Genomic DNA, 90,234 nt, shown 5'->3' with positions numbered 1-90,234 from the left:
GCCGGACACCGCCACGCTTGAGCGCTTCCTGGCCCACAGCCATCGTCGCCGCTACCCAGCCCGTGCCGATGTCTTCCGCCCGGGCGACCCGGCCGGCACCTTGTATTACGTGGTCAGCGGCTCGGTCAGCATCATCACCGAGGAAGATGACGACCGTGAGCTGGTGCTGGGTTATTTCGGCGCCGGCGAGTTCGTCGGCGAAATGGGCCTGTTCATCGAATCCGCCCGCCGCGAAGTGATCCTGCGCACCCGCACCCAGTGCGAGCTGGCCGAGATCAGCTACGAGCGTCTGCACCAGCTGTTCCTGGGCACGCTGTCCGCGGACGCCCCCAAGATCCTGTACGCCATCGGCGCCCAGCCGTCGCGCCGCCTGCTGGACACCAGCCGCAAGGCCAGCCGCCTGGCGTTCCTGGATGTTACGGACCGCATCGTGCGCACCCTGCACGACCTGGCCCGCGAACCGGAGGCCATGAGCCACCCGCAGGGCACCCAGCTGCGCGTGTCCCGCCAGGAACTTGCCCGGCTGGTCGGCTGCTCACGCGAGATGGCCGGGCGCGTATTGAAGAAACTGCAGGCCGACGGCGCCCTGCACGCGCGAGGCAAGACCGTCGTCCTGTACGGCACGCGCTGACTGCAACTCTCCAGGCAGGTACCGCACGGTCGCCTGCCCACTGACCACCGCAACTGTCTGCGGGTCCTTCCACACGGCCATCCGCCCGAAGCAGACCTTGCTCGCCCATATGCGCCTCCCGCGCGCTTGAGCCGCGCTGACAGGCCGCCTCCGCACATGCCGCAACCGTCCGGCACGAGACGCCCGGACAGGCACGCGCGGCGGCGACCGCGTGCGCCCGGCCTGCCCTCCTCGCCGCAGGAATTCTTCAGCGCGCGATATCCAGCGGCGCCTGCGTCCGTGGCTCCGCGGCCGGAGCCGCGACGCGTTGCTGCGCGTCCAGCGCCTGCTGGTGCGCGTCGACGCGGGCATGCCATGCCTGACCGATAGCGGATGCCTGCAACCCCTGTTGCGCCGTCTGCAGCGCTGCCGGGCTGCCCTCGCGTGCTGCCGCCAGCAGACGTTCGATCTCCGGGCTCGGCTGCCACACCGCCGGAGCCGTCGACGTGACCGAAGGGCCGGGCGTCGCCTGCGGGCTGCCGGTCGGACGGCGCACCTCTTGCGCTGCCGGCTCGCCGGGGGCCAGCGGCCCCCGAACGCGATCGATGCCGTCGAGCACCAGACCCAAGGGGCCGCGCGCCACGACCGTGACGCTGCGGCGCAGGTCGCCCACATCGTCCCGATAGTCCGCGATGATGCCGCGGTGATCTTCCGCGAGCCCGCGCGCCTGGGGATCGGCCAGTGCGGAGCGGTCGGCTCGCCCTTCGCCATCCACCGGCAGGAAGTTGTGCATGCTGTGCGAGTCGGCGGACACCACCGACGCCGGCAGCGGCATGTCACGCTGCAGCAGGTCCCGCAGCATGTTGTCGTGATAACCGGTGCGGTGGAGGGTCTCGATCTCCTGCGCGGTGGCGTAGATGCGCGCCTGCCCGTAATGCGGACTTGCGGAGCTGACCGCGTCGACCGCCATCACGTGGTTGGTCACGCGGTCGCCGCCTTCCGGAATGCGCCGGTCCAGACTGGCCGCGCCATAGGCGTTGAACGTCTCGCCCCGCAGGTCGAAGTGGTGGGCCGACACCTGTGCGAGCGTGCCGCCGAGGGAGTGTCCGGTCACCGTCACTTCGGGCACCGTTCTGCCCGGCTCGCGTCCCTGCCGTTCCGCGTACTCGACCGCGCGACGGGTCAGCTCCACCGCATCCGCCGCCTGGCTGTTGGTGCGCGCGAACACCATGCCGCCGTCGGCGACCACGCCGTCACGGAACGCCTCCCGCCCGAACTCGGTGCCGCGATGGGCGGCGACCACCGCGCCACTGGCCTCATGCTGATAGACGGTGCCCTGGTAACCGGTGCGCGGATTGTCCACATGGTCGATCACGCGGTAGCGCTCGCCGCCGATGACGACATCCTTGTTGAGCAGGTCCTGCATCTGTCCGCCACGATCGTAGCTGTGATCCGCAAGGTAGGCATACTGCTGCGGGGTGAGTCCCATGGTCAGGCCTCCCCGGCGGTCAGCACGATGTCGAAGAATTCTTCGCGCTGGTCGGCTGGCACTTTCTGCAGATCCGGCTGCCCGTAATCGCGATAGCTGTCCGCACCCGGCTTACTCGGATAGCGCGCCTTCCAGTAGTGGATCGCCTTGGCGGTGCCTTGCGACACCTCGTCACCGTTGAGCTTGGCCACGAAGCGCGTGCCGCCCTCGGCCCCTGGTGCCTGAAGCTGCACCTGGGCCTGGATCAGCTGCCAGCAGCACACCCGCGCCCGTGGTAGTCGGCATCGACCATGCCGTCGACATGGACGACACCGACGTACTCGTTGTCGGAGACGCGCTGCAGGCGCAGCGGGATGTCGTGGGTCGGCACGGCCGAGGTATGACCTCCCGGATTGTCCTTCGGTGGCGGCAAGCATTCGGGATTGACGACGTCGTACTGCGCGGCGCTGGAGACGACCTCGAGGGGACCGGGGGCTCCCTCGATGCGCAGCGTCAGACGATAGGTCTGGCGCGGAGCGGGATTCTCGGTGAATGTCGGGGGGCTGTTCTGACTGTCCATGGCACCGCTGCAGGCTGTGGGGGAAACAAGAAGGAGAAGGAAGGCCGTCGTCAACGCCTTACTTCGCCCATCCGGTAGATGATCCATCTTCATTCTCCTCGACTCGCATCGACGACTGACGCCGTCCTCGGAATTCCGGGTGCGCTGCAGCACGGCACAAGAACCGCGACCCGCACACCCTGACGGTTGACGATCGCGTTGAACGCGGGCGCAGAGCCACGCTGGCCGGCGCCCCGCGCGACTCAACGGGCCGGACCCGTCGGGTCGCGGTCCGTGACGGAGGGTTCGACCGTTGGCGATTCCTTCCGCCACGATTCGCCTGCTGGCGTCTTGAGGTATTCGTCCAACGCCTGGCGCATGGCGCGGTCATCGCCGCCATACATCGCCGCGAACATGCGATCCACGAACGAACGCTGCGCGTCCTCGCTGCGGGCCTGCGGCCGGGCGCTGGCCGCGGCGGGATCGCGTGCGGCCTCGCGCGTGGACGCGGCCAATGCCGCGCGGGAGCGATCGCCGTACTCGCCATCCACTTTCAGCCCGTAGTCCGCCGGGAATGCGCGCAGGGCATGTTCGGTCTGCGGCCCGAACTTGCCCGAGGTCGTCTCCAGCGGCCTGCCATCGGCGCCGCGGTAGCCCAGCTGGTTGAGCTGCCGCTGCAGTTCGCGCACTGCGGCACCCGATGCGCCGTCGCGCAGCACCTCGGCCGCGGGCGGGCGTGAGGGCGCGGCAGCATCGCGCTCGGCGCCGCGCAACAGCGGCAACGGATCGACCTGGCGGCCATCGCGCCATAACTCGAAATGCAGATGGGTATCGCCCTGGGCCGGCGTATTGCCGGTACGCCCCATGGTGCCGATCTGCTGCCCGGCCTCCACGCGCTGCCCATTGCGCACGCTGAACCCGTCCAGGTGGAAGTACTTGGTGAGCGAGCCATCGTCGTGCCGCACATGCACGGTATTGCCGGCCGCCTCGTTGTTCGGACGCACCACTACGGTGCCGCCCGCGACGGCCACCACCGGATCACCGACGTCGCCCTCGATGTCGATGCCGCCATGGCGCCGCCCACCGCTGCGTGGCGTACCGAACTCACCCCGGCCCTCGCGTGGCTTGTCGGCCTGGTTGATCTCGCGATTGCCCGGTGTCGGCCACGCCAGTCCGCCTTCGCGCGGTTGCGCTTCCACAGGTTGGGCGCGGTTGCGCTCCTGTTCCGGCAACGCGAGCTGCTGCGCGATGGCCTCGCGCGTCCGCGCGTCGGCATTGCCGGTGGCTTCCAGCTGATTCGCCCTCTGGAAAGCGCGGATGGCCTCCTGCGTCCTGCCGCCGTAGATGCCCGAGCGCGTCTCCAGCTCTGCGCCTTGGCCATCGCGAAATCCAAGCTGGTTCAACGACGTCTGCAAGGCGCGCACCTCTTCGCCCCGCTCGCCGGTCTGCAGCACGCCATCGGCCAGCGGCGACGTGCGCTCGCGCACGGCCGCATCGGGCTGGCTGGCGTGGATGCCGCGATCGGGAATGCTGATGGCGGCGTACTTGGTGTTCCAGTACTGCGCGAAGGTGGTGGCCAGTTCGCGGTCATCGAGTCCGCGAAGTTCTTCAGGCTTGCGCCCTGTCAGCCTCTCGACATCACTGGCGCTGATGTTCCCCAATATGTTCCGCCGGGTACTCGTGAGCGAGAACTCTCCCGTCGCGAGGGCGCTTTGCACGGACTCATAACCAGCAGCCCCCTGCTGGTGAGCAAGATAAAGATCGAGCCCGCTTGGCGTCTCGTTTCCTGACAGAAAATCATGTCCACTACGCTGCTGCCTGCGGCTTATGTCCGCAAGATTGTCCTGGTACAGCGCTGCAGCCGCACGCGTACTCTGCACGGGATCGAATTCTTGTCCCCCGATGCCGTAATCCTCCGCCGTGCGCGGCATGAACTGGAACAACCCCTTCGCACCACTGGGGTTGCTCGCATCGGGGTTGAAGCGGCCGCCCGTCTCGATGTAGGCGAACCGGAGGAAGTCCTCGCGGGGAATGCCGCTCGCCTGTGCTTGGCGCTCGACGATATCGAGGATCTGTTCACGGGTGTAGTCACTGGCCATCACTGGCTCCTCTTGCTGATGTTCGCGACCGTGGGTCGCAGGACGTCAACCGGGCTCGATCCGTGAGCCTTGTAAAGAGCGGTCAACTCGAAAGGTTCAGGGCGTATAACGCTCTGCATTCGCGTCGAAGCGGTAGATTACCGCATCCTCGGGGCCGAGCGCACGTACCTTGCCGGGGCCGGCATTCGTATTCCCCGAGGGGGCGACTTTCAACGCCGGCAGTCCGCCGTCCGACGCCGGCTCGAAGGCCAGCTCGCCGGTACTGGCGGTGCAAGGCATCACATGACCGTCACTGCAGGCCGCCTGATTGTCCCCGCCAACGCGCACACTGCCAACATAGCCCCACTGACGGAACGACAACCCGTCCTTGCCGTCGGGATCGAAGAGGAACATGGCGAACGACTGCACCTCCTCGCCATTCATGAAATCTCGCGTCGGAACAGCCAGCACGTAGCGGCCATCGGCAGTGGCGTATCCCTGCGCTTTGCGCGACGTATCGACCTCGTCCGCGCGCCCCAACCGTCCGAACTCACCGACGTAACCATCGGTATCCGGCTTCGACCACTCCACCTTGCCATCCTTCTCGACGCGCGTGAACGTCGCCTGGGAGATGGCGACATGCTCGGGATCCATCATCCCGTTGTCGCCTTCTGGACCTTCGCCCACGCTCCTGCTGCCGAAGCCGGTGAAGTAGTGCTTTCCGTTCAATTCGAACGCGTGGCCGTACCAGTAGCTGACGGTGGCACCGCCATCGACTTTGTAACTGACCGCGCCATCGCCGTCGCGCTGGTAGATGAAATACAACACGCTGTCCGCGGAAGGCGGCTTCAGCTCCGACATGTCGTGTTCCTTTTTCTCTGGGGTAGCTTCCTGATTGGCCGTATCCACGACGCGTGCGGTCTGCGTATCGCATCCGCTGCCGAGCAGCGCCGTCGCAATGAGGAAAAAATGGAGGATGTGCCTCATAAATTGCCACCTAATATGCGATGCCTCTGCATCAATAGCTGGATGCAGCATGCCCAGACTGTCAACACGAAGATGCTCAAGAGGGGTGGTCATGCCGCCGGTTAACCGGGATGCATCTGGATCCCCATTTTCTGGTTGCGTCCAAGAAACCGACCATCCTCTCCTCTTACGCGCGGGTAGCCACAACCGGACATAGATTGAACGCATCCGAGAGGGCGGCCGACAGCGAGGCTACTGCTATGGAACGATGCATGATCTATCCGACCCAAAATCTAGAGTTCTATCTGAAACGAGCAAGCAGGTAGACGATGTCAATCCATGTGCATCACTCGTAGATTAGGACGGGGGGCGTACAGTCCTTGTAAGTCACTTGACACGCACGCCCTTCATTTTTGCTTGAGCAGCCATCAATAGCCAGCTTGGACGCGACCTCAAGGGTCGGTGCGCTCTGATAGGTCGATATCATCGACGGACTGGGATCATCAGCCACTTGGGCCACCACGGCGCAGCTGTTCTTGTAGGTGAAGATGAACTTGCATTCCAAGCCGCCCATGGCTTTGCAGTTTGCGACTGCTTCGCGGGTGGCACGCCTGCGACTGAACTCACCCGTCGATGTGCCGATCTTCCCCGTATCCGTGTCCTCTGCCAGAGCCCCCCATGTCGTCTTCCATCGCGTGTAAACCTTTCCTGCAGGAAGATCCCATCCACCACCGCCACCTCCACCGGGGCCACAACGCGGATCACCCGGGCCTACGCCTTGCGGACAGGCCGTCTGCGCATAAGAGGCCATCGAGAACATGAGTAGTAGTAGCGAAATCGTCGTGCGCATCAGGAGGGCCACCTTAGTTGTGTTGGGTATTCATCGCGCGTGGAGAGGGATAGATACTCTGCGGTGGCGAAGGTGGTTGCGCACCAACGCTTACACCGGCGTAACCCGGCTGACCAGGTGCGCCGGGCTGTTGCGAGGGTTGGAAAGCACTATAGGGCGTGAACTGACCAAGCGTTCCCTGAAACAACATCGCGGCCATCGGTGGCGCACTTACGATGAGCGCGGTCAGGATAAGACCCAACCCTCCCTGCTGCATCGCCATGCTGGTGACATCCTCACCCCCGAATCCGAGCGTGCTAGTCACCCAGAATGACATGCCCACTGCGATGACCATGTCCAGCGCCAATGTAACCATGACCGTCAGCAGCGCCATGGAGAACAGCGTGCCAATCCCGTACATCAACCATTTCTGGAAAAGGGGCTTGGTCTGCTCGAAAAGCAGGCACAGGATGAAGACAGGCCCCATGGCCACCACCAGGCCTATGGCGACCTTGTTGAGCATCATGGCAACTGCGGCCATGATCGCAGGCGCCCCCAATCCGACACCCGTGAAGATCAGCGCGCGATCCTTTCTCTTCTCGGTGACTACGTCGTAGTTGCTGTCAACGGTGTCAATTGCCGCCAGCGCAGCCTGCATGATTGCCAGGGTCCTATCGATGTCTTCGTAGGCGCCCCCGCCATCTTCTTCCCCTGTCATCGTCTCGTTGACCGTACTCATGAGCCCATCGGTCAGGGTCTGATAGATCGGCCCCCATGAAACCGCAACCCCCAACGCGATCCCGACGATGAATGTCGCGCGTAGCGAACTGACAACCAGCGCCATCATCGACTCGCGGGACTGACCCGTTACGATCCGGTAGCCCTGTATCGTGATCCACAACGTGAGCAGTATCGTTCCAAGACCGCCCAGCACACGCATGACGCGCCGGCCAAGATTCGGCAGGTACTCGTTGATCAGTTCATCATCGATGAAATCATTGATTTCATGGAAGAAGATCATGTTGGGTAGCGAAGCCTTGAGTGGAATTCCACCCAGGCCCGTGTCCAATATTGAAAACAAACTGCAGTCCATCTTCTATCACCCAGGGCAAGAAGGATCTGAGGGATCCCCAACCATCTCCACTCAGCGATCGCGGGTCCGCGCCACTTCGAGAGCCGCCTTCAATGCGCCATACTGGACAACACCATCGATCAATCCGCCGCGCTTCCCTTTGAAAGCCTCCTGCCCTAGCCAGACCTGCTCGGCGTTAAGCGATTTCAGGCTTGCGTCGTAGGCACCAAGAAGCGTGGACGCATTCTGCATGTCGAGCTCCATGTAGGACTCAAGCTGAGCGATGTTCGCCTTCACCCTCTCAAGGGCGCCCGGCTGGTCCGGGGGAACTTCCGCTGCCTGCCGCTTCAGCTCCTCCATCTGCTTGTCCCGCGTATCGAGATTCTTCAGTACGCGGACCATGACGTTGTAACGTCTGTTCTCGGTCTGGATGATCGAGACACAGTTGATGAACTGCCGCGCGGCAACATCCTTGATTCCCGACGGACCCGTGCGAAGCCTCGCGCCGGTCCCGCAGCGTTCCGTCACATAATCATTCAGGCCTCGCTCCGAGAGTTCCTCCCGATAGCCTATCGAGCCATTAAACGAGGGCCCCCTCACGTACTTCTGCTCGAGCTCGCGAATCTGCGTACGGTACTGATCCATCTGCCTTTGGAGCTCTTGATACATCTGCCTGTACTGTTCGATCCACGCAAATTTGTTGACGCCGATGTGTGCTCCGTCGACCACGGGAACTCCTGAAGCATGTATACCGCTCCAGGGCGCGATCAGGATCAATGCCACTATGGAAGCGAGGCGACGCTTCGACGCAGAGCGGCGTTTGGTTGGGTAGACATAAGACATACCATCTCTCCTTTCGCCGAGCGGATCACCGTGATCTCGCTTGCCGGCATGCTTCGCAATTGACCTTCTAGGTGAAAACGCGCTTGCTGCTCCCGTTCCACTCCGGCGACACTCGGGATGACCCCGTGCGACCCGATCCCTTGCGCTCTTCCTGGAAACGTGGCAGCCACTGTTCTGGCAACAGGTCGGCCTTCTCGATGCCAAGCCGCTGCGCTTCTTCGTCGACGATCCGGTGCATGATCTCGATGTTGTCCGTGCTGGCCGAAATGACCGCCAGCGCATCGTCCATCCCGCGCAGGTTGAGCTGGCAGACGGTCGAGGCGTGGCCCTGCTTGACCAGAAAGCAGCGCGAACGTTCGTCCAGGTTCTTGATCACTTCGAATTCCGCATCGGTGAGCTTGAGGCCGTCGATGTAGTCCTCTCGGGCGGCATTCGGATTCGGCAAAAGGATCAGTGTCGCGGTCTGCTCGATCAACGCGGCCGAGATATCGCTCGCCAATGCGTCTTCCGGGCTCTGCGTGGCAAAGATGCCCAGGCCATTCTGCTTTCGGATGGTTTTCTGCTTGTTCTTGGCGAAATCCTTCAGCGCTCCGCCACCATCGAGGATCTTCCAGAACTCGTCCATCACGTAGATCAGCGGCCTGCCATCGATCAGCTCTTCCAACCGATGCAGCAGGTAGTTGATCACCGGCACGCGGATCTCGGCGTTTTCGATCACGTCGGTGTAGTCGAAACCGATGATGCTGGCGCGACCCAGGTCTATGGTGTCCACCGGGTTGTCGAACACCCATCCCAGCGCATTGCCGGCCGTCCACTTGCGCAGCCGCGCGTAGAGCCCGTCATCGCCCATGTTGGGCAGGCTCTTCTGGAAGTTGGTCATCGACCGCAGGTGAAGCGGCATGTCAAGCATGGCTTCGACCGCGCGGAAGACGTCCTCGTCCTCGCGTGCGGTGTAATGGGTCTTGCCGGCGAGCACCTTCACCAGCCCCGCCAGGAACTGCACGTTGGCGTCGGTGCGTTCGCACTGGAACGGGTTGAAGCCGGTCGGCTGTCCATTCTCCAGCGCCAGATAGTTGCCACCGCACGCGCGCACGAAGATCTCGGCGCCGCGGTCCTTGTCGAAGAAGAAAATGGTCGGCACCGGATCGAACTTCTGCACTTGGCTGAGCAGGAAATTGATCAGGGCCGTCTTGCCGGTACCGGACTTGCCGATGACCATGGTGTTGGCGATGGCCTTCTCGCCCAGCGAGTTCTCCGCCGGATGGGTGGCATGGAAGTTGAAGTAGTACGGCTGGCCGTTGGTGGTCTGCAGCACCGTGACGCACTCGCCCCAGGGATTGTTGTCGCGCTTCCCGGTGGCGAAGTTGTGAAGGGGCGAAAGTCCCAGGAAGTTCAGCGAGCTGACATTGGCCAGCCGCGTCCGGTAGCGCCAGTTGCCGGGCAGCTGCGAATAGAAGGACGAACAGACGGCCAGGTCCTCCTTGGCCGACACGAAACCCGCATTCGAGAGCTCCGCCCGCGCGACAGCGATGTTATGCGAGAGACGCTGCTGATCCTCGGCATACAACGTCAGGATGAAGTGGTATTCGCCCAGCACGAAATTGCCGGATGCGACCTGGTCCATCGCATGATCCAGCTCGGCGATCTGGCTGACCGCCTTGTCGCCCGAGGAGATCATCATGCCCTTGGTGCGGTCCAGGACCTTCAGTGCATCCTGCCGCCCCATGGGACTGAACGAATGGGTGATGACGTACTCGAAGTCGAGATATTTCAGGCCGTTGAGAATCCCCGGCCAGGTACCGTCGGTGTATTCCTTGATGTTGAGGACGGCCCCGAAGTGGTTCTGCCCATCAGGCGTACGCACGACGAAATCGCCCGACTTCGACGAGAACATGTGCCGGCTTACCGGCAGATAGTCGTAAACCGGCACGCGAAGGACCGGCACGGGCTCAGAGATGCGGTTCAGGACGAAACCGAAGAATTCCAGCGTCTCCGAGAAAACGCCCCCCCTGTCCGACTCGTACATGCCGAGACGCACCGGCGCGTAGTCCTTCAGTACGGCCTCCACGTTGCCGGCCAGCTCCGTGAGCTTAGCGACCGCCTGATCCTGCTCCGCCTGCAGGCGCGAGACGTCGGCGGACTTCTCGACGAACTTCTTCCCCATGACGACCGGCCGGTAGATCATCGTGAGGTACAGCTCGTTGTTCATGATCTTCTGCGCGGAAAGCGCATCGAAATACTCGTCGGACAGCGCCTGGTTGAAGGCCTGTTCGAATCGGGCGTCGGACCGAACACGGCCGCGACGCCGCAGGTCGTGCACCCAGAATGCCACGTTGACGAAGTCCGGCGCGCGCAGCGTCTGCAGCATCCGGTTGAAGCTGTTGTGGCGATGCTCCAGTTCCCACTCCTCGCGCCCGACGAAGGGCAACCCGTCCAGTCGCCACGTCAGCAGGAAATCGCCGCCCGTCGTCTTGACCACATGCGGCGACACGTGGGCGGATAGCGGGATGAACTCGGCGATGGACAGGTCGGGCGCGAGCATGGGATCAGTCCGGAATCGAATCGTCGAAACGCTTGCGGTAGGCGTTGGGCGTGAACACCCACATGCCTTCGTGATGGCGCAGGTTCCGGACCTTGGTCCGGAACTGCCAGCGCAGTCCCAGCAGCCGGAAGATCATCTCGTCTCGGCGCGCCATCTGCCGCATGATGAAGATGACCACCGGCAGCAGGGCCAGGAAGAACATGTTGAAGTAGAACGTGAGCAGCAGGCAGCCGCCCGCCCCGATCGCGAAGGGCACGTAGGGCACCCCCATGAACATGGGCGGGCGCGTGCAGCCCCTGAACAGCACGTTCTTATGCATGGCCGACCAGCATCTGGCCCACCACCATCGCCGTCGACGTCACGTCAGTGGGCAGTAGCATCTTGGCGATCTGGGCCGCAGCACCGATCAGGAAGCCGCCGATGAGTACTGGGGCCACGTCGCCGACGCGCTTGTGGTTGAAGGCGATCTGGTAGCCGGCGAAGATCACCGCGATGGTGACGATCGCGATCGAGGCGACGTTCAACAAGCTGTTGATGTTGTTGAAGAACGTGGTGACGCGACCCTCGGCTCCAGAGCCATCCTGGGCGAACGCCAGCTCAGGGAACGCCAGCGCCGCGACGGCGACGGATGCGATGGCCAAGGTGGCGAAGAACTGCTTTACGTGGATCATGTGCTCGTGGTTCATGGTGTACCCCAATAGTGATGGTGACGATAGGTGGCACTTTCGCGTGCCATAGGCCATCCGTGGCGGTTGCTGCTAGAAGACGAAAGCGTCATCCCTCCCGGATATCTGCATGGCCGGCGGCGCCTGGGGCCCCACGGCGGTGTTCTGGGAATACGGCCGCACCACGACCGGGGCATCCGGCGCCTGCACAACGGCGGGCGCCTGCGGGATGGCGGTGGTCGGCGCCGGGACAGCGAAACCGCTCGCGGCGGGAATGACGGTGGGCGACGGCGTGGCGCGACCGTTCCGCGCATCCGCGATGCGACGTTCCAATAGCGAGGGTTTTCCACCGGCGCGGGCGTTCGCCGGCACCAGTCGGCGCGACAGCGCCGCGGTACGACGGTCGATGATCGGAATCGGCACTGCCTCCTGCCCCGCCTTGCGCTGCCAGGAGGCGAAGACCTTCTGCACGTAACCGTGCCGGTAGCCGGTGGTGAAGTTCCCCGAGTAGTAGCAGCTGAACGCCTTGCCCCAATCCCCGCCCGACCGGCCATAGCATTCGGCAAGGATGCGCGCGCCCGCGCGAAGGTTCGGACAGGTGTCGAACGCCTTCTCGTAACTGTCCAAGCCCTGGCGTGCCAGGTTGTAGCGGTTGACCTGCGCCAGTCCCAGCGAGAAGTTGTAGCCGCGTTCTTCCAGCATGCGCGCGGTCGAGAGCGCCTCAGCCAGGCTCCGAGGCTGTCGTGCCAACCGGCCCCCGACGACGCCGATCGCGTAGGGGTTGAACGAGGATTCGACCTTCACGACGTGCTCCATCACGGTCGGCGGAACCGCCAGCCCCGTGCATCCCATCAGCTCCATGCCAGGCAGCATCCGATTAGCTCCTTCCACGGACATCATGGTTGCCGATCCAGGCAACGACACGACCGTCCACACAAGCCGCTTGATGGAAGCTTCGGACGCGAGCGCTCGATGCGGACATGGAGTTCTTGGGGAAGACGCGACGCATGGAATCTCCTTTCACGCCAGTGTGCGGGCGGGGTCGAAATCGATCCCGGTGATGTAGCGTCGGCCCGCGTGCGCCTTGATGTGGACCACGATGTCGATGGTCATCTTCAGCAAACGCTTGATCACCTCGAACTCCAGCCCTGCCCCTTCCGACGACGCCTTGACCATCAGCGCGAGCTGGTCCCAGGTCTGGGCCGTACTGCCGGCATGGCAACTGGTGATCGAACCTGGATGGCCCGATGCGCAGTTGCGGATGAAGTAGAAGGATTCATCGCCACGTAGCTCGGCCAGGATGATGCGGTCCGGCTTCATGCGCAGGCAGGCCTCCATGCAGTTCTTCGCGGTGACGTTGCTGGCGCTCTGCCCGCCCTTGGAATACAGCAGGTGAACCACGTTCGGCTGGCGGATGAACAGCTCGCGCGCATCCTCGATCGTCACCAGGCGCTCCTGATCGGGGATATGGTTGACCAGCGACTTCATGAAGGTGGTCTTGCCACTGCCCGTGGCCCCGGCTACCACGATGTTCTTGTGATACAGCACCGCCTTGCGGAAGAACTCGGCGTAGTTGCGGCTGCGGCGTAGTTCGAGCAGTTCCTGGTCGTGGTCGCCGAGCGACTGCTGCTGCTCCAGGATTTCGTCGAAGAACCCGTCCTGCTCGTACTGCTCCAGCGTCTTGCTGAACTTGGCGGGCAGGCGGATGGTGATCGACACCTTGCCCGCGTCGCAGGCCGGCGGGACGACGAACTGCGCGCGCTGGCCGGTGGGAAACGTCAGCGACACCATCGGGTCGATGTCCGTGATGCGCTGGCCGGTATTGCTCTCGTTGACGACGGAGGTGCAGAACTGGCGGGCGCGCTCGAAGGTCAGGGTGGGCACGTCGGCTTTCAGCCAACCCTCGCGCGCCGTCTCCAGGTAGATCTCGCCCGGACGATTGATGCAGATCTCGGTGACGTCCGAGGAATGCATGTGCTCACCGATGCCGAGCACCTGGTACTGGTAGTCCAGGAACTCGTTGGAGACACGGGCAAGGGGTTCGTTCTGCGTATCCATGCTGGCATGCCGTCAGCGCATCACCGCGGAGAAGTCCACGTCGCGGGCCACGTAGACGTTCAGGATGGCGCCCTGGTTGATCGTCACCGTCGGCGGACGCGCCATGTTGCGGTCCAGCGCCATGTTCGCCAGTCGCTCCATGGTGCGGGCGGTATTGCTCTCGTAAGGATTCTGGTAGATCGCGCCGTTGACGACCGCCGTTTCCTGGGGACCGTTCTTGGCGCCCGCGTACTTGAAGGCGTCGCTGAGCAGACTGATCAGCAGCGCGGAGGAGATGCGCTGCGCCCAGTGGGCCGAGTAGTGCCCGGGATTGCCGGCCGACCCGAGCATGTCGGTGCCGGGGCTGCGCATGTTCACGTCCATGCCGGTCGGCGTGGTGATGCGGTCCCACACGATGGCGGCGCGCTCGCCGATGATCGCTTCGGAGTTGTAGCTCCCCATGACCTTGGAGCCGCGCGGCAGCAGCAGGCGCTTGCCGTTGACCGAGTAGACCGGCTCAGTCACCACGCACGAGGTATAGCCGGGCACGTCCGTGATGACGCGCGACTCAAGAACGCACCGGATGTAGGTGCCGCGCAGCAGCAGTGTATTGGGGTTGTAAAGGGGTTTTGCGCTGGTGGTGTCGTCCGCTTCTGTCGCCTTTTCGGGGGGCGATCCTGGTTGTGCCATCAAGCGCGCGTATTCATCTGGCGACATCACGCCCGGCACGGGGTCGGACTGGGCCGATGGCGAACGGGTATTGCCGGCAAAGTCCATCATCCGACGCTCCCTAAGAGTCAGCTCCATACGCTCCATGGATGGACTTGGGGAGAAAGTCGGGGCCGGTGGAGGCGGGTACTCGTTGACCACGGGCAACGGGGGAAGCTCCGGCTCGGCTGCCACCGTAGGCTGCTCGGGAGGAAGGTCCGGAAGGTCTTTAGGGGCCGCAGGTATGACAAGCTGCTCACCGGGGGATTTCCCGGAAGCTTCGTCCCCCCGGTCAGATACGGCGCTACGGAATATCCAGAATGCGACGACTAGCAGGAGCAGGATGATCCCCGCCAGAAACATCAGCGCCTTGCGGTTGAGCCGCTGCACGTCGGCAGACCTCAGGTAGGGCGCATTGGCGTCCAGGTCTGGCTCAGGCACATGCCGGGCGGCCTCGTAGGGGTTCTGCGGCCCCACCCTTTCCGGCCCACCGTCGGGATGGTCGTGTGGCGTCTGGGTCGTCATTCCGGGCTCCTGCGCAGACCCACCACGTTGTTGCCATGGCGGATGACCAAATAGGGATAGGTGCCGTGCACAACGATGGTGTCGTCCTGTACCGTCGAATTGACGACGAACTCATCGCCGTGCTCGCTCTCGCGCGCGAATACGGCCGGGAAGTTCCCGCTGGGGAAGCGTGTGCGATCGCCCATGCGAATGTAGGTAAAGCGGCGATCGTCGTAGACGGTCGCCGGCACCAACCACGCCGGGCCACGCCTGCGCTGGGAGTATTCGTAGTTGAAGTAGTACGGCCGCCCGGGTTCGACTTCGGTATTCAGTTCGGAGGCGACATCCTGCGGCTTGTCTGCCGTGCCCGCGAAACTGGTATCGCCCGGATAGACAAACGTGATGCGGTACTGCACGCCAGCCGCCCTCGCCTGGTCGAGCACGCGCCAGTCCGTAGCGACGACCTTCAGCTCGAAGATGTAGGAATGCGCGGCGGTGCGCACCAGCAGATTGGTGTCGACATCGACGTTCTTTGGCTTCAGGTAGAACACGTTGCCGCGGCGACTGATGTCCCATCCGCCACTGAAGCCGGTACTGAAGTCCAGGATCTCCTCGTGCGGCGACAATTCGATCTGGGTCGTGATGCCCAGGCCCGTGCGTACCGGATAGACCTTGTCCGGCGCGTATGTGTACTGCTCGATCACCTGCGCGTACGCGGGCGCTACCATCAGCAGCACGCTTAGCGTGACCAAACGCATCATGGCGTCCTTCCACCTCATCGTTGGGGCACTCCGTTTCCGGTCTCGGATTCCGACTGTTCCGCAGGCAGCGGCGCTGTCGACACATCGTTCTCGCCTGGCACCTGGTCCGGGCCTGGCGCCGTCGCGACCGCTCCGTTCGTGCCTGCAGCGGCTGACGGCACGGCAGGCGCCATGTCGGCAGAGGACGGGGGCGTGGGGAACTCCCGCTCCGGCAGCGCCGCGGAAGCGAAGTCCTCGTCCACGCGATAGTTGGTGACCCGGAACCCCAGAGGATTGAGCAGCCTGTCCTCTTCGTTGAGGCGGAGATCGGGGCTGTAGGTGAATTCCATCGTGGCGATCTTGCTGTCCAGCGCCTGAGAGATGCCCCGCCCCTTCTCGTAGACGCTGCGTTGGAAACGAACGGTCGCACCGGTGGGGCGCCGACCCTCGGTTCCACCGATCAGCACGATGCTGAGTATCCGGACGCGCACCGCGCGACCGCTGCCATAGAGCCGGAATGGTCGCTCGGGGTTGCTTTCCGAGTGCAGTGCCACATAGGCGGGCGCGACCGCGGGCCCCGCCATCGACAGCGTGGTCCTCCAATTGCGCTGGCCGATCAATCCGGAATCGTAGGATTCCCGTGCCAGCACGAACTGCGCCACGTTGCTCTTGTTGATCGCTTCCTCCGTGGTGACGTCGCGGTCCTGGAAGTTGCCGGACAGGCGCGCCACACTGGCCGTGCCCGTGTAGGGATCGGCCATCACCAGATAAGGCACCTTCTCCTTCAACGGCAGAAAGATGAAATAGCCGCCGGCGAGGATCAGCGACATCACGATCGCGGACCACGCCACAAGCCAGGCCCTGCGCTCGCTCTTCCGCGCGCGTTCGGCCAGAGTCAACTCGAAGCTGACGCCCTGTGCTACTGCACGATCGATGTCCGGCGACGAGGTCTTCTTCTTGAACATGGGATGTTCGCCCTCAGTCACCGGTGGGCGCGGAAGGCGCTGCGTCGGCGGGCGGCGGCAACGATTGGCTCACGATGATCCGCGGACGCTCGACCACCACCCGGACGCCCTGTTCGGCATAAGCGGCCGAAAGCGCACTCGCCGCATCCTCGAGACTGCCGGTCCGGATCTGCGCAACCGGCGAATGTAGCGTGTAGTCGTTCGGGTGCAGGTAGGACAGCGTGAGGCGCGCATCCCTTGCCCACCGGCCGAGCATGGTTTTCAGGGTGGAGTCCGCCGGGGACGCCTGATAGATGTAGGCCTGTTGGAGTGGAATGGCCTGAGGCACCTCGGCGAAACGGTTCACCGGACGCCAACGTCCACCTACGTCTTTCGGCGTGGGCGTCGCGCACCCCGCCATTGCCATCACCGCAAAGATCACGCCCGCCATCAGAGACGCGCGAAAGACAGCGTTTCCACTCACGTGTAGACCACCCTGCAATCGTCGGCAACACCCATCCGCTGCGCCCCATCGCTGGACGCTCCGCGGTACTGAAGATTGTGTGTGGGCGGCAGTGCGCGAACGCGCATCGGGATCCGCGGGCAAGCCGCGATCTTCACCGCGCACGGATTGAAGGCCCGTGCCATACCCCCTGTACGCATCCATGTGGTTAACGCTCCGTTGAAACGGTGGCATTCGCGAATCACATCCGATCCGCGTACTGCATCACGACATTCGCGCCGAACATATCCACGCGATTTTGTGCCGTCAAGACACTTACTCGAGTAAACATGTGTATGAACATTCGCTGCCCCCGAAGCATGCGCACGAAACCCCATAAAACAAGCTGTTTATTGCATATTCGTGAAGCGACGATCATTACTTCACTCATGGACGTGAAGGTGATTGTGAAAGTACGCACCGCGTCACATCCAATGTGAAAATCGGATTCACCTAGATGACTGAGACATGCGTGCGACCAGCATCAGCTGGATATTGAAGTACCTAACGTTGTGCAGCATCCTGAAAAAGGTCGATCACCTCGCTTCACATCGAACAGGGATGGATATGGACTCGTCGAAGATGGATGAATTCGTCGCCAATGCAGCACTGCTCGCCGCCCACCTCAAGGAAAAGTGCGAGCAGGCAGCGGCTTCGCAGCAGGCCTCGGCGCAGGATCTTCAGGGCGCAGCGATCGTGGTACGAAGGACGATCGAGGAAGGGAAGCGCGAGCTTGTCGAGCACGCAGGTTCTGCCGTTTCCTCGGCGCTGTCGGAGAAGGTGCCCGCTGCGACGCAGGCGATTCTCGACACCACGGCGCGCCTGAAGCAGGTGACGGATCGTCTTCAACACGAGCAGGCGGCACTCGAAAGACGGCTGCGCTTCCTGGGTGCGGGTACGCTGGGGGCTATCGCAGTGGCATGCCTGCTGTTGGTGGCAGGGACCGGCTATGCGTCATGGCACAACGTGCAGCGCGCTCAGCGCGCGTACGTGGATGCGGAGGTGCTCGAAGCCCTGCGTCACGTGACGATCACTGCGTGCGATGGCGCGCCCTGCATCAAGCTCGAGGAGGGTCTGCGCCGGTGGAAGAAGAACGGGGAGTATGTGCTGGTCGATGGCGCAGCCGCGGACGGCAGCGAACCCGCAGGACAGCGCTGACGACGGGCGAAAGGCCGCACACGGCCGTGTGAATGGAATCGGTGACAGGGGGACTCTTGGGAAACGTGCGTATTCTGGCAAGCGTCGTGCTCGGCATCGCCGCTCTCTTGGCGGCGATCTATCTGGCCGGCTATCTCTCGCTGCTGTTCCTCGGCCTGGATGGTGGGCAGGTCGGATGGAGCACCTACTTCGACTATCTGAGGCACCTGGACCACCCGCGCGTACAGCCTTATGCCTGGCGCATCAAGACTGCGGGCGCGATCGGCGGCGGACTGATGCTGCTTGCATGGGCTGCATTGGTGGTGATGATCTACAAGTTGCGCAGTCACCGTAACCTGCACGGCCGGGCCAGGTTCGCCGGCATGGTCGATCTGGGCAGGAAGGGATTCCTTGGCGGCGGGGACGACGGCATCGTCGTGGGCCAGATGAGCGGCAAGCTGCTGCGCTTGCGCGGTCAGCAGTTCGTGATCCTGGCCGCCCCCACCCGTTCGGGCAAGGGCGTGGGCGTCGTGATACCGAATCTTCTGGACTATCGCGAATCCGCGGTGGTGCTCGACATCAAGCAGGAGAACTTCGACCTCACTTCGGGTTGGCGGCAATCGATCGGGCACGAGGTGTACCTGTTCAATCCGTTCGCGGAAGATCGCCGGACCCATCGGTGGAATCCGATGACCTACGTGTCGCCGGACCCTGCCTTCCGCGTCTCCGACCTGCAGAGCATCGCCGCGATGCTCTACCCCGATGGCGACGACAAGGACAAGTTCTGGGTCAGCCAGGCGCGCAATGCGTTTCTGGCGTTCGCGCTGTATCTGTTCGAGCGGCACGAGCACGACGACACTACCGAGAAGCCCACCCTCGGCGCGGTGCTGCGGCTCGCATCCGGTGACGGCGGAGAGCTGAAACCCTACCTGCAGAAACTCGTGGAAGCGCCCTTCCTCAGCCAGCAGTCCCGTACGGCGTTTTCCGGCCTGCTCTCGCAGGCCGACGTGACGTTCGCGTCCATCATCGGTTCGTTCCGGGAGCCACTGAATCCGTGGCTCAATCCGGTGCTCGACGCGGCGACCAGCGAGGATGATTTCCGCCTCGACGACGTGCGTCGGCGTCGGATGACGATCTACGTCGGCATCCAGCCGAACAAGCTTGCCGAGAGTCGGTTGATCGTGAACCTGTTCTTCAGCCAGCTGATCAACGTCAACACCAAGACGTTGCCGCATAACGACGCGTCACTGAAACACCAGTGCCTGCTGCTGATGGATGAGTTCACCTCGATCGGACGCGTGGACATCATCTCCAAGGCCGTCGCCTACATGGCCGGCTACAACCTGCGGCTGCTGCCCATCATCCAGTCGATGGCGCAGCTGGATGCGGTCTACGGCAAGGAGCTTTCGCGCACCATCATCACCAATCACGCGCTGCAGATCATCTATGCGCCCCGCGAGCAGCAGGACGCCAACGACTATTCGGAAATGCTTGGCTATACGACGATCCGTCGCCGCGCACGGACCCGCTCGCATGGACAGGGTCGCAATGTCTCGGATAACGAGGTGCTGGAGAAGCGCGCCCTGATGTTGCCCCAGGAACTCAAGGCCATGGGGCCGGAGAAGGAAATCGTGCTCTACGAAGGTCTGGCCCATCCGATCCTGTGCCGGAAGGTGCGCTACTACAAAGAGAGCTACTTCACCCGGCGGCTGTTGCCGAAGGTGGCGGTGGAACCCCTGCAACTCTAGCCATCGCAGCCGTTCGCACGGCAAACCGGCGCCCGGTTAGAATCCAGCGGTCTGCTCACCCGCCTTCCGAGGTCTTTTCATGCAATGCCCGAAATGCCACAGCACGATGGAACCGATCGCCATGGCGCAAGCGAACGTTCATCGCTGCGAAGGGTGCAGAGGCCTGTGGTTCGAGATGGTGGATCACGAAACGCTGAAAGACCGGGCTGGCGAACTCGATGTCGGCGATCCGGTCCAGGGCGAGCAGTACAACAAGATCGACCGGATCAAATGTCCCGCGTGCGTGGGCCATCGCGACCTGATCCGGATGGTCGACCCGTTGCAGCCTCACATCTGGTTCGAGAGCTGCAAGGGGTGTTACGGCCGATTCTACGATGCAGGCGAGTACCGAGACTTTGCGGAGATCGAGTTCGCCGACCTGATCAAGGACTGGAACGCGCCCGAGCGCTTCTGACGCGGCGGGCGCCTAGGACGCCGCCGCCCCGCCCCGCTCCCTGCAGCCCCAGTTGAGGATGGGGGTTCCCGGCGGCAGCACGCGCCTGAACATGTCCACGCGCGCCGGCTTCGGGTTGACCACCACGGGCGCGCGTGCCGCCTTCAGCAATGGCAGGTCGGCACTGCTGTCGGAGTACGCCACCGCGATTTCGCCATAGCCTCGCTCGCGCAGCATGCGCATCTTCTCTTCGTTGTGGCAGTGGCGCGTGGCCACGACCGCGCCCAGGCGCGGGCCGACGGCCGTGCCGATCACCGGCACGTCCTCGTGCGCGACGAAACTGAGGATGGCACGCGCCAGCTCGGGCGGGGCGCCGGTCGCGACGACGACGCGGTCGCCGGTGGCCCGATGCTCGCGGAACACCTCCAGCGCATGCGGCAGCAGGCGTCGCTGCACGTCCTCGCGATGGATGGCCACGTACTGGTCGATCAGCGCATCGAAGCTGCGCCGACCGTGCAGGCCGAACGTGCCGATCCAGATGTACCCGGAGATGCCGCGACGCCGTGTCGGCAGGAACGCCACCATCGGCCCCAGCACGACGGATGCGGCCAAGGCCGCGATCATGCGCAGTGGATTGCGCTGGATCAGCCACTTGACCAGATGGCCGCCGGAATCGCCATCGTAAAGCGTGTGGTCGAAGTCGAAGACGACAACCGGCGCATCGGCACGCGGCGTCGGATAAGGAGCGTCCGTCATGTCGCGAAGAATAGCTGACGCAGGGCCTCGCCGGGTTCTTCGGCGCGCATGAAGGTCTCGCCCACCAGGAAGGCATTCACGCCCGCGTCGCGCATCGTGGCGACATCCTCCGGCACCACGATGCCGCTTTCGGTGACCAGCAGCCGGTCCTTCGGCACCGCGTCCTTCATCGCCAGCGTGGTGTCCAGACTGACCTCGAAGGTGCGCAGATTGCGGTTGTTGATCCCGACCAGCGGCACCGGCACCTGCAGGGCGCGCTCCAGTTCGTCGATGTCGTGCACTTCCACCAGCACGTCCATGCCCAGCTGCATGGCCAGGCCGGACAGGTCGACCAGCTGGCCGTCGTCCAGCGCCGCCACGATCAGCAGGATGCAGTCCGCGCCCAACGCACGCGCTTCGTACACCTGGTACGGATCGACGGTGAAGTCCTTGCGCAGCACCGGCAGCGTGCATGCGTCACGCGCCTGGCGCAGATAGTCGTCCGCGCCCTGGAAGAAGTCCACGTCCGTCAGCACCGACAGGCAGGCCGCGCCGCCGAACTCGTAGCTGACGGCGATATCGGCAGGGCGGAAGTCCGGGCGGATCACGCCCTTCGAGGGACTGGCCTTCTTCACCTCGGCGATCACCGCCGGATCGCCCTGCGCGATCATCGCGTTCAGTGCGTCGGCGAAGCCGCGCGTCGGCGGCGCATCGGCGACGCGCGCGCGCAGGTCGGCCAGCGAGACGCGGGCGCTGCGCTCGGCGATCTCGTCCGCCTTGCGGGCGAGGATGGTGGTCAGGATGTCGCTCATGCAGTCCTCAGGCGGATCCCGCCCGTACGGGGCCCGTATTTTCGCACTATCCGCGGCGCTCGGCGGTTCCGCGGCCCCAGCCGTAGGCCCGCTCGACCCTGGCGACCCGCAGTTCGAAGTGGTCGTACCAGTCCCGCCGGCCCTGCTCGCGCGCGGCCGTGTGCTCGGCATGCTGGCGCCAGGCGAGGATCGCGGCCTCGCTTTCCCAGTACGCCACGGTGATGCCGAAACCATCCGCCCCACGGGTGGATTCCATCCCGAGGAACCCCGGCTGCCGCTGCGCCAGTTCGACCATCCGCTCAGCCATGGCACCGTAGCCGGCCCCATCCTGGCTGTTGCGCAACGACGAAAAAATCACCGCGTAATAAGGGGGTTTGGGTAGGCGAGCGAATCCGCTGGCAGCCATGTCATGCCTCCCCATGCGACAGGCCCAGGGCCTGTGTGGTCGCAACGAACTGCTGCAGGCGCTCCAGGGCCCGGCCGCTGGCGATGGCATCGCGTGAGCGGGCGATGCCATCCTCGATGCTCTCCGCCACGCCGGCCACGTACAGCGCCGCACCCGCGTTCAGCACCACGATCTCGCGGGCTGGGCCGGGCTTGTTGTCCAGCACGCCCAGCAGCATCGCCTTCGACTCGGCCGCGTCGGCCACGCGCAGGTTGCGGCTGGCGGCCATCGCGATGCCGAAGTCTTCCGGGTGCAGCTCGTATTCCCGCACTTCGCCGTCGCGCAGTTCGCCGACCAATGTCCCGGCGCCGAGCGAAAGTTCGTCCATGCCGTCGCGACCCCAGACCACCAGCGCGCGCTCGGCACCCAGCTCCTGCAGCACGCGGGCCTGGATGCCGACGAGGTCCGGATGGAACACGCCCATCAGGATGCTGGGCGCGCCCGCGGGATTGGTCAGCGGACCAAGGATGTTGAAGATGGTGCGCACGCCCATTTCGCGCCGCACCGGCGCGACCACCTTCATCGCGGGGGGATGGATGGGCGCGAACATGAAGCCGATTCCTGTCTGCGCGATGGATTGCGCCACCTGCTCGGGCTGCAGTTCGATGCTGACGCCCAGCGCTTCCAGCACGTCGGCGCTGCCGGACTTCGACGACACGCTGCGATTGCCATGCTTGGCGATGCGCGCACCGGCCGCCGCCGCGACGAACATCGAGCATGTGGAGATGTTGAAGGTGTGGGAACCGTCGCCGCCGGTGCCGACGATGTCGACCAGATGCGTGCGGTCGGCGACTTCGACGGTGCGCGAGAACTCGCGCATCACCGTGGCGGCGCCGGCGATCTCGCCGACGGTCTCTTTCTTCACGCGCAAGCCGGTCAGGATGGCGGCCGTCATGGTCGGCGAGACGTCGCCGCGCATGATCTGGCGCATCAGGTCGACCATCTCGTCGTGGAAGATCTCGCGGTGCTCGATGGTGCGCTGGAGGGCTTCTTGTGGGGTCAGTGGCATGTCGGCTCCGTAGGGTGGGCCCTGACCCACCGGCATGGCGATGGCGGGCCGAGGCCCGCCCTGCGTCATCGTTCGAGGAAGTTCTTCAGCAGCGCGTGCCCGTGCTCCGTCAGGATCGACTCGGGGTGGAACTGCACGCCTTCCACGGGATATTCGCGATGGCGCAGACCCATGATTTCCTCGAAGCTGCCGTCCTCGTTCTCGGTCCAGGCGGTGACTTCCAGCGCATCCGGCAGGCTGCTGCGCTCCACCACCAGCGAGTGGTAGCGCGTGGCCTCGTAGGCATCCGGCAGGCCGGCGAACACGCCCTTGCCTTCGTGACGGATACGCGAGGTCTTGCCATGCATGATGCGGCCCGCGCGGATGACGTGGCCGCCGTAGGCCTGGCCGATGCTCTGATGGCCCAGGCACACACCCAGGATCGGCGTGTTCGCACCCAGCCGTTCGATGATCTCCAGCGAGACGCCTGCTTCATTCGGCGTGCACGGGCCGGGCGAGATGACGATGCGCTCGGGCGCGAGCTTCGCGATCTCGTCCACCGTCATCGCATCGTTGCGCACCACCTTCACCTCGGCACCCAGCGACTGCAGGTACTGCACGAGGTTGTAGGTGAAGCTGTCGTAGTTGTCGATCATCAACAGCATCGGTCAGGCTCCTTGTGCCTGCTGGGCGGCACCAACGGCCCGACCCTCTGTATACAGCGCGGAGAAAGTCGCCGCGAACGCTTCGATGTCGGACTCCGGCGTCGCCCACGACGTCATCAGCCGGATCACCGTGGTCCCGTCGCCTCGCCGCTCCCAGGTTTCGAACTCCACGAACGACCGCAGGCGCTCCACCACCGCGTCCGGCAGCACCGGAAACACCTGGTTGCTGGGCGAGTCCACGGCCAGCGGCACGCCGGCCCGCTGCAGGATCTCGCGCAGCCGCGCCGCCATGGCGTTCGCATGCGTGGCCAGCACGAAGTACAGGCCGTCCTCGAACAGCGCTTCGAACTGCGCACCCACCACCATGCCCTTGGCCAGCATCGCACCGCGCTGCTTGATGATGTGGCGGAAATCCGTGCGCAGGACCGGATTGACGATGACCAGCGCCTCGCCCAGCAACGCACCGTTCTTGGTGCCACCGATGTAGAACGCATCGGCCTGCCCGGCCAGCAAGGCGAGGTCGACGTCATTGCCTTCGGTCGTCAACGCCGAGGAAAGACGCGCGCCGTCGACGTAGAGCAGCAGGCCGTGATCGCGACAGAAGCCGCCCAGCGCCTGCAGTTCCTCGGCGCTGTAGACGGTTCCCCATTCCGTGCTGTTGGAGATGTAGACCAGCCGCGGCTTCACCATGTGCTCGCCGTGGTGGCCGTCGACGCACGGCCGGATCAGCGCCGGACTCAGCTTGCCGTCCGGCGTGGCGACCGTCAGCACCTTGTGGCCGCTGGCCTCGATGGCGCCAGTCTCGTGCATGGCGATATGGCCGCTGGCCGGCGCGATCACCGCTTCGTGCGGCCGGAGGAAAGCCGCCAGCGCAACGAGGTTGGTCTGGGTGCCGCCGGCCAGGAAATGGACGTCGGCGTCGCGACCCAGGCGGTCGCGGATCAGCGCGGCGGCGCGTGCGCTGTGGACATCGAGACCATAGCCCCGGTTGACCTCGGCGCTCGCGACAGCCAACGCCTGCAGCAGGCGTGGATGTGCGCCCTCGCTGTAGTCGTTGCGCAGGCTGATCCTGGCGTTGTCTGTGGCGATCTCCATCACAGGCCCTTCGCCGCTTCCGCGACCGCACGGAACAGCGCACGCCCCTTGTTCATCGTCTCGTCCCATTCCTTCTCGGGATCGGAGTCGTAGACGATGCCGGCGCCGGCCTGCACGTGCAGACGGCCGTCCTTGATGACGGCGGTGCGGATGGCGATGGCGGTGTCGGCATCGCCGTGCCAGCCGATGTAGCCGATGCTGCCGGCGTAGACATTGCGCTTGATCGGCTCCAGTTCGCGGATCACTTCCAGCGCGCGGATCTTAGGCGCGCCGCTGACCGTACCGGCGGGGAACGTCGCACGCAGCACGTCGGCATAGCTCAGTCCGGGCAGAAGCCTGCCGGTGACTTCGCTGACGATGTGCATGACGTGGCTGTAGCGCTCGATGACGAACTGCTCGCCCACCTGCACCGTGCCGGCCTCCGACACCCGGCCGGTGTCGTTGCGGCCCAGGTCGATCAGCATCAGGTGCTCGGCACGTTCTTTCGGATCGGCGAGCAACTCGGCTTCCAGCCCGAGATCCTCGTCGTGCGTCTTCCCACGCGGACGGGTGCCGGCGATCGGGCGCACGGTGACTTCACCCTGCTCCAGGCGCACCAGGATCTCCGGCGACGAACCCACCACCTGCACGTCGCCAACATCGAGGAAGTACATGTACGGCGACGGATTCAGCGCGCGCAGCGCGCGGTACACATCGACGGGACGCGCATTGAACGGCACGCTCAGGCGCTGGCTCAGCACCACCTGGAAGATGTCGCCGGCGCGTATGTATTCCTTCGACTGCTCCACCGCGGCGATGAAGCCGTCATGGGTGAAGCCGGACACGAAGTGGCTTTCGTCCAGCACGTCGCGGGTGATCGGCGCGGGATAGAAGCCGGGCTGGCGCAGCTTGGCGGTCAGCGCATCCAGCCGCGCCTGCGCCCGTTCCCACGCACCCGGTTCGCGTGGATCGGCGTGCACGATCAGATAGAGACGGCCCTTGAGGTTGTCGAAGACCGCGACTTCCTCCGACAGCATCAGCAGGATGTCGGGCGTACCCAGTTCGTCCGGCTTGTCGCCCGTGGCGAGCCGCGGCTCGATGTAGCCGATGCACTCGAAGCCGAACCAGCCCACCAAGCCGCCGGTGAACCCCGGCAGGTCCGGCAGGCGCGGCACCGAATACGCCGCGCGCAGCGCCTCGACTTCGGCGAATGGGTCTTCGACCTCGCGTGCCTCGACCAGCTGGCCCTGGTCACGGATTTCCAGACGATGACCATGGAAGGTGACCACGCGCCGCACCGGCAGGCCGATGATGGAGTAGCGACCGAAGCGTTCGCCGCCTTCCACCGATTCGAACAGGTAGGTGTGCGGCGCGTCGGCGAGCTTCAGGTAGACCGAGAGCGGCGTGTCCAGGTCGGACAGCACTTCACGGACAACGGGGATGCGGTTGAAGCCTTCAGCAGCGAACTGCTGGAACGGGTCGTGCGGGATCAAGCGGGCTTTCCTTCCGGGACGCGATGGCGGGGCGGGCGACGGCTACGGGCCACCATCGCCAGCTGCGGCGTGCGGAAAATTGGGAAAGCGGGCGCGTGGGGTGGGACACGCCCCTACTCTACCCGATGCGGCCGCCGACCGACCACTATGCGCATGGTTTCAGGCGCAACGGGCACGCCAGGGGCAGGTGCATCCGCACGCGTCCCGCCACGCAGTCGACGCGGAAGCGGCGGGAGGCCACCGGCTCCCCATCCAGATTGAGCGTCAGCGGTTCGTCGGAGGCCAGCTCCACCCACGGAAGGCGGATGCGGGTCGCCACCCGGTCCAGTGCCGCATGCTTGCCCTCCTTGATCAGGGTGCCCACGGTGGCCGCGACATCGCCGGAGAGGTCGGGAACGATCGTCAGGTCCAGCTGGCCGTCGTCGACCAGCGCATCGGGGCACAGCGCCTGGCCTCCCCCGGCCTGCCGGCCGTTGCCGATCCCGAGGGCGATCAGGTCGCCCTCCCACGCGAAGTCCGGTCCGCGCAGCCGGGCCTGCAGCGGATCGATGCGGCCGAGCCGGGCGATGCCGGTGATCAGGTCCGCCAGGCCGCCGAGCATCTTCTTCAGCCCCTCGTCCGTTTCCCCCGTCACTTCGGTACCGAAGCCGCCACTGGCCAGGTTCGCGCACCAGTGGGTGCCATCGTCGGCGTCGATGCGCAACAGGTCGAGCGGCGCGGCCGCTACCTCGCGGACCAACTGCAACGCCGCCAGTGGTCCGTCGGGGATGCCGGCTGCCGTGGCAAAATCGTTGGCGGTGCCCAGCGGCACCAGTCCCAGCGAGGGCATCGCGTCGGCGGTCGCGTCGCGATGCGCCAGCGGGGCGCCGACCTCACTCAAGGTGCCGTCCCCGCCGGCCGCAATCACCGTATCGACGCCGTCGGCGATGGCCTCGGCGACATAGCGCTCGGCATCGCCGTCTTCCCAGGGGACGCGCACGTCCAGGGCGATGCCCGTCTCGCGCAGGGTCTGCACGGCCGCGCGCAGGTCGTCGTCACCGGCGGATTTACCGTTGAGGATCAGGCGCCAGTGCGGTGGGGGCATAGGAGGTTCCTTCGGGGACGCGTGAGGATAGCCGCTCTCCTGTAGGAGCGACGTGAGTCGCGACCGCGGATCATCAGTCCCAGGGTTCTCGGGTAGACAGGTTCGCTGGCGGCGACAGCATGCGGTCGCGACTCACGTCGCTCCTACAACTGCCCAGCCATCGTCATCTGTCCGTCACAGATCCCGCGTAGCGTAGAAGGCCATAGCAGGGACGACGGGCGGAGGCAGGATCAGCCTCCAATTCTTCCGGGGCGGTGGCGAAAGCCATCGCCCTTCTGCTTTGTCAGGCGCCGCGCGCGTCTGCGACCGCGGCGCGCATGCGGGCGTTGACATCCGCATAGTCCGGGGCGTTGAAGATCGCCGAACCGGCGACGAAGGCATCCGCGCCCGCCGCCGCGATCTGGCCGATGTTGTCGGCCTTCACGCCGCCGTCGATCTCCAGGCGGATGTCCTTGCCGGTCTTGTCGATCATCGCGCGCACGGCGCGCAGCTTGTCCAGCGCCGACGGGATGAAGGCCTGCCCGCCGAAGCCGGGGTTCACCGACATCAGCAGCACCAGGTCCAGTTCCGGCAGCACCCAGTCCAGCACCTCGACCGGCGTGCCGGGGTTGAGCACCAGGCCGGCCTTGCAGCCGAGCGACTTGATCAGCTGGATGGTGCGGTGCACGTGCTTCGAGGCTTCCGGGTGGAAGCTGATGATGCTGGCGCCGGCCTCGGCGAAGTCCGGCACGATGCGGTCCACCGGCTCCACCATCAGGTGTACGTCGATCGGCGCGGTGACGCCGTGCTTGCGCAGCGCGCTGCACACCATCGGGCCGATGGTCAGGTTGGGCACGTAATGGTTGTCCATCACATCGAAGTGCACCCAGTCGGCGCCGGCCTTCAGCACGTTGTCGACTTCCTCGCCCAGGCGGGCGAAGTCGGCGGACAGGATGGACGGGGCGATGATGCAGTTCGACATGGAGGGGCTCACTTGCGCTTGCGCAGGGTCTTGATGCGGTCGTAGGCGGCATTGATCTCGCCGGCCTTGCGTTCGGCCTGGCGGCGAAGATCATCCGCGGCGCCGGCCATCTTGTCGGGGTGGTACTGGGAGATCAGCCGGCGATAGGCCTGGTCGATCTCGGCGTCGCTGGCATCGCTGGTCAGGTCGAACACCCGGTACGGGTTGTCGCGGCTGAGCCGGAACCAGTCCTCGTCGAACGCATGGCCGATGATCAGGCCGACCAGGCCGCCCAGCGGGTGGCGCATCAGCAGCCAACCGGCCACGAATCCCAGCAGTTTTCCGTACCAGCGCTTCATTCGGCCCGCCTTCTCCGGCAACCGCGTCATTTTACGGCACACGCGGGCCCCAAGCGCCGTACACTACGCGGCCCGGTCCGGTACCTGGCCCCGCAGCAGCGGGTGAAGGGCCACCCGGGGCACGGGCGCACGGCCTGCCGCACGCCCCCACGACGCTGTACGCCTCGCTGGTTTCCGGAACTCCCCAAGGAGTGTTTGTGCCCACGACGTTGCTCCAATCCGATCTGCCCGGCCTCACCCTGCGCCACCGCGGCAAGGTCCGCGACGTGTTCGACCTGCCCCGCGACCGCCTGCCCGCCGATGCGCCCGAGGGCGACTGCCTGCTGATGGTGGCCACCGACCGCCTGTCCGCGTTCGACGTGGTGCTGCCCGACCCGATTCCCGGCAAGGGCGAGATGCTCTGCCAGATCTCCAATTTCTGGTTCGCCAAGACCGCGCACCTGATGCCCAACCACCTGACCGGCATCGATGTCGCGTCGGTGCTGCCGGCCGGCGTGGATTCGTCGCTGTATGCCAGGCGCGCGGTGGTGACGAAGAAGCTCAAGCCCGTGCCGGTGGAAGCGATCGCCCGCGGCTATCTGATCGGCAGCGGCTGGAAGGACTACCAGCGCACCGGCAAGGTCAGCGGCATCGAGCTGCCCGACGGCCTGCACCAGGCCGAGAAGCTGGCCGAACCGATCTTCACCCCGTCGACCAAGGCCGCCGTCGGCGACCACGACGAGAACATCGACTTCGACGCCATGGTGAAGACCGTGGGCGCGGAACTGGCCGAACGCGTGCGCGACGCCACCCTGCGCATCTACCGATTCGCCGCCGATTTCGCGGCCGAACGCGGCATCCTGCTGGCCGACACCAAGTTCGAATTCGGCACGGACGAGGATGGCCGCCTGTACATCATGGACGAGATGCTGACGCCGGATTCCTCGCGCTACTGGCCCGCGGACCAGTACGAGGTCGGCACCAGCCCGCCGAGCTACGACAAGCAGTTTGTGCGCGACTATCTGGAAACGCTGGACTGGAACAAGACCGCGCCCGGTCCGTCGCTGCCGTCCGAGGTCATCGAGCGCACGCGCGCCAAGTACGCCGAGGCGCTGCAGAAGCTGGCCGGCATCACGGTCGACTGAGCTACCCCGTCCCGGTAGGAGCGCGCCATGCCCGCGATGCTTTTACGCACGCTGGTCGAAGGGCATCGCGGGCATGGCCCGCTCCTACGATGTTGCGATGGCCGGCCCGCCCGTCCTGTCCGGGCTGGGGTATGCTCCATACCCTGCCGCATTGCCATCCTCGGGAGGGATGAATGAACGCGACCGCGCAACGTCCGGTGGACCGCTGGTTCGCCAGCTATTCCGGCGACCACCAGAACGACACCAACCAGCTGATCCATGTCTTCGCCGTGCCCACCATCCTGTGGACGGTGGTGGCGCTGCTGTGGTGCATCCCGGTGTTCGGCACCTGGATCAAGTCCGGCGCGTGGGCGGCCCTGGCGATGTTCGCCGCCTGGATGTACTACTACAAACTGTCCCGTCCACTGGGCTTCGGCATGCTGGCCATCTTCATCGCGATGGCCTGGCTGACGCGCTGGCTGGAAGCGCTGCTGGGTCTGCAGAACCTGCTCTACCTCGCCATCGCCGTCTTCGTACTGGCCTGGATCGCGCAGTTCATCGGCCACAAGACCGAAGGCAAGAAGCCCAGCTTCCTGACCGACCTCACCTACCTGCTGATCGGGCCGGTGTGGGTGCTCAGCAAGTTCTATCGGAAGATGGGCTGGAAGTATTGAGCGAGGGGCCGGACCTGCCCCGCTGGAGCCTGGCCTGGGATCGCATCGACTTTCCCGGGAGCAGCGGCGCAAGCTGCACCCTACGAACCGACCGCCCGCGTGTCCAGAATGAAAGAACGCGGCGCATAACCAAAGTCGTGTAGGGCCGGGGACGCATCGAAGGTCAGGTCTTCACGCATGCGCGCGACCGCGTCATCGGTCAGGCCGCGCATCATGCCGGCCTTGCGGGCCAGCCACAACGCGGTCCTGAACACCGGCATCGGCACCTCCCAGAGTCTTGCGGGCGGGTCCAGCGCCGCCAGCGTGCGCGCGACCATGTCGCGATAGGCGAGCGTCTCGCCCCCCGGCAGCGCATAAGCCTTGCCATCCGTGGCAGGCGCGTCCACCACCGCGAACGCTGCGTGCGCCAGGTCGTCCACGTGCACCGGCTGACGCTTTCCGTTGGCGCCCCGCGGCAGCACGAAAAAACCCATGCGTCGCCCCATCGCCGCGATGCGTGCCAGCGTCTGGTCGCGTCCCGCGCCATAGACCAGCGTCGGACGCAGCACTGTCGCCGCCGCCCCGTTGGCCGAGGCGGTGTCGAAGACGATGCGCTCCGCCGCCCGCAAGCGCGCGACGATGTCGCGTTCGTAGGCGTCGGCCGACGCCTGCTTCGTATCCAGGCTGGTGGAACCGAACGCGACCACGCGTCGCGTGGCGACCTGCCCGCGCGCATACCATTGCGCAAAGCCGTCCAGCGGCCCGGTGCTGAAGACCACGTCGACAGCCTCGGGAAGTCCGCCGACGTTGGCGAACTCGCCGGTCAGCCAGGTCACCCCGCCTGCCGGTGGACGCGGCCCACGCGACACCGCGAACACCTGCCATCCCGCGCCTGCCAGCCGCGCCAGCAGCGCCTCCCCGATCTGGCCGCTGGCACCGAACACCAGCGCGGTGCGCGTCGGCGCGTCAGGCATCCGGGCGGGCGTCTTCGTCGACCGCATCGATCGGTTGCGGCGGCTCGCCGTCGGACATCGGCGGACGCTCGGCCATGTGCAGCGACAGCGCCGCCTTCGCCATCAGGTGCGCACTGATCGGCGCGGTGATGAAAAGGAACGCGGTGATCAGCAGTTCGCGCGGCTGCGGATCCGTGCCGCCGAGCGCGTGGTACCCCACCGAGGCGATCAGCACGCAGCCCACGCCCAGCGTGCTGGCCTTGGTCGGTCCGTGCAGCCGCTTGAAGAACTCCGACAGCTTCACCAGGCTGAAGGAGCCCACGAGGATGAAGAAGCTGCCCACCGCGAGCAGCAGCACCAGCAGGATGGCGAAGACCCAGCTCATTCGACGATGTCCCGGCGCAGCACGTACTTGCTCAGCACCACCGTGCCCACGAAGCCCAGCATGGCGATGATCAGCGCCGCTTCGAAGTACACCGCCGTGCCCAGGTACATGCCGAACAGCATCAGCTGCGCGATCGCGCAGACATACAGGGTATCCAGGGCGAGGATGCGGTCCGGCACACTGGGACCGCGCACCAGCCGGTACAGCGCCAGCAGCATGGCCACGCCGACCACGTGCATCGCGCCGATGACCGCGTACATCACTAGGGCCTGCGGGGTCATGGGAAGATCTCCATCAGCGGCACCTCGTAGCGCGTCTTGATCTGCCGGATCACGTCGTCGGCATCGTCCAGGTTGAGTACGTGCACCAGCAGGTGGCGGCGATCGTCCGACAGGGCCGACGACACCGTACCCGGCGTCAGCGTGATGATGCTGGTCAGCGCGGCGATGCCGTGGATGTTGTCGATGTCCAGCGGCACCCAGATGAAACCCGGCCGAATCTTCCGTTCCGGACCCAGCACCTGCAGCGCGACGGTGACGTTGGCCTGCACGATGTCCCACAGCAGCACGCCCAGCATGCGCGGCACGCTGCGCAGCCGGCCGATGCGGGCGAACTCGCGGTCCAGCCGCGCCGCGAACGGCGGGATCACCAGGGCCAGCACCAGCGCCATCACCACCTGGCCGACACTGATCTCGTCATTCATCAGCAGCCAGAAGCAGAACACCGTCACACTCAACGGCAACGACGGCAACCAGCGCTTGCGCCACGTCGCGGCCATGCTCAGGGCTCCCTCAGGATCGGCAGCGCGGCCCGCACGTGCTCCACGTAGTCGCCGGGCGACAGCAGCTGCAAGGCGGTGGCGCGCGTGTAGTCCAGCACCAGGGCGGCCGCCACCACCAGCGCCACGCCATAGGCGAGCAGCAGCACGATGGCCGCCGTCTCCAAGGGGCGCGAGGGCGCGGGCACCATCTCGTGCTCGGGCGTGAAGGCTTCCAACCGGTGTTGCCCGGCGTCCGGCCACGGTGCCACGCGCCAGAACAGCCGCGTGCCTGCGCGCGCCAATCCGACCAGCATCATGAAACTGGTACCCAGCACCAGCAGCCACACCCAGAACGTGCGCGGACCGGCCGGCACGGCCTCCAACAGCAACAGCTTGCCGATGAAACCCGACAAGGGCGGCAGCCCGGCCAGCGACACCGCCGCCACCAGGAACAGCAGGCCGGGTACGGTCTTGTCCGGCAATGCCGCGATCACATCCTTGCGGTCACCGGCGCGTCCGCGACGACGGCGGATCAGGTCGGCCAGCAGGAACAGCGCCGCACCGGCGAAACTGCTGTGCACCAGGTAGTACAACCCCGCGCCCATCGTGCCCGCCGTTCCCAGCGAGAACGCGACGAACAGCGTCGCCGCCGATCCCAGCACCAGATAGGCCGCCAGCGCGCGCAGCCGCGTGGCCGCCAGTACGCCCAGCGATGCCAGCACGAGTGTCGCCGTGCCCAGCACCAGCAGCGCTGGCCATGCGAAGCCGTCCAGCGGCCCCAACGCGCCGAAGCTCAGCGTGCCCAGCCGCAACACCGCGTACAGCCCGACCTTGGTCATGATGGCGAACAGGCCGGCCACCGCGGCCGGTGCGTGCGTGTAGGTTTCCGGCAGCCAGAAATACATCGGCAGCAGCGCGGCCTTGGCGCAGAACACCACGAACAGCAGGCCGGCCGCCGCCTGCACCAGCGCAACGTCGTCCGGCGGCAGCTGGGCCACGCGCACCGATAGCTCGGCCATGTTCAGTGAACCCAACAGCCCATACAGCAGGCCTAGCGCGATCAGGAACAGCGTCGATGCCGCGATGTTGAAAGTGACGTAATGCAGGCCGGCACGCATGCGCTCGCCGCGGCCGCCGCTCAGCATCAACCCGTACGAGGAGATCAGCAGCACTTCGAAGAACACGAACAGGTTGAAGATGTCGCCCGTCAGGAAGGCCCCGTTCAAACCCATCAGCTGGAACTGGAAGAACGCATGGAAGTGCGGCGCACGGCGGTCCCAGCCCGCGCAGGCATGCAGCAGGCACGCCGCACCGAGCAGCAGCCCGACCAGCAGCATCAGCGCGGACAGGCGATCCACCATCAGCACGATGCCCAGGCGCGCCGGCCAGTCGCCCAGCAGGTAGACCGAGACCTCGCCGGACGCCGCCGAGCCGACCAGCACACAGGTCACGGCCAGCATCGCCGCGATCGAGGCCCACGCCACGATGCGCTGCGGCACCATGCCGAACCGGCGATGCTCGAAGAACAGGGCGATCGACGCGGCAAACAGCGGGATCAGGATGGGCAGGGCCGGCAGGTGGTTCATGCGCGCGGCTCCCCCTCGTCGGCCTTCGCGGCGTCGCGGGCTTCCTCATGCCGGCGCTGCTCGCTGGCAAGGAATTCGCGCTCGGCCTTGGAGCCGTCCACATGGTCGCTGTCGTTGTCGCCGCGGCTGCGGATCGCCAGCACCACGGTCACCGCGGTCATCGCGAAGGCGATGACGATGGCGGTCACACCAGCGCCTGCGGCAACGGATCGGTGTAGTGCGCCAGGTCGGCCGGCACGCCGTCGCGGAGCACCGGCGGCTTTCCCGGCACCAACCGTCCGCCGGAAAAGATCAGCAGGTTGGTCGCATAGGACAGCAGCGTCAGTCCGAGGATCACATCGAAGCTGCGCGCGCGCAGCAGCAGGTACACGCCCGCGGCGGTGAGGATGCCGATCGCGCTTGCCATCGCCAGTTCCATCAGCGCAGTTCTCCGGTGCGGGTGGAACGCTCACCCGGTTCCATCACCCCCAGGTGCGACACGCGCGTGCGCGACGGGCGGATGGTGCCCATCATCGAGAGGATCAGCATGGCGCCGCCGAACACCACCAGATACACGCCGGTGTCGAAGCCGATGGCGCTGGCCAGTGGCACCGTCCCGATCAGCGGGAGCTCCAGGTCCAGGTGCCCGCTGGTCAGGAACGGCACACCGAAGGCCATCGACGCCACGCCGCTCACGCCGGCGACGATCAGGCCCGCGCCAACGCAGCGCACGTAGTCGAACCCGAAGCGCGACTCCACCGAAGCCGCGCCCTGGATGACGTACTGCACCAGCAGCGGCACCGCCAGCACCAGTCCCGCGATGAAGCCGCCGCCCGGCGCGTTGTGACCGCGCAGGAACAGGAACACCGACACGGTCAGCGTCAGCGGGAACATGATCTGCGCGAGATCCGCGGGAACCGGCAGCTTGATCGGCGGACCCGACATCACCTTTTCCGGCGCCATGCGCGCACGCCGCAGCAGCGCGTGCACGATCAGCGCGGCGATGCCGAACACGGTGATCTCGCCGAAGGTATCGAAGCCACGGAAGTCCACCAGGATCACGTTCACCACGTTGGCGCCGTAGGCTTCGGGCAGCGAACGCGCCAGCAGTTCGCCGCTGATCGTATCGCCCGGCCGCGTCATCACCTGGTAGGCCAGCAGGCCCACGCCGGTGCCCGCGACCAGCGCCACCGCGATGTCGCGCAGCCGCCGGCGCGGCGTGCGCTCCGGCGGCGCGCGCGGCGGCAGGTAGTGCAGGCCGAGCAGCAGCAGGACCAGGCTGACCATTTCCACCATCAGCTGGGTCAGCGCCAGGTCCGGCGCGGACAGGAACACGAAGGCCAGGCTCACCATCAGGCCGGCACCGCCCAGCACGACCACCGCCAGCAGCCGCTGCCGGTATAGCCGGATCGTCCACAGCGCGCAGACCACCAGCACCAGCCACAACAGCCAGCCCAGCAGCGGCATCGGCGGCGGCGCGCGCCACTGCAGCGGCGACGCCTCGCCACCGACGAACGGGGCGGCACCGGCCGCCGCCGCCGCCAGCACCAGGCACAGCAGGCTGCGCTGCAGGCTGCCGTTGGCCAGGGTATCGGTGAACCGGCCGGCCAGCGCGTACAGCGCCTCCATGTTCCAGCGGAACACCCTGCGCCCCAGCGAGCGCCTCACGATGGCATGCAGGTCGAACAGGCGCCGCAGTCCGAAATACAGCGCGATCCCGCCCGCGATGCCGGCCAGACTCATCAGCAGCGGCTTGTTGATCCCGTGCCACACCGCCAGGCTGTAGTCGGGCATGGCCTCGCCGAGGATCGCGGCGGCGCCCGCATGCAGCACCGGCGCCACCGTCCATGCCGGGAACATGCCCACCGCCACGCACAGCACCACCAGCACTTCCACCGGGATCTTCATCCAGCGCGGCGGTTCGTGCGGCGTCATCTCCAGCGCGCGCGGCCCATCGCCGAAGAACGTCTCGTAGACGAAGCGCAGGCTGTAGGCCACGCCGAAGACGCCGTACAGCAGCGCCGCCACGCTGATCGCGTCGCGCATCGCGCGATGCCCCGGGATATCCAGCGCTTCGGCGAAGAACATTTCCTTGGACAGGAAGCCGTTGAGCAGCGGGATGCCCGCCATCGCCAGCGACGCGATGATCGCCAGCGCACTGGTCCACGGCATGTAGTGGCGCAGGTTGCCCAGCCGGCGCATGTCGCGGGTGCCGGTCTCGTGGTCGATGATGCCCGCCGCCATGAACAGCGAGGCCTTGAACGTGGCGTGGTTGATGATGTGGAACACGCCGGCCACCACCGCCATCGGCGTGGAGATGCCGAACAGCAGCGTGATCAGCCCCAGGTGCGAGATGGTCGAGTAGGCCAGCAAGCCCTTCAGATCGTGCTGGAAGATCGCGTACCAGGCGCCTACCAGCAGGGTCAACGCGCCGACGGTACTGACCACGTAGAAGAACAGGTCGGTGCCCGCAAGCGCAGGATGCAGGCGCGCCAGCAGGAACACGCCCGCCTTCACCATCGTGGCCGAGTGCAGGTAGGCCGATACCGGCGTGGGCGCCGCCATCGCGTGCGGCAGCCAGAAATGCAGGGGGAACTGCGCGCTCTTGGTGAACACGCCGGCCAGCACCAGCGCCAGCGCCCACGGATACAGCGCGCTGCCCCGGATCAGGTCGCCCGAGGCCAGCACCACGTCCAGGTCGTAGCTGCCGACGATGCGCCCGAGCAGCAGCACGCCGCCGAGCAGCGCCAGCCCGCCGGCGCCGGTGATGGCCAGCGCCATGCGCGCGCCTTCGCGCGCGTCCTGACGATGCGACCAGAACCCGATCAGCAGGAACGAGCTGATGCTCGTCAGCTCCCAGAACACCACCAGCAGCAGCAGGTTGCCGGCCAGCACCACGCCCAGCATCGAACCCATGAACAGCAGCAGGGAGGCGAAGAACCGCGGCGCGCTGTCCTTCTGGCTGAGGTAGTAGCGCGCGTACACCACCACCAGCCCGCCGATCGCCAGCACCAGCCCGGCGAACATCCACGCCAGCCCATCCAGCCGCAGGGTGAACGACAGGCCGATCTGGGGAATCCAGGCGTGGTCGGCACGCAGGTCCCACCCATTCAGCACACTGGGCGTCATCCATGCCAGCAGCACCAGGCCCAACAGCGGTGCCAGGCCGGCCAGCCATGCAGTGGCGCCGCGCGGAAGGCCGCGCGCCAGCGCCACCACCAGCGCGAGCACGAACGGCAGCGCCAGCAGGATTTCAAGGAAAGGGATCATCAACCGCCTTGCGTTGCAGGGAATGCGTCATTCGCGAGCAATCGCCCCGAGTTTAACAAACCCGTTCACAGCTGCCTGAGCCGTCATTCAGTCAGGCGAGCAGCGCGATCTCCAGTAGCACCCAACCCGCGAAGGCCGCCAGCAGCAGACCGCCTTCCGTGCGGCTGATGCGCAGGTCGCCGCGCAGCATCGGATACAGCACCAGCACGAAGGCGATGGCGGCGGGCAGTTCCAGCCGGACGAACGACTCCGGCAGCGCCATGGGGCGGAAGGCCGCCATGCCGCCCACCACCACCAGCAGATTGAACAGGCTCGAACCGATCACGTGCCCGGCCACCATGTCCCCCTGCCCGCGACGCGCCGCCATCGCGGCGGCCGCGATCTCCGGCAGCGCAGTGCCGATGGCCACCGGCAGAAGGCCGGTCAGCAGCGGCGAAAGACCCCAGTGGGCACCGATCACCGGCGCACCCTGCACGACGAAGCGCGCGCCGTAGTAAAGCAGCGCAGCGGCCACCACGAAGCGCAGCAGGTTCATCCACAGCACCGTGCGCGTGGCGGCGAACGCCTCGACCTCCGCGCGCACGCCCGCGTCTTCGCGCGATGCGCGCGCCAGCAGGAATGCCAGGGCCGCCACGAAGCCCAGCAGCAGGGCCATTCCCTCGCCCCGCCCCACCACGCCGTCCAGACCGAACACGATGAGCGCCAGCGACGCCAGCGCCAGCAGCACCAGCAGGGGCGAAAGCACCCGCATCCGCACGAGGAGCGGCGCGACCACGGCGGCCAGCCCCAGCGTCAGCCCCAGGTTGACGATGTTGCTGCCGACGGCATTGCCGAGGGCCAGTTCCTGGGAACCGACCCACACCGCGCGCGCATTGACCGCCAGTTCCGGCAGCGAGGTACCGAAGGCGATCAGCAGCAGGCCCGCCACGAACGGCGACGCCCCGATCCTCTGCGCCAGGCCCGATGCGCCCTTGACGATGGAGTCGCCGCCCAGCGCCAGCAGCAGCAGGCCCAGCGCGAAATATCCCCAGGCTTCCGTCATCGCCCCGCCCTCCCCTCGTGGATGGCAGGGATTCTATGCCGCCCCGCTTCCTCAGGAACAGCCTTCGACGTACTCCACCTGCGGCGACAGGCCCACGCGCCACGACGTGACCTTGTCGGCTGCGTCGACCTCGAACACCAGCCTGGTCGGCGCCACGTCGCCGGCGTCCATGGACAGGTACTGGCCACCCTGCGTGTACTTGTGCGGCGCCCCCTTCAGCGCGCCACCGTAGAGCTTCTGCAGTTCCTCCACGCTCATGCCGACCTTGCCGCCACCCGGCGCGGTTTCCTTGTCCGTGCCCACGTCGTAGCGGACGAACCTGCCGTCTTCCATCATGAAGGCGAAGTCGGCGGGCCGCGTGATCCACTTCGGCCACAGGTAGTGGCAGGTCGTGCCCTCCATCGGTGCGCCGTTGAGTTCGCCGCCCCAGGCAGCGCGCGCCTCTTCAACCGTGCTCCCCAGCTTCATGTCGCCGTAGCCCAGGAAACTCGCCTGGCTGACCGGTCCGGCCGGCGCCGCCGTGTCGTCGGCGGCAGGCGTGGGCGCGGGAGCTTCGGCCATCGGCGTGGCGGTCGCGGTGGTCTGCGGTTCGGTCGCGGGCGCGGCGGCCGGGTCGCGCTGGCACGCGGACAACAGCGTGACCGCCATCACGAGGGGCAACAACGACTTCATCGGCTCTCTCCATTGCACAAACCTGAATCGTAGCGTCGCGGCGTTAAGTCGCCGCGAATGCCGCTGTCATCCGCACTTCATCACCGCGGCCTAGCCTGCGCGCGCACTCGCCCTCCGCCCGCCATGCGCCCGATCAAGACCGACCCCGCCCGGCAGCCGCTGCAGACCCACTCGGGTGCGCTGGGCATGCGCGAGCGGCGCGCACTGATCCTCTGCGATGGGCAACGCGACCTAGCCGAACTGGTGCGGCTGCTGGGACAGGACGCGCCGCTGCTGGTGCAGCGCCTGGTCTCGGCGGGCTACCTGGTGGCTCCCTCCACGCAGCAGGCCGTGCAGCCGCCACCCTCGGGCGCGGTACCCATCACGCCTTCGACGGGTACGCGTCGCTCGCTGGTGGCGGCCAAGGTCTACCTGTCGGGCATGCTGGAACTGCAGCGCGACCCCGAGGCCGCACATCATCGCGGCCGGCTGCAGGCACGACTGGATGACGAGGCCCTGCTCGAAGCACTGGCCGATGCATACGGCTTCCTCGAGGGCCGCGTCGCGCCCACGCTGGCCGGCCGCATCCGCGACCGGCTGTTCGAAGCGCTGCCGCACGCGCCGCTGCGGCGCATGCAGGCTTTGCTGGACGCCCGCGCCGACGCGTCCCTTTCCTGAGGGGTCTCAGGCCTGCGGCGGCACGAAGTGCCTGCGCAGGCCGGCCCAGCAGGCCTGGTAGTCGCGCTGGCGATGCGCGGCTTCGACCGCCTGGCGGGTGGGGCGGATCACCGCGCGCGTCTCGAACATGAAGGCCATCGTGTCGTCGATGACATCCGGCTTCGACAGGTCGGCGTTCGACGCCTTCTCGAAGGTCGCCGCATCGGGCCCATGACCCGTCATGCAGTTGTGCAGCGACGCACCACCCGGCGCGAAGCCCTCGGCCTTGGCGTCGTACACGCCATGGATCAGGCCCATGAACTCGCTGGCGATGTTGCGGTGGAACCACGGCGGACGGAACGTGTCCTGCGCCACCAGCCAGCGCGGCGGGAAGATCACGAAGTCCATGTTGCCCCCGCCCGGCGGATCGCTGGGCGAGGGCAGCACCAGGAAGATCGACGGATCCGGATGGTCGTAGCTGATCGAGCCGATGGTGTTGAACCGGCGCAGGTCGTAGCGGTAGGGCGCGTAGTTGCCATGCCAGCCCACCACGTCGAGCGGCGAATGGCCGATGTCCGCGCGCCACAGGTGGCCCTGGAACTTGGCGATCAGTTCGAACTCGCCTTCCACGTCCTCGTAGGCCGCCACCGGCGTCTCGAAATCGCGTGGATTGGCCAGGCCGTTGGAGCCGATGGGCCCCAGGTCCGGCAAGCGCAGCGCTGCACCGAAGTTCTCGCAGACATAGCCGCGCGCCTCGCCATCGGGCAATTCGACCAGGAAGCGCACGCCGCGCGGGATCACGGCGATCTGCTGCGGTTCGATCTCGATCACGCCGAACTCGGTGGCGATGCGCAGGCGCCCCTGCTGCGGGACGATCAGCAACTCGCCATCGGCGTCGTAGAAGTAGCGCCCCTGCATCGACCGGTTGGCGGCGTACAGGTGGATGCCGACGCCGTGCTGGCCTTCCGGCCCGCCGTTCCCGGCCATCGTGTACAGGCCGTCGACGAAGTCCGTCGGCGACTCCGGCATGGGCAGCGGCGACCAGCGCATCTGGTCGGGCGACACCGGTCCGGCGCTGAAATCGCTGTGCAGGCGGTGCTGCGCGTAGGGCTGGAACGGCCCGTGCATCGCCGCCGGGCGGATGCGGTACAGCCAGCTGCGCCGGTTCTCCGCCCGCGGCGCGGTGAAGGCGGTGCCGCTGAGCTGTTCGGCGTACAGCCCGTGCGCCACCCGCTGGGGCGAGTTGCGGCCTTCCGGCAGCGTGCCGGGAATCGCCTCGCTGGCGAAGTGGTTGCCGAAGCCGGTCTGGTAATCGCCGTCAGTGCACATCTTCATTTTCGATGCCTTCAAAGCCCCTCTCCCGACGGGAGAGGGGTTGGGGTGAGGGGCGATGGTGAGACGGTCCGGCAGATCGCCTCGACCACCGCTTCAATCTGCGTCAGTACGTCGTTGTCCCAGAAGCGCAGGACAGTGAAACCTTTCGACCCCAGAAACCGGGTTCGCGCGCGATCCGATTCTTCCGAGTGCTGCGATCCATCGACTTCAACCACCAGACCAGCGGACAAGCAGCAGAAGTCGACCGTATAGGGGGGAATGGAATGCTGTCGGCGGAATTTCAGCCCGTCGATGTTGCCTCCACGCAAGACCGACCACAGCTTACGCTCCGCATCCGTCGAACCACTACGCAGTTCCCGCGCACGCTCGAGGGATCGGGTCGCCATGGGAGGTCTGCGGTGGATCTTCATCGTGGTTCTCCTGCCCCTCACCCCAACCCCTCTCCCGCAGGGAGAGGGGCTTGGAGCGGGAGCCTACAGCACCCCGCGCTTCATCTGGTCCCGCTCGATGCTCTCGAACAGCGCCTGGAAGTTGCCCTCGCCGAAGCCTTCGTTGCCCTTGCGCTGGATGATCTCGAAGAAGATCGGCCCCAGCGCGTTCTGGGTGAAGATCTGCAACAGCTTGCGCTGCTTGGTCTCCACGTCGGCGTCGATCAGGATCTTGTTGCGCGCCAGCCGCGCGACGTCCTCGCCGTGGTTGGGGATGCGCTGGTCGATCACCTCGAAGTACGTATCCGGCGTATCCAGGAATTCCACCCCCGCCTCGCGCATCTTCTCCACCGTCGTGTAGATATCGTCGGTGAAGCAGGCGATGTGCTGGATGCCCTCGCCCTTGTAGGCGTCCAGGTACTCGTTGATCTGGCTCTTCGGATCGCTGGACTCGTTGAGCGGGATGCGCACCATGCCGTCCGGCGCGGTCATCGCCTTGGACAGCAGGCCGGTCTTGGCGCCCTTGATATCGAAGTAGCGGATTTCGCGGAAGTTGAACAACCGCTCGTAGTAGTCCGCCCACTTGGCCATGTTGCCGTGGTAGAGGTTGTGGGTCAGGTGGTCGATGAAGGTCAGCCCGAAGCCTTTCGGCATCAGGTCCACGCCGGGCAGGTATTCGTAGTCCGGGTCATGGATGGTGCCCTTGTCGTCGTAACGGTCGACGATATAGAGCATGCAGTCGCCGATGCCCTTGATGACCGGCGCGGCAACGGCCTTGGTCAGTTCGTCGGCGGCGTCGAACGATTCGGCACCGTTCTTCAGCGCCTGCACGCGCGCCCACTCGGCCAGTTTCTTCACCCGGATCGCGAAACCGCAGGCACTGGGACCATGCTGGGCCGCGAAGCGGGCGGCGAAGGAGTCCGGATCTTCGTTGATCAGGAACGTACAGTCGCCCTGACGGTAGGTGCTGATCGGCCGCGTCTTGTGCCGCGCGACCTGGACGAAACCCAGCTTGCGGAAGTAGTCGTGCAGGTGATGGACCTGGCCGGCGGGGGCGGCGAACTCGACGAATTCGAAGCCGTCGATGCCCATCGGGTTGTCGAACGTCGTGGGCTGCATGCCCAGGTTGGGTTGTGCGTTCATGGGGCACCTCGCTAGGCTTGCCGGAATACGCCCCAATATAGTTTCAGCTGAAACCACCCACAAGTAGCAGCGCAGCATGAGCGAACCCGCCAACCCCGTCGTCCACGCCGATTTCGACCTCGACCGCCTGTTTTCGTACCGGCTGAGCGTGCTGTCCAACCGGATCAGCGGGGCGATTTCCCGCGAGTACCACCGCCGTTTCGGCCTGGCGATCACCGAATGGCGGGTCATGGCGGTGCTGGGGCGCTTCCCGGGCCTGTCGGCCGGCGAGGTGGCCGCCCGGACCGCGATGGACAAGGTGGCGGTCAGCCGGGCGGTGGCCCGCCTGCTGGAACGGGCGCTGATCCAGCGCGAGATCCACGGCGACGACCGCCGCCGCTCGGTGCTGGCGCTGACCGACGAAGGCTTCCGGGTCTACGACGAGGTCGCGCCGATGGTCATCGAATACCACCAGCGCATGCTGGAACCGCTGACCGAAGAGGAGCGGACGATGCTGGACCGGCTGATCGACAAGCTGGCCGGGGAAGGCGTCAGGCGCATCGAGGGCTGAGCGGCCCGCTTACGTAGAGCCGAGCTCTCGGCTGCGCGATGTACCAACCCGACAGCAGCGGAGCAAGCTCCGCTCTACGAAAAAAAACGGCGGCCCATGGCCGCCGTTTTCACTGGATCCCCGCTTGCGCGGAGATGACGCATCGGCAAAGGCGCGCGCCCTTGGGGCACGCGCCGATGCGTCACTTCACGCCGTGCATCAGGCGCTGGATCAGCGGCGCGATCAGGAACAGCAGCACGCCCGGGATCAACAATGCCCAGAACCCGAAGGTATAGCCGCTCAACGCGGACTCCACGCTCATCCCGCTCTCGCCACTGACGTGGCTGGCGAAGATGCCGGAGAGGTTGTTGCCGATCGCGGTGGACAGGAACCAGCCACCCATGCCGAAGCCGACCAGGCGCACCGGCGCCAACTTGGTCACCATCGACAGGCCGATGGGCGACAGGCATAGCTCGCCGATCGACTGGATCCAATAGACCGCGAACAGGGTCCAGAACGGGATCTTCAGGCTCTGCGGATCCACCAGGCTGGACAGCGCGAACATCAGCAGCAGGAAGGCAAGGCTGTTGAACAGCAGGCCCAGGCCGAACTTGCGCGGAATCGACGGGTTGTTGCTACCCAGCTTCACCCACAGCCAGGCGAGCAGCGGTGCCATCGTGATGATGGCGATGGAATTCACCGACTGGAACCAGCCCACGGGGAAGGTCCAGCCACCGAAATCGCGATTGACGATGTTCTGGGCGAGGAAGTTGAACGAACTGCCGGCCTGCTCGAAGAAGCACCAGAACAGCACGTTGAACGCGAAGATGATCAGCATGGCGATGGCCATGTCGCGACGCACCGGCCCATCCTTGAAGCCTTCGCGCAGGATCAGCACGCACAGCGCCACGAACAGCGCGGTCAGGATCCACTGGAGGGCACCGGCACCGATCGACAGCAGGAAGTAGATGACCGGGATGGCGACCAGCGTGCAGATCGCCGTCACCAGCACGCGGCCGGCTCCCTCGGTGCCCGGCATCGGCCGGCCGATGCCTTCGAGCTGCTTGCGCCCGAACCAGAACCACACCAGCGAAATCAGCATGCCGATGCCGGAGACCAGGAACACGACCTTGTAGACCGGCATGTCCGACGAGCCGCCCATGATCCGCTCGGCCAGCAGGCCGGTCAGCCATGGCGCGATCATCGCGCCCAAGTTGATGCCCATGTAGAACAGGGTGAAACCGGAATCGCGGCGATCATCGCCCTGCAGATAGAGCTTGCCGACCATGGTCGAGATGTTCGGCTTGAACAGGCCGTTGCCCGCGATCACCGTGGCCAGGCCGAGTTTGAAGATGTTCTCGTCCGGCCACATGATCATGAACAGACCCGCCGCCATGACCACCGCACCCAGCAGGATCGAACGCTGGTAGCCGATGACCTTGTCGGCCACGTAGCCGCCGAACAGCGCCGCCGCGTAGACCAGCGCCAGATACGCGCCGTACAGGCGACTGGCCGGCGCTTCGCCGGCGCTATCGCCTCCGTAGAACTGCGCGACGATGTACAGGGCCAGGGCCCACCGCATGCCATAGAACGCGAAGCGTTCCCAGAACTCGGTCATGAACAGCATCCACAGGGGGCGCGGATGCCCCAGCAGTTGCTTGAATTCCGGTATCCGTTCCGGCGTTGACGTGTCGACGGCTCCGCTCATGCGGGCTCCCCCTAGAAAAGTGGTTCAGGATTTCGGTTTCCCGTGCAACCGGCACGGGACGGGCGAGGATCACCGAGACGGCCAGCCCCCGTCAAATCGATGAAACACTGCCCCGCGGGCGGCGTTTCGGCCTATTCAGCGACGCAAATGACTGATTGCGCAGGAAATTGACGTCCTGCGCGACGGGGGAATACCTCCGGACTTCGTGCCGTCAACGCGACCGGAGATAGCGCGCATCGTCGAATGTGCTGCACCAGTGGGGACGGTAGACCACGATCAGCGCCATCGCCCCGCCGGACAGGAACGCCTCGCCGAACATCATCAGCGGCGTTGCCAGCAGGTAGAACCCGGCGCCCGGCAGCCCCAGCCAGACCGCGGCGAGATGCTTGACCAGGTTGCTGGCCGCGATGGCCAGGGCGCCGCCCAGGAAGCCCTGCACCAGCACGTACACGAACAGATTGGGCGACAAGCGGCGTTCGCAGAACCGTGACCACGCCCGGCCCAGTGCCACCGGCACTGCCGCCGTGGCCAGGAAATCCGGGCCGGGTCCCAGCCACGCGTAACCGAACGGCCAGGCCACCAGCGAGGCGACCGCCAGCGCCCACAGGGCGAACGCCGGGCCGAACATCAGCACCGCCACCATCGCGCCGGTGAAGTTCAGCTGCACGCCGGCCAGGCCATGGGTGTTGAAGACGCGCAGCAGCACCAGCGCCATGGTCGCCATGCCCAGCACGCGCTGGGCCTCGGGATCGCCCTGCAGCTTGTGCCAGGGCAGCCGGGGCACGGCCAGCGCCAGGACCGCCAGCGCCACCGCGCCCGCCAGCCACTGCAGCGCGGCCATCGCGTCCATCGCTCAGCGGCCGGGTCCGATCGAGGTGCGCACGTCGAACAGCTCCGGGAAGAACGTCAGCTCCAGCGCCTGGCGCAGGAAGCCCACGCCGCTCGAGCCGCCGGTGCCGCGCTTGAAGCCGATGATGCGCATCACCGTGCGCATGTGGCGGAAGCGCCAAAGCTGGAACTGGCTTTCCAGATCCACCAGGTCCTCGCACAGCGAGTACTCCCGCCAGTAGCGGTCGGTATCTTCGTAGATGGCCTCCAACACCGGCAGCAGCGCAGCGTCGGCGGCATGCGACTGGCGCCAGTCGCGCTGCAGGGGCTGGGCGGGGATCGCATGGCCCCAGCGGGCGAGATACATCAGGAACTCGTCGTACAGGCTGGGCGCATCCAGCACGGCCTCCAGGCCGGCATGGTCTTCCGGATCGTGCGAGAACACCTTCAGCATCGCCGCGTTCTTGTTGCCCAGCAGGAACTCGATGGTGCGGTACTGCAGCGACTGGAAGCCCGAGGACGGACCCAGCAGGTCGCGGAAGCCCATGTACTCGGACGGTGTCAGCGTCTCCAGCACCGACCACTGCTCGGTCAGCTGGCGCATCACCTGCTTGGCGCGGGCCAGCACCTTGCGGCACTGCCAGACCTGGTCGCGCTGCAGGAAGCCGATGGCGGCCTGCAGCTCGTGGATCATCAGCTTCATCCACAGCTCCGAGACCTGGTGCTGCACGATGAACAGCATCTCGTCGTGGTGCGGCGGATCGGAGACCGGGTGCTGCGCGGACAACAGGCGGTCCAGCTGCAGGTAGCCGCCATAGCTCATGCGACCGGCAAGGTCGGTGTGGATGCCCGCTTCCAGCGGGCGCTCGTTCTTTTCTACGGCCATCCGTCGATCAACCGGGGCACCGCCCGGGGGCGGCGGGGGCGCCAGCGTAACCGATGCCGGTGGCCGACCCCGGCAAGGCGATGGAAAACCGGCACTTATGTCATGCCCATGCAATGCGTGTACCACAGGCTTGGGCTACATTGCGCCGGCCGGGGGCGGATCCGCCCCCGACAGGGGGCGGCATCCAATCCACTGAGGGAGAACCCGTTACATGGAAATGCCACGGGGCCGCCTTGCGGCCGTGTTCGCGTCTTTCGCCCTGCTCTTCGCCGCGTCGTCGGTGCAGGCGCAGGTGGTCATCAGCCAGGTCTACGGCGGCGGCGGCAACAGCGGCGCCACGCTGAAGAACGACTTCATCGAGCTGCGCAACAACGGACCCACCGCGGTCGACCTGACCGGCTGGAGCGTGCAGTACGCCTCCTCCACGGGTACCACCTGGAATGGCCGCACCAACCTCAGCGGCAGCATCCCGGCCGGCGGTTTCTACCTGATCCAGCAGGCGCAGGGCGCCGGCGGCACGGTGGACCTGCCCACGCCCGACGCCACCGGTACCATCGCCATGGCCGGCACGGCCGGCAAGGTCGCGCTGAGCCGCAGCACGACGGCGCTGACCGGTGCTTGCCCGACCGCCGATGCGAACGTGGTCGACTTCGTCGGCTTCGGCAGCGCGGCCAACTGCTTCGAAGGCAGCGCGCCGACCGGCACGCTGAGCAACACCACCGCTGCGCTGCGTGGCGGCGATGGCAGCATCGACACCAACAACAACGGCGCCGACTTCGCGGTCGGTGCGCCGAACCCGCGCAACAGCGGCGCGGAGCCGCCGGAACCGCCCGATCCGCCGCTGGCGCTGACCATCGCCCAGATCCAAGGCAACGGCCTGTTGTCGCCGCACAATGGCAAGCGCGTGGTGACCGAGGGCATCGTCACTGCGATCAAGTTCAACAACGGCTTCTTCCTGCAGGCCGCCAACGACGACGGCGACCCGGCCACGTCCGATGCCGTGTTCGTGTTCACCAGCAGCGCACCGCCCGCCACCGCCGCGGTCGGCAACCGCGTGCGCGTGACCGGCACGGTCGAGGAATCCACCCCGTCGTCCAATCCGCATCAACTGGCGATCACCGAGATCGTCACGCCGACGGTGGAGGTGCTGGAAACCGGCCTCGCCCTGCCCGCCGCGATCGAACTGACCGCCGCCGAACTGGGTCCCGACGCCCTGCCCGGCACGCTGGAGCGGCTGGAAGCCATGCGCGTGAGCGTGGCGCAGTCGGTGGTGATCGCCCCGTCCGGCGGCAGCATCGATGAGAACGACGCGCTGTCCTTCAGCGACGGCGTGTTCCACGTCGCCCTGCCCGGCGTGGCGCGTCCGTTCCGCGAAGCCGGCATCGGCGGGATGGATGCCATCCCCCTGCCGGCCGGCAAGACCCCGCCGCGCTTCGACACCAACCAGGAACGCCTGATGGTGCGCAGCCGCGGCCAGGTCGGCGCACAGCCGCTTTCGGTCGATACCGGGGCGGAGGTCGCGGGCCTGCTGGGCGTGCTGGACTACTTCGCCGGCACCTGGGCGCTGCTGCCCGACGTGGCCACGCCGCCGACCGTCAGCGGTGGCCGCCTGCCGGAAGCCGTCAACGACCCCCACTACGACGAAGTCACCGTCGGCAGCTTCAACCTGCTGCGTCTGTTCGACGAGGTCAACGACAGCAACGGCGCGGTGACGCTGACGCCGGAAGCGCTGGACAAGCGGCTGGCCAAGGCGGCACTGGCGATCTGCGACTACCTGAAGACCCCGGACATCCTGGGCGCGGTGGAAGTGGAGAACCTGCGCGTGCTGCAGCTGCTGTCCGAACGCATCGACGCCACCTGCGCCGCGCGCCCGGGCTATGTGCCGTACCTGCAGCCGGGCAACGACGTGGGCGGCATCAACGTCGGCTTCCTGGTCAGCTCGCGCCTGACCGCCGACGGTGTGGCCCGCGTCGAGGTGCTGGACGTGGCGCAGTTCGGCAAGGAGACCACCCTTGCCAACCCGAACGGCACCACCAGCCTGCTCAACGACCGTCCGCCGCTGCGCCTGCGCGCCCGCGTGCACCAGGACGCGACCTCGAGCTATCCGCTGACGGTCATCGTCAACCACCTGCGTTCGCTCAACGACATCAACGACACCCTGCCCGGCAGCAGCGGCTGGGCCACCGGCGGCGAGCGCGTGCGGGTGAAGCGCGGTGCGCAGGCCGTCTACCTGGCGCAGCTGGTCGAGGAGATGCAGCAGGCGAACCCGGACGAGAAGATCGTGCTGGTCGGCGACTTCAACGCGTTCGAGTTCAACGACGGCTACGTTGACGTGATGGGCATCATCCGGGGCGACGCCGCGCCGGAAGACCAGGTGCTGACCTGGATGCCCAGCCCGCTGACCGTGCCGCTGGTGGATGGGTCGCAGCTGATCGCCGATCCGGCGCAGCGTTACTCGTATTCGTTTGAGGGCAATGCGCAGACGCTGGACCACGTGCTGGTCAACGAGTCGCTGGTGATGGATGCCGCGCTGCGCGTGGACCATGCGCGCATCAATGCGGACTTCGGCGTGGACAACTTCGGCGACGCCTCGCTGGCCGTGCGTTCGTCCGACCACGATCCGGTGCGCCGGAGCATCCGCGTGCCGTCCTTCGCCCGCGCCGACCTGTCGGCGACTGTGTCGGCCGACCGTGCCGACGCCAACGTCGGTGACACCGTGCGCTACACCGCACCGTCCGCAATGCGGGCCCGGGTGCGGCATCGCCGGCCGCGTTCGCGTTCGTGTTCTCGGCCGAGCTGTCGCCGTCGCTGGCCACGCTGCCGGCCGGCTGGAGCTGTGCGGCGCCGGAAGTCTCGGCGGGCACCACCCGCGTGGCCTGCACCGTGCCGTCGCTGGCGGTGGGTGACGAAGCGACCTTCGCCATTGACGCCGTCGTCCCGGCCAGCGCAGCAGGTGCCACGCTCGGCCTGGGCGTGTCGGCCAACTCGACCGTGCTCGACCCGGCCAACGGCGACAACACCGCTGCCGTCTCGGTGGCCGTGGCCGCACTGCCGCAGACCCGCGCCGACCTGTCGGTGAAGCTGCTCGGCGCCGCCCTGCCGCTGCGCCGCGGCACCATCGCCACGCTGCTGGTGCCGGTGCGCAACGCCGGGCCGGATGCAGCCGAGCAGGTGACCGTGCGCCTGACCAGCAACGTCGATGCCCGCTACGCCGCCGTCGCCGCCCCTAGCGGCTGGAGCTGCACCCGCGTGCAGGACACCCCGGACGGCGCTGCTGCCGACTGCAGCCGCAGCGGCGCCATGGCGCGCGGCGTGCAGACGCTGGCCTTCGCTCTGGTGGTGCCGGGCAAGCCCAAGCGGGGCACCTCGCTGGAGTTCGACGCCACCGTCAGCAGCACGACGACGGACCCGAACCCGACCAACAACCACGATCGCCTGATCCAGCGCATCCGCTGAACTTTCCCGTCATCGTGGGGTCGACAGGGGCGCGGGCAACCGCGCCCCTTGTCGTTTGCGCAGGCCGCGACGCGCGTCACGTCCGGGAACAGACGGACTGCCGCGGGACGACCGCCGTCCAAGCCGCTGTTTCAGCACCGGTTTCACCGTAGGGCCCGCGCCATCCACCCCCGTCTTGTTGCATTGCACGACAGCTGCCGGGCGCTCAGCTCCTAAAATTACATTTGAAACCATTTCCGCCACTGACGAGAACACCGTCCAGATGAGCATCGCCGCAAGCTTCGAGATCGAATACCTCCAGTACCTGGGCCCCGACGGCACCCTGGTGCGCAACGACCTGCCCGAGGCCGGGCGCGATGTCGCCCGCCTGCGCGAGCTGTTCAAGCAGATGCTGTTCGTGCGCACCTTCGACACCAAGGCCATCGCCCTGCAGCGCACCGGCAAGCTGGGCACCTATGCGGCCTGCCTGGGCCACGAGGCCACCCACGTCGGCATCGGCGCCTCGATGCGCCCGGGCGACGTGTACGCGCCCAGCTACCGCGAATACGGCGCCATGTTCATGCGCGGGGTGAAGCCGCGCGACGTGCTGATGTACTGGGGCGGCGACGAGCGCGGCAGCGACTTCGACCGCGACAGCGATGCGCGCAGCGATTTCCCGTTCTGCGTGCCGATCTCCACCCAGTGCCTGCATGCGGCCGGCGCAGCGCTGTCGTTCAAACTGCGCAAGCAACCGCACATCGCGGTGGCGACCTGCGGCGACGGCGGTTCGTCCAAGACCGATTTCTACGCGGCGCTGAATTCCGCCGGCGCCTACGAGCTGCCGCTGGTGCTGGGCGTGATCAACAACGGCTGGGCGATCTCGGTGCCGCGCAGCGCGCAGACCGGTGCGCAGACGCTGGCGCAGAAGGGCCTGGCCGGCGGCCTGCACTGCCTGCAGGTGGACGGCAACGACCTGATCGCCGTGCTCGAGGGCATGCGCCGCGCCAGCGAGCGCGCCCGCAAGGGCCAAGGCGGCACGGTGATCGAGTTCGTCACCTATCGCCTGTCCGACCACACCACCGCCGACGATGCGCGCCGCTACCGCGACGATGCCGAAGTGAAGGCCGGCTGGGAACGCGAACCGATGACGCGCCTGCGCACCTGGCTGACCGCGCAGGGCGCCTGGAGCGAAGCCGACGAAGCCGCGTGGAAAGAGGAATGCGGCGCGCGCGTGGACGAGGAGGTCAACGCCTACCTCAACACGCCGGTGCAGCCGGTCGAGGCGATGTTCGACTACCTCTACGCCGATCCGCCGCCGGAACTGTTGCAGCAGCGCGCCGCCGCGATCGCCGCGGAGGGACGCGCATGAGCGCCGTGATGGAGACCAAGACCGTGGCGAAGACCCAGAACGCCGAGACCGTGGCCACCCCGACCGCGATCACCCTGATCGAAGCCATCACCCAGGCGCTGGCCTGGGAGATCGCGCCCGACGAATCCGTGCTGGTGCTGGGCGAGGACGTGGGCGTGAACGGCGGCGTGTTCCGCGCCACCGCCGGCCTGCAGCAGAAGTTCGGCCCCGAGCGCGTGCTCGACACGCCGCTGGACGAGACCACCATCGCCGGCCTGACCATAGGCCTGGCCGCGCAGGGCATGAAGCCCGTGGCCGAAGCGCAGTTCGACGGCTTCGTCTATCCGATGGTCGACCACATCATCTGCCACGCCGCCCGCCTGCGCACCCGCACGCGCGGCCGCCTGCACTGCCCGATGGTGCTGCGCGTGCCGTGGGGCGGCGGCATCCGCGCGCCGGAACACCACAGCGAAGCCAACGAGGCCATTTTCACCAACGTGCCCGGGCTGCGCGTGGTGATGCCGTCCTCGCCGCAGCGCGCTTACGGCCTGCTGCTGGCCGCGATCCGCGACCCGGACCCGGTCATTTACAGGGAGCCCAAGCGCATCTACCGCCAGTACAAGGAAGTGGTCACCGACGACGGCGAAGCGCTGCCGCTGGACGTGTGCTTCGTGCTGCGCGACGGCACCGACGTCCCCCTGGTGACCTGGGGGGCGCAGGTGAAGGAAGTGCTGGAAGCCGCCGACAAACTCGCCGGCGAAGGCATCAGCGCCGAAGTCATCGACGTGGCCCCGCTGCGTCCGCTCGACTTCGACACCATCGCCGAATCGGTGGCCAAGACCGGCCGCTGCGTGATCGTGCACGAAGCGCCGCGCACCGCCGGCTTCGGCGCCGAGATCGCCGCCCGCCTGGCCGAGCACTCCATGTACGACCTGCTGGCCCCGGCCGAGCGCGTCACCGGCTACGACACCCACATTCCGCTGTTCCGCCTGGAAATGAAGTACCTGCCCAGCGTCGACAAGATCGTCGCCGCGGCCAAGCGGGTGATGGCGGCCGGCTGATGCGCGCCCGCGCCGTCCGCGACTACCGCACCCAGTACGCGAACCCCATCAGGTTCGCGCGCGGCGACGTGGTCGCGCTCGGCGCCCGCGACACCGAATGGCCGGCCTTCGCTTGGACCCCCACCGCCGACGGCAATGCCGGGTGGGCGCCTGTGGACTGGCTGCAACCGCGGGACGACGGCCATGCCGTCGCCCTGCGTGACTACTCCGCACAGGAGCTGGACGTGCGGGCCGGCGACACCGTCGCCCTCCAGCACGAATTGGGCGACTGGTGGTGGTGCACGCATGCGGACGGCCGCAGCGGCTGGCTGCCGGCGCGCGACCTTGACCTGATCAACGATACGATTACCGAAGAGACATCCGAATGAGCGAGAGCAAGACCTTCCACCTTCCCGACCTGGGCGAAGGCCTCCCGGACGCGACCATCGTCGAGTGGTTCGTCAAGGAAGGCGACGTGATCCGCCTGGACGAACCGCTGGTGTCGATGGAGACCGCCAAGGCCGTGGTCGAAGTGCCGTCTCCGGTCTCCGGCAAGGTGGTGAAGCTGGCCGGTGCCGCGGGCGATGTCGTCGTCACCGGCAGCATGCTGGCCGTATTCGAGCCCGACGCCAACCTGCCGCAACGCGCGGAAGGCCAGGACACCGGCCATCACCACGGTCCGCCGAAGTCCACCGTGGGAGCGACGTCAGTCGCGAACCCTACGCCCGATGCAGCCTCTATCGCGACTGACGTCGCTACCACGGAGGCCGATGCCGACGCCGGCACCGTGGTGGGTGCCATGCAGTCGTCCAATGCGGTGCACACCGAACAGGCGATCGCCGTCGGCGGCGTCAAGGCCATGCCGGCCGTGCGCGCGATGGCGAAGAAGCTGGGCGTGGATCTGTCGCGCGTGCGCGCCAGCGGCGCCGACGGCGCAGTGACGATGCAGGACGTGAAACAGGCCGCTGCAGACGGGTCCGCGCGCGGCACCACGACCGCCGCACCCGCACGCACCACCGCGCCGGCCGCCGCGGCGGCACCGGTCGCGAACCCGCAGCGCACCACACTGTCCGCCACCGGCAAGCCGATGCGCACGCAGCCGCCGGGCGTGTCGGTCAGCGGCCAGCCCGAACAGCTCAAGGGCGTGCGCCGGAACATGGCGCGCGTGATGGCCGATGCGCATGCCAAGGTCGTGCCGACCACGCTCAGCGACGACGCCGACATCCACGCCTGGACGCCCGGCAACGACATGACCGGCCGCCTGGTCCGCGCCATCGTCCGCGCCTGCAAGATGGTGCCGGCGATGAACGCCTGGTTCGACGGTGAGAAGCTGACCCGCACACTGCACCCGCATGTCGATATCGGCATCGCGGTGGATACCGATGACGGCCTGTTCGTGCCGGCACTCCGCAACGCAGACCTGCTCGAAGCCGGCGCTGTGCGCGAGAGCATCAACCGCCTGCGCGCGCAGGTGGAGGACCGCAGCATTCCGCCGTCCGAGCTGACCGGCTACACGATTTCGCTGAGCAACTTCGGCATGTTCGCCGGCCGCTATGCCCCCCCCGTGGTGGTACCGCCGTGCGTGGCCATCGTCGCCGCCGGCCGCGCCCGCCACCAGGTCAAGCCGGTGATGGGGGGATTCGAATCGCACAAGGTCATCCCGCTGTCGGTGACCTTCGACCATCGCGCTTGCACGGGGGGCGAGGCGGCGCGCTTCCTGAAGGCGCTGATCGACGACCTGGCCCTGCCGTACTGAGCGACTGCGTGCGGGTGGCCGGCCATGTACCCGTCGCCCACCCGCTCCCTGTGGGAACCGACGCACTGCGGGCAGCATTCGCCCGCGATGCGTGGCAGGATGCCGCGGTGATCCCACCGCAGGAGTCGCCATGAGCCATCGCAGCCGTCTGGCCGGTTTCATCATCGACAGCCAGGTCGACGACCTGCATGCCGCGTCGGCGTTCTGGAGCGCCGCGCTCGGACTGAAGGTCACGCACCCGGATGACGGCGACCTTGGGCTCTACGACAAGTTCGAACCCGGCCCGGGCGGCCTGCACATCGAAGTGCAGAAGGTGAAGCACGAGGCGCGCGTGCATCTGGACATCGAGACCGACGACATCGAAGCGGAAGTCGCGCGCCTGGAAGCGCTGGGCGCCAAGCGCGTGCAGCACGTGCGCAACCGCTGGTGGGTGATGGAAGCGCCCACCGGCCACCGCTTCTGCGTGGTGCCGATGGATGAGGACAGTACCCGCGGCAAACCCAACCGCTGGCCCTGACGCGCCTCAGTGCGCGAGCCCGGCTTCCTCTTTCCAGAAGGCGAGCAGGCGCGTCAGACCCGAGGACGCAGCGGACTCGTCTTCCAGCCACGGAATCTCGCGACGCCACTGCGATTGGCTGAGCTGTTGCACCAGCGTCTGCGGTGCGGTGGCGAAGCCCATGTGCCAGCGCTGGAACAGGCGCTTTTCCACCCTGCCCTGCTCCAGGATCTCCAGTCGATGGTGCTGGCTGGCGCGCGCGATGCGGGCGTAGATCTGCTCCACGTCCGCGCGCGTTCCTTCCAGGTACTGCACGAAGCGCTGACCGCCATGCAGGAGTGCACCGGTCACGTCGGCCAGCTCGTTCGCCACACGCGCATCCAGCAGCAGCCGGTCGAGGTCGTTCGCATCCAGCGGACGCGTGGCCTGGCTCTGATAGACCAGGGCGTGCAGAGGGGCCACGTGCGTTCCGGTAGCGCGAAAGGAAGCGCAGCATAGCGCAGCGGATCCCATGAACGGCGTGCGCCCGCGCCGTTATTTTCGTTCAGTCTCGCTGCGTTCGCGCACGGCCTTGAATTCTGAACCGTTCAGCCAGTGCGGCCATGCATCGCCGTCAGCGATCTCGCGGCCAAGCGCGTACAGCAGCGCCACATCCTGCGCCTGGCCGCGGGCATCCCATGACGCTGTCCAGGCATCGCAAGGCTGGTGATAACAGCGGGCGAAGTAGGCATCGCGCAGCGCCTTTCCGCTCGCGACACCGCCATCGATCCGGTCGAGTCCCGCGCCCACGGTGATCGCGGGAACACCGGCGCGCGCGAAGGCGAAGTGGTCCGCACGGTAGAAGAAGCCGGCTTCCAGGTTGGGATCCGGCGAATACGTGCGCCCATGGGCTTCCGCCACGCGTTTCAGGTCGTTCTCCAGCGACACGCGACCCTTGCCCCAGGAGGCGATATCGCGCGCGGGACCATCGGGACTGAGCATTTCGATGTTCAGCACGGCCGCGGTCTTCGCCAGTGGCATGAGCGGATTCGCCGCGTAGAACGTCGCACCCTGCAGGCCCTTCTCTTCCGCGGTCAGCGCCATGAACAGCAGCGTGCGCTGCGGCCGCGGGCCGGCGGCGAACACGCGCGCCAGTTCGATCACCGCCGCGACACCGGTGGCGTTGTCGACGGCGCCGTGGCGGACCGCGTCGCCCGCGGCATCCGGCTCGCCGATGCCGAACGCATCCCAGTGCGCGGAATAGATGACGGTCTCGTCGGGGCGCTGCGCCCCCTCCAGCCGGCCGATGACGTTGCGGGTGACCACCCGGTCGCGCTCGACGTCGAACGCGGCGGACAACGTGGCGTCGCCGAGCGGCACAGGGGTGAACGCTTTCGTCTGCGCGCGACGCTTCTCCATTTCGAAGTCCAGCCCCGCACGCTTGAACAGCGACACGGCCAGATCGCGTTGCATCCAGCCCCGCAGCAGCGTGTGGTACGTGGCCGCGTCGGGACGCGGGATGTCGAACACCGGCGACAGCCCCGATGCGCGCACGGTTGCCCACCCGTAGGCGGCCGGTACGGTTTCGTGCACGATCAGCACGCCCGCGGCGCCCTGGCGCGCGAGCTCCTCGTACTTGTAGGTCCAGCGTCCGTAGTAGGTCACGGCGCGTCCGTCGAACGCGCCCGGCGCGTCGGTCTCGAAATCGGGATCGTTGACCAGCACCACGGCGACCTTGCCCTTCAGGTCGGCGCCTTTGTAATCGTCCCAACCGCGCTCGGGTGCGGTGATGCCATAGCCGACGAACACCAGGGGCGCGTCCACCAGCGCGACACGATCGACCGGGCTCAGGCTCTGCAGCACCACGTCATCGCCGTTGGTCAGCGCCTGCGTTTCGCCACCGATGCGCAGCGATGCGCTCATCGCGCCCTCCACCTGCGCACGCACCAGCGGCACGTCCTGGGTCCAGGTGCCCCGTTCGCCACCGGGCTGAACGCCGGCCTTCCTCAACTCGTCAACCACGTAGGCGATCGTCTTCTCTTCACCGGGCGTGGCCGGTGCCCGGCCTTCGAATGCGTCCGAGGCCAGCACGCGCACATGCCGCGACAGATGGTCGGGGGTGATGCCTCCGCCGGGGATGTCGGCGGCGAAGGCGGGAAGGAATCCCAGCGGCAGGAGCAGAAAAGGAACGGCGCGTTTCATGGAACTCCCCCTCATTCGATCAGCGCCCCGAGTCTAAAGGATCGCTGTAGGAGCGACGTAAGTCGCGACCGCACGCCCTGCGAACACGGTTGGCAAGATGCGCACGACGCGGCGCCTTTCGTAACAGCCAAGGCCCCCTTTCCTTCCGGTCGCGACTTACGTCGCTCCTACAGGTAGACGCAGCGCCTCACGGCCGCCCACGATCCAGCCACACGCCTAGGCCCTGCGCATTGAGTTCGACGTCCATCGCAAGCAGGCGCAGTACGTCCTCGTCTGCCAGCGGCACCTGCTGGGCATGGGCGCGCTCGAGGTACAGCGCCGACAATGCGGCGGCGATGCAGCGATGACGATCCGCACGCCCGTCGCAGGCGTCGGCGATGGCCACCATCGCATCGATCTGTTCGTACAGCGACTGCGCCAGGCGCGGCACATCGGATACGGGCCCGTAGTGGGTGAGGTACATCGCCTCGGGTGCACGCTCCACCATGCGGGCGATGCTGGCCTTCAGGGCCTGCGGTTCGAACTGCACCGGTGTGGTCGTGGGCAGGATGAAGGCACCCTGCGGCCCGTCCAGCTCGCGATACGAAAGCCCGAACGTGTCCCCGGTGAACCAGCTGCGGCTGCGCGCGTCCCAGATGCAGTGATGGTGGCGCGCGTGGCCCGGCGTATCGACGCACTCCAGCGCGCGACCCGCCAGCATGACCGACTCGCCGTCCTCCACCACGCGCACGCGCGCCTCCGGCACGGGTTGGAGGGTGCCGTAGCTGCGCTGCATTTCCTCTTCGCCATAGACGGCGGTGGCGCCGGCGATGAGCTTTTCCGGATCGATGAGGTGCGGCGCGGCGCGCGGATGCGCGACCAGAGTGGCGTTCGGCAGCTGCTGCATCAGCAAGCCGGCGCCGCCCGCATGGTCCAAGTGCACGTGGGTGACGATGAGCAGGTCGATGTCAGCGGGCGTGATGCCCGCCTGCTGCACGGCCGCCAACAGATGCGCGACGGAATGATTCGTGCCGCAATCGACCAACGCGCCCCGCCCGTCCTCGACGATCAGGTAGGCGGCGTCGAAATGGTCGCGCTGGAACGCGGTGTCGATGGTGTGGATGCCGTGGAGGCTCATCCGCGGGCCTGTGTGGGAACGGATGGACCGATTCTAGTCCCCGCGTCGCACTGGCAGACCCGCCTTTGGTGGAACACGCCGTCCTCGCGGCTCAGCCGCGCGACAGCCACCAGCCGCGCGGCGGCACCGCCAGTGTCAGTACGAACAGGAAGGCACCGTACGCCACCAGCGTGGCCAGCACCTGTTTCCAGATGGCGCCCGTGCCGACGTCGGACGCGCCCAGCGCATACCCCCACTGCATGCCGATGAAGCTGAGCACGAAGGCCACCGCCAGCGCCGCGAGATCGAAGCCCTTGCGGCGTGCGGTGCGCGGCTGGCGCGGGAACAGCCAGTACAACGATCCCAGCAACAGGAACCACGGCAGGAACAGGATGACCGCCAGGTAAGGCATGACTCAGGCCTCCGCGGCGCGCAACGCGGCCAACGCCGCAAGCACGTCGCCGGCGGGGACCTGCAGCACGATCTCCGGCGTCTCCATGGCATCGGCCTGCTCGGCCTGCTTCAGCACGCCGATCAGCCTGCCGGCGTCCTTCGGCGAATCGAAGCCATTGCTCTGCACCAGCACGTTGCCCTCGGCGTCCGTGAGCTTGAAGTAGAAGCGGCCGTCGGTATCGCGGTATTGCTTGAACGCCGGCAGCGCGGCTTTCGATGCCGTGGCTTTCGCCTCGACCACCGGTTGCTGCGAGAGGTCGCGCAGGCCCACCGCATGGCGAAGCTCGGCCAGCAGCGGCGTGGCATAGCGCTCGCGCAGGCGACGCGCGCCATCGCGCAGGATGGCTTCGATGTCGGCCGGCCTGGCCATCAGCGCTTCGTACTTCTCGCGCAGCGGCGCGATTTCCGCATCGATGCGTTCGAACAGCTGCTGCTTGGCATCGCCCCAGCTGATGCCGTCGGCGAACTTCTGCGCGAACGCGCGCGTTTCCTCGGTGCTGCCGAAGGCCTGGTACAGCTGGAACAGGGCCGAACCCTCGGTGTCCTTCGGCTCGCCGGGGCCGCGCGAGTCGGTCAGGATGGAGAACACCAGCTTCTTCAGTTCCTCGCGCGGCGCGAACAGCGGGATGGTGTTGTGGTAGCTCTTGCTCATCTTGCGCCCGTCCAGGCCGGGCAGCGTGGCCACGTTGTCGTCGATCAGCGCTTCCGGCAGGGTGAAATACGCCTTGCCGTAGACGTGGTTGAAGCGCTGGCCGAAGTCGCGCGCCATCTCGATGTGCTGGATCTGGTCGCGGCCCACCGGTACCTGGTGCGCGTTGAAGATCAGGATGTCGGCCGCCATCAACACCGGATACATGAACAGCCCCGCGCTGACGCCGGCATCCGGGTCTTCGCCCTCGGCGACGTTCTTGTCCACCGCGGCCTTGTAGGCGTGGGCACGGTTGAGGATGCCCTTGCCCGCCACGCAGGTCAGGAACCACGTGAGCTCGGTGATCTCCGGCACGTCGCTCTGGCGGTAGAACCACACCTTGTCCGGCTCCAGCCCGCAGGCCAGCCAGGTCGCCGCGATCTCCAGCGTCGAGCGCTGGGTACGCACCGGATCCTGCGCCTTGATCAGGCTGTGCAGGTCGGCCAGGAAGTAGAAGCTCTCCGTGTCCGCGGCACGGCTGGCGGCCACGGCGGGGCGCACGGCGCCGACGTAGTTGCCCAGATGCGGGGTGCCCGAAGTGGTGATGCCGGTAAGGACGCGGGTGGTCATGTGCGAAGCGGGGGAATGCGGGAAAGCGGCCAGTTTACCGGCTGGGGCCAGGCGGTGCCGGGGGGACCGTGCGACACGGCGTCGCAGGCACGCCCCACTGGCCGCTTAACCGGCGTAGATGTCGCCGTCCCCGGCAACCCCACTGCCATGGGCCGTCCGTTCCCAGCATCGTCCCCACCTGGAGAACGGACATGCTGCATCGCTTCCTTGCTTCCCTGGCCACGCTGGCGTTGCTCGCCGCGTGCGCCCCGTCCCATGCCCGCCCCCTGGTGGACGTCAGCGTGGTCGACCGCGACACCGGCGAATGGCTGTCCCAACATTCCCACCGGGGCGATGTCTGGGTGGCCGGTTCGCCCGGCCATCGCTACAGCGTCCGCCTGACCAACACTACCGGCGAGCGCGTACTCGTCGTGCTGTCGGTCGATGGTGTCAACGCGATCACGGGCCAGACTGCGCACCCCTCGCAGGCCGGCTACGTGCTGGAACCGTGGCAAGCAACGGAGATCAACGGCTGGCGCAAGTCGATGCACGACGTGGCGCAGTTCGTCTTCACCGACCTCGGCGACAGCTACGCCGCACGTACCGGCCGGCCGCGCAACGTCGGTGTGATCGGTGTAGCGGCGTTCCGCGAAGCCCGCACCCACTATCCGCAGTACACGCCGCCGCCGATCGCGCGTGGACGGATGGAGAAGCGTGGCGAAGCCAATGACGCCGCCGCCGCGCCCGCAGACACGTCACGTGGCCTTGCGGCCGAAGAATCCATGCGCCAGCAGAGCATCGGCACCGGGCACGGGGACCGCGAATGGGCCCCGACCTCGCGCACGGGTTTCGAACGCGCGACCCGCCAGCCGGAGCAGGTGAGCGAAGTGCGCTACGACGACTATCGTCGCCTGGTGGCGCTCGGCGTTGTACCGCGGCGCCATGGTCCGATCTGGCGCGAGGACGCGCCTTCCGCGTTCCCCGGCGGCTTTGTCGCCGATCCGCCGCGCTATCGTTGAGCGCGAAAACGCAGACGGGCCGCGCGAGGCGGCCCGTCCTGCTCGACGCGGAATCAGCCGGTCAATGGTTCATGGATTTGTCCGAACGAAGGGAGCGCTGGAAATCCTCCACTTCGGTATGCGCGCGATCACGGTCGTAGCCGTAGCGCTCCTGCAGCCGGCCCTCCAGATACTCCGCATTGCCCTGGGCCACCTTGAAATCGTCGTCGGTGAGATCGCCCCACTTGGCCTGGATCCTGCCCTTCAGCTGCTTCCAGTTGCCGGCGATGATGTCCTGGTTCATGGCGTTTCCTCTTCGTGTTTCGCGGCAGGGGGTTGCCGCATGCGCAGCGTCGCAGGCCGTGCGTTCCCATCCGATCAACTGCGCGTCAACGCGCCATTAGAAGACGCTGAATGGTTCAGCGGCATGACGACGCGGAACGGTGGACGCACGCTGAAATGGAAACGGGCCGCGATGCGGCCCGTCCATTCACCGGAAGCCGCGGGTCACTTGCCCGAGGATTCCTCGACCTTCTCGCCGACCTTCTGCACGTCCTTGCCGAACCCCTTGACGGTGTTGCAGCCGGACAGCACGGCGACGGAGAACAGGGACAACAGCATCAACGCGACGAAACGCTTCATGGGCGACTCCTGTGGACGGTATTCACGGCCAGCGGCCGGCGGTCCGCACCGGACCGGCCGCGCAGTCTGATTCAACCATACTGGCTGGCGGCTGACCACGCAGGAACGAACAAGGGCCGGGGAGCCACCCCGGCCCTTGCTCAGGCTGTCGCGGACGAGGCGTCAGTTCCGCTGGCTCAGCACTTGCCGTCCTTGCAGTCCTGGGCCTTGTCCTCGACCTTCTCGCCGACCTTCTGCACGTCCTTGCCGGCGCCGGCCATGGTGTTGCAACCGGACAGGACGGCCGTCGAGAACAGGGCCAGCATCAGCAGGGTCATCGCACGCTTCATGGGTCTTCTCCTTGGTGGATAGCGGTGCCGTCGCGGGTGCGTCCCACTCCGCGGCGGCGTGTGCGTCCACCTTCGACGCGGCGCCGTATAGGGCGCGTGAAGCCCGCAGCGAGCCGTTCAGTCGCAGTTTTCCTGCCCCGCCCGACTCAGTCGCGCATCAGGGTGGACTTGCCGAACAGGCTTTCCACCAGGTCCACCGTGAGCTTGGCGGTACGGTTGCGCCGGTCCAGCACGGGGTTGAGTTCGACGATGTCCAGCGAGCCCATCAGGCCGGTGTCGGCGATCATCTCCATCACCAGCTGCGCTTCGCGATAGTTGGGGCCGCCCGGCACGGTGGTGCCCACGCCCGGCGCGATGCTGGGGTCCAGGAAATCCACGTCGAAGCTGACGTGCAGGTGGGTGTCGGCATCCATGCCCTCCAGCGCGGCTTCAACGGTGCGCTTCATGCCGACCTCGTCGATGTAGCGCATGTCGTACACGTCGACCCTGTGGTCCTTGATCAGCTTCTTTTCCTCGGGATCGACCGAACGGATACCGATCTGCCGGACCATGGCCGGGGTGATGGCCGGGGCGTCGCCGCCGAGTTTCGTCAGCGCATCCGGGCCGATGCCGCACAGGCAGGCCACGGGCATCCCGTGGATGTTGCCCGACGGCGTGACCTCGCTGGTGTTGAAGTCCGAGTGCGCGTCCAGCCAGAGCACGCGCAGCTTCCTGCCGGCCTGCCGGCAATGGCGCGCCACGGCGGTGATCGAGCCCATCGCCAGGCAGTGGTCGCCGCCCATCATGATCGGCAGGCGTCCACGTGCCAGTTCGGCCGCCGTCGCGTCCATGACGGCGCGGTTCCAGGCCACGACTTCATCCAGATGGCGATAGCCGTCGACCGGCCCGGTCCACGGATTGGCCGGCCCCTGCACGTTGCCGGTGTCGATCACATCCACGCCGCGCGCCAGCAGCGCCTCGCCCAGACCTGCGATACGCAACGCATCGGGTCCCATGCGCGCACCGCGATGGCCGGCACCGACGTCGGTGGGCACGCCGATCAGGGACACGGGGGGAAAGGTTCGACTCATGGATACGTCCTGCGGAAAACAGGCGCACAGTCTAAGCCGGAGGCGATGACGGCCCTGTGGCATCGCAACACGCGCAGCGCGTGGCGGGGCTTGATGGTGCCGCTTATCCGAATCGAACGGATGACCTACCGCTTACAAGGCGGTTGCTCTACCAGCTGAGCTAAAGCGGCGTGGGCGGCAATTCTAGCGCAGCGCAGCGCATTCGAGCGGCTGCGGCGCGCCGCTGGATGCCAGGCGCGCCAGCGCATCCAGGTCGGCGCCGGCGGCCGCGCCCGCATCCAGCCACCACAGGCTGGGGCCCGCACGTCCCACGGGCTGCATCTGCGCGGGGAAACCGGCGGCCTGCAACTGCGTCAGGCGACGTTCCGCCGCTTCGCGACTGCGGTAACGGCCCAGGGCGATGCCGTTGGCCTGCTCGCCCTGGCGCACGACCAGGAAATCGTCGAAGCCGGCCGCGCCGATGCGGCCCGCCGTCGCCTGCGCTTCCTCCAGCGATGCCGCGGGCGGCAACACCACCTGGTATCCCCCGGTGCCGGCGCCGGGAACTTCGCGCAGGCGCGCGTGCAGGATCCGGCCGGCCAGGGCCGCCTGTGCCTGCAGGGCCGAGGACTCGCGGGTATAGGGCCCCAGGCTGAAGCATGCGGCCAAGGCGGCAGGCGGCACCGCATCGCGCGCTTGCGGGACCGGCGCCTGCGTCGGCATCGACGGTGCTTCATTCACCAGTTGCAGGCGAGCCACACCGGCGGGCAGTGCGGGCTCTGCTGGCGGCGTCGGCGCGGGACGGGTCAGCCACCAGGCGGCAGCTCCCAGGTTCAACACCACCAACAGGACGATCAGGGCGCGGATCAGCATGCGCCGATTCTAGCCGTGCTCAGCCGTCGGCACCGAGCCGTGCCCAGAGGGCCACGCCTTCCAGCACCAGCGAAGGCGCAAGCATGGCGTGGTCCAGGTGCGACGCCAGCTCCCCTGCGCCGCCGCCATGCAGCAGCAACGCGGGGCGCTCGCCCAGCCGCTGTTCGGCCTGCGCCAGGCTACGTTCGATCAATCCCAGCGCCGCCCCCTCGCAGCCGGACGCCAACGCATCGCGGGTGTCGGCGGCGAATTCCAGATAGTCGCCCCCCTGGGCCGGCAGCTGCGCCACCGCCTGCTGCAGCGCCTCGCGCATCAGCCGGGGGGAAGGCGCGATGCGCCCCCCGTGATGACGACCCTGCGCGTCCAGCAGGTCGATGGTCACCGCGGTGCCCACGCCGACCACCAGCCAGGCCCGCGTGCCGCGCGCATGCGCAGCCAGCAAGGCCAGGAACCGGTCCACGCCCAGGCGCGCGGGATCGGCATAGGCGATACGCACGCCCGCCAGCGTCGGCTGCGTACGCACGATGGAGATGCAGCCGAAACGGCGGGTCAGCCAGTCCACCGCCGCCGCCGTGCGCGCTGGCGACGCGACGCTGGCCAGGACGGCGGAGGCCGCTTCGCCGGTGACCGCGGCGGGAATGGCGTCATCGAGTGCGCCCGCGACGTCGTCGCCGTAACCGAGCGCCCGCACCTCGCCCAGGCGACCGTCCGCCTGCAGCGGCGCGCATTTCATCCGGGAGTTGCCCAGGTCGAATACCCACTGCGTCATGAGGCCCTCACGCTGACATCGCCCGCATGCACCCGGCGCACGGCCTGCGCCATGCGCACGCGCAGCGCGCCATCCTCGCCGATGCCGTCGGCGATACCGTGTTCGTCGCCCTGCGCGCCATGCACGGTCACGGTGCGACCCGCCAGCACATCGAGCGCGGCGTAGCGTGCCAGGAAGGGCGACAGACCCTCGTCGTCGAACAGGTCCAGCGCCGGCAGCAAGGCATCCAGCAGGCAGGCGGCCAGCGCGTTGCGCGATGGCGCATCCACACCCTGGCGCGCGAGATCGGTCCAGGCCTGGTCGATCGTGGCGGCGAAGTCGGCAGGCATGCGCACATTCAGGCCGATGCCGATCACCGCGCGCGCCGGCCCGGCATGCTCGCCCCCGCCTTCCACCAGGATGCCGCCCAGCTTGGCGCCACCGGCCAGCAGATCGTTGGGCCACTTCACGCCGACGCCGTCGTAGCCCGCCTGCCGGAGCGCTTCGGCGACGGCCACACCGACCACCAGACCCAGGCCGCCCAACCGTGCGAGGCCGCCGGGAAACTGCCGGGACACCGAGAGGTACAGGTTCGCCGCGATCGGCGATGCCCAATGCCGGCCTCGGCGCCCGCCCCCGCCGGTCTGCTGTTCGGCCAGCAACACCGCGGCGCCCTGCGCGGGCGCCTTGCGGCGCAGGAGTTCGCTGTTGGTGGAGTCCAGCGACCATGCCACTTCGAGGGCCGACACCGAACCTGCCTGCCGCATCCCCGCGAGAATGCGTTCCGATTCCAGCAGTTCGACCGGCGTCGCGAGAGCGTAGCCCCGGCCCGGCCGCGCATCGATGCGTACACCCCCCTCGCGCAGGGTTTCGATGCGCTTCCATACCGCCGCGCGCGTCTGCCCGACGGCACGTGCGAGCGCATCGCCCGAGACCGGTCCTTCCGCAAGACGCACCAGCAGGTCGCGCTCGCCGCTCATGCGCGACGGCGCCAGAAGCGCACGCGCTCGAAGCGCGACTCGGTGCCCGCGCGCAGACGCTGCACGTTGGCGCGATGGGTGAACAGCACCAGCAGCGCCGCCACTGCCGCGAAGGCCTGCGTAGCGACATCCGCTCTCAGCCACACGGCCAGCGGCAGCAGGCAGGCCGTGGCGATGATGGAGGCGAGCCCGACGTAACCGCTGGCGACCAGCACGCACACCCACACCAGGAACAACGGCAACAACGCGACGGGCCAGAGGACCGCCACGCCACCCAGCAACGTACCCACGCCCTTGCCGCCGCGGAACCCGTGCCACAGTGGCCACACGTGGCCCAGCGCGGCCGCCAGAACGGCCAGCCACGCGACCGTGCGCACGGGCAGCACGCCATCCACCGGCGCGAACCGCAGCGCGAGCCACGCCGCCAGCGCACCCTTGCCGATGTCGATCAGCACCACACCCAGGGCGAACTTCGCACCCTGGGTACGGAAAGCGTTGGTGCCACCCGCGTTGCCGCTGCCCTGCGTGCGGATGTCCACGCCACGCAGGCGGCCCAAGGTCAGGCTGCCGGAGACGGACCCCGACAGGTAGGCCAGCAGCAACAGGAAGCAGACGATCAGCATGGCGCCATTATGGGCCAGGTGCGAGCGCGCTCAGCCATCGGGGGCCGGCTGCACGGCCACGATCAGCGCACCCGGTCCCGCATGCGCGCCGATGGCAGCGCCGGTTTCCACCAACCGGTCCTCGCAAATATCCAGACGCGTGCGCAACGCGGCCAGCAGGCGCTCCGCATACGGCCGCGCGTCGCAGTGACCTACGATCAGACGCCAGCGCCGGCCGCCCGGCAACGCCCGTGCGACCCGCCGTGCGAACGCTTCCGGCGCGTTCGCACGCGTGAGCAGCAGGCCCGCCACGACCATCCGGCCGTCCGCGCTCATCTTCGCCATGGGGGTCAACGCCGTCAGGCGTGCGATCGGCGCGGCCCAGCGCGGAATGCGTCCGCCACGCACCGCGTGCGAGATGTCCGGCGCGATCGCCCACATCCGCGTGAGCGGGCGGAGGCGCTCCAGTTCCGCCACCACCTCGCTCTCGCCCTGCCCCTGTGCGGCGAGTTCCGCCGCGCGCCAGACCAGCAGCGCCTGCCCACACGCGGCATTGACGGTGTCGAACACGCGCACGCGCGCTCCGGGGTCGCGTGCCGCGGCGTGCTCGCCCGACTGCAGGGTGCCGGACAGCGCGCGCGACAGGCCCACGTACAGCACGCGCGCATGGTGCGCGAGCGACAGCTCGAACTGCCGACGGAAATCCCCCGGCGGCGGCTGGCTGGTGCGGGGCAGCTGGCGCGAGGCTGCCATGCGCCGGTAGAACTCGGCCGTGGACAGGCCCACCTTGTCCAGGTAGTCGCGTCCATCCAGATCCACGCGCGCCGGTACCACGCCGATGGCGTAGCGCTCGGCGATGTCCTCCGGCAGGTCGGCCGCGCTGTCGGTGACGATCACCAGCGACTGGGCCAATCCGGCGGTGGTCTGCTGGCGGACCATGTCGTCGGCCTTCATGCCTTCGACCTGGCCCTGCGCCGCGCAGGCGTCGAACAATGCCTGCGGCGATCCCGTATGCGCATGCACGCGCAACCGCGACGCGCCGCCTGCGATCACGATGGAGTCCGCGCCCACCGCTTCCAATGCGGTACGAAGACGTTCCCGGTCCAGTCCTTCGCCCAGCAGCAGGCATTCGGTGCACCAGCGACGCGCCGGATCGATGTCGTGGTCATGACCGAGCGGATCGGTGGCATCGTTCGCGGCCGGTGGCGCGCTGCCGCGCATGCGCACGGCGCGGGGCCCGCCCTCGACGAACTCGGCGATGCCTTCGAGCAGGTCGACGAATCCCTGCGCGCCCGCGTCCACCACGCCCGCCTTCTGCAGCAGCGCCATCTGCCGTGGGGTGTCGGCCAGCGCGCGGCGCGCACGGTCCAGCGCACGTGCGAAGCCGCTGGGCGTATCGGCCGGGGCATCGACTTCGCCCGCGGCGGCCTCCAGTTCGTCGGCGAACGCCGAGATGACGCTGAGGATGGTGCCTTCCACCGGCTGCGCCAAGGCCTGGCGGGCGCTTTGCGCGCCCTGGCGGACGGCCGCGGCGAGCGAGCGGCTGTCCAGCTCCGGCAGGGTCCGCACGCGCTCGGCCACCCCATACAGGAACTGCGCCAGGATCGCGCCGGAGTTGCCGCGCGCACCGTCGATGGCATCGTTGCCGACGCGGCTCAGCAGGTCGCCGGCGTGCTGGCTGGGTTGGCTGAGCGCCCCGTTCAGCACGCTGCCCAGGGTCGATGCAAGGTTGTTGCCGGTGTCGCCGTCGGCCACGGGGAACACGTTGATGCGGTTCAGTCCGTCGCGCGCGGCGATGACCCGCCTGGCGCCGGCGATCAGCGCCAGGCGCAGGGCGGGTGCGGTCAGTGGGCGGTTCTGGGGTTCGGGCATGCGCGCAGTCTGCCGCAAGCGGTCCGACCCAGCTGCTGCGTCGCAGCAGCCGATGCCGGCTTTTCCTCGATCCGTCGCCGCAGGCCCGCGTTTCGTCGCACGGCACGGTCGGATGGGTGCCGGCGGATGCCATTCAGGCTATAGTCGGCGGTGTTCCCTGGCCGCTGTACCCGACCGACAGGAGTCCCTCCGATGCTTCGCGCCAGCCTTGCCCTGATGCTTCTCGGTGCCTCGGCGGCCGTGCTCGCCCAGAACGGCCGCGGCATCGCCAATGACGCGTCCACCAGTTGCCAGGATCTGAGCGACCGCGCGGTCCCTGAGCGCGCAGCCGACACCATACCGGCCGCGCCGGATGCGCGTCGGGCGCGTGCCACGGCGGTCCGCAGCAAGTACGCCGCCCCTGCCGCCGTGCTGTCCCCGTCCCCGCGCGGAGGTGGCGACGACGACGAGACGCCGCTGCCGCGCAGTCGTGGTTCGAAGTGGCACAGCTTCCTGCCGGGCATGTTCCGCTGACGCGGACGGCAACACCCGGTGATCGGCCTGCTGCGCCGCCTGCGGCGCCCCGCCCCGTCCGTTGACGAAACCCTCTGGCGCGCCATGCGCGCCGGAACGCCCTGGGTATCGGCCCTCGACGACGCCCGCGCGGATCGCCTCCGCGGGCTGGCCGCACGCTTCCTGCACCAGAAGACGATCACGCCGCTGGCCGGGCTGGAACTGGACGACAGTCAACGCCTGCAACTGGCGGCGCTGTGCTGCCTGCCGCTGCTGGAGTTCGGCGAAGCGGGACTGCGCGGCTGGTCGCAGCTGATCGTCTATCCGGACGCCTTCCGCGTACGGCGCACGCACACCGATGCGGCCGGTGTGCTGCACGAATGGGAAGACGACCTGGCAGGCGAAGCCTGGGACCAGGGGCCACTGATCCTGTCCTGGGCCGACGTGCAGGCCGACCTGGCCGAGCCCGATGCGGGCTTCTGCGTGGCCGTGCACGAGATGGCGCACAAGCTGGATGTACTGGACGGCGAACTCGACGGCACGCCGCCGCTACCCGACGCCTGGCACGGCCGATGGGCACGCGACTTCCAGCGCGCTTACGATGACTTCTGCATGCAGGTAGACCTGGGGCGCGAGACCGCGATCGATCCGTATGCCGCCGAAGCGCCCGAGGAGTTCTTCGCGGTCGTCACCGAGTACCACTTCTCCGCCCCGGACGTGCTGGCCGGATCGATGCCGGCGGTAGCCGGACACCTGCGCAGGTTCTACGGACCGTCGCCGTTCGCCGCCTGATCGCGGACGCGGCGCAGACGCTCCGCGGCACCCCTACAGACCCGGCGGCAGGCGCACCTCGAAGCGGGCGCCACCCAGTTCCTCCGAACGCTTCACCTGCAGCTCGCCGCGGTAGTCGCGGATCAGGTCCTGCACGATCGACAGGCCGATGCCGTGCCCCTGCACGCGCTCGTCGCCGCGGACGCCGCGCTGCAGCACTTTGGCCACATCGTCCTCGGCGATGCCGGGACCGTCGTCGTCCACCGCCAGGAACAGGCCCGCACGCCGTTGCGGTGCGGTAGCACCCACCTCCACCGTCAGCAGCACCCGCGAGCGCGCCCACTTGAAGGCGTTCTCCAGCAGGTTGCCCATCAGTTCCTGCAGGTCGCCGGTCTCGCCGTGGAAGCGTGCGCGCGGGTCGATCTCGAACTCGCAGATCACACCCTTTGACGCGTAGACCTTCTCCAGGCCGCGCACGATCTCTTCGGCGTGGGGCTCGATCTCGACCGCCGCGGAGAACAGTTTGTGCCCGCTGGAAGCCGCACGCGCCAGCTGGTACGACACCAGGTTGTTCATCCGCTTGAGCTGCACGTCCAGCTCCTGCCGCAACGCATCCGGATCGGCGGTGTTGTCCAGTTGCGTGCGCAGCACCGCGATGGGTGTCTTCAGGCTGTGCGCCAGATCGGCCAGGGTGTTGCGCTGGCGCTCCAGGTTCTCGCGTTCGCTCTCGATGAAGGCGTTGATGCTGTCGGTCAGCGGCTCCAGCTCGCGCGGATGGCTTTCGGTCATCCCGGACAGTTCGCCGCGCTGCACGCGGCTGAGTTCGAAGATCACGCGCCGCAGCGGACGCAGGCTCCAGCGCAGCACCAGCATCTGCAGCAGCAGCAGGATGACGCCCGCGCCGCCCAGATAGACCCACAGCGAGCCGCGGAACACGCGGATCTGTGCACTCAGCGCCTGCGCGTCCTCCAGGATATAGATGCTGTAGGGGATCTCGGCGTGCTGGTGGGTCGCAGGCCAGGCGTATCCCACGCCGTACCGGTAGGCCTGGCTCTCGCTGCCGTCGGCGCGGCGGATCGGCAACGGCCCCTCGAACGACTCCTCCAGCGCTCCCAGCAGCTGCGGCACCGGCAGCTCGGGGCCGAGCGTGGAATTGGATCCCCACGGCGGCACGCCCTGCAGCACCACCTGCGCGTACATGCCGCTGTCGGGCATGTCGCAACGCGGATCGGGCGTGTTGTACGGCGGGATGAGCGTGCCGTTGCGGCCGAATTCCACCTTGTCGGTGTAGTACAGCGCGTAACTCTTCAGGCGCTGGCGCAGGTTGTCTTCGGCGGTGTCGACAAAGGCGCGGTCCAGCGCGTAACCGGCCAGGGCGGGGAACGCCAGCAGCGCCAGCCTGGCCGCCAGCAACTGGCGCGCACGCAACGAACGCGGCCGCCACCCGTCGAACCGATCACGGCCGACGGGGGCGGAAGCTGCGGCGCCGGAGGGGGGCGCGGGCGTCAAGTGCAGGCGATGCCGGCGCGATGCATCAGCCTTCGCCGCTGCGCGGGATGGCGAAGCGGTAGCCGCGGCCGCGCACGGTCTCGATCGGCTTCAGTTCGCCGTCCGGGTCCAGCTTCTTGCGCAGGCGGCCGATGAAGACTTCCAGCACGTTGGAATCGCGGTCGAAATCCTGCTGGTAGATGTGCTCGGTCAGGTCGGCTTTCGAGACCAGTTCGCCCGCGTGCATCATCAGGTATTCGAGCACCTTGTACTCGTAGCTGGTCAGGTCCACGTTGCTGCCGTTGACGCTGACGGTCTGCGCCGCCAGGTCGAGGGCGACCGGACCGCATTCCAGCGTGGGCTTGCTCCAGCCGGCGGCGCGACGCAGCAGCGCGTTGACGCGGGCCAGCAGTTCCTCGACATGGAACGGCTTGACCAGATAGTCGTCGGCGCCCTGCTTCAGGCCCTCGACCTTGTCCTGCCAGCTGCTGCGCGCGGTCAGGATCAGCACCGGGAATTTCTTGCCCTCGTCGCGCAGGGCCTTGATCAGCTCCATGCCCGACATCTTCGGCAGGCCGAGGTCGATGATGCCCACGTCGAACGGCACTTCGCGACCCATGTACAGACCTTCCTCGCCGTCCTGGGCCGCGTCCACCGCGAAGCCTTCGCGCTTCAGGCGCGCGGCAAGGGTTTCACGCAGGGGGGCTTCATCTTCGACCAGCAGGATACGCATGGACTCTCCTTGGAATGCGGCGCGGCGCCAGGCCGCGCGGGACGTGCTCGTGTGAGCCGTGATTCTACGTAAGACTACGGGCGCGGGGGGTTATCGCCGCGTGGAGGCGGGGTCATGTCACGACGCGGACGCGCCGGCGCATCGGCACCGCGTCGGGCGGGGCCGGCATCGTCCATGACACGTACCCGTCCGCGGTCGTCCACGTACTTCACCCGGGTGATCTCGCGACCGTCGTACTGCATGCGCTCGACGCTCAGCACCTGCCCGCCGGTTTCGTTGCGTACGCGCCGCACCGAGTCGGACATCGACGAACGATGCGCGCGCTCTTCGGCCCGCGGGAACGCCCGCTCGCGCGAGGGCGGGCCACCCTGCTCATCCTGCGCCCACGCACCCGCGGCTCCCGCGACGGAAACGAGGGCGGCCAGGGCGACAGCGGCGAGAAGGGGAGTACGAAAGCGCATAACGGAATCGTAACGGAACTGGGATCGCGAAACTGAACGAAGCCCGAAACCGCCTCTGTGGATATGGAGGCAGAGTCTTGGCCCCCGGCGGTGAATCCGTTCTGAATTTATCCACAGCCCGGAGGGCCCCATTCAGGCAGCTGAATGGTCAGAAAATCTCGGCCACACAACACCTTAGCGACCCGCCGCCGGCCTCGATGGCCTCCAGCGGTACGCTGCGGACCGAGAAACCCGCGCCCTCTTCCAACTGGCGGCGGGACGCTTCCGCGAGGCGGTGGTGAGCCTGCCGGCTCATCCAGACAGACCGGTCCGTCAGGGCGATCGCATTGCCGGCGAAGGCCGCCTGCTCGGCCCGCGACAGCGTCACGACATGCGGCCCGTACAGCGCATGCAGGGCGCGGGAGACATCGCCCTGCAGCGCGTGCGGACACACCAGGGCCGCCCGGCCGGCCAGCACGGCGAGCAGCACGTTGGTGTGGTACTCCCCGGGCGCCAGGTCGAACATCAGCGTGACCCGCAGCCCGAACGCCGCATGCATCAGCGCCGCGCCGGCTTCGTCGCAGCGCTCGGACAGGCCGCAGAAGCCGATACCGCGCGCGCGGTCGATGACCAGCGCGCCGGTCAGCTCGCAGGGGTGTGTCTGGCCGGACAGGTCGGTCTCCGCATAGCCCAGCAGGTCGCGGAAGTAACCCCGGATGTCCGGCCGTTCCGCTTCCCGCTGGCGTACAGGATGGCGCATGCGGCCGACGATCAGCCGCGGCTCGCCATCGACCTGGGTCGTGGCGAAGACGTTGTTGGGGAACACCGCGTCCGGCGTGGCCTCGCTGCCCGGGAAGCAGACCACGGGCAGTTCCTGCGACAGCGCGCGGTGCAGCGCATGGTGCTCGCGCAACGCGGCGTCCGCGTCGAACGCCCCCGGGTCGGCCATGTAGCGGTTGTCCTGCGCCGACTGCTCCGCCCGGACGAAGCCGTCCGGCGACACCAGGAACGCCGCCCGCGCCGTCGCGGCGCCGAAGTCCGGCTTCAACGTGCACGCAACGGCGATGAAAGCGTCGATGTCGCGCGTGATCATCGCTCAGGCCGCCGGCCGCAGTTCGCGTTGGGTCGCCGCCAGTGCCTGCTCCACCAGCGACCAGTCCGCACCGGGCTTGTGTGCGCCTTCGCTGAGGACCTGCCGGAACGCGCGACCGCCCGGTTGTGCATGGAACAGGCCCAGCACGTGACGGGTCAGGTGCTTCAGTGCCACACCCTTCGCGAGTTGGGCTTCGACGTAGGGGCGCCATGCGCGCAGCAGGTCCGCGCGCGGCGCGGGCTCGCCACCGAACAGCGAAGCCTGCATCTCGTGCAGCACGTAGGGCTCGTGGTACGCCGCGCGGCCGATCATCACGCCATCGCTGTGCTGGAGGTGCTCGTGCACCTGCGCGGTCGTGGTGATGCCGCCGTTGATCGCCACCGTCAGTTCCGGTCGTTCGCGCTTGAGCCGGTAGGCCCAGTCGTAGCGCAGCGGCGGGATCTCGCGGTTCTCCTTCGGTGACAGGCCCTGCAACCAGGCCTTGCGCGCGTGCACGAAGAACACGTTGCAGCCGGTGGCCGCCACGGTATCGATGAAGGCGCGGAAGAGGTCGTAGTCCTCCTGCTCGTCCACGCCCAGGCGGCACTTCACGGTGACAGGGATGTCGACGGCATCGATCATCGCCGCCACACACTCGGCCACCAGCGCGGGCTCCTTCATCAGGCAGGCACCGAAACGCCCGGCCTGCACGCGGTCCGACGGGCAGCCGACGTTGAGGTTCACCTCGTCGTAGCCCCAGTCCTGGGCGATACGCGCCGCCTGCGCCAGGTGTGCCGGCTCGCTGCCTCCCAGCTGCACGGCGACGGGGTGCTCCACGGTATCGAAGCCCAGCAGCCGATCACGGTCGCCATGGATCACCGCCTGCGCGTGCACCATCTCGGTATACAGGCGCGCGTTCGGCGCCAGAAGCCGGTGGAACACGCGGCAATGCGTGTCCGTCCAGTCCATCATCGGAGCAACCGAAAGACGCAAGGACGCCTCATAGCGCGCTCTTTCTCGCAAATCCAATGAGTTATCCCGCTTTTCCTGTTGCTCAAGTGCACTCATGATCGATCAATTTCGGGAGTTTTCGGGTTCGGCTTGCTACGCTGTTTGCTACGTGGGAGCCCATGTAGCATCGCCCGCACGGGTCCCATCGTCAGCCGCGGTCGCGAGGACGGATCATTAGGTTACTCCGCCCCCATCCACGTTCATCAGCAGACGGACCGGCCAGATTTCCGTAGACACTCAGTTGCCGCTCTGCGCGTAGTGCCTTTGAAACTCTACCGGTGACAACCCGCCAGCGGAACCATACCGGCGGATCGGGTTGTAGAACATCTCGATTCCGTCGAACCCGTCCGAGTTCGCTATGGCGCATGTCGGGTAGATCCGCCGCTTGATCCGCTTCTTCTTCGGGGCGCCGAAGAAGGTCTCGGCCACGGCATTGTCGTGGCAGCTCCCCGCGTCGGCTGATGCTCGGCATCATCCGGCGCTTTCAGGAACGACTGCCAGTCGCTGCTGGTGAACTGGCAGCCCTGATCCGAATGCACCGCACGCCTGGACCCGGCTTGCACCGCCAACCAGCGTCTGCAGCACCAGATCGCTGGAGCTCGGCCTTGAGCCGGCGAACCTCGGCTGAGTAGGTCGGCGCCACTGCGGCACCGGCTGCCGGTGCCATCTTCCTGGCGGCTTGTACCCGCCCCTACATCGTGCGCTTGGGAATCCCGATCCGGGAGCGACGTCCATCACCTTGAAGCCACGCTCGATCACCTGCTTAACACTTCGGCGTGGAACTCATCCGTACCGCTTGCTGTTGCCCGTAAACACCTCCGTCATTGCCACGGGTTGTGGTGTCCTGATGTTTACCAAAAGTTGGCTGGGCCACGCCTTCTACAAAGCTACTCCCTCAGCTTGACTGGCCGGTATTTCCCTTGGACGGGTTTGGCCTGCATGTCTACATTTGCGCAAACAAGCTTGTCGCCGCAGGGCACGAAATCCGCGTGGTTCACGGCCTCAACCCAGGTTAGCTCGGCTCTGGCTCCTGCCGCCTTGTTCTTCCAGTACATCCCCCAAGCAGCGATGCCGGTAAACGCCAGTACCGCACACGTCACCAAGCCGCCCATTCCCATTATCGTCCATTTGTGTCGCTCGGCTTTGATCGCTTCGCGCTCGGCTTGCAGCTCCTGGACAATTCGCGCGATCGATTTCGCGTCAGAACCGAGCATTTCATGAACCGGTGAAATGGAGCAATCCACAGACCGCATTATTTCATTGGCAACCTGCCCTTTGACGCCATTGACCACTGCGCTGACCAAGCCCTGTCCTTGGGAAAGCATAGCGTTGGCACCGCGCTCCAGTGATTCAGCGCCTTGCTCCATCCTGGCTGCCGCTGCCTCGGTGCGATCCGCGTAGTGCTTGATCACGAACCCAAGCTTGGCCAGCTTCCCTTCTTCCTGATCCATTGCCTTCGCCCTTGGTTACATCGACATCACAGGACCACTGCGTCCCATCTGCTGGATCCGCTGCTGCTCGGCAAGCTGCACTTGCAACTCAGCTTGGCGGACCTCGGCCAGCCACAATTTTTCCTCACCCGCGATTTCGCGCTGGAATTGCTGCCCAGTGGGGCTTCGAGCATATTCCACCAACGCGGCATCCATCGTCTTGTCATCCTTGTTGACTGCCGCTTCGTATAGACGATCGAGTAAAGACTTGGGTTGATCTTGCACCTGCACCTGATCAGGATGACGTTCGTTACCCGGTAGCGGCAGTCGCAAACGCACGCCGTCCGTATGATCGGGCATATCCACCTCCCGACTACGCTGGACTTGCATCGGGACGCCGTTCCGGTTCCAGCCGTCGCGGGTCATCTCAAAGATATCCGCGCTAGGGCTAGTAACGATCAGATCGCCCGCGCGACTGAGCTCGACACGGGACATTTCCAGCGCAGCGTTGGGTCGGGCCGCACGAATCCTGGCATCCCTCGCCGGTAGGCCGTTGTCTACGTAGTCGAAGATCGCGCGCCCCGCAGCTGGACTTCGCATCATGGCATCGAGCACTTGCACATCAGGGTTGTTGACAAATCCCTCGTAAAGCGACGGATTGCCACTTTCGTGAACCTCGCGCCTCCATGCCTCAGCGAGCCGCCCGTCGCCGAGTTCCAAGGCGCTCATCAGTTGAGCACCCGCAAGCGCGTTGTCGCGCCCTGTCACGATCGCCTGACGTGCGCTGGGATTCAATCCACTGATCCCTTGCGATCCGATCCAGTCGTGTGTCTCCGCTGCGGTCAGCTCGTTGTTCTCCAGGTGAGTAATCAGACGCTCACCGCGCAACTCGTTCTGGTTGTAGAGCTTCATTGCCTGGGCGACAATTTCTGTCGCCTGCCCAGGGTCGGTCCGACGCAGATCCTGCAGCCATTCGATTCGGGAAAGCGGTTCGCCGACGTTTTGCCACTTCTTGTCGATCTGCTCCCGGTTGAGCGAACTCACCAACTCGCGACCAGGATCGGAGCGCAGGTACTGATTCAGACGCGACTGTTCCTCGCCGGTCAACGCGTTGCCCACCTGGCCGCGGGTTTGTAGTCGTCGGGTAAGGTCATTCGCCTCTGCAGGTGAGAATCGCTCTTGCGGACTGGCCCATTCCTGGTAGCCGGACATCAGCTCATGTACCTTCTCGCCCCGCCCAGGCTGGCCAAAGTCCCACTGTACAATGCCTACACTCCAGCCTGAATTGCCACTGCTGTGTGTCAGGCTGAGCGCGGGGAAAGTATTGATCTCGGATGCTCGCCCGACAGCGTTGTAAGCGATAGCATCGAAAGTTGTACGATCAAGAGGATCGTAGACTCGCCGCTCATCATTTCCGTTCGTCATCGCTGGCTCCCTCCGCGAACAGTGTGGACTCCTGCTCCTTGAGTTCCTTGACCCGTGCCTCCGTCATGATTGCACGGCACACCTCGGTGAGTCCGGGAGCTTCCTGACGAGACATGCCTTGAACGACTGGCTCAAGCGTGCAGTGCGCATCCCGGTATGTACGCCACGCGCTGTCGGCGGCAGCATAGGCGCGCTCTACGTCCTTCACGTAGCCCGGCTGGTTGTCCTCAAAGGATGTGTAAGCTTCACGCACACTCTGCAGCAGGGCTTCTCCAATCTGCTTGAGTTCCACCTCTGCCAAGTGCATGCGGGCATAGGGTGCGCAGCGATAGAGACGTAGCTGCTCGCACTCGGCCAGCGCGGCTTTATCGTAGCTGGCGTAACACGATTCCTTGTCTTCAAGGGGCAGCTCATCGCAGTCCTTCACCGAAGACTCGCCTGCCCCCGTGGCCGCAAAGGCTGAGGCGCCGGTTGACTCGGCAGGTAACCTATCGGCAAGTCCGGCACGGCTCGAATCCGGGGCGGTCGCCGAAGCATCGGGCCTCGTTACCTTTTGCGTAACCACCGCCTCCGGTGACGGAGGTTGGGCGCACCCCTGCCCCATTGCCAAGAGCAGCGACATCGCTGCGGAAAATCTACTCGATCTGTCGAGCATCATCCTTGTCCTCGCGCCGTACGGGCCAGCCCATAGTGTTCCGACATCAGAAGCGGGTCAACTCATAGGCTCACAGGACGAGGTTGCACATTTGCAACATGACGCCCACATGCCTATCCAACGTATTGATTTCGGATCTATTTCATTAGATGGTCGTCCAGTTCATCATCGCGATGACGGACAGGCGAAGGGCGTCATGGGGAATACGGGGGGACGTCATGGAGCCGTTGCACCTTGGCGGTTTCTCGCCTCACTCCCGCACAACAAACTTCAACCCCACTCCCGGCTCCGTGGCGATGTACCGCGGCGCCGTCGCATCGTCGCCGATCTTCTGCCGCAACTTGCCCACCAGGATGCGGAGGTAATGCGTGTCGTCCTGATGGTCCGGACCCCAGAGTTCGCGCAGCAGTTGCGGTTGGGTGACCACGCGGCCGGCGTGCTGCAGCAGCAGGGCGAGCAGGGCGAACTCCTTGCGGCTCAGCACCACCGGCTCGCCGTCCAGCGTCACTTCGCGACGGCCGAGGTCCACGTGCAAGTGGCCGTCGTCGAACAGCGGCATCGCCGTATCCGCCGGGGCGATGCGCGCGCGCAGCAGGCTGCGGATGCGCGCCATCAGTTCCTGCACGCCGAAGGGCTTGGTGACGTAGTCGTTGGCACCGCCATCGAGTGCAGCGACCTTCTCCGCCTCGCCGTCGCGCACCGTCAGCATGATGACCGGCACCTGCGACCACTGGCGCAACTCGCCAAGCACCTCGTGGCCGTCGAGGTCCGGCAGGCCGATGTCGAGAACGACCAGGTCGGCGCCGTGCGCCGCCAGCTCGGCCAGGCCGGCGCGCCCGCTTTCCGCCAGCGCCACCACGTAACCCTGCGCACGCAGGCTGATGTCGAGGAAGCGCCGGATCTGCGGCTCGTCGTCGATCACCAGGATGCGGGGCGGCGGTGCGGATGCGGGCGGTGGCGCGGTGTACGTCAAGCCGGTTCCTAGGCGGGGGTGAGCAGCGGCAGGGTAATCCGGATCACCGTGCCGCGACCATCGGGCCCCGGCAACGCCTGCACGCTGCCGCCGTGTGCGCCCACCATGCCCTGGCAGATCGCGAGCCCCAGGCCGGTACCCTGCCGACCGCGGTCGCCGCGCTCCACGCTGTAGAACATGTCGAAGATGCGCGCGCGTTCGTCTTCCGGAATGCCGGGCCCACGGTCGCTCACGTCGACGCGCAGCACGCCGTCGATGAGCTTCGCATCGATCCGCACCGGTTCATCCGGCGGCGAAAACTTGGCGGCGTTTTCCAGCACGTTGAACACCGCCTGCTCGATCAGCGCCGGATGCACCCAGATCGCCGGCAGGTCCGGCGCCACCGTGGTCTGCACCTGTACGCCCGGCTGGTAGCGCTGCAGGCGCTGCACCGCTGAACCGAGCAGTTCGTCCACGCCGATCCAGTCGCGGTTGAGGGTGAGGCCGCTGTGGCCGAGTCGCGTCATGTCGAGCAGGTTCTGGATGTAGCGGTCCAGCCGCTCGCCTTCCTGCTGGATGGTCTCCAGCAGGGCGCGCCGGTCGTCTCCGCCCATCGCGTCCCAATAACTGGCCAGGCTGCTGGCCGAGCCGATCATCGAGGCCAATGGCGAACGCAGGTCGTGCGAGACCGACGACAGCAGCGCCGAACGCAGGCGTTCGGTCTCGCCACCGACGCGCGCGTCTTCCAGTTCGGCCACCAGGCGCGTGCGCACGACTGCCTGCGCGATGTCCTCGGCCATCGACTCGGCCAGCCGGCGCTGTTCCGGCAGCAGGCGCACATCGTCGTCGAAGCGCAGGCCCAGCACGCCCAGGCTGCCACGATCACCGCGCAGCGGCAGGAACCAGCGCCCCGCCCCGGCCAGCGTGTCGGTATGGCGCCCGGTAGGCTGGCCGTGCTGCTGCGCCCAGTCGGCGGCGGCGCGATCGATCTCGCCCACCGCGACGCCGTCCGGTTCCTCCCGCCCCTGCACCCGCAGCCACGCCTCGGCCGACAACGCGCGCGTCAGCGCCTTGCGACCCGCTGCCAACACCTGCCCCAGATCCGCTGCACCGGCCAGGTCGCGGGCCAGCGCCTGTAGCGCGGTGGCCTGCGCGTTGGCCGCACGCAATGCCACCACCTGCATGCGCAGGCGCGAGGCCAGGCGCCCGGCGACCAGCGCGGCCCCCAGGAACAGGAACACCGTGGTCACGCCCTGCCGCGCGCCAATGTTGAAGGTGAAGCGCGGCTCGATGAAGAAGAAGTTGTACGCCAGGAAGCTCAACAGCGCGGCCACCACCGCGGCGGTCATCCGTGTGCGTGCCGCCACCAGCACCACCGCGACGATGAACACCATCGACAGATCGTCCAGGCCGACCCAGCGCTCCGCGACCGCCGCCACGCCGACCGCCAGCATCGACGCCATCAAGGCGAAGGCCAGATCGTGCCGGCCCAGCAGGTCCCAGGGACGCGGGCCTCCACGGCGCGCGCGGGCCCGGGCCTCCGGCGTGCTGATGATGACCAGTTCGTAGTGCGCGCCCCGCTGCAGCGGTTGCTGGGTCAGGGTGCGGTTGAACATGCGCGCCACGGGCCGCTCGCGCGTGCGCCCCAGCACCAGGGTGGAGGCGCCGTTCTGGGTGGCGTGGTCCAGCAGCGCGTCGGCGATGCGCGTGCCGCGCAGCACGTCGGTTTCCGCGCCCAGCCGGCGCGCGAGCGCGAACGCCTGGTCGATTTCGCGCTGGCGTACCTCGTCCACCGTATCGGACACTTGTACGGTCACCACGCTCCACGGTGCGTCGCGACGCTCGGCAATGCGGCGTGCCGCGCGCACCAGGTATTCGGACTGGCCCAGACCGTCGATCGCCACCAGCACGCGCCGGCGCAGCGGCATGCCCGGCAGGCCGCGCGCCGCCTGGTCCTCGCGCAGGTCGGCGTCGACGCGGTCGGCCGCGGTCTGCATGGCCAGTTCGCGCAATGCGATCAGGTTCGACGGCGAGAAGAACGCCTGCAGCGCCTGCGATGCCTGTTCCGGCAGGTAGACCTTGCCCTGGTGCAGCCGCTCGATCAGCTCACGCGGCGGCAGGTCCACCAGCACGATGTCCCGCAGGCGGTCGAACACGGCATCCGGCACGGTCTCGCTGACGCGCACGCCGGTGATGCGGTGGACGATGTCGTTGAGGCTCTCCAGGTGCTGGATGTTGATGGTGGTGTGGACGTCGATGCCGGCGTCCAGCAGTTCGATCACGTCCTGCCAGCGCCGCTCGTGACGACTGCCGGGTGCATTGCGGTGGGCCAGCTCGTCCACCAGCGCGATCTGCGGGCGCCGGGCGAGCAGCGCATCCAGGTCCATTTCCTCCAGCCAGCGGCCCTGGTAGGCGATGCGCCTGCGCGGCAGGATCTCCAGCCCCTCGGTCAGGGCGGCGGTCTCGCCCCGGCCGTGCGTTTCCACGATGCCCACCACCACGTCGCGGCCCTGGCGGCGTAGTTCGCGGGCACGCGAGAGCATGGTGTAGGTCTTGCCCACGCCCGGCGCCGCGCCGAGGAAGATCGTCAGCCGCCCGCCCTGCTCTCGCTGCAGGTGGTCGATCAGGGCATCGGCCTGGCGTTCGCGGGCGTCGGTCATGGGCCTATTCTGCCTGTTGTCGTCATGCGTCCACCGCGCGCCGCGTCCGGCGTGCGGTCAGCGCAGTGGCACATGGTGAGCCAGCGCCACGACCACCACGGCGTAGCCGATGGCGACCATCAAGAGGATGGTGCGGAACGCCACCTCGCGGCGCCAGGCGCCGAGGCGTCGTTTATAGCCGGCCAGGCCCTTGGGACATCGGTCGTGGTCCATGGTGCATTACTCCGGTTTTCCGGCCCCATCCAGGGCCAGGTTGAGTTCCAGCACGTTGACGCGCGGTGCGCCGAGCAGGCCGAACTGAGGCGCCGTGGTGTGCTCGGCGACCAGGCGCTCGATCTCGCTCACCGGCAACCCGCGGACGCGAGCGACGCGGGCAATCTGGATCCGCACGGCGGCTGGGGAGAGGTGCGGATCGATGCCCCCGCCGGACTGGGTCACCAGGTCACTGGGCACGGCATCGGGCGTCACGCCCTCGCGCGCGGCGACCGCCGCCCGGACTTCATCGATGCGGCTGCGCAGGTCGGGGTTGGTACGGGCCTGGTTGCTGCCGGCCAGCGCCATCACATCGTAGCGGGCTGCGGACGGGCGAGACTGGAAATAGCGGTCGTCGGCGAACGGCTGGGCGACCAGCGAGGAGCCGACGACCTTGCCGTCGCGTTCGATCAGGCTGCCGCCGGCCTGGTGTGGGAACAGCACCGAACCCAGGCCGACGCCGGTCAGCGAGTACAGCAGACCGAACCCGAGCAGCGACACGCCCGCCAGCGCGAGAGCCGGGCGCCAGACCGGCGCGGCGGCGGTGGAAGAAGGGGAAGAAGTCGTCATGGGAAGTCCTCAGGCGCCGATGACGGCGGCCAGCAACAGGTCGATGAGCTTGATCGCAGCAAACGGCAGCAGCACGCCGCCCACGCCGTAGACCAGCATGTTCCGGCGCAGCAGCGCGGTGGCGCCGGCCGGACGGAAGCGCACGCCGCGCAGCGCCAGCGGGATCAGCAGCGGGATGATGAGGGCGTTGAAGATCAGCGCCGCCAGCACGGCATTGGTCGGGCTGGACAGCTGCATGACGTTCAACGCAGCCATCGACGGGATCGCCGCGGCGAACAATGCCGGCAGAATGGCGAAGTACTTCGACACGTCGTTCGCCAGCGAGAACGTGGTCAGCGCGCCGCGCGTGATCAGCTGCTGCTTGCCGACTTCGACGACTTCCAGCAGCTTGGCCGGGTCGGAATCGAGGTCGACCATGTTGCCGGCCTCCTTCGCCGCCTGCGTGCCGGAGTTCATCGCCAGACCCACGTCGGCCTGCGCCAGCGCGGGCGCGTCGTTGGTGCCGTCGCCGACCATGGCGACCAGGCGGCCGCCGGCCTGTTCCTGGCGGATGCGCGCCAGCTTGTCTTCCGGGCGGGCCTCGGCGATGTAGTCGTCCACGCCGGCTTCGGCGGCGATCGCGGCGGCGGTCAACGGGTTGTCGCCGGTGATCATCACCGTGCGGATGCCCATCGCACGCATGTGGGCGAACTTCTCCTTGATGCCGTGCTTGACCACGTCGGACAGTTCGACCACGCCGAGCACGTGGTTGCCGTCGCTGACGACAAGCGGCGTGGCGCCGTTGCGGGCGACCTGCTCGACACGTGCGGCGAGTTCGGCCGGGGCAGCGCCACCATGGGCCTGCACGTGCTTGAGGATGGCGTCGGCTGCGCCCTTGCGGATGACACGTGCGCGGCCGGGGCCGTCACCCGCCAGGTCCACGCCGGACATGCGGGTCTGCGCGGTGAACGCGATGAACTGCGCCTGCGCGGGCTCGACCAGCACTGCCCCCTGCTCGCGCGCCAGCTTCACGATCGACTTGCCTTCCGGCGTGGGGTCGGCCAGCGAGGACAGCATGGCCGCGTCGCGCAGCTGCTCGCGGTCGATGCCGGCCAGCGGATGGAACAGCGTGGCCTGGCGGTCGCCGTGGGTGATGGTGCCGGTCTTGTCGAGCAGCAGTACATCGACGTCGCCCGCGACTTCGACCGCCTTGCCCGACTTGGCCAGCACGTTGGCGGCCAGCGCACGGTTCATGCCGGCGATGCCGATGGCGGGCAGCAGGCCACCGATGGTGGTGGGGATCAGGCAGACCAGCAGCGCGACCAGCAGCAGCGGATCGAGCTTGGCGCCGACGAAGCCGGCGATGAAGGGCAGCGTGATGACGACGATCAGGAACGTCAGCGTCATCGTCAGCAGCAGCAGGCCCAGCGCGATCTCGTTCGGCGTCTTCTGCCGGTTGGCGCCTTCGACCAGCGAGATCATCCGGTCCAGGAAACTGTGCCCGGGCTCGGCGGTGATCTTCACCACGATCTCGTCGGACAGCACTTTGGTGCCGCCGATCACGCCACTGCGGTCGGTGCCGGCTTCGCGCAGGACGGGGGCGGATTCGCCGGTGACGGCGGATTCGTTGATCGTGGCCAGGCCCTTGACGATTTCGCCGTCGGCCGGGATCTGCTCGCCCGCGGAGACGATGACGTAGTCGCCCGGCTTCAGTTCGGCGGCCGGCAGTCGGCGTTCGGGGCCGCCCAGCGGCGTGTCGATGCGACGCGCGACGAGGTCCTTGCGGGCGCGGCGCAGCGACGCCGCCTGGCCGCGGCCGCGCGCTTCGGCGACGGCTTCGGCGAAGTTGGCGAACAGCACGGTGACGAACAGCAGCGCGGTCACCGACCCGCCGATGCCCGGTGTGGTGGTGCCGGCCAGGGTGAGGCCGGCGGTCAGCAGCGTGCCCAGCCAGACCACGGCCATGACCGGGTTCTGGAAGGCGTGCTGCGGGGCCAGCTTGGTGAAGGAGCCGATCACGGCGGCGCGGAAGCCCGCGCTGTCGAGCAGGGCCGGCGCCCGGCCGGCGTGGCGTGCGGAAGATGTGGAATGGGTCATGTCGGTGTTCTCAGAGCGCGCTCAGGGCCAGGTGGTCGGCGACGGGGCCGAGGACCAGCACGGGCATGAACTGCAGCAGGGTCAGGATGACGACCACGGCGATCAGGGTGAGCGCGAAGGTCGGGGTTTCCAACTTGAGGGTGCCGGGGCCTTCGGGGGTGGCGCGCTTGCGCGCCAGCGAACCGGCGATGGCCAGCGGGATGATCAGTGCAGGGTAACGCCCCAGCGCCAGCATCAGCGAGGCGCTGAGGTTCCACCAGTACGTCGCGTCGCCCAGGCCTTCGAAGCCGGAACCGTTGTTGGCGAACGCCGAGACGTACTCGTAGAACACTTGGCTGATGCCGTGGAAGCCGGGGTTCGAGTTGCCGGTGATCGACGGCACCGCCAGCGTGATGGCGGTGAAGGCCAGCAGCGCCAGCGGCTGCAGCAGCACCAGGGCGGCGAGCAGCTTCACCTCATGCGCCTCGATCTTGCGGCCGAACAGTTCCGGCGTGCGGCCGGTCCTCAGGCCGGCGAGGAACACGCTGAGCAGCAGATAGACCAGGAACTGCTGCAGGCCGCAGCCGATGCCGCCCCAGATCGCGTTCACCAGCATGTTGCTGATGGTCACCAGGCCGGTCAGCGGCGCCAGCGAGTCGTGCATCGCGTTGACCGAGCCGTTCGACGTCTGCGTCGTGAAGGCCGCCCACAGCGCGGACGGCGCGGCACCGAAGCGCACTTCCTTGCCCTCCATCAGTGCGATGTCGCTGGACGTGCCGGACAGGCTTTCGGACCACACGGCCGTGCCGGCGGAGACCAGCGACATCGTCAGCATGGTGCCGAACACCAGCGCGGTGAATTTCCTGCGCCCGGTGAAGCTGCCCACCATGAAGGCGATGCTGACGGGGATCAGGATCAGGGCCAGCGTTTCCAGCAGGTTGGAGAATGGCGTGGGGTTCTCCAGCGGTACAGCGCTGTTCGGGCCATACCAGCCGCCGCCGTTGGTGCCCAGCTGCTTGATGGCCACCATCGGCGCGACCGGCCCCAGCGGGATCTTCTGTTCCGCCATCTGCGCCGAAGCATCGACCGGCGTCGCCACCGGACCTCCCTGCAGCGTGGCCGGCCCGCCCTGGCTGGTCAGAGCCAGCGACCAGACCAGGCACAGCGGCAGCAGGAAGCGCACTGCAGGACGGATCACGTCGGCCCAGTAGTTGCCGACATCGGCCTCCGCGCCGTCGCGCACGGGAGTGGCGTTTTCGCGCCCACCGAACAGCCCACGCAGCGTCGCCGCCACCAGCGCCAGGCCCATCATCGGCGTGACCACCTGAAGGCCGACGATCGCACTGGCGTGCGCCAGGTACGACAGCTGCGCCTGCCCGGAGTAGTGCTGCTGGTTGGTGTTGGTGAGGAACGACACCATCGTGTGCAGCGCCAGGTCCCAGCGCATGTTGGAGATGTCGTTGGGATTGAGCGGGAGCCAGGCCTGGGTCATCAGGACGCCCCATACGATGACGCCCAGCACCAGGTTGCTGAGCAGGAAGGCCTTGGCGTAGCCCTTCCAGCCCATGCCGCGCGAAGGATCGACGCCGAGCAGCGCGTACAGGGGGCGTTCGATCAGGCCGAACAGCCGGTCGCCTCGCATCGGGGCACCGCGCATCACCGCGGCCAGGTAGCGGCCCAACGGCCAGCCCAGCGCGATCGCGAGCGCGAAGACAAGGAGGAATTCAGTCATGGGAGTCGTCCATCGGCGTGCGTGTACGCCGGGTGATGAGCAGGAACAGAAGACCGGCGCCGGCGAGCAGGCTCGCCAGCCCCAGGAACAGGTAGAGGAAGGACGCGAACACGGCCGCCGTCAGAACGACGCTTGCAGCGCCGCTTCCACGCGCGAGCCGGCCAGGGCCGGGAACAGCGTCTTCGCGCTGCTGTCGGTGGCGTGCGCAGTAACGCGCAGCTCGAACGGCGCCTTGAACGCCCACACGGCGCCCAGCTGTGCATGTGCGTAGCTGTCGTCGTAGGCGTCGTCCAGCCAGTAGTAACCGGCGGCGGCTTCCAGGCGGACCTGGCCGCTCAGCGGCAGCCTGGCGCCCAGCTGCGCGTAGGCACCCGCTTCGTCGGTGGCGAGCGCTTCGGTGGAGTAGCCCAGCTGTGCCCAGTAGTTTTGCTTCCAGGTCAGCGTGCCGATGGCCTCGGTCCAGTTGAGGTCGACCGTCGTGGACGGATACCGGTAGTGGGTGAGGTTGACGTCGAGCGCCCAGTCCTCGGACAGCGTCCCGCCCCAGCCGACGGTGACGTCGATCTCACTGCTGGCCTTCGTTTCCGGGGCGAACTCGACGTTCGAGCCCCAGATCGCGCCGTACAGACCGTTGTCGGCCGCGGCCTTGAAGCCCGCCTGCACCGCGGGATCGCCCTGCGTCTGCGTGGTACCACGCCACACGTAGTCGGTGCTGATGGCGCCGGAACCGGTGAAGGTGGCCGCCGTGGCGGACGAGGCGGCGGCCACCAGCAGACCGGCGGCGAGGGAAGAAACGACGAATGCAGGCACGCGCCTGCGTGAAGCCGAGGAAATGAAAGACATGCGTGCGATCCAGGCGGAAGACGTTCCGCCGACCGCGAAAGTCTGGTCCTGCACCGCGTAAAGCCGCCATGCGCTTCCCGCGCACCGCCGTAAATTCGGCGTAAAGCCGCCGCGCGCCCCGCGTCAGCCGGCCGTGCGCGCCTGCGGTGACGGCGTGCCGAGCACGTGCTCGGCATCCTGATCGAACGTGGGCGCCGCGAACGGCACCGGCCCGGGTGTGCGCCCGAAGGCGATCGGCCGGGTGACGCCGCGGTAGCTGCCGACCACGGGATGCGCGATCTCCGCCACCATGTCCTCGGCCAGCACCTGCGGATGCTCGAACATGTCCTCGACGCGTCGCGCGGCCGCGCAGGGCACCTCATCGCCGAAGTGGGTTTCCCACTCCATGGCCGTGCGGGCCTGCAGCGCGGCGGGCAGTTGGGGCACGATTTCGGCCGCACGCTCGGCACGCTTGCGCACGCTGTCGTAGCGCGGATCGTCGGCCAGCGCATCCAGGCCGGTCAGCCGGCACAGCGCCTTCCAGAAGCGCGGCGTGTTGGCGGACAGGTACAGGTAACCCTCGCGCGCCGGATGGATGCCGGTGACGCCACCGGAACGCATGTCGCGGCCGATGTCGAGCGCCTCGCCCTCGGCCCAGATCATCCGCGCCGACTGCATGGTCAGCGCGCTGCGCAGCAGCGAGATGCCCACGAACTGCCCGCACCCGCTGCGCTCGCGTTCGTACAGCGCCGAGGACACGCCTGCGGCCAGTAACGCGGCGGCGTAGTAGTCCACCACCGAGCCGTAGATGATTTCCGGCGCGCCGCCACGCTTGCCCTGCAGTGTGCACATGCCGGTCATGGCCTGCAGCACCTGGTCGTAGCCGGCCTTGTCCTTCATCGGTCCGGTTTCGCCGTAGCCGGTCACCGCGCAGTAGATCAGGCGGGGATTGATCATCGACAGGCGGTCGAAGTCGATGCCCAGCCGCTTCGGCACGCTGGGACGGAAGTTGTGCACCAGCACGTCTGCCTCGCGCACCAGGCGCAGCAGCGCCGCATGATCGGCCGGCTGCTTGAGATCCAGCGCGATACCCTGCTTGCTGCGGTTCACGCCCAGGAACGCCCGGCTCTCACGCTCCAGCGTGGACGGGTACTGGCGCAGGTTGTCGCCATCGGGCGGTTCGACCTTGATGACGTCGGCGCCCTGGTCGGCCAGCAGCGTGCAGCCGTAGGGCCCGGCGATGTAGGCGCTCAGGTCCAGCACCTTGACCCCGGTCAACGGACCGGCAGGGCCGGTGCGCAGGCGCGAGCGGAAGGGAGACGGATTGTCCATGGGAAAGAGGCTCCTTCAGCCGTCGCCGCAAGGGCGGTGACCAGTCTGTGCCACGTGGCGGGCGCGATACAGCCAGCGGCCGTAACTTCTGCTGCCACAAATTCTTGCGAGCGCGCAGGGGGTCATGGCGGCGGCAGCGACAGCCAGGTCAGGCGCCACGCGCCATCATGCCGCCCGCCGGCGCGGTAGTACGGCCAGAACAGCAGCGGGGACCGGCTGGCGGGCTGCAGCGAGATGGCCGGGCCCTCCTCATCGTCGGTCACCGGCAGCACCTGCAGCCAGTCGTCCTGCGGACCGTCGGGCAGGCGGAGGGTCTCTTCGGTCTTGAACCCGTCGATCAGCTCGGTGGCATACGCCAGCGGGCCGCGCGTGAGGCCGATGTAGTGCAGATCCAGCACCTGCTGGTGGACCTCCGAACCGTCCGGCGCGCGCGATTCCTGCACGTTGCGCAGCACCTGCCGGTGCAGCACCGGCCGCAGCGGGAACGCCAGCTGCACATGGTCGTCGGAACGCCATAGGCGGCGCAGGACGAGGAAGGCACCGGGAACAACGGCGACGTCCACAGGCTCGCCATTGACCGACACGGTAGCGCCCTCGGCCCATGAGGGGATGCGAAGGTACAGGTCGAAGGTCGCTTCGTGTTCAGGACGCACGTCCAGCGACACCTCGCCGTCGAACGGATAGCCGGTGTGCTGGCGCAGCGACACCGTTCCGGCCCGGGGGTGCGCCAGTCGCGCTTCGCCGGGACCGTACAGCTGCACGCGGACCGCTTCGCCTTCCACGGCATAGGCCAGGGCCGGCAGCTCCTCGAGCGCCATCGCACCGCTGGACTTGCAGCAGCGCCAGTAGGTGGTATGCACACGGCGCCCGTTCGGGAACGAGTAGTAGCACCAGTCCTCGCCATCCGGCGCCTGCGCGCCGATCAGGTCGTTGTAGGCGGTACGCTCGATTTCTTCGGCGAAGCGCGCCTCGCCGGTCAGTCGCAGCAGCTCGCGGTTGAACTGCATCCACGACAGCAGCGAGCAGGTCTCCACGTAGGCGTTCGGACTGAAGCTGCCACGCGCGTTGAACACTTCGCGCGAACGGTGCGCCACGCCGCCCCAAGGACCACCACCCAGGGTCAGATGATGATCGCGGATGTTCTGCCAGATGCGTTCCAGCGTGTCGCGCAGGCCGGCATCACCGGTGACGCGGCACAACTTCACCAGCGCCACCAGATTCCACAGCAGTTGATAAGCCTTGCCGGTGGCGATCTCGGACGCGTCGGCGCCGGCTTCCAGCGCGGGCAGCAGGCGCAGTGCGTGATGCGCGTTGGCCTGCTCCAGCACGCGTTGCGCGAGTGCCAGGAAGCGCGGCTCGCCGGTTTCCTCATGCAGCTCCAGCGCAGCATCCATCAGCACGGTGGCCGACATGCCGTGGTGGTTGCCCAGCATGGTGATGTCGATGCCCGACGCCAGCGCCTGCGCGCACAGGTCGGCGATGCGTCCGGCGGCCCGCGTGTAGCGCACGTCCTGCAATGCGCGCGCGGTTTCGACCAGGCCGAGGATCAGGTAGGCATGCACCCAGATGTCCCACGTGCGCAGCGCCGGGGCGCCGTCCCAGCTCGGCGGCTTCGGGGGTTGTGGATGGGTGAAGCGGCGTTCTTCCGCGTACGTGCCCAGGTAGCCGTCGGCTTCCTGCACGGAGAGCAGGTAGTCGGCGACATTGCGCAGGCGGTCGCCCCGCGTGGCATCGCCGCTGCGGACGAACGCGCGGGCCGCGGCCGACAGCCACTTGCCGGCGTGCTCGCCGTACCAGTCGCCCTCGGTGTTGCGCGCCCGGTGCTCCGGCGAGAACAGCGCGATGGCGGGACTGTCCGGCGCCGTGATGAAGTGCGACAGGCGGCCCCGCAGGGTGGCATCGAGAGCAGCGCCGAGGAGACCGCCAAGCACGACCGACGACGAGGCAGTGGCGGCGACGGTCGTCATGCGGCATCCACCACGCAGCGGAAGCCGATGCGTCCGGACCGGTCCTTGGCCGGCGCCATCAGCAGCAGCTTGCCGTGCTGGTCCAGCCGCCGGGTCTGGGGGAAATACCAGTGCGAGGTTCGCGGCTCGTAATCGCTGCCGCCGCGCACGATGGCCGCACGCGTGTGCTCGTCGTGGAATTCGTCCGTCCATTGCCAGACGTGGCCGACCAGATCCTGCACCCCGAACGGGCTGGCCCCTGCGGGATGCATGCCCACATCGGCCGGCGGCGGCAACGCGCGGCCGCGGAACACCGGTGGCGCGGCATCGTCACGCCACGCATCGCCCCAGGGATACAGGCGGCCGTCCGCGCCCTGCGCGGCGT

At 67.2% G+C, this 90,234-nt stretch carries 91 protein-coding genes, 1 tRNA gene and 3 pseudogenes (1 of these 95 running past the window's edge); 18 read left to right on the top strand and 77 right to left on the bottom strand.

Going from position 1 to position 90,234, the window contains the following annotated elements; translation table 11 throughout:
• The coding region (crp, locus tag CSC76_RS00955) for a cAMP-activated global transcriptional regulator CRP (protein ID WP_238394823.1) at positions 1 to 631 on the top strand (631 nt) is incomplete at its 5' end.
• Positions 632 to 878: 247 nt separating this feature from the next.
• On the opposite strand, the gene CSC76_RS00950 is transcribed toward crp, so the two are convergent.
• The 18 genes and pseudogenes from CSC76_RS00950 to CSC76_RS00870 form a co-directional block, all read right to left on the bottom strand.
• Complete coding sequence (locus CSC76_RS00950) at positions 879 to 2,099, bottom strand: Tle-like phospholipase domain-containing protein (RefSeq protein WP_162108180.1); 1,221 nt, start codon at positions 2,097 to 2,099, stop codon at positions 879 to 881.
• A gap of 2 nt (positions 2,100 to 2,101) precedes the next feature.
• Positions 2,102 to 2,362: a hypothetical protein gene (locus CSC76_RS00945; protein WP_162108179.1), complete on the bottom strand. Its 261-nt coding sequence runs from the start codon at positions 2,360 to 2,362 to the stop codon at positions 2,102 to 2,104.
• On the bottom strand, positions 2,344 to 2,658 hold the full coding sequence (locus tag CSC76_RS00940) for a hypothetical protein (protein ID WP_162108178.1): 315 nt from the start codon (positions 2,656 to 2,658) through the stop codon (positions 2,344 to 2,346). The genes CSC76_RS00945 and CSC76_RS00940 overlap by 19 nt, the downstream gene beginning before the upstream one ends.
• A gap of 242 nt (positions 2,659 to 2,900) precedes the next feature.
• A complete protein-coding gene (locus CSC76_RS00935; RefSeq protein ID WP_238394822.1) occupies positions 2,901 to 4,298 on the bottom strand; it encodes a peptidoglycan-binding protein in 1,398 nt (465 codons plus the stop codon).
• A 222-nt stretch (positions 4,299 to 4,520) separates the two neighbouring features.
• Positions 4,521 to 4,736 (bottom strand): annotated as a pseudogene (locus CSC76_RS19360) (transglycosylase SLT domain-containing protein); the annotation flags it as partial.
• Positions 4,737 to 4,832: 96 nt separating this feature from the next.
• A complete protein-coding gene (locus CSC76_RS00930) occupies positions 4,833 to 5,795 on the bottom strand; it encodes a hypothetical protein (protein WP_162108176.1) in 963 nt (320 codons plus the stop codon).
• Between the two features lie 232 nt (positions 5,796 to 6,027).
• Complete coding sequence (locus CSC76_RS00925) at positions 6,028 to 6,531, bottom strand: DUF4189 domain-containing protein (RefSeq protein ID WP_162108175.1); 504 nt, start codon at positions 6,529 to 6,531, stop codon at positions 6,028 to 6,030.
• A gap of 13 nt (positions 6,532 to 6,544) precedes the next feature.
• Positions 6,545 to 7,603 carry a type IV secretion system protein gene (locus CSC76_RS00920; protein ID WP_162108174.1) on the bottom strand — a complete coding sequence of 353 codons (1,059 nt, stop codon included), beginning with the start codon at positions 7,601 to 7,603 and terminating at the stop codon, positions 6,545 to 6,547.
• Positions 7,604 to 7,654: 51 nt separating this feature from the next.
• Positions 7,655 to 8,425: a TrbJ/VirB5 family protein gene (locus CSC76_RS00915; protein ID WP_162108173.1), complete on the bottom strand. Its 771-nt coding sequence runs from the start codon at positions 8,423 to 8,425 to the stop codon at positions 7,655 to 7,657.
• A 67-nt stretch (positions 8,426 to 8,492) separates the two neighbouring features.
• Positions 8,493 to 10,967, bottom strand: coding sequence for a VirB4 family type IV secretion/conjugal transfer ATPase (locus CSC76_RS00910; protein ID WP_162108172.1), 2,475 nt, complete (start codon positions 10,965 to 10,967; stop codon positions 8,493 to 8,495).
• Positions 10,968 to 10,971: 4 nt separating this feature from the next.
• Positions 10,972 to 11,286: a VirB3 family type IV secretion system protein gene (locus tag CSC76_RS00905; protein WP_162108171.1), complete on the bottom strand. Its 315-nt coding sequence runs from the start codon at positions 11,284 to 11,286 to the stop codon at positions 10,972 to 10,974.
• On the bottom strand, positions 11,279 to 11,653 hold the full coding sequence (locus CSC76_RS00900) for a TrbC/VirB2 family protein (protein ID WP_162108170.1): 375 nt from the start codon (positions 11,651 to 11,653) through the stop codon (positions 11,279 to 11,281). Before CSC76_RS00900 ends, CSC76_RS00905 begins: the two co-directional genes overlap by 8 nt.
• A 72-nt stretch (positions 11,654 to 11,725) precedes the next feature.
• A complete protein-coding gene (locus tag CSC76_RS00895; RefSeq protein WP_425500819.1) occupies positions 11,726 to 12,505 on the bottom strand; it encodes a lytic transglycosylase domain-containing protein in 780 nt (259 codons plus the stop codon).
• A 147-nt stretch (positions 12,506 to 12,652) separates the two neighbouring features.
• On the bottom strand, positions 12,653 to 13,690 hold the full coding sequence (gene virB11 / locus CSC76_RS00890; protein ID WP_162108169.1) for a P-type DNA transfer ATPase VirB11: 1,038 nt from the start codon (positions 13,688 to 13,690) through the stop codon (positions 12,653 to 12,655).
• Between the two features lie 12 nt (positions 13,691 to 13,702).
• Positions 13,703 to 14,902, bottom strand: coding sequence for a TrbI/VirB10 family protein (locus tag CSC76_RS00885; protein WP_162108168.1), 1,200 nt, complete (start codon positions 14,900 to 14,902; stop codon positions 13,703 to 13,705).
• Positions 14,899 to 15,642 (bottom strand): TrbG/VirB9 family P-type conjugative transfer protein, encoded by a 744-nt coding sequence (locus tag CSC76_RS00880; protein WP_238394820.1) that lies wholly within the window; start codon positions 15,640 to 15,642, stop codon positions 14,899 to 14,901. Before CSC76_RS00880 ends, CSC76_RS00885 begins: the two co-directional genes overlap by 4 nt.
• Positions 15,643 to 15,656: 14 nt before the next feature.
• Positions 15,657 to 16,586 (bottom strand): VirB8/TrbF family protein, encoded by a 930-nt coding sequence (locus CSC76_RS00875; protein WP_162108166.1) that lies wholly within the window; start codon positions 16,584 to 16,586, stop codon positions 15,657 to 15,659.
• A gap of 13 nt (positions 16,587 to 16,599) precedes the next feature.
• Complete coding sequence (locus CSC76_RS00870) at positions 16,600 to 17,016, bottom strand: TcpQ domain-containing protein (RefSeq protein ID WP_162108165.1); 417 nt, start codon at positions 17,014 to 17,016, stop codon at positions 16,600 to 16,602.
• A gap of 519 nt (positions 17,017 to 17,535) precedes the next feature.
• Here CSC76_RS00870 and CSC76_RS00865 point away from each other — a divergent pair.
• The 3 genes from CSC76_RS00865 to CSC76_RS00855 all read left to right on the top strand — a co-directional run bounded on the left by CSC76_RS00865 (position 17,536) and on the right by CSC76_RS00855 (position 20,406).
• The gene (locus CSC76_RS00865) at positions 17,536 to 18,225 is read left to right on the top strand and encodes a hypothetical protein (protein ID WP_162108164.1); all 690 of its coding nucleotides are present in this window, start codon (positions 17,536 to 17,538) and stop codon (positions 18,223 to 18,225) included.
• Between the two features lie 56 nt (positions 18,226 to 18,281).
• Positions 18,282 to 19,952 carry a type IV secretory system conjugative DNA transfer family protein gene (locus CSC76_RS00860; protein ID WP_162108163.1) on the top strand — a complete coding sequence of 557 codons (1,671 nt, stop codon included), beginning with the start codon at positions 18,282 to 18,284 and terminating at the stop codon, positions 19,950 to 19,952.
• Positions 19,953 to 20,031: 79 nt separating this feature from the next.
• On the top strand, positions 20,032 to 20,406 hold the full coding sequence (locus CSC76_RS00855) for a zf-TFIIB domain-containing protein (protein ID WP_274382076.1): 375 nt from the start codon (positions 20,032 to 20,034) through the stop codon (positions 20,404 to 20,406).
• 12 nt (positions 20,407 to 20,418) lie between these two features.
• Here the strand turns inward: CSC76_RS00855 and CSC76_RS00850 are convergent, their stop codons facing one another.
• The 10 genes from CSC76_RS00850 to CSC76_RS00805 all read right to left on the bottom strand — a co-directional run bounded on the left by CSC76_RS00850 (position 20,419) and on the right by CSC76_RS00805 (position 28,980).
• A complete protein-coding gene (locus CSC76_RS00850; RefSeq protein ID WP_162108161.1) occupies positions 20,419 to 21,141 on the bottom strand; it encodes an HAD-IB family phosphatase in 723 nt (240 codons plus the stop codon).
• Complete coding sequence (gene trpC, locus CSC76_RS00845) at positions 21,138 to 21,932, bottom strand: indole-3-glycerol phosphate synthase TrpC (RefSeq protein ID WP_162108160.1); 795 nt, start codon at positions 21,930 to 21,932, stop codon at positions 21,138 to 21,140. The genes CSC76_RS00850 and trpC overlap by 4 nt, the downstream gene beginning before the upstream one ends.
• A gap of 46 nt (positions 21,933 to 21,978) precedes the next feature.
• The gene (locus CSC76_RS00840) at positions 21,979 to 22,338 is read right to left on the bottom strand and encodes an antibiotic biosynthesis monooxygenase family protein (protein ID WP_162108159.1); all 360 of its coding nucleotides are present in this window, start codon (positions 22,336 to 22,338) and stop codon (positions 21,979 to 21,981) included.
• Position 22,339: 1 nt separating this feature from the next.
• Positions 22,340 to 23,386: an anthranilate phosphoribosyltransferase gene (gene trpD, locus CSC76_RS00835; RefSeq protein WP_162108158.1), complete on the bottom strand. Its 1,047-nt coding sequence runs from the start codon at positions 23,384 to 23,386 to the stop codon at positions 22,340 to 22,342.
• A gap of 65 nt (positions 23,387 to 23,451) precedes the next feature.
• On the bottom strand, positions 23,452 to 24,030 hold the full coding sequence (locus CSC76_RS00830) for an anthranilate synthase component II (protein WP_162108157.1): 579 nt from the start codon (positions 24,028 to 24,030) through the stop codon (positions 23,452 to 23,454).
• 3 nt (positions 24,031 to 24,033) lie between these two features.
• Positions 24,034 to 25,125 carry a threonine aldolase family protein gene (locus tag CSC76_RS00825; RefSeq protein WP_162108156.1) on the bottom strand — a complete coding sequence of 364 codons (1,092 nt, stop codon included), beginning with the start codon at positions 25,123 to 25,125 and terminating at the stop codon, positions 24,034 to 24,036.
• Positions 25,125 to 26,597 (bottom strand): anthranilate synthase component I, encoded by a 1,473-nt coding sequence (gene trpE, locus CSC76_RS00820; RefSeq protein ID WP_162108155.1) that lies wholly within the window; start codon positions 26,595 to 26,597, stop codon positions 25,125 to 25,127. The genes CSC76_RS00825 and trpE overlap by 1 nt, the downstream gene beginning before the upstream one ends.
• A 145-nt stretch (positions 26,598 to 26,742) precedes the next feature.
• The gene (yegS, locus tag CSC76_RS00815; protein ID WP_162108154.1) at positions 26,743 to 27,681 is read right to left on the bottom strand and encodes a lipid kinase YegS; all 939 of its coding nucleotides are present in this window, start codon (positions 27,679 to 27,681) and stop codon (positions 26,743 to 26,745) included.
• Between the two features lie 283 nt (positions 27,682 to 27,964).
• Positions 27,965 to 28,642 carry a ribulose-phosphate 3-epimerase gene (gene rpe, locus CSC76_RS00810; protein ID WP_162108153.1) on the bottom strand — a complete coding sequence of 226 codons (678 nt, stop codon included), beginning with the start codon at positions 28,640 to 28,642 and terminating at the stop codon, positions 27,965 to 27,967.
• Between the two features lie 8 nt (positions 28,643 to 28,650).
• Complete coding sequence (locus CSC76_RS00805; RefSeq protein WP_162108152.1) at positions 28,651 to 28,980, bottom strand: J domain-containing protein; 330 nt, start codon at positions 28,978 to 28,980, stop codon at positions 28,651 to 28,653.
• Between the two features lie 197 nt (positions 28,981 to 29,177).
• On the opposite strand from CSC76_RS00805, the gene CSC76_RS00800 reads away from it, so the two are divergent.
• A complete protein-coding gene (locus CSC76_RS00800) occupies positions 29,178 to 30,104 on the top strand; it encodes a phosphoribosylaminoimidazolesuccinocarboxamide synthase (RefSeq protein ID WP_162108151.1) in 927 nt (308 codons plus the stop codon).
• Between the two features lie 173 nt (positions 30,105 to 30,277).
• Positions 30,278 to 30,757 carry an Mpo1 family 2-hydroxy fatty acid dioxygenase gene (locus CSC76_RS00795; RefSeq protein WP_162108150.1) on the top strand — a complete coding sequence of 160 codons (480 nt, stop codon included), beginning with the start codon at positions 30,278 to 30,280 and terminating at the stop codon, positions 30,755 to 30,757.
• An 80-nt stretch (positions 30,758 to 30,837) separates the two neighbouring features.
• Here the strand turns inward: CSC76_RS00795 and CSC76_RS00790 are convergent, their stop codons facing one another.
• The 9 genes and pseudogenes from CSC76_RS00790 to CSC76_RS00750 all read right to left on the bottom strand — a co-directional run bounded on the left by CSC76_RS00790 (position 30,838) and on the right by CSC76_RS00750 (position 39,383).
• Entirely contained in the window at positions 30,838 to 31,710 is an 873-nt protein-coding gene (locus tag CSC76_RS00790; RefSeq protein ID WP_162108149.1) for an SDR family oxidoreductase, read from the bottom strand.
• Positions 31,703 to 32,074: a Na+/H+ antiporter subunit G gene (locus CSC76_RS00785; protein WP_162108148.1), complete on the bottom strand. Its 372-nt coding sequence runs from the start codon at positions 32,072 to 32,074 to the stop codon at positions 31,703 to 31,705. Before CSC76_RS00785 ends, CSC76_RS00790 begins: the two co-directional genes overlap by 8 nt.
• Positions 32,071 to 32,355: a K+/H+ antiporter subunit F gene (locus tag CSC76_RS00780; RefSeq protein ID WP_162108147.1), complete on the bottom strand. Its 285-nt coding sequence runs from the start codon at positions 32,353 to 32,355 to the stop codon at positions 32,071 to 32,073. The genes CSC76_RS00785 and CSC76_RS00780 overlap by 4 nt, the downstream gene beginning before the upstream one ends.
• On the bottom strand, positions 32,352 to 32,852 hold the full coding sequence (locus CSC76_RS00775) for a Na+/H+ antiporter subunit E (RefSeq protein WP_162108146.1): 501 nt from the start codon (positions 32,850 to 32,852) through the stop codon (positions 32,352 to 32,354). The genes CSC76_RS00780 and CSC76_RS00775 overlap by 4 nt, the downstream gene beginning before the upstream one ends.
• A 2-nt stretch (positions 32,853 to 32,854) precedes the next feature.
• Positions 32,855 to 34,420 carry a monovalent cation/H+ antiporter subunit D gene (locus CSC76_RS00770; RefSeq protein ID WP_162108145.1) on the bottom strand — a complete coding sequence of 522 codons (1,566 nt, stop codon included), beginning with the start codon at positions 34,418 to 34,420 and terminating at the stop codon, positions 32,855 to 32,857.
• A pseudogene (locus tag CSC76_RS00765) lies at positions 34,417 to 34,838 on the bottom strand (Na+/H+ antiporter subunit C). The gene CSC76_RS00770 and the pseudogene CSC76_RS00765 overlap by 4 nt, the downstream one beginning before the upstream one ends.
• Positions 34,838 to 37,669: a monovalent cation/H+ antiporter subunit A gene (locus tag CSC76_RS00760; RefSeq protein ID WP_162108144.1), complete on the bottom strand. Its 2,832-nt coding sequence runs from the start codon at positions 37,667 to 37,669 to the stop codon at positions 34,838 to 34,840. Before CSC76_RS00760 ends, CSC76_RS00765 begins: the two are co-directional and overlap by 1 nt.
• A gap of 91 nt (positions 37,670 to 37,760) precedes the next feature.
• A complete protein-coding gene (locus CSC76_RS00755) occupies positions 37,761 to 38,711 on the bottom strand; it encodes a calcium/sodium antiporter (RefSeq protein ID WP_162108143.1) in 951 nt (316 codons plus the stop codon).
• Between the two features lie 51 nt (positions 38,712 to 38,762).
• On the bottom strand, positions 38,763 to 39,383 hold the full coding sequence (locus tag CSC76_RS00750) for a lectin (RefSeq protein WP_162108142.1): 621 nt from the start codon (positions 39,381 to 39,383) through the stop codon (positions 38,763 to 38,765).
• A gap of 123 nt (positions 39,384 to 39,506) precedes the next feature.
• On the opposite strand from CSC76_RS00750, the gene CSC76_RS00745 reads away from it, so the two are divergent.
• The gene (locus CSC76_RS00745) at positions 39,507 to 40,040 is read left to right on the top strand and encodes a hypothetical protein (protein ID WP_162108141.1); all 534 of its coding nucleotides are present in this window, start codon (positions 39,507 to 39,509) and stop codon (positions 40,038 to 40,040) included.
• 6 nt (positions 40,041 to 40,046) lie between these two features.
• On the opposite strand, the gene hmgA is transcribed toward CSC76_RS00745, so the two are convergent.
• From hmgA to hppD, 3 genes are all read right to left on the bottom strand, one after another.
• On the bottom strand, positions 40,047 to 41,348 hold the full coding sequence (gene hmgA, locus CSC76_RS00740; protein WP_162108192.1) for a homogentisate 1,2-dioxygenase: 1,302 nt from the start codon (positions 41,346 to 41,348) through the stop codon (positions 40,047 to 40,049).
• Positions 41,349 to 41,365: 17 nt separating this feature from the next.
• Positions 41,366 to 41,764, bottom strand: coding sequence for an endonuclease domain-containing protein (locus CSC76_RS00735; RefSeq protein WP_338014918.1), 399 nt, complete (start codon positions 41,762 to 41,764; stop codon positions 41,366 to 41,368).
• A 63-nt stretch (positions 41,765 to 41,827) separates the two neighbouring features.
• On the bottom strand, positions 41,828 to 42,925 hold the full coding sequence (gene hppD / locus CSC76_RS00730) for a 4-hydroxyphenylpyruvate dioxygenase (protein WP_162108140.1): 1,098 nt from the start codon (positions 42,923 to 42,925) through the stop codon (positions 41,828 to 41,830).
• Between the two features lie 76 nt (positions 42,926 to 43,001).
• Between hppD and CSC76_RS00725 the strand changes: the two genes are divergently transcribed.
• Positions 43,002 to 43,475 carry a MarR family winged helix-turn-helix transcriptional regulator gene (locus CSC76_RS00725; protein ID WP_162108139.1) on the top strand — a complete coding sequence of 158 codons (474 nt, stop codon included), beginning with the start codon at positions 43,002 to 43,004 and terminating at the stop codon, positions 43,473 to 43,475.
• Between the two features lie 181 nt (positions 43,476 to 43,656).
• Here the strand turns inward: CSC76_RS00725 and CSC76_RS00720 are convergent, their stop codons facing one another.
• The 3 genes from CSC76_RS00720 to CSC76_RS00710 form a co-directional block, all read right to left on the bottom strand.
• Positions 43,657 to 45,162 (bottom strand): peptide MFS transporter, encoded by a 1,506-nt coding sequence (locus CSC76_RS00720; protein ID WP_162108138.1) that lies wholly within the window; start codon positions 45,160 to 45,162, stop codon positions 43,657 to 43,659.
• 211 nt (positions 45,163 to 45,373) lie between these two features.
• Positions 45,374 to 46,003 carry an energy-coupling factor ABC transporter permease gene (locus CSC76_RS00715; RefSeq protein WP_162108137.1) on the bottom strand — a complete coding sequence of 210 codons (630 nt, stop codon included), beginning with the start codon at positions 46,001 to 46,003 and terminating at the stop codon, positions 45,374 to 45,376.
• 12 nt (positions 46,004 to 46,015) lie between these two features.
• Positions 46,016 to 46,876 (bottom strand): tryptophan 2,3-dioxygenase, encoded by an 861-nt coding sequence (locus tag CSC76_RS00710; protein ID WP_162108136.1) that lies wholly within the window; start codon positions 46,874 to 46,876, stop codon positions 46,016 to 46,018.
• Between the two features lie 211 nt (positions 46,877 to 47,087).
• Here CSC76_RS00710 and CSC76_RS00705 point away from each other — a divergent pair, with 211 nt between their 5' ends.
• From CSC76_RS00705 to CSC76_RS00675, 7 genes are all read left to right on the top strand, one after another.
• Positions 47,088 to 49,955, top strand: a complete 2,868-nt coding sequence (locus tag CSC76_RS00705; RefSeq protein WP_162108135.1) for a lamin tail domain-containing protein — start codon at positions 47,088 to 47,090, stop codon at positions 49,953 to 49,955.
• Positions 49,850 to 50,332, top strand: a complete 483-nt coding sequence (locus CSC76_RS00700) for a DUF11 domain-containing protein (RefSeq protein WP_162108134.1) — start codon at positions 49,850 to 49,852, stop codon at positions 50,330 to 50,332. The genes CSC76_RS00705 and CSC76_RS00700 overlap by 106 nt, the downstream gene beginning before the upstream one ends.
• Positions 50,333 to 50,594: 262 nt before the next feature.
• On the top strand, positions 50,595 to 51,680 hold the full coding sequence (gene pdhA / locus CSC76_RS00695) for a pyruvate dehydrogenase (acetyl-transferring) E1 component subunit alpha (protein WP_162108133.1): 1,086 nt from the start codon (positions 50,595 to 50,597) through the stop codon (positions 51,678 to 51,680).
• Positions 51,681 to 51,688: 8 nt separating this feature from the next.
• Positions 51,689 to 52,720, top strand: coding sequence for an alpha-ketoacid dehydrogenase subunit beta (locus tag CSC76_RS00690; RefSeq protein WP_162108191.1), 1,032 nt, complete (start codon positions 51,689 to 51,691; stop codon positions 52,718 to 52,720).
• On the top strand, positions 52,720 to 53,088 hold the full coding sequence (locus CSC76_RS00685) for an SH3 domain-containing protein (RefSeq protein ID WP_162108132.1): 369 nt from the start codon (positions 52,720 to 52,722) through the stop codon (positions 53,086 to 53,088). The genes CSC76_RS00690 and CSC76_RS00685 overlap by 1 nt, the downstream gene beginning before the upstream one ends.
• Entirely contained in the window at positions 53,085 to 54,455 is a 1,371-nt protein-coding gene (locus tag CSC76_RS00680) for a dihydrolipoamide acetyltransferase family protein (protein WP_162108131.1), read from the top strand. The genes CSC76_RS00685 and CSC76_RS00680 overlap by 4 nt, the downstream gene beginning before the upstream one ends.
• 130 nt (positions 54,456 to 54,585) lie before the next feature.
• Entirely contained in the window at positions 54,586 to 54,972 is a 387-nt protein-coding gene (locus CSC76_RS00675) for a VOC family protein (protein WP_162108130.1), read from the top strand.
• 6 nt (positions 54,973 to 54,978) lie between these two features.
• Here CSC76_RS00675 and CSC76_RS00670 read toward each other — a convergent pair whose 3' ends face one another.
• The 5 genes from CSC76_RS00670 to CSC76_RS00650 form a co-directional block, all read right to left on the bottom strand.
• Complete coding sequence (locus tag CSC76_RS00670) at positions 54,979 to 55,413, bottom strand: BLUF domain-containing protein (protein WP_162108129.1); 435 nt, start codon at positions 55,411 to 55,413, stop codon at positions 54,979 to 54,981.
• 72 nt (positions 55,414 to 55,485) lie between these two features.
• Entirely contained in the window at positions 55,486 to 57,132 is a 1,647-nt protein-coding gene (locus tag CSC76_RS00665) for a M28 family metallopeptidase (RefSeq protein WP_162108128.1), read from the bottom strand.
• 187 nt (positions 57,133 to 57,319) lie between these two features.
• On the bottom strand, positions 57,320 to 58,249 hold the full coding sequence (locus CSC76_RS00660) for an MBL fold metallo-hydrolase (protein ID WP_162108127.1): 930 nt from the start codon (positions 58,247 to 58,249) through the stop codon (positions 57,320 to 57,322).
• 91 nt (positions 58,250 to 58,340) lie between these two features.
• Entirely contained in the window at positions 58,341 to 58,640 is a 300-nt protein-coding gene (locus CSC76_RS00655) for a hypothetical protein (RefSeq protein ID WP_162108126.1), read from the bottom strand.
• 3 nt (positions 58,641 to 58,643) lie between these two features.
• Complete coding sequence (locus CSC76_RS00650; protein ID WP_162108125.1) at positions 58,644 to 59,939, bottom strand: tryptophan--tRNA ligase; 1,296 nt, start codon at positions 59,937 to 59,939, stop codon at positions 58,644 to 58,646.
• Positions 59,940 to 60,130: 191 nt separating this feature from the next.
• On the opposite strand from CSC76_RS00650, the gene CSC76_RS00645 reads away from it, so the two are divergent.
• Positions 60,131 to 60,937, top strand: a complete 807-nt coding sequence (locus CSC76_RS00645; RefSeq protein ID WP_162108124.1) for a hypothetical protein — start codon at positions 60,131 to 60,133, stop codon at positions 60,935 to 60,937.
• 61 nt (positions 60,938 to 60,998) lie between these two features.
• On the opposite strand, the gene CSC76_RS00640 is transcribed toward CSC76_RS00645, so the two are convergent.
• The 10 genes from CSC76_RS00640 to CSC76_RS00595 form a co-directional block, all read right to left on the bottom strand.
• Positions 60,999 to 61,220, bottom strand: coding sequence for a CsbD family protein (locus tag CSC76_RS00640; RefSeq protein ID WP_162108123.1), 222 nt, complete (start codon positions 61,218 to 61,220; stop codon positions 60,999 to 61,001).
• Positions 61,221 to 61,423: 203 nt separating this feature from the next.
• The gene (locus CSC76_RS00635) at positions 61,424 to 61,558 is read right to left on the bottom strand and encodes an entericidin A/B family lipoprotein (protein ID WP_162108122.1); all 135 of its coding nucleotides are present in this window, start codon (positions 61,556 to 61,558) and stop codon (positions 61,424 to 61,426) included.
• 176 nt (positions 61,559 to 61,734) lie between these two features.
• Positions 61,735 to 61,887 carry an entericidin A/B family lipoprotein gene (locus CSC76_RS00630; RefSeq protein WP_056879413.1) on the bottom strand — a complete coding sequence of 51 codons (153 nt, stop codon included), beginning with the start codon at positions 61,885 to 61,887 and terminating at the stop codon, positions 61,735 to 61,737.
• 146 nt (positions 61,888 to 62,033) lie between these two features.
• Positions 62,034 to 62,957: an arginase gene (rocF, locus tag CSC76_RS00625; RefSeq protein ID WP_162108121.1), complete on the bottom strand. Its 924-nt coding sequence runs from the start codon at positions 62,955 to 62,957 to the stop codon at positions 62,034 to 62,036.
• 94 nt (positions 62,958 to 63,051) lie between these two features.
• Positions 63,052 to 63,127 (bottom strand) — tRNA-Thr (locus CSC76_RS00620).
• Positions 63,128 to 63,140: 13 nt separating this feature from the next.
• Positions 63,141 to 63,809: an SPOR domain-containing protein gene (locus CSC76_RS00615; protein ID WP_162108120.1), complete on the bottom strand. Its 669-nt coding sequence runs from the start codon at positions 63,807 to 63,809 to the stop codon at positions 63,141 to 63,143.
• A gap of 19 nt (positions 63,810 to 63,828) precedes the next feature.
• A complete protein-coding gene (locus CSC76_RS00610; RefSeq protein ID WP_162108119.1) occupies positions 63,829 to 64,578 on the bottom strand; it encodes a type III pantothenate kinase in 750 nt (249 codons plus the stop codon).
• Positions 64,575 to 65,537 carry a bifunctional biotin--[acetyl-CoA-carboxylase] ligase/biotin operon repressor BirA gene (birA, locus tag CSC76_RS00605; RefSeq protein WP_162108118.1) on the bottom strand — a complete coding sequence of 321 codons (963 nt, stop codon included), beginning with the start codon at positions 65,535 to 65,537 and terminating at the stop codon, positions 64,575 to 64,577. The genes CSC76_RS00610 and birA overlap by 4 nt, the downstream gene beginning before the upstream one ends.
• Positions 65,534 to 66,160 (bottom strand): glycerol-3-phosphate 1-O-acyltransferase PlsY, encoded by a 627-nt coding sequence (gene plsY / locus CSC76_RS00600; RefSeq protein WP_162108117.1) that lies wholly within the window; start codon positions 66,158 to 66,160, stop codon positions 65,534 to 65,536. The genes birA and plsY overlap by 4 nt, the downstream gene beginning before the upstream one ends.
• A gap of 30 nt (positions 66,161 to 66,190) precedes the next feature.
• Positions 66,191 to 68,011 carry a DegV family protein gene (locus tag CSC76_RS00595; protein WP_162108116.1) on the bottom strand — a complete coding sequence of 607 codons (1,821 nt, stop codon included), beginning with the start codon at positions 68,009 to 68,011 and terminating at the stop codon, positions 66,191 to 66,193.
• A gap of 192 nt (positions 68,012 to 68,203) precedes the next feature.
• On the opposite strand from CSC76_RS00595, the gene CSC76_RS00590 reads away from it, so the two are divergent.
• Together CSC76_RS00590 and CSC76_RS00585 are read left to right on the top strand one after the other, a co-directional pair.
• A complete protein-coding gene (locus tag CSC76_RS00590; RefSeq protein WP_162108016.1) occupies positions 68,204 to 68,524 on the top strand; it encodes a hypothetical protein in 321 nt (106 codons plus the stop codon).
• A gap of 18 nt (positions 68,525 to 68,542) precedes the next feature.
• Positions 68,543 to 69,295 (top strand): M90 family metallopeptidase, encoded by a 753-nt coding sequence (locus tag CSC76_RS00585; protein WP_379605043.1) that lies wholly within the window; start codon positions 68,543 to 68,545, stop codon positions 69,293 to 69,295.
• Between the two features lie 33 nt (positions 69,296 to 69,328).
• Here the strand turns inward: CSC76_RS00585 and CSC76_RS00580 are convergent, their stop codons facing one another.
• From CSC76_RS00580 to CSC76_RS00490, 19 genes and pseudogenes are all read right to left on the bottom strand, one after another.
• Entirely contained in the window at positions 69,329 to 70,702 is a 1,374-nt protein-coding gene (locus tag CSC76_RS00580; RefSeq protein ID WP_238394826.1) for an ATP-binding protein, read from the bottom strand.
• Positions 70,703 to 70,808: 106 nt separating this feature from the next.
• Complete coding sequence (locus CSC76_RS00575; protein WP_055937106.1) at positions 70,809 to 71,495, bottom strand: response regulator transcription factor; 687 nt, start codon at positions 71,493 to 71,495, stop codon at positions 70,809 to 70,811.
• Positions 71,496 to 71,569: 74 nt separating this feature from the next.
• Positions 71,570 to 71,956, bottom strand: a complete 387-nt coding sequence (locus CSC76_RS00570) for a hypothetical protein (protein ID WP_162108115.1) — start codon at positions 71,954 to 71,956, stop codon at positions 71,570 to 71,572.
• A gap of 148 nt (positions 71,957 to 72,104) precedes the next feature.
• Positions 72,105 to 73,028, bottom strand: a complete 924-nt coding sequence (locus CSC76_RS00565) for an arginine deiminase-related protein (protein WP_162108114.1) — start codon at positions 73,026 to 73,028, stop codon at positions 72,105 to 72,107.
• A gap of 3 nt (positions 73,029 to 73,031) precedes the next feature.
• Positions 73,032 to 74,075 carry a tRNA dihydrouridine(20/20a) synthase DusA gene (dusA, locus tag CSC76_RS00560; protein ID WP_162108113.1) on the bottom strand — a complete coding sequence of 348 codons (1,044 nt, stop codon included), beginning with the start codon at positions 74,073 to 74,075 and terminating at the stop codon, positions 73,032 to 73,034.
• 180 nt (positions 74,076 to 74,255) lie between these two features.
• Positions 74,256 to 74,586 (bottom strand): annotated as a pseudogene (locus CSC76_RS00555) (IS3 family transposase); the annotation flags it as partial.
• A 319-nt stretch (positions 74,587 to 74,905) separates the two neighbouring features.
• The gene (locus tag CSC76_RS00550) at positions 74,906 to 75,469 is read right to left on the bottom strand and encodes a hypothetical protein (protein WP_162108112.1); all 564 of its coding nucleotides are present in this window, start codon (positions 75,467 to 75,469) and stop codon (positions 74,906 to 74,908) included.
• A 15-nt stretch (positions 75,470 to 75,484) separates the two neighbouring features.
• Positions 75,485 to 76,873 carry a hypothetical protein gene (locus CSC76_RS00545; RefSeq protein WP_162108111.1) on the bottom strand — a complete coding sequence of 463 codons (1,389 nt, stop codon included), beginning with the start codon at positions 76,871 to 76,873 and terminating at the stop codon, positions 75,485 to 75,487.
• Entirely contained in the window at positions 76,857 to 77,528 is a 672-nt protein-coding gene (locus CSC76_RS00540; protein WP_162108110.1) for a lysozyme inhibitor LprI family protein, read from the bottom strand. Before CSC76_RS00540 ends, CSC76_RS00545 begins: the two co-directional genes overlap by 17 nt.
• A gap of 250 nt (positions 77,529 to 77,778) precedes the next feature.
• Positions 77,779 to 78,501, bottom strand: a complete 723-nt coding sequence (locus tag CSC76_RS00535; RefSeq protein ID WP_162108109.1) for a response regulator — start codon at positions 78,499 to 78,501, stop codon at positions 77,779 to 77,781.
• Positions 78,502 to 78,509: 8 nt separating this feature from the next.
• Positions 78,510 to 81,140: a sensor histidine kinase gene (locus tag CSC76_RS00530; protein WP_162108108.1), complete on the bottom strand. Its 2,631-nt coding sequence runs from the start codon at positions 81,138 to 81,140 to the stop codon at positions 78,510 to 78,512.
• A 57-nt stretch (positions 81,141 to 81,197) separates the two neighbouring features.
• Entirely contained in the window at positions 81,198 to 81,353 is a 156-nt protein-coding gene (locus CSC76_RS00525) for a hypothetical protein (RefSeq protein WP_162108107.1), read from the bottom strand.
• 6 nt (positions 81,354 to 81,359) lie between these two features.
• Positions 81,360 to 81,962 carry a potassium-transporting ATPase subunit KdpC gene (gene kdpC / locus CSC76_RS00520; protein ID WP_162108106.1) on the bottom strand — a complete coding sequence of 201 codons (603 nt, stop codon included), beginning with the start codon at positions 81,960 to 81,962 and terminating at the stop codon, positions 81,360 to 81,362.
• A 9-nt stretch (positions 81,963 to 81,971) separates the two neighbouring features.
• Entirely contained in the window at positions 81,972 to 84,038 is a 2,067-nt protein-coding gene (gene kdpB, locus CSC76_RS00515) for a potassium-transporting ATPase subunit KdpB (protein ID WP_162108105.1), read from the bottom strand.
• 10 nt (positions 84,039 to 84,048) lie between these two features.
• The gene (gene kdpA / locus CSC76_RS00510) at positions 84,049 to 85,749 is read right to left on the bottom strand and encodes a potassium-transporting ATPase subunit KdpA (protein ID WP_162108104.1); all 1,701 of its coding nucleotides are present in this window, start codon (positions 85,747 to 85,749) and stop codon (positions 84,049 to 84,051) included.
• A 120-nt stretch (positions 85,750 to 85,869) separates the two neighbouring features.
• On the bottom strand, positions 85,870 to 86,592 hold the full coding sequence (locus CSC76_RS00505) for a TorF family putative porin (protein WP_162108103.1): 723 nt from the start codon (positions 86,590 to 86,592) through the stop codon (positions 85,870 to 85,872).
• A 123-nt stretch (positions 86,593 to 86,715) separates the two neighbouring features.
• Entirely contained in the window at positions 86,716 to 87,903 is a 1,188-nt protein-coding gene (locus tag CSC76_RS00500; protein WP_162108102.1) for a CaiB/BaiF CoA transferase family protein, read from the bottom strand.
• Between the two features lie 122 nt (positions 87,904 to 88,025).
• Entirely contained in the window at positions 88,026 to 89,870 is a 1,845-nt protein-coding gene (locus tag CSC76_RS00495) for a glycoside hydrolase family 127 protein (RefSeq protein ID WP_162108101.1), read from the bottom strand.
• Positions 89,867 to 90,234, bottom strand: partial view of an SUMF1/EgtB/PvdO family nonheme iron enzyme gene (locus tag CSC76_RS00490; protein WP_162108100.1) — the 3' portion only. Its footprint extends 1,822 nt past the window's final position; the window shows 368 of its 2,190 coding nt (coding positions 1,823-2,190); the start codon falls outside the window, past its right edge — the gene reads right to left on this strand; its stop codon occupies positions 89,867 to 89,869. The genes CSC76_RS00495 and CSC76_RS00490 overlap by 4 nt, the downstream gene beginning before the upstream one ends.

The sequence above is a fragment of the Pseudoxanthomonas mexicana genome (genome assembly GCF_010093385.1).
GTDB classification, from domain to species: Bacteria; Pseudomonadota; Gammaproteobacteria; order Xanthomonadales; family Xanthomonadaceae; genus Pseudoxanthomonas_A; species Pseudoxanthomonas_A mexicana.
This window is presented reverse-complemented; position numbering and strand designations above follow the sequence as displayed.

Coding starts and splice junctions, on each gene's coding strand:
- CSC76_RS00720 (WP_162108138.1), bottom strand. CDS start 45,162: ATGAGCGGAGCCGTCGACACGTCAACGCCGGAACGGATACCGGAATTC.
- CSC76_RS00760 (WP_162108144.1), bottom strand. CDS start 37,669: ATGATCCCTTTCCTTGAAATCCTGCTGGCGCTGCCGTTCGTGCTCGCG.
- CSC76_RS00875 (WP_162108166.1), bottom strand. CDS start 16,586: ATGTTCAAGAAGAAGACCTCGTCGCCGGACATCGATCGTGCAGTAGCA.
- CSC76_RS00710 (WP_162108136.1), bottom strand. CDS start 46,876: ATGGCCGTAGAAAAGAACGAGCGCCCGCTGGAAGCGGGCATCCACACC.
- CSC76_RS00495 (WP_162108101.1), bottom strand. CDS start 89,870: ATGACGACCGTCGCCGCCACTGCCTCGTCGTCGGTCGTGCTTGGCGGT.
- CSC76_RS00505 (WP_162108103.1), bottom strand. CDS start 86,592: ATGTCTTTCATTTCCTCGGCTTCACGCAGGCGCGTGCCTGCATTCGTC.
- CSC76_RS00905 (WP_162108171.1), bottom strand. CDS start 11,286: ATGCATAAGAACGTGCTGTTCAGGGGCTGCACGCGCCCGCCCATGTTC.
- CSC76_RS00640 (WP_162108123.1), bottom strand. CDS start 61,220: ATGAACCAGGACATCATCGCCGGCAACTGGAAGCAGCTGAAGGGCAGG.
- CSC76_RS00660 (WP_162108127.1), bottom strand. CDS start 58,249: ATGAGCCTCCACGGCATCCACACCATCGACACCGCGTTCCAGCGCGAC.
- CSC76_RS00610 (WP_162108119.1), bottom strand. CDS start 64,578: ATGACGCAGTGGGTATTCGACCTGGGCAACTCCCGGATGAAATGCGCG.
- CSC76_RS00725 (WP_162108139.1), top strand. CDS start 43,002: ATGAGCGAACCCGCCAACCCCGTCGTCCACGCCGATTTCGACCTCGAC.
- CSC76_RS00770 (WP_162108145.1), bottom strand. CDS start 34,420: ATGAACCACCTGCCGGCCCTGCCCATCCTGATCCCGCTGTTTGCCGCG.
- CSC76_RS00745 (WP_162108141.1), top strand. CDS start 39,507: ATGCGCCCGATCAAGACCGACCCCGCCCGGCAGCCGCTGCAGACCCAC.
- virB11 (WP_162108169.1), bottom strand. CDS start 13,690: ATGGATACGCAGAACGAACCCCTTGCCCGTGTCTCCAACGAGTTCCTG.
- CSC76_RS00685 (WP_162108132.1), top strand. CDS start 52,720: ATGCGCGCCCGCGCCGTCCGCGACTACCGCACCCAGTACGCGAACCCC.
- CSC76_RS00680 (WP_162108131.1), top strand. CDS start 53,085: ATGAGCGAGAGCAAGACCTTCCACCTTCCCGACCTGGGCGAAGGCCTC.
- CSC76_RS00525 (WP_162108107.1), bottom strand. CDS start 81,353: ATGGACCACGACCGATGTCCCAAGGGCCTGGCCGGCTATAAACGACGC.
- rocF (WP_162108121.1), bottom strand. CDS start 62,957: ATGAGTCGAACCTTTCCCCCCGTGTCCCTGATCGGCGTGCCCACCGAC.
- CSC76_RS00880 (WP_238394820.1), bottom strand. CDS start 15,642: ATGATGCGTTTGGTCACGCTAAGCGTGCTGCTGATGGTAGCGCCCGCG.
- CSC76_RS00915 (WP_162108173.1), bottom strand. CDS start 8,425: ATGTCTTATGTCTACCCAACCAAACGCCGCTCTGCGTCGAAGCGTCGC.
- CSC76_RS00545 (WP_162108111.1), bottom strand. CDS start 76,873: ATGACGAACGGAAATGATGAGCGGCGAGTCTACGATCCTCTTGATCGT.
- CSC76_RS00865 (WP_162108164.1), top strand. CDS start 17,536: ATGCGTGCGACCAGCATCAGCTGGATATTGAAGTACCTAACGTTGTGC.
- rpe (WP_162108153.1), bottom strand. CDS start 28,642: ATGTCGAACTGCATCATCGCCCCGTCCATCCTGTCCGCCGACTTCGCC.
- CSC76_RS00690 (WP_162108191.1), top strand. CDS start 51,689: ATGGAGACCAAGACCGTGGCGAAGACCCAGAACGCCGAGACCGTGGCC.
- CSC76_RS00655 (WP_162108126.1), bottom strand. CDS start 58,640: ATGCCTTACCTGGCGGTCATCCTGTTCCTGCCGTGGTTCCTGTTGCTG.
- plsY (WP_162108117.1), bottom strand. CDS start 66,160: ATGCTGATCGTCTGCTTCCTGTTGCTGCTGGCCTACCTGTCGGGGTCC.
- CSC76_RS00715 (WP_162108137.1), bottom strand. CDS start 46,003: ATGGCCGCGCTGCAGTGGCTGGCGGGCGCGGTGGCGCTGGCGGTCCTG.
- CSC76_RS00780 (WP_162108147.1), bottom strand. CDS start 32,355: ATGACCCCGCAGGCCCTAGTGATGTACGCGGTCATCGGCGCGATGCAC.
- CSC76_RS00790 (WP_162108149.1), bottom strand. CDS start 31,710: ATGCCTGACGCGCCGACGCGCACCGCGCTGGTGTTCGGTGCCAGCGGC.
- CSC76_RS00910 (WP_162108172.1), bottom strand. CDS start 10,967: ATGCTCGCGCCCGACCTGTCCATCGCCGAGTTCATCCCGCTATCCGCC.
- dusA (WP_162108113.1), bottom strand. CDS start 74,075: ATGAGTGCACTTGAGCAACAGGAAAAGCGGGATAACTCATTGGATTTG.
- CSC76_RS00785 (WP_162108148.1), bottom strand. CDS start 32,074: ATGAGCTGGGTCTTCGCCATCCTGCTGGTGCTGCTGCTCGCGGTGGGC.
- CSC76_RS00920 (WP_162108174.1), bottom strand. CDS start 7,603: ATGGACTGCAGTTTGTTTTCAATATTGGACACGGGCCTGGGTGGAATT.
- CSC76_RS00615 (WP_162108120.1), bottom strand. CDS start 63,809: ATGCTGATCCGCGCCCTGATCGTCCTGTTGGTGGTGTTGAACCTGGGA.
- CSC76_RS00705 (WP_162108135.1), top strand. CDS start 47,088: ATGGAAATGCCACGGGGCCGCCTTGCGGCCGTGTTCGCGTCTTTCGCC.
- hppD (WP_162108140.1), bottom strand. CDS start 42,925: ATGAACGCACAACCCAACCTGGGCATGCAGCCCACGACGTTCGACAAC.
- CSC76_RS00805 (WP_162108152.1), bottom strand. CDS start 28,980: ATGAAGCGCTGGTACGGAAAACTGCTGGGATTCGTGGCCGGTTGGCTG.
- CSC76_RS00755 (WP_162108143.1), bottom strand. CDS start 38,711: ATGACGGAAGCCTGGGGATATTTCGCGCTGGGCCTGCTGCTGCTGGCG.
- trpD (WP_162108158.1), bottom strand. CDS start 23,386: ATGCCACTGACCCCACAAGAAGCCCTCCAGCGCACCATCGAGCACCGC.
- CSC76_RS00675 (WP_162108130.1), top strand. CDS start 54,586: ATGAGCCATCGCAGCCGTCTGGCCGGTTTCATCATCGACAGCCAGGTC.
- CSC76_RS00595 (WP_162108116.1), bottom strand. CDS start 68,011: ATGCCCGAACCCCAGAACCGCCCACTGACCGCACCCGCCCTGCGCCTG.
- CSC76_RS00885 (WP_162108168.1), bottom strand. CDS start 14,902: ATGACGACCCAGACGCCACACGACCATCCCGACGGTGGGCCGGAAAGG.
- yegS (WP_162108154.1), bottom strand. CDS start 27,681: ATGCCCCCACCGCACTGGCGCCTGATCCTCAACGGTAAATCCGCCGGT.
- CSC76_RS00650 (WP_162108125.1), bottom strand. CDS start 59,939: ATGACCACCCGCGTCCTTACCGGCATCACCACTTCGGGCACCCCGCAT.
- kdpC (WP_162108106.1), bottom strand. CDS start 81,962: ATGACGACTTCTTCCCCTTCTTCCACCGCCGCCGCGCCGGTCTGGCGC.
- CSC76_RS00645 (WP_162108124.1), top strand. CDS start 60,131: ATGCTGCATCGCTTCCTTGCTTCCCTGGCCACGCTGGCGTTGCTCGCC.
- CSC76_RS00895 (WP_425500819.1), bottom strand. CDS start 12,505: ATGCTGCCTGGCATGGAGCTGATGGGATGCACGGGGCTGGCGGTTCCG.
- CSC76_RS00870 (WP_162108165.1), bottom strand. CDS start 17,016: ATGGCGGGCGTGATCTTTGCGGTGATGGCAATGGCGGGGTGCGCGACG.
- CSC76_RS00590 (WP_162108016.1), top strand. CDS start 68,204: ATGCTTCGCGCCAGCCTTGCCCTGATGCTTCTCGGTGCCTCGGCGGCC.
- CSC76_RS00775 (WP_162108146.1), bottom strand. CDS start 32,852: ATGGCCGCGACGTGGCGCAAGCGCTGGTTGCCGTCGTTGCCGTTGAGT.
- CSC76_RS00500 (WP_162108102.1), bottom strand. CDS start 87,903: ATGGACAATCCGTCTCCCTTCCGCTCGCGCCTGCGCACCGGCCCTGCC.
- CSC76_RS00925 (WP_162108175.1), bottom strand. CDS start 6,531: ATGCGCACGACGATTTCGCTACTACTACTCATGTTCTCGATGGCCTCT.
- CSC76_RS00795 (WP_162108150.1), top strand. CDS start 30,278: ATGAACGCGACCGCGCAACGTCCGGTGGACCGCTGGTTCGCCAGCTAT.
- CSC76_RS00855 (WP_274382076.1), top strand. CDS start 20,032: ATGCAATGCCCGAAATGCCACAGCACGATGGAACCGATCGCCATGGCG.
- kdpA (WP_162108104.1), bottom strand. CDS start 85,749: ATGACTGAATTCCTCCTTGTCTTCGCGCTCGCGATCGCGCTGGGCTGG.
- trpC (WP_162108160.1), bottom strand. CDS start 21,932: ATGAGCGACATCCTGACCACCATCCTCGCCCGCAAGGCGGACGAGATC.
- CSC76_RS00825 (WP_162108156.1), bottom strand. CDS start 25,125: ATGGAGATCGCCACAGACAACGCCAGGATCAGCCTGCGCAACGACTAC.
- CSC76_RS00900 (WP_162108170.1), bottom strand. CDS start 11,653: ATGAACCACGAGCACATGATCCACGTAAAGCAGTTCTTCGCCACCTTG.
- CSC76_RS00930 (WP_162108176.1), bottom strand. CDS start 5,795: ATGACCACCCCTCTTGAGCATCTTCGTGTTGACAGTCTGGGCATGCTG.
- birA (WP_162108118.1), bottom strand. CDS start 65,537: ATGAGCGGCGAGCGCGACCTGCTGGTGCGTCTTGCGGAAGGACCGGTC.
- CSC76_RS00530 (WP_162108108.1), bottom strand. CDS start 81,140: ATGACCGACGCCCGCGAACGCCAGGCCGATGCCCTGATCGACCACCTG.
- CSC76_RS00830 (WP_162108157.1), bottom strand. CDS start 24,030: ATGCTGTTGATGATCGACAACTACGACAGCTTCACCTACAACCTCGTG.
- CSC76_RS00540 (WP_162108110.1), bottom strand. CDS start 77,528: ATGCTCGACAGATCGAGTAGATTTTCCGCAGCGATGTCGCTGCTCTTG.
- kdpB (WP_162108105.1), bottom strand. CDS start 84,038: ATGACCCATTCCACATCTTCCGCACGCCACGCCGGCCGGGCGCCGGCC.
- CSC76_RS00665 (WP_162108128.1), bottom strand. CDS start 57,132: ATGAAACGCGCCGTTCCTTTTCTGCTCCTGCCGCTGGGATTCCTTCCC.
- hmgA (WP_162108192.1), bottom strand. CDS start 41,348: ATGTGCACTGACGGCGATTACCAGACCGGCTTCGGCAACCACTTCGCC.
- CSC76_RS00630 (WP_056879413.1), bottom strand. CDS start 61,887: ATGAAGCGTGCGATGACCCTGCTGATGCTGGCCCTGTTCTCGACGGCC.
- CSC76_RS00840 (WP_162108159.1), bottom strand. CDS start 22,338: ATGGCTGCCAGCGGATTCGCTCGCCTACCCAAACCCCCTTATTACGCG.
- pdhA (WP_162108133.1), top strand. CDS start 50,595: ATGAGCATCGCCGCAAGCTTCGAGATCGAATACCTCCAGTACCTGGGC.
- CSC76_RS00570 (WP_162108115.1), bottom strand. CDS start 71,956: ATGCGCTTTCGTACTCCCCTTCTCGCCGCTGTCGCCCTGGCCGCCCTC.
- CSC76_RS00940 (WP_162108178.1), bottom strand. CDS start 2,658: ATGGACAGTCAGAACAGCCCCCCGACATTCACCGAGAATCCCGCTCCG.
- CSC76_RS00565 (WP_162108114.1), bottom strand. CDS start 73,028: ATGATCACGCGCGACATCGACGCTTTCATCGCCGTTGCGTGCACGTTG.
- CSC76_RS00575 (WP_055937106.1), bottom strand. CDS start 71,495: ATGCGTATCCTGCTGGTCGAAGATGAAGCCCCCCTGCGTGAAACCCTT.
- CSC76_RS00850 (WP_162108161.1), bottom strand. CDS start 21,141: ATGACGGACGCTCCTTATCCGACGCCGCGTGCCGATGCGCCGGTTGTC.
- CSC76_RS00635 (WP_162108122.1), bottom strand. CDS start 61,558: ATGAAGCGTTTCGTCGCGTTGATGCTGTTGTCCCTGTTCTCCGTCGCC.
- CSC76_RS00950 (WP_162108180.1), bottom strand. CDS start 2,099: ATGGGACTCACCCCGCAGCAGTATGCCTACCTTGCGGATCACAGCTAC.
- CSC76_RS00735 (WP_338014918.1), bottom strand. CDS start 41,764: ATGAAGATCCACCGCAGACCTCCCATGGCGACCCGATCCCTCGAGCGT.
- CSC76_RS00550 (WP_162108112.1), bottom strand. CDS start 75,469: ATGGATCAGGAAGAAGGGAAGCTGGCCAAGCTTGGGTTCGTGATCAAG.
- CSC76_RS00750 (WP_162108142.1), bottom strand. CDS start 39,383: ATGAAGTCGTTGTTGCCCCTCGTGATGGCGGTCACGCTGTTGTCCGCG.